Annotated in this window: 120 protein-coding genes, 2 tRNA genes and 2 pseudogenes; 58 read left to right on the top strand and 66 right to left on the bottom strand. The window is 62.6% G+C overall.

Going from position 1 to position 105,092, the window contains the following annotated elements; all coding sequences use genetic code 11:
- Positions 1–107: 107 nt before the first annotated feature.
- Both NKI79_RS24495 and NKI79_RS24490 read right to left on the bottom strand, forming a co-directional pair.
- Positions 108–1,241 carry a CobW family GTP-binding protein gene (locus NKI79_RS24495; protein ID WP_352805171.1) on the bottom strand — a complete coding sequence of 378 codons (1,134 nt, stop codon included), beginning with the start codon at positions 1,239–1,241 and terminating at the stop codon, positions 108–110.
- A 4-nt stretch (positions 1,242–1,245) separates the two neighbouring features.
- Positions 1,246–2,424, bottom strand: a complete 1,179-nt coding sequence (locus NKI79_RS24490; RefSeq protein ID WP_352805182.1) for a D-alanyl-D-alanine carboxypeptidase family protein — start codon at positions 2,422–2,424, stop codon at positions 1,246–1,248.
- 270 nt (positions 2,425–2,694) lie between these two features.
- Between NKI79_RS24490 and NKI79_RS24485 the strand changes: the two genes are divergently transcribed.
- Positions 2,695–3,858, top strand: a complete 1,164-nt coding sequence (locus tag NKI79_RS24485) for a M20 aminoacylase family protein (protein WP_352805168.1) — start codon at positions 2,695–2,697, stop codon at positions 3,856–3,858.
- A 15-nt stretch (positions 3,859–3,873) separates the two neighbouring features.
- Here the strand turns inward: NKI79_RS24485 and NKI79_RS24480 are convergent, their stop codons facing one another.
- The 3 genes from NKI79_RS24480 to NKI79_RS24470 all read right to left on the bottom strand — a co-directional run bounded on the left by NKI79_RS24480 (position 3,874) and on the right by NKI79_RS24470 (position 5,278).
- Positions 3,874–4,164 (bottom strand): hypothetical protein, encoded by a 291-nt coding sequence (locus tag NKI79_RS24480; protein WP_352649281.1) that lies wholly within the window; start codon positions 4,162–4,164, stop codon positions 3,874–3,876.
- 135 nt (positions 4,165–4,299) lie between these two features.
- Complete coding sequence (locus NKI79_RS24475; protein ID WP_502909857.1) at positions 4,300–4,824, bottom strand: hypothetical protein; 525 nt, start codon at positions 4,822–4,824, stop codon at positions 4,300–4,302.
- Between the two features lie 127 nt (positions 4,825–4,951).
- Entirely contained in the window at positions 4,952–5,278 is a 327-nt protein-coding gene (locus tag NKI79_RS24470; RefSeq protein WP_352801865.1) for a DUF1330 domain-containing protein, read from the bottom strand.
- A gap of 173 nt (positions 5,279–5,451) precedes the next feature.
- Here NKI79_RS24470 and NKI79_RS24465 point away from each other — a divergent pair, with 173 nt between their 5' ends.
- Both NKI79_RS24465 and NKI79_RS24460 read left to right on the top strand, forming a co-directional pair.
- The gene (locus NKI79_RS24465; RefSeq protein ID WP_254816613.1) at positions 5,452–6,144 is read left to right on the top strand and encodes a winged helix-turn-helix transcriptional regulator; all 693 of its coding nucleotides are present in this window, start codon (positions 5,452–5,454) and stop codon (positions 6,142–6,144) included.
- 47 nt (positions 6,145–6,191) lie between these two features.
- Positions 6,192–6,268 (top strand) — tRNA-Arg (locus NKI79_RS24460).
- A gap of 314 nt (positions 6,269–6,582) precedes the next feature.
- Here NKI79_RS24460 and NKI79_RS24455 read toward each other — a convergent pair.
- Together NKI79_RS24455 and NKI79_RS24450 are read right to left on the bottom strand one after the other, a co-directional pair.
- Complete coding sequence (locus tag NKI79_RS24455) at positions 6,583–7,005, bottom strand: RidA family protein (RefSeq protein ID WP_352805162.1); 423 nt, start codon at positions 7,003–7,005, stop codon at positions 6,583–6,585.
- Between the two features lie 109 nt (positions 7,006–7,114).
- Complete coding sequence (locus tag NKI79_RS24450; RefSeq protein WP_352805159.1) at positions 7,115–7,963, bottom strand: SDR family oxidoreductase; 849 nt, start codon at positions 7,961–7,963, stop codon at positions 7,115–7,117.
- A 97-nt stretch (positions 7,964–8,060) separates the two neighbouring features.
- On the opposite strand from NKI79_RS24450, the gene NKI79_RS24445 reads away from it, so the two are divergent.
- A complete protein-coding gene (locus NKI79_RS24445) occupies positions 8,061–8,963 on the top strand; it encodes a LysR family transcriptional regulator (protein WP_352805156.1) in 903 nt (300 codons plus the stop codon).
- Positions 8,964–9,155: 192 nt separating this feature from the next.
- Here the strand turns inward: NKI79_RS24445 and NKI79_RS24440 are convergent, their stop codons facing one another.
- Positions 9,156–9,539 (bottom strand): VOC family protein, encoded by a 384-nt coding sequence (locus NKI79_RS24440; RefSeq protein WP_352805179.1) that lies wholly within the window; start codon positions 9,537–9,539, stop codon positions 9,156–9,158.
- Positions 9,540–9,760: 221 nt separating this feature from the next.
- On the opposite strand from NKI79_RS24440, the gene NKI79_RS24435 reads away from it, so the two are divergent.
- From NKI79_RS24435 to NKI79_RS24425, 3 genes are all read left to right on the top strand, one after another.
- Positions 9,761–12,037: a hybrid sensor histidine kinase/response regulator gene (locus NKI79_RS24435; RefSeq protein ID WP_352805154.1), complete on the top strand. Its 2,277-nt coding sequence runs from the start codon at positions 9,761–9,763 to the stop codon at positions 12,035–12,037.
- A 406-nt stretch (positions 12,038–12,443) separates the two neighbouring features.
- Entirely contained in the window at positions 12,444–14,189 is a 1,746-nt protein-coding gene (locus tag NKI79_RS24430; protein WP_352805152.1) for an adenylate/guanylate cyclase domain-containing protein, read from the top strand.
- Positions 14,190–14,638: 449 nt separating this feature from the next.
- Positions 14,639–15,220 carry a dienelactone hydrolase family protein gene (locus tag NKI79_RS24425; RefSeq protein WP_352805149.1) on the top strand — a complete coding sequence of 194 codons (582 nt, stop codon included), beginning with the start codon at positions 14,639–14,641 and terminating at the stop codon, positions 15,218–15,220.
- A 168-nt stretch (positions 15,221–15,388) separates the two neighbouring features.
- On the opposite strand, the gene NKI79_RS24420 is transcribed toward NKI79_RS24425, so the two are convergent.
- Positions 15,389–16,345, bottom strand: a complete 957-nt coding sequence (locus NKI79_RS24420) for an alpha/beta fold hydrolase (protein ID WP_352805147.1) — start codon at positions 16,343–16,345, stop codon at positions 15,389–15,391.
- A gap of 205 nt (positions 16,346–16,550) precedes the next feature.
- Here NKI79_RS24420 and NKI79_RS24415 point away from each other — a divergent pair, with 205 nt between their 5' ends.
- Positions 16,551–17,543, top strand: a complete 993-nt coding sequence (locus NKI79_RS24415; RefSeq protein WP_352805144.1) for a hypothetical protein — start codon at positions 16,551–16,553, stop codon at positions 17,541–17,543.
- A 1-nt stretch (position 17,544) separates the two neighbouring features.
- Positions 17,545–19,020: an FAD-dependent oxidoreductase gene (locus tag NKI79_RS24410; RefSeq protein WP_352805141.1), complete on the top strand. Its 1,476-nt coding sequence runs from the start codon at positions 17,545–17,547 to the stop codon at positions 19,018–19,020.
- Between the two features lie 24 nt (positions 19,021–19,044).
- On the opposite strand, the gene NKI79_RS24405 is transcribed toward NKI79_RS24410, so the two are convergent.
- Both NKI79_RS24405 and NKI79_RS24400 read right to left on the bottom strand, forming a co-directional pair.
- Positions 19,045–19,515, bottom strand: coding sequence for a YbhB/YbcL family Raf kinase inhibitor-like protein (locus NKI79_RS24405; protein WP_352505044.1), 471 nt, complete (start codon positions 19,513–19,515; stop codon positions 19,045–19,047).
- Between the two features lie 49 nt (positions 19,516–19,564).
- The gene (locus tag NKI79_RS24400) at positions 19,565–20,002 is read right to left on the bottom strand and encodes a DUF2267 domain-containing protein (RefSeq protein ID WP_352805139.1); all 438 of its coding nucleotides are present in this window, start codon (positions 20,000–20,002) and stop codon (positions 19,565–19,567) included.
- A 72-nt stretch (positions 20,003–20,074) separates the two neighbouring features.
- Between NKI79_RS24400 and NKI79_RS24395 the strand changes: the two genes are divergently transcribed.
- Positions 20,075–20,689 (top strand): Hsp20/alpha crystallin family protein, encoded by a 615-nt coding sequence (locus NKI79_RS24395; RefSeq protein WP_352805136.1) that lies wholly within the window; start codon positions 20,075–20,077, stop codon positions 20,687–20,689.
- 76 nt (positions 20,690–20,765) lie between these two features.
- On the opposite strand, the gene NKI79_RS24390 is transcribed toward NKI79_RS24395, so the two are convergent.
- Positions 20,766–21,194, bottom strand: a complete 429-nt coding sequence (locus NKI79_RS24390; RefSeq protein WP_502895512.1) for a CBS domain-containing protein — start codon at positions 21,192–21,194, stop codon at positions 20,766–20,768.
- Positions 21,195–21,480: 286 nt separating this feature from the next.
- On the opposite strand from NKI79_RS24390, the gene NKI79_RS24385 reads away from it, so the two are divergent.
- From NKI79_RS24385 to NKI79_RS24375, 3 genes are all read left to right on the top strand, one after another.
- On the top strand, positions 21,481–22,215 hold the full coding sequence (locus NKI79_RS24385) for a phosphoribosyltransferase (protein ID WP_352805134.1): 735 nt from the start codon (positions 21,481–21,483) through the stop codon (positions 22,213–22,215).
- A gap of 11 nt (positions 22,216–22,226) precedes the next feature.
- Complete coding sequence (locus NKI79_RS24380; RefSeq protein WP_352476221.1) at positions 22,227–22,904, top strand: dienelactone hydrolase family protein; 678 nt, start codon at positions 22,227–22,229, stop codon at positions 22,902–22,904.
- Positions 22,905–23,026: 122 nt separating this feature from the next.
- Positions 23,027–23,527 (top strand): DUF6496 domain-containing protein, encoded by a 501-nt coding sequence (locus tag NKI79_RS24375; RefSeq protein ID WP_352476220.1) that lies wholly within the window; start codon positions 23,027–23,029, stop codon positions 23,525–23,527.
- Between the two features lie 73 nt (positions 23,528–23,600).
- On the opposite strand, the pseudogene NKI79_RS24370 reads toward NKI79_RS24375, so the two are convergent.
- The 3 genes and pseudogenes from NKI79_RS24370 to betI all read right to left on the bottom strand — a co-directional run.
- Positions 23,601–23,776 (bottom strand): annotated as a pseudogene (locus NKI79_RS24370) (aspartate aminotransferase family protein); the annotation flags it as partial.
- A 27-nt stretch (positions 23,777–23,803) separates the two neighbouring features.
- Complete coding sequence (locus NKI79_RS24365; RefSeq protein WP_352805129.1) at positions 23,804–25,105, bottom strand: flavin monoamine oxidase family protein; 1,302 nt, start codon at positions 25,103–25,105, stop codon at positions 23,804–23,806.
- A 76-nt stretch (positions 25,106–25,181) separates the two neighbouring features.
- The gene (gene betI / locus NKI79_RS24360; RefSeq protein ID WP_352805177.1) at positions 25,182–25,877 is read right to left on the bottom strand and encodes a transcriptional regulator BetI; all 696 of its coding nucleotides are present in this window, start codon (positions 25,875–25,877) and stop codon (positions 25,182–25,184) included.
- Positions 25,878–26,230: 353 nt separating this feature from the next.
- On the opposite strand from betI, the gene NKI79_RS24355 reads away from it, so the two are divergent.
- Positions 26,231–26,491 carry a hypothetical protein gene (locus NKI79_RS24355; RefSeq protein WP_352801843.1) on the top strand — a complete coding sequence of 87 codons (261 nt, stop codon included), beginning with the start codon at positions 26,231–26,233 and terminating at the stop codon, positions 26,489–26,491.
- A gap of 42 nt (positions 26,492–26,533) precedes the next feature.
- Here NKI79_RS24355 and NKI79_RS24350 read toward each other — a convergent pair whose 3' ends face one another.
- The 4 genes from NKI79_RS24350 to NKI79_RS24335 all read right to left on the bottom strand — a co-directional run bounded on the left by NKI79_RS24350 (position 26,534) and on the right by NKI79_RS24335 (position 29,647).
- Positions 26,534–27,592, bottom strand: a complete 1,059-nt coding sequence (locus NKI79_RS24350) for a dipeptidase (RefSeq protein WP_352805126.1) — start codon at positions 27,590–27,592, stop codon at positions 26,534–26,536.
- A gap of 184 nt (positions 27,593–27,776) precedes the next feature.
- Positions 27,777–28,076 carry a GNAT family N-acetyltransferase gene (locus NKI79_RS24345; protein ID WP_352687334.1) on the bottom strand — a complete coding sequence of 100 codons (300 nt, stop codon included), beginning with the start codon at positions 28,074–28,076 and terminating at the stop codon, positions 27,777–27,779.
- Positions 28,069–28,704 (bottom strand): alpha/beta hydrolase, encoded by a 636-nt coding sequence (locus tag NKI79_RS24340; RefSeq protein ID WP_352805123.1) that lies wholly within the window; start codon positions 28,702–28,704, stop codon positions 28,069–28,071. Before NKI79_RS24340 ends, NKI79_RS24345 begins: the two co-directional genes overlap by 8 nt.
- A gap of 10 nt (positions 28,705–28,714) precedes the next feature.
- Positions 28,715–29,647 (bottom strand): VOC family protein, encoded by a 933-nt coding sequence (locus tag NKI79_RS24335; protein ID WP_352476214.1) that lies wholly within the window; start codon positions 29,645–29,647, stop codon positions 28,715–28,717.
- Positions 29,648–29,856: 209 nt separating this feature from the next.
- Here NKI79_RS24335 and NKI79_RS24330 point away from each other — a divergent pair, with 209 nt between their 5' ends.
- Positions 29,857–31,449: an alkaline phosphatase family protein gene (locus tag NKI79_RS24330; protein ID WP_352649262.1), complete on the top strand. Its 1,593-nt coding sequence runs from the start codon at positions 29,857–29,859 to the stop codon at positions 31,447–31,449.
- Between the two features lie 51 nt (positions 31,450–31,500).
- Here NKI79_RS24330 and NKI79_RS24325 read toward each other — a convergent pair whose 3' ends face one another.
- The gene (locus NKI79_RS24325) at positions 31,501–32,859 is read right to left on the bottom strand and encodes a PRC-barrel domain-containing protein (RefSeq protein ID WP_352476211.1); all 1,359 of its coding nucleotides are present in this window, start codon (positions 32,857–32,859) and stop codon (positions 31,501–31,503) included.
- A 254-nt stretch (positions 32,860–33,113) separates the two neighbouring features.
- Between NKI79_RS24325 and NKI79_RS24320 the strand changes: the two genes are divergently transcribed.
- Positions 33,114–34,034: a diacylglycerol/lipid kinase family protein gene (locus tag NKI79_RS24320; protein ID WP_352805119.1), complete on the top strand. Its 921-nt coding sequence runs from the start codon at positions 33,114–33,116 to the stop codon at positions 34,032–34,034.
- 58 nt (positions 34,035–34,092) lie between these two features.
- On the opposite strand, the gene NKI79_RS24315 is transcribed toward NKI79_RS24320, so the two are convergent.
- Positions 34,093–34,266, bottom strand: a complete 174-nt coding sequence (locus NKI79_RS24315) for a hypothetical protein (RefSeq protein WP_352805116.1) — start codon at positions 34,264–34,266, stop codon at positions 34,093–34,095.
- Between the two features lie 143 nt (positions 34,267–34,409).
- Here NKI79_RS24315 and NKI79_RS24310 point away from each other — a divergent pair, with 143 nt between their 5' ends.
- Entirely contained in the window at positions 34,410–35,936 is a 1,527-nt protein-coding gene (locus NKI79_RS24310; protein WP_352805114.1) for a sensor histidine kinase, read from the top strand.
- 42 nt (positions 35,937–35,978) lie between these two features.
- Here the strand turns inward: NKI79_RS24310 and NKI79_RS24305 are convergent, their stop codons facing one another.
- Both NKI79_RS24305 and NKI79_RS24300 read right to left on the bottom strand, forming a co-directional pair.
- A complete protein-coding gene (locus NKI79_RS24305; protein WP_352805112.1) occupies positions 35,979–36,458 on the bottom strand; it encodes a hypothetical protein in 480 nt (159 codons plus the stop codon).
- Between the two features lie 10 nt (positions 36,459–36,468).
- On the bottom strand, positions 36,469–36,795 hold the full coding sequence (locus NKI79_RS24300) for an ElaB/YgaM/YqjD family protein (RefSeq protein ID WP_352805110.1): 327 nt from the start codon (positions 36,793–36,795) through the stop codon (positions 36,469–36,471).
- A gap of 283 nt (positions 36,796–37,078) precedes the next feature.
- Here NKI79_RS24300 and NKI79_RS24295 point away from each other — a divergent pair, with 283 nt between their 5' ends.
- Positions 37,079–37,399 carry a response regulator gene (locus NKI79_RS24295; RefSeq protein ID WP_502909856.1) on the top strand — a complete coding sequence of 107 codons (321 nt, stop codon included), beginning with the start codon at positions 37,079–37,081 and terminating at the stop codon, positions 37,397–37,399.
- 29 nt (positions 37,400–37,428) lie between these two features.
- Here the strand turns inward: NKI79_RS24295 and NKI79_RS24290 are convergent, their stop codons facing one another.
- Together NKI79_RS24290 and NKI79_RS24285 are read right to left on the bottom strand one after the other, a co-directional pair.
- Positions 37,429–37,980: a sigma-70 family RNA polymerase sigma factor gene (locus NKI79_RS24290; protein WP_023678544.1), complete on the bottom strand. Its 552-nt coding sequence runs from the start codon at positions 37,978–37,980 to the stop codon at positions 37,429–37,431.
- A gap of 3 nt (positions 37,981–37,983) precedes the next feature.
- Positions 37,984–38,187, bottom strand: a complete 204-nt coding sequence (locus tag NKI79_RS24285; protein WP_023678543.1) for a NepR family anti-sigma factor — start codon at positions 38,185–38,187, stop codon at positions 37,984–37,986.
- 215 nt (positions 38,188–38,402) lie between these two features.
- Here NKI79_RS24285 and NKI79_RS24280 point away from each other — a divergent pair, with 215 nt between their 5' ends.
- The 6 genes and pseudogenes from NKI79_RS24280 (at position 38,403) to NKI79_RS24255 (ending at position 41,720) form a co-directional block, all read left to right on the top strand.
- Positions 38,403–39,197, top strand: coding sequence for a response regulator (locus NKI79_RS24280; RefSeq protein ID WP_352476204.1), 795 nt, complete (start codon positions 38,403–38,405; stop codon positions 39,195–39,197).
- Between the two features lie 239 nt (positions 39,198–39,436).
- Entirely contained in the window at positions 39,437–39,601 is a 165-nt protein-coding gene (locus NKI79_RS24275; protein WP_023678541.1) for a DUF1328 domain-containing protein, read from the top strand.
- 192 nt (positions 39,602–39,793) lie between these two features.
- Positions 39,794–40,828 (top strand): sensor histidine kinase, encoded by a 1,035-nt coding sequence (locus tag NKI79_RS24270; protein WP_352476203.1) that lies wholly within the window; start codon positions 39,794–39,796, stop codon positions 40,826–40,828.
- Between the two features lie 130 nt (positions 40,829–40,958).
- Complete coding sequence (locus NKI79_RS24265) at positions 40,959–41,129, top strand: hypothetical protein (RefSeq protein WP_352476202.1); 171 nt, start codon at positions 40,959–40,961, stop codon at positions 41,127–41,129.
- 44 nt (positions 41,130–41,173) lie between these two features.
- Positions 41,174–41,392 (top strand): annotated as a pseudogene (locus NKI79_RS24260) (hypothetical protein); the annotation flags it as partial.
- 82 nt (positions 41,393–41,474) lie between these two features.
- Positions 41,475–41,720 (top strand): YMGG-like glycine zipper-containing protein, encoded by a 246-nt coding sequence (locus NKI79_RS24255; protein ID WP_006328050.1) that lies wholly within the window; start codon positions 41,475–41,477, stop codon positions 41,718–41,720.
- A gap of 97 nt (positions 41,721–41,817) precedes the next feature.
- Here NKI79_RS24255 and NKI79_RS24250 read toward each other — a convergent pair whose 3' ends face one another.
- The 4 genes from NKI79_RS24250 to xylF all read right to left on the bottom strand — a co-directional run bounded on the left by NKI79_RS24250 (position 41,818) and on the right by xylF (position 46,934).
- The gene (locus NKI79_RS24250; RefSeq protein ID WP_352476201.1) at positions 41,818–43,440 is read right to left on the bottom strand and encodes a CHASE domain-containing protein; all 1,623 of its coding nucleotides are present in this window, start codon (positions 43,438–43,440) and stop codon (positions 41,818–41,820) included.
- A gap of 130 nt (positions 43,441–43,570) precedes the next feature.
- Entirely contained in the window at positions 43,571–44,371 is an 801-nt protein-coding gene (locus NKI79_RS24245; RefSeq protein WP_352476200.1) for an ATP-binding cassette domain-containing protein, read from the bottom strand.
- A 15-nt stretch (positions 44,372–44,386) separates the two neighbouring features.
- Positions 44,387–45,751 carry a sugar ABC transporter permease gene (locus NKI79_RS24240; protein ID WP_352805104.1) on the bottom strand — a complete coding sequence of 455 codons (1,365 nt, stop codon included), beginning with the start codon at positions 45,749–45,751 and terminating at the stop codon, positions 44,387–44,389.
- A gap of 142 nt (positions 45,752–45,893) precedes the next feature.
- Positions 45,894–46,934, bottom strand: a complete 1,041-nt coding sequence (gene xylF / locus NKI79_RS24235; protein ID WP_352476197.1) for a D-xylose ABC transporter substrate-binding protein — start codon at positions 46,932–46,934, stop codon at positions 45,894–45,896.
- A 284-nt stretch (positions 46,935–47,218) separates the two neighbouring features.
- On the opposite strand from xylF, the gene NKI79_RS24230 reads away from it, so the two are divergent.
- Positions 47,219–48,463: an ROK family protein gene (locus NKI79_RS24230; RefSeq protein ID WP_352476196.1), complete on the top strand. Its 1,245-nt coding sequence runs from the start codon at positions 47,219–47,221 to the stop codon at positions 48,461–48,463.
- Between the two features lie 9 nt (positions 48,464–48,472).
- Here NKI79_RS24230 and phoB read toward each other — a convergent pair whose 3' ends face one another.
- From phoB to pstS, 6 genes are read right to left on the bottom strand one after another with little or no spacing between them, the layout of a single operon-like run.
- Positions 48,473–49,162, bottom strand: a complete 690-nt coding sequence (phoB, locus tag NKI79_RS24225) for a phosphate regulon transcriptional regulator PhoB (RefSeq protein ID WP_031212149.1) — start codon at positions 49,160–49,162, stop codon at positions 48,473–48,475.
- 16 nt (positions 49,163–49,178) lie between these two features.
- A complete protein-coding gene (phoU, locus tag NKI79_RS24220; RefSeq protein WP_352476194.1) occupies positions 49,179–49,886 on the bottom strand; it encodes a phosphate signaling complex protein PhoU in 708 nt (235 codons plus the stop codon).
- Positions 49,887–49,918: 32 nt separating this feature from the next.
- The gene (gene pstB, locus NKI79_RS24215; RefSeq protein WP_352805099.1) at positions 49,919–50,722 is read right to left on the bottom strand and encodes a phosphate ABC transporter ATP-binding protein PstB; all 804 of its coding nucleotides are present in this window, start codon (positions 50,720–50,722) and stop codon (positions 49,919–49,921) included.
- Entirely contained in the window at positions 50,719–51,570 is an 852-nt protein-coding gene (gene pstA / locus NKI79_RS24210; RefSeq protein WP_023720929.1) for a phosphate ABC transporter permease PstA, read from the bottom strand. The genes pstB and pstA overlap by 4 nt, the downstream gene beginning before the upstream one ends.
- Before the next feature lie 3 nt (positions 51,571–51,573).
- Complete coding sequence (pstC, locus tag NKI79_RS24205) at positions 51,574–52,563, bottom strand: phosphate ABC transporter permease subunit PstC (RefSeq protein WP_352805096.1); 990 nt, start codon at positions 52,561–52,563, stop codon at positions 51,574–51,576.
- A 59-nt stretch (positions 52,564–52,622) separates the two neighbouring features.
- Entirely contained in the window at positions 52,623–53,681 is a 1,059-nt protein-coding gene (gene pstS, locus NKI79_RS24200) for a phosphate ABC transporter substrate-binding protein PstS (protein WP_352505022.1), read from the bottom strand.
- A 653-nt stretch (positions 53,682–54,334) separates the two neighbouring features.
- Between pstS and NKI79_RS24195 the strand changes: the two genes are divergently transcribed.
- Positions 54,335–54,688, top strand: a complete 354-nt coding sequence (locus tag NKI79_RS24195; protein ID WP_254816568.1) for a hypothetical protein — start codon at positions 54,335–54,337, stop codon at positions 54,686–54,688.
- Between the two features lie 84 nt (positions 54,689–54,772).
- On the opposite strand, the gene NKI79_RS24190 is transcribed toward NKI79_RS24195, so the two are convergent.
- The gene (locus NKI79_RS24190) at positions 54,773–55,474 is read right to left on the bottom strand and encodes a DUF2865 domain-containing protein (protein WP_352805092.1); all 702 of its coding nucleotides are present in this window, start codon (positions 55,472–55,474) and stop codon (positions 54,773–54,775) included.
- 597 nt (positions 55,475–56,071) lie between these two features.
- Here NKI79_RS24190 and NKI79_RS24185 point away from each other — a divergent pair.
- Positions 56,072–56,287, top strand: coding sequence for a hypothetical protein (locus tag NKI79_RS24185; protein ID WP_352805090.1), 216 nt, complete (start codon positions 56,072–56,074; stop codon positions 56,285–56,287).
- A gap of 34 nt (positions 56,288–56,321) precedes the next feature.
- Here the strand turns inward: NKI79_RS24185 and tolA are convergent, their stop codons facing one another.
- From tolA to NKI79_RS24165, 4 genes are all read right to left on the bottom strand, one after another.
- Entirely contained in the window at positions 56,322–56,708 is a 387-nt protein-coding gene (gene tolA / locus NKI79_RS24180; RefSeq protein WP_502909855.1) for a cell envelope integrity protein TolA, read from the bottom strand.
- 377 nt (positions 56,709–57,085) lie between these two features.
- A complete protein-coding gene (locus tag NKI79_RS24175; protein ID WP_352805086.1) occupies positions 57,086–57,949 on the bottom strand; it encodes a glutathione S-transferase family protein in 864 nt (287 codons plus the stop codon).
- A 27-nt stretch (positions 57,950–57,976) separates the two neighbouring features.
- On the bottom strand, positions 57,977–58,558 hold the full coding sequence (locus tag NKI79_RS24170; protein WP_352805084.1) for a VOC family protein: 582 nt from the start codon (positions 58,556–58,558) through the stop codon (positions 57,977–57,979).
- Positions 58,559–58,965: 407 nt separating this feature from the next.
- Positions 58,966–59,406, bottom strand: a complete 441-nt coding sequence (locus NKI79_RS24165; RefSeq protein ID WP_352805082.1) for an SRPBCC family protein — start codon at positions 59,404–59,406, stop codon at positions 58,966–58,968.
- Positions 59,407–59,515: 109 nt separating this feature from the next.
- Between NKI79_RS24165 and NKI79_RS24160 the strand changes: the two genes are divergently transcribed.
- The gene (locus tag NKI79_RS24160) at positions 59,516–60,583 is read left to right on the top strand and encodes an adenylate/guanylate cyclase domain-containing protein (protein ID WP_352801824.1); all 1,068 of its coding nucleotides are present in this window, start codon (positions 59,516–59,518) and stop codon (positions 60,581–60,583) included.
- A 514-nt stretch (positions 60,584–61,097) separates the two neighbouring features.
- Here NKI79_RS24160 and NKI79_RS24155 read toward each other — a convergent pair.
- From NKI79_RS24155 to NKI79_RS24145, 3 genes are all read right to left on the bottom strand, one after another.
- Positions 61,098–61,172, bottom strand: a tRNA-Glu gene (locus tag NKI79_RS24155).
- A gap of 90 nt (positions 61,173–61,262) precedes the next feature.
- On the bottom strand, positions 61,263–61,670 hold the full coding sequence (locus NKI79_RS24150) for a VOC family protein (RefSeq protein WP_352801777.1): 408 nt from the start codon (positions 61,668–61,670) through the stop codon (positions 61,263–61,265).
- Positions 61,667–62,050: a fimbrial protein gene (locus NKI79_RS24145; RefSeq protein ID WP_254816559.1), complete on the bottom strand. Its 384-nt coding sequence runs from the start codon at positions 62,048–62,050 to the stop codon at positions 61,667–61,669. The genes NKI79_RS24150 and NKI79_RS24145 overlap by 4 nt, the downstream gene beginning before the upstream one ends.
- A 26-nt stretch (positions 62,051–62,076) precedes the next feature.
- Here NKI79_RS24145 and NKI79_RS24140 point away from each other — a divergent pair, with 26 nt between their 5' ends.
- The 3 genes from NKI79_RS24140 (at position 62,077) to NKI79_RS24130 (ending at position 65,131) form a co-directional block, all read left to right on the top strand.
- Positions 62,077–63,117 (top strand): RluA family pseudouridine synthase, encoded by a 1,041-nt coding sequence (locus NKI79_RS24140; RefSeq protein WP_352801775.1) that lies wholly within the window; start codon positions 62,077–62,079, stop codon positions 63,115–63,117.
- A 187-nt stretch (positions 63,118–63,304) separates the two neighbouring features.
- Complete coding sequence (gene rpoH, locus NKI79_RS24135) at positions 63,305–64,216, top strand: RNA polymerase sigma factor RpoH (RefSeq protein WP_023678514.1); 912 nt, start codon at positions 63,305–63,307, stop codon at positions 64,214–64,216.
- 399 nt (positions 64,217–64,615) lie between these two features.
- Positions 64,616–65,131 (top strand): hypothetical protein, encoded by a 516-nt coding sequence (locus tag NKI79_RS24130; RefSeq protein WP_352805078.1) that lies wholly within the window; start codon positions 64,616–64,618, stop codon positions 65,129–65,131.
- A 200-nt stretch (positions 65,132–65,331) separates the two neighbouring features.
- Here NKI79_RS24130 and NKI79_RS24125 read toward each other — a convergent pair whose 3' ends face one another.
- The 4 genes from NKI79_RS24125 to NKI79_RS24110 form a co-directional block, all read right to left on the bottom strand.
- Complete coding sequence (locus tag NKI79_RS24125; RefSeq protein WP_352805076.1) at positions 65,332–66,204, bottom strand: MBL fold metallo-hydrolase; 873 nt, start codon at positions 66,202–66,204, stop codon at positions 65,332–65,334.
- A gap of 152 nt (positions 66,205–66,356) precedes the next feature.
- Complete coding sequence (locus NKI79_RS24120; RefSeq protein WP_254816555.1) at positions 66,357–67,016, bottom strand: peroxiredoxin; 660 nt, start codon at positions 67,014–67,016, stop codon at positions 66,357–66,359.
- Positions 67,017–67,303: 287 nt separating this feature from the next.
- Positions 67,304–67,669, bottom strand: a complete 366-nt coding sequence (locus NKI79_RS24115; protein WP_254816554.1) for a cell division protein ZapA — start codon at positions 67,667–67,669, stop codon at positions 67,304–67,306.
- Positions 67,670–67,673: 4 nt separating this feature from the next.
- Positions 67,674–67,946, bottom strand: coding sequence for a DUF4164 domain-containing protein (locus NKI79_RS24110; protein ID WP_006200774.1), 273 nt, complete (start codon positions 67,944–67,946; stop codon positions 67,674–67,676).
- A gap of 260 nt (positions 67,947–68,206) precedes the next feature.
- Here NKI79_RS24110 and tkt point away from each other — a divergent pair, with 260 nt between their 5' ends.
- The 3 genes from tkt (at position 68,207) to NKI79_RS24095 (ending at position 73,469) form a co-directional block, all read left to right on the top strand.
- Positions 68,207–70,198: a transketolase gene (gene tkt / locus NKI79_RS24105; protein WP_352805072.1), complete on the top strand. Its 1,992-nt coding sequence runs from the start codon at positions 68,207–68,209 to the stop codon at positions 70,196–70,198.
- 158 nt (positions 70,199–70,356) lie between these two features.
- On the top strand, positions 70,357–71,367 hold the full coding sequence (gap, locus tag NKI79_RS24100) for a type I glyceraldehyde-3-phosphate dehydrogenase (protein ID WP_352805069.1): 1,011 nt from the start codon (positions 70,357–70,359) through the stop codon (positions 71,365–71,367).
- A 218-nt stretch (positions 71,368–71,585) separates the two neighbouring features.
- Complete coding sequence (locus NKI79_RS24095; RefSeq protein ID WP_352805066.1) at positions 71,586–73,469, top strand: potassium/proton antiporter; 1,884 nt, start codon at positions 71,586–71,588, stop codon at positions 73,467–73,469.
- Positions 73,470–73,641: 172 nt separating this feature from the next.
- Here NKI79_RS24095 and NKI79_RS24090 read toward each other — a convergent pair whose 3' ends face one another.
- The gene (locus tag NKI79_RS24090; RefSeq protein WP_352805064.1) at positions 73,642–74,559 is read right to left on the bottom strand and encodes a polyprenyl synthetase family protein; all 918 of its coding nucleotides are present in this window, start codon (positions 74,557–74,559) and stop codon (positions 73,642–73,644) included.
- A 79-nt stretch (positions 74,560–74,638) separates the two neighbouring features.
- Here NKI79_RS24090 and NKI79_RS24085 point away from each other — a divergent pair, with 79 nt between their 5' ends.
- The 3 genes from NKI79_RS24085 to NKI79_RS24075 all read left to right on the top strand — a co-directional run bounded on the left by NKI79_RS24085 (position 74,639) and on the right by NKI79_RS24075 (position 76,320).
- A complete protein-coding gene (locus tag NKI79_RS24085; protein ID WP_352650819.1) occupies positions 74,639–75,397 on the top strand; it encodes a biosynthetic peptidoglycan transglycosylase in 759 nt (252 codons plus the stop codon).
- A 139-nt stretch (positions 75,398–75,536) separates the two neighbouring features.
- Positions 75,537–75,719: a 50S ribosomal protein L32 gene (rpmF, locus tag NKI79_RS24080; RefSeq protein ID WP_006203806.1), complete on the top strand. Its 183-nt coding sequence runs from the start codon at positions 75,537–75,539 to the stop codon at positions 75,717–75,719.
- Between the two features lie 199 nt (positions 75,720–75,918).
- Positions 75,919–76,320, top strand: coding sequence for a hypothetical protein (locus NKI79_RS24075; protein WP_023720966.1), 402 nt, complete (start codon positions 75,919–75,921; stop codon positions 76,318–76,320).
- A gap of 10 nt (positions 76,321–76,330) precedes the next feature.
- Here the strand turns inward: NKI79_RS24075 and NKI79_RS24070 are convergent, their stop codons facing one another.
- The 3 genes from NKI79_RS24070 to NKI79_RS24060 all read right to left on the bottom strand — a co-directional run bounded on the left by NKI79_RS24070 (position 76,331) and on the right by NKI79_RS24060 (position 77,691).
- The gene (locus NKI79_RS24070) at positions 76,331–76,762 is read right to left on the bottom strand and encodes a GlcG/HbpS family heme-binding protein (RefSeq protein ID WP_352650780.1); all 432 of its coding nucleotides are present in this window, start codon (positions 76,760–76,762) and stop codon (positions 76,331–76,333) included.
- Between the two features lie 97 nt (positions 76,763–76,859).
- Positions 76,860–77,090, bottom strand: a complete 231-nt coding sequence (locus NKI79_RS24065) for a hypothetical protein (RefSeq protein ID WP_352650781.1) — start codon at positions 77,088–77,090, stop codon at positions 76,860–76,862.
- Positions 77,091–77,166: 76 nt separating this feature from the next.
- Positions 77,167–77,691, bottom strand: coding sequence for a winged helix-turn-helix transcriptional regulator (locus NKI79_RS24060; RefSeq protein ID WP_352650783.1), 525 nt, complete (start codon positions 77,689–77,691; stop codon positions 77,167–77,169).
- A 96-nt stretch (positions 77,692–77,787) separates the two neighbouring features.
- Here NKI79_RS24060 and NKI79_RS24055 point away from each other — a divergent pair, with 96 nt between their 5' ends.
- Complete coding sequence (locus tag NKI79_RS24055) at positions 77,788–78,639, top strand: alpha/beta fold hydrolase (protein WP_352805060.1); 852 nt, start codon at positions 77,788–77,790, stop codon at positions 78,637–78,639.
- Positions 78,640–78,688: 49 nt separating this feature from the next.
- Positions 78,689–79,345, top strand: coding sequence for a glutathione S-transferase family protein (locus NKI79_RS24050; protein ID WP_352650787.1), 657 nt, complete (start codon positions 78,689–78,691; stop codon positions 79,343–79,345).
- Positions 79,346–79,488: 143 nt separating this feature from the next.
- Here the strand turns inward: NKI79_RS24050 and NKI79_RS24045 are convergent, their stop codons facing one another.
- From NKI79_RS24045 to NKI79_RS24035, 3 genes are all read right to left on the bottom strand, one after another.
- Entirely contained in the window at positions 79,489–79,776 is a 288-nt protein-coding gene (locus NKI79_RS24045) for an ArsR/SmtB family transcription factor (RefSeq protein WP_254816544.1), read from the bottom strand.
- Between the two features lie 31 nt (positions 79,777–79,807).
- Entirely contained in the window at positions 79,808–81,055 is a 1,248-nt protein-coding gene (locus tag NKI79_RS24040; RefSeq protein ID WP_254816543.1) for an MFS transporter, read from the bottom strand.
- Between the two features lie 95 nt (positions 81,056–81,150).
- Positions 81,151–81,345 (bottom strand): DUF1192 domain-containing protein, encoded by a 195-nt coding sequence (locus tag NKI79_RS24035; RefSeq protein ID WP_352805056.1) that lies wholly within the window; start codon positions 81,343–81,345, stop codon positions 81,151–81,153.
- A gap of 124 nt (positions 81,346–81,469) precedes the next feature.
- On the opposite strand from NKI79_RS24035, the gene NKI79_RS24030 reads away from it, so the two are divergent.
- From NKI79_RS24030 to NKI79_RS24020, 3 genes are all read left to right on the top strand, one after another.
- Complete coding sequence (locus NKI79_RS24030) at positions 81,470–82,480, top strand: NAD(P)H-quinone oxidoreductase (protein ID WP_352805053.1); 1,011 nt, start codon at positions 81,470–81,472, stop codon at positions 82,478–82,480.
- Positions 82,481–82,612: 132 nt separating this feature from the next.
- Positions 82,613–82,753, top strand: coding sequence for a DUF1127 domain-containing protein (locus NKI79_RS24025; protein WP_023720976.1), 141 nt, complete (start codon positions 82,613–82,615; stop codon positions 82,751–82,753).
- Between the two features lie 342 nt (positions 82,754–83,095).
- Entirely contained in the window at positions 83,096–83,791 is a 696-nt protein-coding gene (locus NKI79_RS24020) for a DUF1013 domain-containing protein (protein ID WP_254816540.1), read from the top strand.
- A 107-nt stretch (positions 83,792–83,898) separates the two neighbouring features.
- Here the strand turns inward: NKI79_RS24020 and NKI79_RS24015 are convergent, their stop codons facing one another.
- The 3 genes from NKI79_RS24015 to NKI79_RS24005 form a co-directional block, all read right to left on the bottom strand.
- A complete protein-coding gene (locus NKI79_RS24015) occupies positions 83,899–84,618 on the bottom strand; it encodes a helix-turn-helix transcriptional regulator (RefSeq protein ID WP_254816539.1) in 720 nt (239 codons plus the stop codon).
- A gap of 18 nt (positions 84,619–84,636) precedes the next feature.
- Complete coding sequence (locus tag NKI79_RS24010) at positions 84,637–85,038, bottom strand: hypothetical protein (RefSeq protein WP_352805050.1); 402 nt, start codon at positions 85,036–85,038, stop codon at positions 84,637–84,639.
- 141 nt (positions 85,039–85,179) lie between these two features.
- Positions 85,180–85,347: a hypothetical protein gene (locus NKI79_RS24005; RefSeq protein ID WP_254816537.1), complete on the bottom strand. Its 168-nt coding sequence runs from the start codon at positions 85,345–85,347 to the stop codon at positions 85,180–85,182.
- Between the two features lie 203 nt (positions 85,348–85,550).
- On the opposite strand from NKI79_RS24005, the gene NKI79_RS24000 reads away from it, so the two are divergent.
- Positions 85,551–85,712, top strand: a complete 162-nt coding sequence (locus NKI79_RS24000; RefSeq protein ID WP_008873884.1) for a hypothetical protein — start codon at positions 85,551–85,553, stop codon at positions 85,710–85,712.
- Positions 85,713–85,826: 114 nt separating this feature from the next.
- Here the strand turns inward: NKI79_RS24000 and NKI79_RS23995 are convergent, their stop codons facing one another.
- The 7 genes from NKI79_RS23995 to NKI79_RS23965 form a co-directional block, all read right to left on the bottom strand.
- Entirely contained in the window at positions 85,827–86,558 is a 732-nt protein-coding gene (locus NKI79_RS23995) for an SGNH/GDSL hydrolase family protein (protein WP_352476166.1), read from the bottom strand.
- An 86-nt stretch (positions 86,559–86,644) separates the two neighbouring features.
- Entirely contained in the window at positions 86,645–87,382 is a 738-nt protein-coding gene (locus NKI79_RS23990; protein ID WP_254816535.1) for a DUF899 domain-containing protein, read from the bottom strand.
- A gap of 151 nt (positions 87,383–87,533) precedes the next feature.
- Positions 87,534–88,559, bottom strand: a complete 1,026-nt coding sequence (locus tag NKI79_RS23985) for a class I fructose-bisphosphate aldolase (RefSeq protein ID WP_352476164.1) — start codon at positions 88,557–88,559, stop codon at positions 87,534–87,536.
- A gap of 140 nt (positions 88,560–88,699) precedes the next feature.
- Positions 88,700–89,896 carry a phosphoglycerate kinase gene (locus tag NKI79_RS23980; protein ID WP_352476163.1) on the bottom strand — a complete coding sequence of 399 codons (1,197 nt, stop codon included), beginning with the start codon at positions 89,894–89,896 and terminating at the stop codon, positions 88,700–88,702.
- Between the two features lie 161 nt (positions 89,897–90,057).
- Positions 90,058–90,912: a lytic transglycosylase domain-containing protein gene (locus NKI79_RS23975; RefSeq protein WP_352805046.1), complete on the bottom strand. Its 855-nt coding sequence runs from the start codon at positions 90,910–90,912 to the stop codon at positions 90,058–90,060.
- A 4-nt stretch (positions 90,913–90,916) separates the two neighbouring features.
- Positions 90,917–92,170, bottom strand: a complete 1,254-nt coding sequence (ispG, locus tag NKI79_RS23970) for a flavodoxin-dependent (E)-4-hydroxy-3-methylbut-2-enyl-diphosphate synthase (protein WP_352801750.1) — start codon at positions 92,168–92,170, stop codon at positions 90,917–90,919.
- Between the two features lie 207 nt (positions 92,171–92,377).
- Positions 92,378–92,557 carry a YdcH family protein gene (locus NKI79_RS23965; protein WP_254816530.1) on the bottom strand — a complete coding sequence of 60 codons (180 nt, stop codon included), beginning with the start codon at positions 92,555–92,557 and terminating at the stop codon, positions 92,378–92,380.
- Positions 92,558–92,796: 239 nt separating this feature from the next.
- Here NKI79_RS23965 and NKI79_RS23960 point away from each other — a divergent pair, with 239 nt between their 5' ends.
- Positions 92,797–93,000, top strand: a complete 204-nt coding sequence (locus NKI79_RS23960; RefSeq protein ID WP_023678480.1) for a YdcH family protein — start codon at positions 92,797–92,799, stop codon at positions 92,998–93,000.
- Between the two features lie 32 nt (positions 93,001–93,032).
- Here the strand turns inward: NKI79_RS23960 and NKI79_RS23955 are convergent, their stop codons facing one another.
- Positions 93,033–93,836 carry an IclR family transcriptional regulator gene (locus NKI79_RS23955; RefSeq protein WP_352805043.1) on the bottom strand — a complete coding sequence of 268 codons (804 nt, stop codon included), beginning with the start codon at positions 93,834–93,836 and terminating at the stop codon, positions 93,033–93,035.
- A gap of 128 nt (positions 93,837–93,964) precedes the next feature.
- Between NKI79_RS23955 and NKI79_RS23950 the strand changes: the two genes are divergently transcribed.
- From NKI79_RS23950 to NKI79_RS23895, 12 genes are all read left to right on the top strand, one after another.
- On the top strand, positions 93,965–94,846 hold the full coding sequence (locus NKI79_RS23950; protein WP_254816528.1) for a transporter substrate-binding protein: 882 nt from the start codon (positions 93,965–93,967) through the stop codon (positions 94,844–94,846).
- A gap of 68 nt (positions 94,847–94,914) precedes the next feature.
- Positions 94,915–95,580, top strand: a complete 666-nt coding sequence (locus tag NKI79_RS23945; protein WP_352714346.1) for an amino acid ABC transporter permease — start codon at positions 94,915–94,917, stop codon at positions 95,578–95,580.
- A 1-nt stretch (position 95,581) separates the two neighbouring features.
- Entirely contained in the window at positions 95,582–96,232 is a 651-nt protein-coding gene (locus NKI79_RS23940) for an amino acid ABC transporter permease (protein WP_254816526.1), read from the top strand.
- Between the two features lie 4 nt (positions 96,233–96,236).
- Positions 96,237–97,031 carry an amino acid ABC transporter ATP-binding protein gene (locus tag NKI79_RS23935; RefSeq protein WP_254816525.1) on the top strand — a complete coding sequence of 265 codons (795 nt, stop codon included), beginning with the start codon at positions 96,237–96,239 and terminating at the stop codon, positions 97,029–97,031.
- 34 nt (positions 97,032–97,065) lie between these two features.
- On the top strand, positions 97,066–97,524 hold the full coding sequence (locus NKI79_RS23930) for a RidA family protein (RefSeq protein ID WP_352504994.1): 459 nt from the start codon (positions 97,066–97,068) through the stop codon (positions 97,522–97,524).
- 26 nt (positions 97,525–97,550) lie between these two features.
- Complete coding sequence (locus tag NKI79_RS23925) at positions 97,551–98,756, top strand: aminotransferase class V-fold PLP-dependent enzyme (protein WP_352801744.1); 1,206 nt, start codon at positions 97,551–97,553, stop codon at positions 98,754–98,756.
- Between the two features lie 166 nt (positions 98,757–98,922).
- On the top strand, positions 98,923–99,870 hold the full coding sequence (locus NKI79_RS23920) for a metallophosphoesterase family protein (RefSeq protein WP_352801742.1): 948 nt from the start codon (positions 98,923–98,925) through the stop codon (positions 99,868–99,870).
- Positions 99,871–99,881: 11 nt separating this feature from the next.
- On the top strand, positions 99,882–100,229 hold the full coding sequence (locus tag NKI79_RS23915; RefSeq protein WP_302893660.1) for a cupredoxin domain-containing protein: 348 nt from the start codon (positions 99,882–99,884) through the stop codon (positions 100,227–100,229).
- 25 nt (positions 100,230–100,254) lie between these two features.
- Positions 100,255–100,815 (top strand): sigma-70 family RNA polymerase sigma factor, encoded by a 561-nt coding sequence (locus NKI79_RS23910; RefSeq protein WP_352896487.1) that lies wholly within the window; start codon positions 100,255–100,257, stop codon positions 100,813–100,815.
- A complete protein-coding gene (locus NKI79_RS23905) occupies positions 100,812–101,639 on the top strand; it encodes an anti-sigma factor family protein (RefSeq protein WP_352805037.1) in 828 nt (275 codons plus the stop codon). Before NKI79_RS23910 ends, NKI79_RS23905 begins: the two co-directional genes overlap by 4 nt.
- Before the next feature lie 124 nt (positions 101,640–101,763).
- Positions 101,764–102,261, top strand: coding sequence for a 5-(carboxyamino)imidazole ribonucleotide mutase (purE, locus tag NKI79_RS23900; RefSeq protein ID WP_352504988.1), 498 nt, complete (start codon positions 101,764–101,766; stop codon positions 102,259–102,261).
- On the top strand, positions 102,258–103,334 hold the full coding sequence (locus NKI79_RS23895) for a 5-(carboxyamino)imidazole ribonucleotide synthase (protein WP_352805034.1): 1,077 nt from the start codon (positions 102,258–102,260) through the stop codon (positions 103,332–103,334). The genes purE and NKI79_RS23895 overlap by 4 nt, the downstream gene beginning before the upstream one ends.
- Before the next feature lie 90 nt (positions 103,335–103,424).
- Here NKI79_RS23895 and NKI79_RS23890 read toward each other — a convergent pair whose 3' ends face one another.
- Positions 103,425–103,847, bottom strand: coding sequence for a lysozyme inhibitor LprI family protein (locus tag NKI79_RS23890; RefSeq protein WP_254816518.1), 423 nt, complete (start codon positions 103,845–103,847; stop codon positions 103,425–103,427).
- 235 nt (positions 103,848–104,082) lie between these two features.
- On the opposite strand from NKI79_RS23890, the gene ykgO reads away from it, so the two are divergent.
- Positions 104,083–104,208 carry a type B 50S ribosomal protein L36 gene (gene ykgO, locus NKI79_RS23885; protein WP_006203764.1) on the top strand — a complete coding sequence of 42 codons (126 nt, stop codon included), beginning with the start codon at positions 104,083–104,085 and terminating at the stop codon, positions 104,206–104,208.
- A 94-nt stretch (positions 104,209–104,302) separates the two neighbouring features.
- A complete protein-coding gene (locus NKI79_RS23880) occupies positions 104,303–104,902 on the top strand; it encodes a tetratricopeptide repeat protein (RefSeq protein WP_352805031.1) in 600 nt (199 codons plus the stop codon).
- The last annotated feature ends 190 nt before the right edge of the window (positions 104,903–105,092 follow it).

Below are 105,092 nucleotides of genomic sequence, written 5' to 3'. Positions count from 1 at the left end.
TCGCTCCTTCGCTCAACTGCCTCTCCAAAGAATCCTTTCTCAGCCTAAACTCAACCCCAAAATCGCCATATGCGATTCCCCTGCCCGCAAGGGGGAGATTAGCCGCTTCACCGCCCGGCGATGGCCAGCGGATTGCTCTCCAGTGCCGCCCGGTCCGGCGTGTCGATCGACGGCTGGTTGGTGAAGGCGGCGAACAGCCGGCGGACATAGTCTTCCGGCATGTCGAGCGTGATCAGCACCAGCCTGGTGCCGCGCTGGCTGTCCGGCCAGGCCGGCAATTGCACCGGCGGATGCAGGATCTTCTGCACGCCATGGATAACCAGCGGCCGGGACGGGTCTTCTGCAAGCTCGATGACGCCCTTCATCCGCAACAGGCGCTCGCCATGCGCCGAGCGCAGCAGATCGAGGAACATCTCGATTGCCGAAAACGGCACCGGCCCGTCATGAACCAACGAATGCGAACGCACGCGGGAATCGTGCCTATGGCCATGCGCATGGTGATGGTGATCGCCACCGTCATGCCCGTCGTCATCATGCCCGCTGTGGTCATGCCGGCTATGGTCATGGTCGTGGCCGGCTTCTTCGCCCAGCCAACGCTGCACATCGACCGATTTGGTGGCCGGATTGTAGAGGCCGCAATCGAACAGGGTCGCCACGCTTGCCTGGCTCGCGTCGAGCACCACGGCGCCCGGGTTGAGCTGCCTCAGCCGCGCCCGCAACGCCTCGACATCGCCTGCATCCGTGGCCAGGTCGGCCTTGCTGAGCACGATACGGTCGGCGACCGCCACCTGCTTCACCGCCTCGACATGGGCATCGAGCGCCGTATTGCCGTTGACGGCATCGACCAGGGTGATGACGCCGTCGAGCCGGAAGGCCTGGACCAGGGCCGGGTGCGCCATGATCGACTGCAGCACGGGGGCTGGATCGGCGAGCCCGGTGGTCTCGACGACGACACGGGCAAGCCGGCCGATGCGGCCGGTCTGCAGCCGGTCGACGAGATCGGCCAGCGTATCGACCAGCTCGCCGCGCACCGTGCAGCAGAGGCAGCCGTCAGAGAGCTGGATGATGCCGTCGGAGGCCTGCTCGACCAGGAGATGGTCGATCGCCACCTCGCCGAACTCGTTGATGATGACGGCGGTGTCGGCGAGCGCGGGATCCCGCAGCAGCCGGTTGAGCAGCGTCGTCTTGCCCGCACCGAGAAAGCCGGTGAGCACCGAAACGGGGATCGGGAAGCCGGCCATCAGGCTAGTTCAACGCCTTGGCCGGCTGCTGGACCTGCGCGGCGGTGGCGGATCCGGCCACAACAGGCGCGCCGCCGGCCGGCGGCGCCCGGTCCGGCCGCCATGTCGGCAGCGGCACGTCGGCATATTCCTGCCCGGAGGCGTCGAGCATCGCCTTCGGCGTCGGTCCCGTGGCGCCGCCGAGGCCGACAGCGATCAGCGTCGGCACATGGTCGAGCTTTTCCTGATAGGGCGACTTCGGCACGTCCTTGCCCTTGTCGCCGACGGCGGGTGCTGCTTCCGACTGCTCCTCGGCCGGCTTCTTCTTGCAGATTTCCCCATTCATATCGTTGGCCGACATCGTGTCGCCATAGGCGGGCAGCGCCGCGACGGTCAGCCAGCTCGGCGCCGGCGTTGCAAAGCCCTGGTCGAGCAATTTTGCCGCCGTTTCGGCGCGGGTAATGGCTGACCGTTCGCCGAGCACCACGGCGACCAGGGTCCGGCCGTTGCGGGTCGCCGAGCCGATCATGTTGAAGCCGGAAGAGCAGACGAAACCCGTTTTCATGCCGTCGGCACCCGGATAGCGGCCGATCAGGAGGTTGTAGTTGGAGATTGCCTTCTTGCCGACGGCAAGGCCTTCGATCGAGAACCAGGGGGCATATTGCGGGAAGTCCTTGCGGATCGCCATCACCAGCAAAGCGAGATCGCGTGCTGTCGTATATTGGTCCGGCGAATAGAGCCCGTTCGGATTGACGAAGTGCGACCCGCTCATGCCGAGCCGTTGCGCTTCGGCGTTCATGCGTTCGGCAAAGGCGGCTTGCGAACCGCCGATATTCTCGCCGACCGCCATGGCGATATCGTTGGCCGATTTGACCAGCATCATCTTCAGCGCGCTGTCGAGCCGCATCACCGAGCCCGGCTTGAAGCCCATCTTGCTCGGCGGCTCGCCGGCCGAATGTTTCGTTACCTTGATCGGCGAATCGAGCTGGACCTCACCCGCGGCAATCGCCCGAAACGCCACATAGGCGGTCATCAGCTTGGTCAGCGATGCCGGGTACCAGCGCCTGAACGCCTCCTGGTGCTGCAGGATCTTGCCGCTGTTCAGGTCGAACAGGATGGTCGGATTGGCCAAGGCAGGCCCGGCCAGCGCCGGAAGCACCACCGCGCCCGCCACCAACAGTTTGAGGAAATGCCTGTAGCGCATCATGAAAACCGAAATAGCCTCTTGCCGCAGTCGCACCTGGCTCCGTAAGATTTCGTTACACGATCACCAGGATAATGGTCCGGCTCTCTGTTCCCGGACCACAGTCGCGGTGCTATTTACTCTATGTGACGTCAACATGGCAAAGTGCTGCCGATCACAATGTGGAAGCAGCAGCACAATGCAAAGCAGCGTGCATGGTTGCAAGGCAGCAGGCACAATTGCAAAGCAGCAGGCCAAGACCGCCTGCTCCAACAGCGAAATGGAACCATCATGCCGATTCTGAACCGAGCCGCCGAAATGCAGGACGAGGTGGCCGGCTGGCGCCGCCATTTGCACCAGACGCCGGAGCTGAATTTCGACGTCTTCAAGACCGCCGCTTTTGTCACCGAGAAGCTGAAGGCGTTCGGCTGCGACGACATCGTGACGGGTTTGGGCAAGACCGGCGTCGTCGGCATCATCCGCGGTCGCCACGGCGAAGGCTCGACCATCGGCCTGCGCGCCGACATGGATGCCCTGCCGCTCAACGAGATCACCGGCAAATCCTATGCCTCGACGGTCCCCGGCAAGATGCACGCCTGCGGCCATGACGGCCACACCGCGATGCTTTTGGGCGCCGCCAAATACCTCGCCGAAACGCGCAATTTCGCCGGCTCGGTCGCGGTCATCTTCCAGCCGGCCGAAGAGGGCGGCGGCGGCGGCAACGAGATGGTCAAGGACGGCATGATGGAGCGCTTCGGCATCTCCAAGGTGTTCGGCATGCACAACATGCCGGGCCTGCCGGTCGGCCAGTTCGCCATCAGGCCGGGCCCGATCATGGCGGCGACCGCCGAATTCACCATCACCGTCAAGGGCCGGGGCGGCCACGCGGCGATGCCGCACGGCACCATCGATCCGATCGTCATCGCCAGCCAGCTCGTCGGCGCATTGCAGACGATCGCCTCGCGCAGCACCGATCCGGTCGAGGCGGTGGTCGTCTCGGTGACGAAATTCCATGCCGGCGACGCCTACAACGTCATTCCCGAGAGCGCCGAGATCGCCGGCACGGTACGCACGCTGAAGAAGGAGGTTGCCAAGAAGGCCGAAGAACGCATCCGCGCGCTTTGCCAAGGCCTGGGCGCTGCCTTCGGCGCCACAATTGAGGTCGACTACAACGCCAACTACCCCGTCACCTTCAACCATCCCGAAGAGACGGTCTTTGCCAGCGACATCGCGGCCGACGTCGCCGGCGACAGCCATGTGCACCGCGCCATCCAGCCGGTGATGGGCGGCGAGGATTTCTCCTACATGCTGGAAGCGCGGCCGGGCGCGTTCATCTTCATCGGCAATGGCGACACCGCCGGTCTGCACAACCCGGCTTACGACTTCAACGACGAGGTCATCCCGCACGGCATGAGCTATTGGGTGAAGCTGGCGGAAACGGCGCTGGCGGCGTAGCCGTTCGGCATTGGCTTACGGCCCGCTCTTCGGATCCTCGACCTCCAGCGCTTCCATGACCGGCGCCAGCTCGTTGTCGTCGGCGGGTTGCGGTTCTTCGCCTGTCCTCGCCTTCTTCAGGGCTGCCTCAATCGCCTCCTGGATGTTGCCGAGTTCGTCTTCGCGAACCTCGTGGCCATAGCCGGCAGCGTCGGCATCCTGCTCGAATTGCTGCGCCAGGACGGCGACGCTCACTTCACTCTCGGTCGGCAAATTGCCGACATTCTCCTGCAGCCAGGTTTCAAAGAACTCTTTGGTGGCGCTCATGCGGTCTCTCCTTCGGGACACTAAAGCGCGCTGGCATCCCGAAAGTTCCGCTATCTGAGCCGTCTTTGCGCCCGTTGCTGGCTGTCCCGCAATTCAGAGCGGCCAGGCGGCGATGGCGCCGCCTGGCTCGGCTGCTTACTGGCTGGCAGCAGTCGTCGCTTCGCACGACACGTTCGGGTTCATATCGGCGAACGCGCCGGTCGGGTTGCCCTTCCAGGCCCAGACATGCAGCTCGTAGAAAGGCCCGAGGCCATAGCGGTTGGGCGCGCTGTTGAAATTGAACAGATGTCCATCGAGCGAGGCCGGGCCTTTCGAGGTGATGTATTCGACCGCGATCAGTTTTAGCGTGCCGTCGGCCATCGGCTCGTACATGACGGCTTCAGGCTTGGCGACATCGACCGCGTCGTCCTTGAGGTAGCCGGGATTGACGTAGTGGATGCCCATGGCGCCGCCGGTGATGCCGCTGGCGCAAGGAATGGGCGCATAGCCCTCGGCGGTCGCCGCCGCCACATTCTCGAAGCGGCTGTTGGCGGCGCGCACCTTGTCGGCCAGCGGATTGGGACCGGTCGTGGGCGCTGCCTGATGCGCCTGCGCCAGCGCAGTGCAGGCCGACAGCAGCGCCGCGGCAGCGAGGAACTTGTTGCGAAAGTTGATTGTCATAGTCATTCCATTCTTCTTGAAAAGCGCAGCCCGGCCGGCCGCCGGAAGTAAGGAGGTCCGGCAGGTGGGCGCTGTGGCTGTTGTTGCTGGGAGATCCCTGCCCCGATGCGACGAATGCAGGGGGAGATCATCCCTTCGGCAAATACGGGATGGTTCCGGCCAGATCGGAATTGTCGATCATCTGGAAACGGCTGTCGCTACCGCCCTGACGGGCCGAAACGAAGGGTGCGTAGGCAGGATCGTCGGTAAAGGCGCGCGCCGCGGCCTCGGTCGGGAACGCCATCAAGGCAATCAGGGTGGTGTCGAGCGGCTTGCCTTCGAGCGTCTTCACATTGCCGCTGCGCGACAGATATCTGCCGCCGTGCTTGTGGACGAGGTCGTGGACCGACGCGGCATAGGCCGGCATCCACTTTGGGTCCCTCACCTTGATGTCTGCGATAACGTAAGCGGTCATAGGTTATGTCTCCTGGTCGTGCACAGGGGTATCCCGTGCAGCGGCAGAGGGGTCGCATGTCAGGGCCGGCGCCAGCCAGTCCGCCATCTGTACTGGGCCGGTACAGTTTCTGTACTCGCGGCGTTGCCGGGAAAGGCCTATGGTTCCGCCAGAGTTTGAGGGAAGGCAACATCGTGACCCAGTCCGGATACAAACAGTTCTGCCCGTTATCGATGGCCGCGGAGGTGCTGTGCACTCGCTGGACCATGGTTCTGCTTCGCGAATTGGTGGCGGGCTCGACCCGTTTCAACGATCTGCGCCGCGGCGTCCCCAAAATGTCGCCGACCCTTCTGTCGCAACGCCTCAAGGAGCTCGAGCTGGCCGGGATCGTCGAGCGCAAGGAGGTGCGCGGCGAGAAAGGCATCTTCGAATACCGGATGACCGAGGCGGGCAGGGATCTGCGTTCCGTCGTCGAGGCGATGGGTTTTTGGGGGCAGAAATGGGTCGAGTCCCGGCTGTCGCTGAAGAACCTCGATCCGTCGCTGCTGATGTGGGACATGCGGCGCAATCTGAACGCGTCGCCGCTGCCCGACGGGCGCACGGTGATACAATTTCTGTATCAGGAGCTCCCCGCCTCCAAACGGTCGTGGTGGCTGATCGTCGAGAAGCACGGCGAGGTCGATCTCTGCTGGTATGACCCGGGCTTCGATGTCGATCTCTACGTCTCGACCGACCTGCACACCATGACCGAAATCTGGATGGGATTGATCACCGTCGAGAAGGCCGGGGCGAAAGTCGTTCTGACGGGCGACCAGGATATCGCGCGCAAAATGCAGACCTGGCTCGGCCTGAGTCCGTTCGCGGTGGAGCCGAAGCGAGCGGCCTAACTGCCTCTTGGCGAAACGATCCGAAGCGGTTATGTGTCGGGCCGCGTGGTCCCGTAGCTCAGTAGGATAGAGCGGCAGATTCCTAATCTGTAGGTCACAGGTTCGATTCCTGTCGGGATCACCAAAGTTTTCAATAACTTAGTGACTTGGTGCCGTACTTTTTTGCCAATTAGTACGGCACCTCGTCTATGGCACGAGCGGCGAGGGTTATTGGACCTCTGAGGAAGTTGATTGGATTGTCTACTGTTCGCACGAAGGGACGATCACGCTTGGCGGGTCAATAACAGCAATCGCCCCATCAAAACTCCCTTGCGGCTGATTGGAGTTAACGTCCGCTCCGGGTTGGGAGTTGAATGGCAGCTATCCTTGAACCAGCCCCTTTGACCGGACGGTCTGAAATCGGCCCAAATCGCCGATGCAGAAATGCAGTATGAACGATCATCGCTTGTCCGCTGGCTGACCGCTTGTCGTCAAAGGGATGCGGGCGATGACCTTGATCTCGAAATCGAAACCCGCGAGCCAGTTGACGCCCACTGCCGTCCAGTTCGGATAGGGAGGTGCGCCGATCTCTTCCGCGCGAACAGCCAGCACCGTTTCGATCTGTTCGTCCGGGTTGGTGTGGAAGGTGGTGACGTCGACAACGTCATCGAAGCTACACCCGGCGGCGGCCAAGACCTCACGCATATTGGCGAAGGCCCGCCGAACCTGATCCTCGAATACGGGCTCAGGCGAGCCGTCCTGACGGCTCCCGACCTGACCCGACACGAAGAGAAGATCGCCAGAGCGAATGGCCGCGGAATATCGATGAACATCGTATAACGCGTGGCGTTTGGCCGGGAAAATGGCGTCACGTGCAGGCATTTCGTGTTCCTTTCTGTCTTAATAACGGCGCCGGGCCGGAGCCTGGGGCATCAACGGGCGGAGCTGCATGCCGGTGGCCTGCGGCTCTGGATCGGCGGGACAGGTTGGGTCACAGCCGCGCCAGCTCCTCGTCGGTGAAATCCGCCGCAACCGCGATGTCCTTCTGCCGGTCGAGCTCCTCGATGCGCCCGCCAAGTGCCTTGCGGATGCCGGCATAGGCCTCGGCACCAAGCACGAGCCGTTTCGGGAGTGGACCATCCTGATCGGCAAGCCTGATCATTGCGTCCGTCATGCGGTCGGGGTCGCCCTTGATCACCCATGAGACACCCAGCGCCTCGCGGATCTGACCGGCGGGTATTTCCTCATAGGCCGCGAGCGGCTTGGTCCGCGCGAGATTGCCGCCGAACCCGGTCCGCGCCGGCCCAGGCTCCACAAGGCTGAATTCGATGCCGAAAGGAGCCGCCTCCTGCGCCACGGACTCGACGAATCCCTCGATACCCCACTTGGTTGCGTGATAGAGGCTGAAAGCCGGATAGGCGATCTGGCCTCCCTCGCTCGATACCTGTAAAATCCGGCCGCCACCCTGGCTGCGCAGATGCGGCACCGCCGCCCGGATGAGTGCGATCGAGCCGATGAGATTGGTGTCGATGATGTCCCGGACCTGCACATCGCCAGCCTCTTCAGCCGCGCCGAGGAGGCCATAGCCAGCATTGCTGACGACGAGGTCGATCCGAGCGGATGCCGCGAAGGCGCGGTCGACCGCGGCGCGGACCGAGCTCTGGTCCTTGAGGTCCATTGCGACGATGCGGAGCCGTTCGGGGTAACTTGCACGCAGGTCGGGAAGTGCGTCCTCGCTGCGGCTGGCACCGACGACGCGGTCTCCCCTGATCAGGGCCTTCTCCGCCAGCAGCCGGCCTAGACCGGAAGACACACCCGTGATGAGCCAGGTCTTTTCCATTTCTCATTTCTCCAATCGATCCAGGCGGGAGATAGGGCAACCGCATTGCGCGCATTAGCCGTTGAAATCGGCATGGGATAATGCAAAATCCCCATCAATGCCCCGCCCGTCGCTCAACGATCTCACCGCCTTCGTCGCCGTTGCCACACACCGCAGCTTCCGCCGCGCAGCGGACGAGATCGGCACGGCACCTTCCACATTGAGCCATGCGATGCGTGCGCTCGAGGAACGCATGGGCGTGCGACTTCTGAACCGCACCACACGCAGCGTCTCGCCGACAGAAGCCGGGTTCCGGTTGCTCGACCGTCTTCAGCCGGCGCTCGCCTCGCTGGACGAGGCGCTCGACAGCGTCGCGGGGTTCCGGGGCAATGTCGCGGGCACGGTCCGCATCAACGCACCGCGATTGGTGGCCGGGCTTCTCGTTCGCTGGGTCCTTCCGCAAGTGGCGGAGCGCCATCCGGACGTGACCGTGGACATCGTTGTCGAGGGGCGGCTCATCGATATCGTGTCCAGCGGGTTCGATGCCGGCGTACGCCTCATCACATCAATTCCCAAGGACATGATCGCCGTGCCGTTTGCACGCGCGTTGACGTTCATCTGTATCGCGTCGCCCGCCTATCTCGATCGCTTCGGGGAGCCGGGAACGCCCGAGGAATTGCAACGCCACCATTGCATCGGCCACCGTATGCCCAGCGGCAAGCTCTATCGATGGGAGTTCGAACGCGCAGGCCAGGAACTGGTGATCGGGGCAAACGGCCCCATCGTCCTTGATGACGAGGAACTGATGGTCGAAGCCGCAATAGAGGGTCTGGGCATCGCCTATGTGGCGGATTGGGCCGCCGTAGCGCCGTTGTCCGATGGCCGGCTACGCAAGGTCCTGACCGCGTGGACGCCAGCACCGGAAGAAGTTGCGGTCTACTACCCCGGACATCGAGCCGTACCGCCCGCACTGCGAGCTTTTCTCGACGTAGTCAAAGACCTGCGGAAGAAAGAACCTTAACTGGATCACGAAGCCGACGCCCTCGCGCGGAACAGCCGCTCTGCGGACAAAGCTATCCTCGCCACCGGTTCCTTGGCCATACCCGTCTGACGTTAGTCCGTGTGTCTGAGCTGGGCTGTGTGGGCGCCTACCCACTGCGTAAGACATGGCGCAGGACAAGGACGCCTTTGACGCTAACTCCTTGGCCGATAATCAGGCGGTGACTGGCTGCATCAGTTCGAAGATGTTGCCCCAAGGATCGGAGAAGAACGCGATGCGACTGCTGATCGCCGGAACATCGAATGGCTCATGCACGATTTTCACGCTACGGCGCTTCAACTCGGCAACGGCCTTGTCGACGTCCTCCAGGCGAAGACAAAGGTGATGCCACCCCGACAGGCCGAGGCTGGCGCCAAGATCCGCGTATACGGGGCGCTCGGCAGCGCCGGGGCCTGCCAGAAGTTCAAGGCGGAAGCCGTCATCCACTGCCGGCGAAAGAAAGACGAAGGTCATATCGTCGCCAGAAGGTACGGTATTCACGACTCTGAAATCCAGCTTTCCGGTGTACCACGAGATCGCGGCATCGCGGTCAGGCACTCGGAGCAAAGAAGGGTCGCATCAGGTCATAGCGCGAACGGCAGGTTTCGAAACGCGCCATGAGGGTCAGCAAATGGCGCTCCTTGTCCTGCTGGTGCAAGCGTTTCCCCACCCCGCACCGTACTGCGGTCGGATTCAGGCATCTTGCCGGAACTCACGATAATCGTCATCCTTGCCAGCCCGACGGCCAGCGTTCCGACCGGTCGTCACGGAGCCCGCCCTTGCAAGAAGACGACGACGGAAACGCATTCCAACAGGCGATCCTCGCTTCGGTGGTTCGCTCATCGCTCGACTGCGTGATCGTCACGGACGAAGCCGGATTGGTTGTGGAATTCAACGCGGCGGCCGAGGCGACCTTCGGCTATTCGCGCGCTGAAGCGGTCGGCAGACCGATCTCGGAGCTCATCGTCCCGCCGCATCTGCGCAAGGCGCACGCAAACGGGCTTGCCGCCTATCTTGCGGGTGGCGCCCCGCGGTTGCTCGGGCGTCGCACAGAGCAGACTGCCATGCGAGCGAACGGCACCGAGTTTCCGGTGGAACTCACGATCACCGAAGCCCGGAGCGGCAAACGCCGTTTCTTCACGGCGAGCTTGCGCGACCTGTCGCAGCGCCACGCTGCCGACGCAGCTCTGCGTGCCAGCGAAGCCCGCTTGGCGGCATTCATGAAGCATGCTCCCGTAGGGATGTACCTGAAGGATACCGACGGACGCTATCTGGTCGCCAATCCGGAAATGGGAAAGGTCTTCGGCCGGCCAGCCGAGAGCGCGATCGGACTAAGCGCGGCCGACATTTTCGGGCCGCAGGAGGCCGCGATGATCGCGGAAAACGATCGCCGCGTGCTGGAATCGGGACAGGCGATTGCAATCGAGGAATTTCTAAGCAACGCGGTCGACTATGCCTGGAGCCTTGTCGTTCGCTTTCCCGTGCTGTGGGCCGATCAGCAACAGGCGCGCATCGGCGGCTTCGATATCGACATCACCGAGCAGAAGCGCGCGGCCGAGCGCCTGCAGCAAAGCGAGCGGCGCTTCCGAGACCTCACTCACCATCATCCGGTTCCGGTCGTGTTCATAGACTCGCGAACGAGGCACCTGATTACCGCAAATCCGGCCTTCCGCGAGATCATGGGTATAGGCCCGCGTGACGAGGACCGCTTCCGCCAGCACCGCTGGTTCGCCACACGGGAAGATTATCGGCGCCTCAAGGCCCTGTCACGTCAGCAGCCGCGCGCCGACGGCGTGGAGGCTCAACTTCGGCGGCTGGACGGCTCCGTGTTTCCCGTGTCGCTGAGTTGGCGCCACATCGAAATGGACAACCGACCGGTGATCGTCGGCAGCATTCTTGATCTCACCGCAACCAAGGCGGCTGAAGCCGAACTGGCGCGGTCGCGCGAGGCATTGGCGCAGAGCGAGCGGCTCAACGCACTTGGTTCGCTGCTTGCCGGCGTTTCGCACGAACTCAACAACCCCTTGGCGGTCGTCGTCGCGCAGGCCCAGTTGCTGGAAGAATTTCTAGCCGGAACCGCCCACGCACAGCGGGCCGGCAAGATCAGACTCGCCGCCGAGCGCTGCGCGCGCATCGTGAAGACTTTCCTGGCAATGGCGCGACAACGCCAGCCGGAGCGCCGCAGTACCGACGTCAACGATCTGATCCGCGCAGTTCTTGACATCGCCGGCTACGGTTTGCGCACGGCAGGCATCGAGGTGCAATGCCGGCTCGCCGAGGGCCTGCCACCTTTGGAAGTCGACCCTGACCAGATGCATCAGGTGTTCTACAACCTGATCGTCAACGCGCAACACGCCCTGCAGGAGATACCGGCACCGCGGCGGATCGAGATCGAAACGTCGCTTGAAGGCAATGACCTCCAGATCGTGATCGCCGACAATGGCCCCGGTGTGCCCGCCGAGATCCGGAACCGCATTTTCGATCCGTTTTTTACCACCAAGGCTCAGGGTGCGGGCACCGGGATCGGGCTCGCTTTCTCGCTCGGCGTGGTGCAGTCGCACAATGGGCGGCTGACCCTGCTTGAACGTGCGGACGGCGCGCATTTCCGGTTGCTGTTGCCGGTGGAGGCCTGCACTTCGTCGAATTCAGTCGAAGGTGTTGCGGCTCACTCGGTCGCGGACATCGGTTGTACCGCCCTTGTGGTCGATGACGAGCGGGAGGTTGGAGAAACGGTGGCAGAACTACTAGAGGCTGAAGGTTTTGCCGTCAGGATCGTCGAGGACGGTGCCGGCGCCAAGGCAGCGCTGATGAGTGCTGTTTTCGATGTGATCTTTTGCGATCTGCGGATGCCGAACATCGACGGCCCCGCCTTGTTCGACTGGGCCTGTGAGGCAACCCCGGGCATGGCGGAGCGATTCGTTTTCGTTACCGGCGACACGCTCGGCGGCGCTGCGGCGCGCTTCCTTGAACGGGCCGGTCGACCAGTTGTCGAGAAGCCATTTTCGCGCGATTCTATCCGCCGGGCACTAAGCTCGTTGGCAGACGTTCCGCGCTAGCCAACGACCTCAGCACCTCTAAGCGCGAACGTCTGGTGATGCCCGATGCGCGTTCGTAGGCATCTCGCTGTTACATCGCGGTGACAAAAACACCGCCACGGTGGCGTCAACCGGTTACCAAGGGCAGTAAATATCTCCGGCCTTCTGGGAGGAGTGGCGTGTCAGCGTCCCCAGAGGCTGCGTGGGCGTATCGCCGGTTGGCTGTTAGCGCGGCGACTGGATCGCTCCACGCCTCGCAAGCGGGATAGCGAAATCTCGTGAAGGCAAAGTCGAGCTGCGTTTTCCGTTCTGTGTCGGCGACCGGCGGCGACGGGGAGAGACGGATACCATGCACATGGGGCGTCTGGAAGGTGCCAGGACATGGACGCGGGGCGGCCCGCGCGCAGGCGCTTGGTCGAGCGGTGCAATGACCACGCAGCGCCACCTCGCAGCGATCATGGTTTGCGACGTGGTCGGCTATTCGCGCCTGACGGAGCGCGACGAGCGCGGCACGCTCGAGCGGCTGAAGATCTACCGCAAGGACCTGCTCGAACCGCTTGTCTCTGAGCACCGGGGTCGGATCGTCAAGCTCACCGGCGACGGCATGCTGTGTGAGTTCGCGAGCGTCGTCAACGCGGTGGCCTCGGCGATGGCGATCCAGCAGGCCCTGGCAGAACACGAAGCGGAGATGCCCGAGGAAGAGCGGATTCGCTTCCGCATCGGCGTCAATCTCGGCGACGTAGTTTGCGAGGAGGACGGCGACCTCTACGGCGACGGGGTCAACATCGCAGCCCGCCTCGACGGCATCGCGGACCCCGGCACCGTGGTCGTCTCAGGCACCGCCTACGACCACCTTCAGGGCAAGCTCGACTGCGGCTTCACACCGCTCGGCAACCTGCGCCTCAAGAACATCGAGCGGCCGGTGCGCGCCTACCGCGTCGAGACCGACGCCGGCGCCTCGGTGGCTGCATCGCCTCCGCTGCCCGCGAAACCCTCGATCGCGGTTCTGCCTTTTACGAACATGAGCGGCGATCCCGACCAGGAATACTTCGCCGACGGGCTGGTGGAGGACATCATTACGGGATTGAGCCGGGTGAACTCCTTCTTCGTGATCGCCCGCAACTCGTCCTTCACCTACAAGGGCCGGGCGGTGGACCTGCGCCAGGTCGGGCGCGAGCTGGGCGTCCGCTACGTGCTCGAAGGCAGCATCCGCAGAGCAGGGTCGCGGGTGCGCATCAGTGGGCAGTTGGTGGACGCGATCAGCGGACACCATGTCTGGGCCGACCGCTTCGAGGGCGACGTGAGCGACATCTTCGACCTGCAGGACAAGGTGACCGAGAGCGTCGTCGGCGCTGTCGAACCGAGCATCCGGCTGCAGGAGATCAAGCAGGCGCGCATGAAGCCGACCGACTACATCGGTGCCTACGACCTCTACCTTCGTGCGCTGCCGCGCTTCTACAGCATGACGCGCGAAGGCTTCGCCGACGTGCGCCGGCTCACCAACGAGGCACTCAGCATCGACCCAGACTTCACCCTGGCGAAGGCACTCGGTGCCTATATCCGCAGCCTGTCGGTGAGTCAGTGCTGGCACGAGCCCGACGATATCCGCGTCGCCGTGCGCATGGCCCGCGAGGTGCTGGCAGACGCGCGAGACGACCCGACAAGCTTGCGTTTCGCCGCGCAGGTGATCGCCTACAGCGCCAAGGATTACGAGACGGCGCTGGACACGATCGAACGATCCCTGCTCCTAAATCCCAATTCGGCGCAGGGCCATACGGGCAGCGGCTGGGTGAACGCCCATTCCGGCCACCCCCTCGTCGCGATCGAGCACTTCCACAGGGCAATGCGGCTGAGCCCGGTCGACCCCGAGAAGGGCATCGCGCTCTCCGGCATCGGGATGAGCTACCTGATGCTCGAACGCTACGAGGAAGCGCTGGCTTGGGGAGAACGAGCGCTGCGCGAGATGCCGAATTACGGCTCCTCGCACCGGGTGGTGATCATGGCGCTGGTCAAACTCAACCGGCTGGACGAAGCGCAGGCGGCGGCGCGGCGGCTGATGGAGGCGTTCCCGACCTACACCCTCGGCCTGCAGAGGCAGATCAACCCGTGGCGGGACAAGGTGTTCGCCGAGCACTACGTCGAAGCGTTGGGTATTGCCGGCGTGCCGGAGTGATCGTCGCGGTTGCAAAGATGCCCTCTCCTGCGCGTCACGTCCGGCCAGGCGACGCGCCCCTTGATCCCGCATCGCTTCAGGAAGGATAGTTCTCTGGTCGGCTTGTCGAGGACCGAGCGCGTAGAGCAGCTGTGAACAGCCCGCGAGCTCTCGTGGCACTTTCGTAGGATGGCGTTTCGTGGTGACCCCAAAATTGACCTTGGCGGAAATTCGAACCGAGACACTACGTCGCGGTGCGTCCGTCTGGCGGACGCGGGTAACGCCGGAAGCACTTTCGTCGCCGCCTGTCTGTTGGTGTAGATCGGCCCTCGCGTCGTCACGCCGGGAAAAGACGATGCGCCGAGGCTTGTCATCATTTGGAAGTTCTTCGATGCACAGCGAAATCGCTTGCAGCTCTGCGAAGCGATTCGCAATTATCGCCGCAATCCACGTCCCACCTGGAGGCTCCCATGGCCGAGGTCCTGCTGTTCCACCACGCACAAGGGTTGACTCCCGGCGTGCGCGCGTTCGCTGACGACCTGCGGGCAGCCGGGCACACCGTGCATACGCCGGACCTGTTCGACGGACGCACATTCCAGAGTATTGACGAGGGTCTCGCCTACATCGGTGAGATCGGGTTCGACGACATGCGGGAGCGCGGCGTCCGCGTCGCCGGCGAACTGACGCCCGAGCTCGTTTACGCCGGATTCTCGTTCGGCGTACTGCCGGCGCAGAAGCTCACACAGACACGACCCGGTGCCTGCGGAGCCCTGCTCTTCCACTCCTGTCTGCCGATTAGCGGCGAGTGGGCCTTCGGACCCTGGCCGGACGGCGTCCCGGTCCAGATCCACGGTATGGATAACGACCCGATCTTCATCGGCGAGGGCGACATCGACGCCGCTCGCGAGATCGTGGAGAAGGTCGAGGACGCGGAGCTGTTCCTCTATCCCGGCGACCAGCACTACTTCGCCGACAGCTCGCTCCCGTCGTACGACGCGGCTGCCAGCGCACTGCTCACGCGGCGGGTGCTCGAGTTCCTGGACCGTGTCTGACCATGTCGGCGAGGGCCTTATTGAGGAGTATTGGCAGCTCTCGTCAAATCCCCATAGGGTCGAAATCGCGATCACCACCCGCGCGTTCGTTCCCTGGAGGGCTTCCGGACGCCGGCCCCGGCACCCAAATTCCTAATCTGTAGGTCACAGATTCAATCCCTGTCGGGATCACCACGTTTTCAACAGGTTACCAGACGGTTGCATCGGTGCTCGGCTGTGAACGCGTGCGAGGAAGTCGCGCACCAACGCAAGCGCCTCATCGAAATGGGTTTCCAGTAGCCAGTGGCCGGCGCCATCGAGGAGATGGAGTTCTGCTTGCGGCAAGTCGCGCTTGTAGGCGCGGGCGGATGCGGCCGGCATATAGCCATCCTCAGGACCCCAGACGATCAGTGTCGGTGGTTGCCGTTCGCGCAGATAACCCTGGTATTTCGGGAACCAGTTGAGGTTCGCCTCCAGCTTCTCCATCAGGCCGACCGCGAGCCGCCGACGGGGCGGCGTGTCCATCAGAGGCCAATGGAGTTTCCACAGATCCGGTGGCACGCGCTCGGCCACGGCCTCGCCAACCTCACCGATGAACTCGTGCCGGAAGCCCTCCTCGCTCACCGCTTCTTCCAGCGGGCGGTGCTTGTCGGGCGTCTTGTCGTTCCAATACGCCTTGATGGCTGCGTATTTCGGGCCGAGCACGTCTTCGTAGATGTCGCCGTTCTGGATGATAAGCGCGGCAACGCGCTCCGGATAGGCGATGGCGTGGCGCAATCCGATCTGCGAGCCGTAATCGTGCAGCCAGAGCGCATAGTGGGACAGGCCGAGCGCGTCCGCGAAAGCCGCCAAAAACCCGGCATAGTTCTCGAAATCGTAGCTGAATGCAGCCATGTCGGGCGTAGCGCTATAGCCGAAGCCAGGAAAGTCCGGGGCGAACGTGTGCCAGCGATCGGCCAGTCCGGGCATCAGCCTTCGAAACTGATAGGAGGAACAGGGATAGCCGTGCGGCAGCAGAAGCACGGGAGCATCGGCCGGGCCTTCCTCGCGAAAGAAGACAGTAATTCCGTCAACTCTGATTTGGCGGTGTCGCAACTTTGCCTCCTCGATTGAAAGGCTCCGAAAATGACTGGTAACCTCCCGCATCCCGTTGTGAGCGCCTGGACCCGAAACTCATGATCAGGTCGAGGGTTCCCGGTCACGGCGGTGGAAGCGACCAAGGAACCCCGCCGCCGATCAGATCGTTTGGCGATATCTGGCCAGATCAACCTGAGGCAGATATGCCGCATGCTCGCAATCGCATGGAGCCGACCATCGGCAAAGTCTGCCGTGGAATTCGGGGCTTGGCGCAATGCTGCGTGACGTCGATTATGTCCTGCAAAAACTCGACTGGATGCGCGCCGAAGGCATCTGGCCCAACGGCTTGCGATATCTGTGGACCGATGCATTCGGGGTCGTGCTCTACGTCTCGCTTTATGCGGAACTTGACGAAGAGCGCTGGCTGGACGAGGGCGAGCGGCTGGTGGTGGATGTCGAGCGTGTGCTCGGCCGGCGGCGCGGATTGAGGATCGGCGAAGCGCCGGATCGCGACGGCCAGTATTTCCACTATCTGGCGATGTGGCTGTTTGCCCTGGCGCGTCTCGGCGATCTGAAGCCGGAATACCGCGAGCGCGGCATTGCGCTGGCGCGGGACATTCACCCGGCGTTTGTGGTTCCCGGCCGCGGCGTGATCTGGAAGATGCAGGAGGATTTGAGCGGTCCTTACCCCGGCTACGGCCTCGGCAGCATGGATGCCTATGACGGCTACGTCTCTTATCGCATGCTCGACGAAGAGGAACTGGCGCCCGAGATCGCGCAGATGCGTGATCTGATGGAGCGCGATTGGCGCACGCTCGACGTCGACCAGGACCTCGGCCTCGGCATGATGCTGTGGCTCGCCCATTTCTTTCCCGACGAGCCGTGGGCCGAGGCCCAGACAAGGCATTCGCTGCGAACCCTGGAAACGATGTGGGTCGACCCGCCCGGTTATTTCAGCCGCGCGCCATGGCTGCGCGATACCAAGTTCGCCTTCACCAATTACGGCGTATCGCTCGGCCTGCAAGCCGCCGGCATCTGGCCGGGGCGTGTCGATAGGCTGAATGCCTTCTTCGAGGACTGGCGCTCCGGCGACGAATACGACCGCGAGGCGATCACCTGGGTGATGGCCTGCACCTCGCGCGTTCCCGGTGCTTTTCTGACCCGGGGTGGCGGGACAATGACTGAAAGAAGCAACCAAGCTCGGGAACGTTCCCCTGCTGGCGCGGTTGTCGATGGAAGTGCATCGAGACGCAAGGAGCGCGGTTGAAATGGCCATTCTCTTGGGAAAACCGGGAAGCTGTTGGGTAGCGGCAGCCAGATCCACGAACTACCCCCAGCTCGAAGGTTCGATCCGTGCGGACGCCGTTGTCGTGGGTGCTGGAATTGTCGGGCTGACGACGGCGCTTCGCCTTTGCGAGGCAGGCCGGTCGGTGGTCGTCGTTGAAGGCCTGCGCACGGGCGGCCAGGTGACCGGCCGCTCGACGGCCAAGATCACCACGCAGCATGCACTGATCTATCGTCATCTCATCGACACTGTCGGCCGGGAGTTGGCCCAAGTCTACGCCGATGCGAATTCCGCCGGCTCCCGACAGATCCGCGATTGGGTTCGCGAGTACGCCATCGCCTGCGATCTCGAGAGCAAGGACGCCTACACCTACACCTGCGATGAAAGCCGGCGCGCGGAGGTCGCGGCCGAGGCCGAGGCCGCGCGCCAGGTCGGGCTGGAGGCCGAGATCCTCGACCACGCGCCGCTGCCTTTCGAAACGGCCGCCGCGCTACGGTTTTCTGACCAGGCGCAGTTCAATCCGGCGATGTATCTGGTTGGCCTGGCGGAAGCGGTGACGGCCCATGGTGGTCGGATCTTCGAAAACAGCCGCGCCACCTCGATCGACGAGGCAAGCCGCTGGCGCATTGTCACCGATGGCGGCGCCGTTGATGCCGGGCATGTCGTCGTCGCCACCAACATGACGGTGAAGAGCCCCATCGGCATGGCGAACCGGACGCAACCGCGCTGCCACACCGCCATGGCCTTTCGGATCGACGATCCCTTTACTGTCGACGGCATGTTCATCGGCATCGACGATCCGACGCATTCCATCCGCACGGGCCACGATGCCGAAGGGCCGCTGCTGGTCACGCTCGGCCCCAAGTTCAACACCGGCTGGGACGGCGACGTGGCCAAGCGGTTTGTCGAACTGGAAAAATGGGCAAGAAAGAACCTTTCGGTCGGCGACGTCGCGTGGCGCTGGTGCAATGAGGATTATGATACGGCCGACAGGATTCCATATGCCGGCGAGCCGGATCCCGCCAAAGCAGCCGGCTTCCACATTGCCACTGGCTTCAACGCCTGGGGCATCACCAACGGGACGGCCGTGGGCGCGATGATCGCCGACCTGATCTGCGGCCGCCCGAGCCCATGGCAAAAACTCTACGATCCGGCCCGGCCCTATCCTGAGGACTTCCACAAGAACGGCCGCAGTCAATCGATTGTCTCGAGCACCCACGACATTGCGCCTGGTATGGGGGGCGTGATCGTCAGGGGAGACGAAAAGATTGCGGCGTGGAGAGACACCGAAGGTGCACTCCAGGCGGTTTCGGCGACTTGCACCCACAAGGGCTGCACCGTAACCTGGAACAATGCGGACCACACCTGGGATTGTCCCTGCCACGGCTCGATCTTCGCGGCCGATGGTTCGGTCATCCACGGCCCTGCCCGAAAACCGCTTGCCCAGATTACGCTGTGAAGGCGGCGACCGACGCCCTCCGCGTCACGCCGGCCGTTCGTAGGTTCCGACCAACTCCGTCTCCTCCAATGCGTGTTTCTGGGCTTGCTTCCAGACCTGATGCACGCCCGCCTGTCCCGGTACGCTGAGGCTCGGCACATCAAGCGCGGCCAGCCGGAAATGGTAATGATGGACGCCATGCCCTACGGGCGGCTGCGGGCCATCGTAATAGGCATTGCCGAAATCGTTGGTGCCTTGCCTGAGTGCCGACGGACCGGGCTTGCCGTCTGCTGCCTCGGCGAGTTCGCCGGCATCGGGCGGGATGTTGAATACCGCCCAATGCCCGAAAGTCCCGCTTGGCGCATCGGGATCCAACACGACAAGAACAAGGCTCTTGGCACCATCCGGAACACCGGACCACTTCAGTGGCGGCGAGACGTTCTGGCCGTCACGCGTATACCTTTCGGGAATTTTTCCGCCTGCCGGGAACGCCGGGCTGATAAGGGTGAGTGGCATTGCTGTTTCCCCAAGAAGATTGCGACCAAGAAACCCGCGCCGGCGCCGTTCACGCCGCTTGCTGAGCTTCGGCGACGCGACTGATCTCTCCTGGCAGGGATTCCCAGACCTTGTGCATCTGTCCTTCTCCGACATGATGGGCAAGCACCTTGGACACGGCCCTGAATGCATCCTTGGAATCGACCGGACGGGTGAATTCAAGCTCCGCCTTGATCTTGGCCAGAAATTCGTCGAGCGACCCCACCTTCTCGGGAGCCTTGGAAGGCTGATATTGGTCATAGAAGGCGCCCCGCACCAGAATCGGCAGCTGCGAGCCGAGGTGGGCTGCAAGATCCGGCTGCATACGGTCGCGCAGGGCGTGCAGCACCGCTCCGAGAACGTGCCAGGCGACCTGCCGATCCGGTCCGATCTCGTCCATGATCTCGTCGAGCCAGATGTTCGTGGTCTGTAGTGTCTTGTCGAATACGTCGAGTCCGGTGGCGTTCATCGAATCCTCCTTCCGCTCAAATCCGATTACGGCGGATGTGACCAAACAGTCCTACCTGCCGGTTGTTCCCCGATGCGCATTCCGCGGTTTTTCGGACCGCCTTTCCCGGCCGGCGTGCGGAACATCCTCATGGGCGGACGAGTTTTATTTGCTGTCGCCGATCACATGGCGGCGAGCGATGCAAATAGGAAAAACAGGAGAAGAACCATGGCAAACCGTGACTTGGCGTCCTGGCCGCCATCCCGAAGTCTTTATCCATCCGGACGAGATCCGCTTACGTCATTCCACCGGCAGATCGATCGCCTGTTCGACGACTTCTTTGCGCCAATGGCCGAAGCGACTACGGCCGGCGATCTTTGGCCGAGCGTCGACGTATATGAAACAGACCAAGCCTATAAGGTCACCGCCGAATTGCCGGGGCTCGAGCAGAAGGACGTTGAGCTCAAGCTGCGCGACAACACCCTCTCCATCACGGGCGAGAAGCGTTCGGAGCACAAGGAAGGCGTTGGCGGCCGCACCTATAGCGAACGCAGTTATGGCCGGTTTCAGCGGACCATCTCCCTGGATGCGGAGGTCGATGCCGACAAGGTGCAGGCCACTTTCAAGAACGGCGTTTTGGCTGTCGAGCTTCCGAAGAACCCCGCAGCAAAGGACAAGACACGCCGCATTGAAGTGAAAGCGCGATAGTTGCCAAGCTGAAGGCTGCCTGAGCAGGCGGTGCTCAGCTAAACGGCGAGCGCGGTACAACCTGCGGGCAAGCGCCCTAGCGCCGGGGATTGTCCGTCGCCTCGGAAACGCCTTCGAGAGCGATTTTGGCGGCTTCCTCATCGGTCCGCCCGAGGTCGGCCAGGGCGATGACGCCGACGAGGCGCTTGTCGTGGTTGATCACCGGAAGACGACGCACCTGATGCTTGGCCATGATCTTCGCCGCATCGGTGATATCGGCGTCGTCGAAGCACCAATAGACATGCTCGGACATGACCTCGCGGACGGTCGTGTTGCCGGCTGAGCGCTCCTCGGCGACGCCGCGCATCACGATGTCGCGGTCTGTCACCATGCCGACCAGCCTGTCATTCTCGCCGACCGGAAGGGCGCCGAGATTGTCGGCCCGCATTTTCCGGGCGGCATCCCTAATTGTCGTGTTCGGGCCGACCAGTTCGGTCCGACGGCTCATGATCTCCTGAACTTGCATGGGATATTCCTCTCTCTGACTGCTGAGGCAACAAGCCGCCAACCGCGCCTGCTGCTGCGCATCGCGAGATCGCCAGCTATCCTGACGAGGCATGTACGGATCACGATCTTCTCGATCCGCGCGCGAACGCGCCTCCCGGCACCTCGCGATCGAAACTATTCTTGGAACGTCCCGGCAGCGAGCGAGTTCCAAAATGATACCGGTGCCGCAGCCATCCCACGGGATGTGGCCGCAGGTTGGTGAAAGAACATCCACCGGGAAAACAGATGCACGCGGATTGAAGGTCATGGCTGTCCTCTTTTCAGATCGCCGCGAGGCCGGGCGGCGGCTCGCCGGGGAGCTCGTTCGCTTTGCCGGCCGCGACGACGTAATCGTATTGGCGCTGCCCCGAGGCGGCGTGCCGGTCGGCTACGAGGTCGCGCAGGCACTCAAGGCACCACTCGACGTCTTCGTCGTGCGCAAGCTCGGCGTCCCCGGCCACGAGGAACTGGCCATGGGGGCGATCGCGCCCTCCGGCGTACGTGTCCTGAACGACGAAATCGTCAGCGGTCTCGCGATCCCGCCATATGTCATCGACGCGGTCGCAGCAAAGGAGGAAAAAGAGCTTCTGCGCCGCGAGCACCTCTATAGGGCCGGGCGACCCCCACCGCAGTTGAATGGACGGACCATTATCCTCGTGGATGACGGGCTTGCGACCGGATCGACCATGCGGGCCGGAATCAAGGCGCTGCGAAAAAACCACGCCGCCCGTATTGTCGCGGCCGTTCCCGTCGGTAGCCCCGACACTTGCGACGCGATGCGGGCGGACGCCGACGAGGTCGTTTGCGCGACGACACCAGAGCCGTTGCTCGGTGTCGGGCGCTGGTACGTGGATTTCTCGCAGACGAGCGATGAAGAGGTCCGCGCGCTCCTCGCCAGGTCCGTGCCCAAGCCTGCAGCTTCCGACAAGACTGCCGCTTCCGAAGAGGAGTTGGCTGGGCACGCGGGCGCGGGTCCGGCGCGCGGCACCAGATCGCCATAGCGGAGGTGGATATGGACCGGCATAGCGAGCACGTCGTTCATGTTCCCGCGGGGCCTGTCACGCTTGAGGGCAATCTTTCGTTGCCCCCGGATGCTCGCGGCCTCGTGCTCTTCGCCCATGGCAGCGGAAGCAGCCGCCACAGCCCGCGCAACCGCTACGTGGCCGCAAGGCTGAACGAGGCGAACCTCGCCACCTTCCTCGTCGACCTGTTGACGGCCGAAGAGGAGCGGATCGACCAGGTCACGGCCGAGTTGCGCTTCAATATCGGACTGCTCGCCGATCGGCTGGTCGGCGTCACGGATTGGCTCGCCGCCTCCCCGGACACGTCGGGGTTGCGTCTTGGCTATTTCGGCGCGAGCACGGGCGCCGGTGCCGCCCTGGTGGCGGCGGCCGAGCGGCCCGACCAGGCCGCGGCGGTGGTTTCGCGTGGTGGCCGGCCCGATCTCGCAGCGCTCGCCCTGCCGCGCGTCCGGGCGCCGACCTTGCTCGTCGTCGGAGGCGCGGACACGCAAGTGATCGCACTCAACCGCTCGGCTTTGGTGGCGCTCCGCGGCGAGAAGGAGCTCGCCATCGTCCCTGGCGCGACACATCTGTTCGAGGAGCCCGGCGCCCTGGACGAAGTCGCGGATCTCGCTACCCAATGGTTCTTGCGCCATCTGGTTTCGGACAGATCGGCGTCGACCTCCTGACAGCCGGGGCTTGGATCACCAGTCCCGGGATCATTTGCGTCCTCAACGCGTTATGATCCTCATAAGACCGCGCGCAGCGGCAACCCGAAAGGCTGTCGCAACCCGTATGTGGGAGAAAGACAATGCCGGACAAGAAAACCATCGAGAAGGCCCGAAAGGACAAGCGCGAGGGCAAATCGCCGAGCACCCAGGCCGGCGAGTTCGTGCACGAGGAGATCGATAAAATCCGCCGCGGCGAGCACGGCGCGCGGTCGACCCAGCAGGCTATCGCCATCGGGCTTTCCGAGGCCAGGCGCGCAGGCGTAGACCTGCCCCCGCCCAAAAAGGGCAAGGTGAAGGAGAGCACGCGCAAGAGCGCCGAATACGCCTATGAGGCCGGCCAGGGCGAACGCACGCCGAAACGCCGCCCGCGGGTCTCGAAGGCCGTCTCCAAGGTGCTCGAGCACGAGCCGAAGAGCACGGCGTCGCACGAGGCGCTCTCGCAGCAGGCCAAGCGTGCGGCCTCGCGCCGGACGGCTGAGGAGCGCTCGGCCGCCGCGAAGAAGGCCGCCGAGACGAAAGGCGCCAGCGGAAGGAAGGCGGCGGCGCAGAAGGCCGCCAGAACGCGGGCACAGCACGCATAGTTCAGGACGGCAGTTCGCCTCCTGGAAACCCGATATGGCCCAAACGACCGGCGAGATCGCCAGTCATAAACGCTTATCCCCGCCACACCCCTTCCCGGCGCAGATCGTCCATCGTGCGCGAAATACCTTGGCGCAGGATCGACACCATGTCGTCGATCTGCTCGCGCGTGATGATCAGCGCCGGGACATGACGCACATATTGATCAGCGGCCTGACCAGCAGGCCGAGCTCGCGGCAATGCGTGTCGATCCCGCTCCGCAGCTTGATCTGCCTCGCTTATGGCCCCGAGGCTCTGCTGTCGATGGCCGACTGAATAATTTTTCGGGCAGCAATGCGGCCGGCGACGATGGCGCCCTCGACATAGCCCGGAAATGACGGCGACAGCTCCGACGAGGCAAAATGGACCAGCGGAGCGCCCGCACGGATAATGCGTTCGGCATCCGTTGCCGTCGCATCGACGATCAGATCGCTGTAACCGCCGCCGCTCCAGCGATCCCCGGTCCAGTCGCGATAACTGAGATCGATAATGCCGGCCGCCTCGATACCGAGCGCCTCTTCCAGCTTTGACGTCACCTTTGCGCGTAACGCCGCGTCGTCCATATCCCGCCAGCGCTGCGCCAGCGGCCCGCCGATGAAGACGACAAGTGCTGCATGATCCTCGTCCCTGCTGGCATCGCAGGCAAAAAGCCCGTGCGGGTCGCGCCACATCACCATGCCGCTCAAGCCCCTGTCGCGCCAGAAAGCCTTGGGGTAGCGCACCAGCATCTTGATCACCGCGCCGCTTTGCCAGACGCTGAGGGCCCTCTTCAGCACAGCCGGCAGCGGCGGCACGAAATCCACTCTCGAGGCCATCATCGGCGGTACGGCGACCAGTACCGCTCGTGCCTCGATCGCGCCGGCAGGCGAAACGACGCGAACCCCTCCCGGGCCGTGCTCAATGGCCTCGACAGCTGTACTCAGCCGCAGTCGATCGCCGAGATCCCGCGCAAGATCATCCGCCAGCGAATGCATGGTTTCGCCCACGAAATACTGCAGCTCCGACACCTCGTTGGTGATGCGGCGATCATTGTCGATCAAGTACCACAGCGGCAGCCTTTCCATTGCCAGGCACCACAGGCCCTCGATCATCGACCGAAAGGCGGCCTTCGCATCGTCGGGATCGGCCTGGCGATCGAGCCATGCCGCGACCGTCAAGCCGGCAATGGTCGGGTCGTTCGGTGCGATCGCGTTCATCCGCTCGCGCATTCGCATCGCGGTGCCGTAAGTGCGCCCGGCTTGCGCCTCGCCCATTCGCGGCTGCGTGACGAATTCGCCTGCGACATGGGTCTCGACCAATGTCTTGCCGCGCGCTCGTACCAGCGCCATTAATTCCGGCATGTCTTCGCACAAGAACTGGCCGCCGCCGTCGATCCGCTCGCCGAGCCCGTTCTGCACAGCTTCGACGCGGCCGCCGACACGGTCGCGGGCTTCGAGCAGCACGACATCGATGCCGGCGTGGTCCAATTCACGCGCGGCCGACAGGCCGGTGAAGCCGGCGCCGACGATCGCCACATCGGCTCGTTCGATCTTGAACTTCATTAGCCGGCCTTGATCTTCTCGAATGTCAGGGGCCGGATCATTGTCTTCATTGCTGGTCCACCCTCTTTTTGATGGTTCACGCCGGCCTGGCACCGCGGGCTGCGAAGTTCGGATAGTGCTTGGGGAATGCCGCAGACAGGAACTCATTCGCGGCCTGCAGCGCCGTCTCGCGTGTGGCGTCCTCGGTGCCCATCATCAAATGCAGCCACAGACCATCCAGCATGGCGCTGAGCGCCAGCGCCATGACTTGCGGCTCATAGGCATAGAAGCCGCTCTGCTTGAGCGCCGCGCAAAGATCGATGAAGATGTTCTGGTAGACGGCATCGCGTGCGCTGCTCAGCGCCTGATATTTCGGTCGCGATTTGGCCTCGCCCCAGAAGGCACACCAGGCAGCCAGCTTCCGCTTGTTGCAGATCGAGCGGTCGAAATCGGCCGCCACCAATGCCTGCAGCTGGCGGGCGGGATCATCGCCGGCCCTTTGCAAGGCGCTGCGCCAATGCGCCGAATACTCGTCATGCATGTACTGCAAAGTGGCGACGAGCAGCTTCTCCTTGCTCTCGAAATGGAAATTGACGATGCCGCGCGACAGGCCGGCGCCGTCGGCGACGTCGGCCATAGTCGTTTCCGAATAGCCGCGCTTGGCCAATGAATCGATAGTCGCTTCGATCAGTTGAACCTGCCTCGTGTCTTTCGACGCTTTGCGGCCGCGCTTATCGGAATCGCTTTTTCGCGCCGGTTCGAGGAGGGCTTCGCGCGCCTCTGTTGTCTTCATCGGGTAACGGTCTCCAGCATCGCCGGCTAGCCGACCGGCTTCGGCCGCGAAGATCAGTGGGACGGTGTTTGGCACTGTCAAGCACCTTCTGCATGGCTGCCCATATTCGAATGTTCTCGTCGAGATTGCATCCTTGGAGAAAACGACGTCGAAGGCGCCATCGGCGAAAGGCAACGATCCCGGCACGCGGACCAGATCAGCGCCGCCGAGTCCGCCTGCAGCGGACCTTGGGTCGAGATCTACGCCAGGCGCGAGCTGCAATATCAAAAGCTGCTGAAGCGTGCCAAACTGGTGCCGCGGCTGGTCATCAAGCTCGGCCGCCGCACTGCCAATCCGCCTGCGGATTTCTGAATATGGCCGACGACATCGACAGTCACGAAATCGACGCTGAAGCCGCCGAACAGTGGCAGCTGGTCAACACGCCGCTCGGCGAAAAATGGTCGGGCCGCACCCGCTATGCCGCGGCCATGTTCTTCTACAAGCGCGGCGAGATGAGCGCTGAAACGCTGGAGGTCTACCGCATTTGTGCGAGGCTGGATTCGACCGATCCGCTGCCGATCATCCGCGACCGCGGCGTCGGCCAGGACTGGCTTAAACGCATGGGTTTCGAATAGTCCGCCTCCAAACTGTGTTCCGGACAAGCCGGCATCACCCGCTTAGCCGATGGTCTTCTCCAAGATGCCGAGCCAGTTGCGATAGGCGATCTTCTCGATCAGCGCGCGCCCGAAGCCGCGCGCCGCGAAAGCGTCGAGCAATCTTGGCAGGCCGGCAACGTCGCCTATCACGGCCGGGATCATGGCGCCGTCGAAATCCGAGCCCAGGCCGACGCCGTCTTCGCCCAGCGCCTGCAGCAGTGAATCGACATGGCGCACCATGATGTCGAGGCTGGTGTCGGCGTTCATCCTGCCGTCCTCACGCAGGAACCCGGTGGCGAAGTTCAGCCCGACCATGCCGCCGGAGTCGCGGATCGCGCCGAGCTGCCATTCGGTGAGGTTGCGCGAATGGCCGCAGATCGCGTGCACGTTTGAATGGGTCGCGACCAGCGGTGCGTCACTGATCTCGACGACGTCGCGGAAACCTTTTTCGTTGAGATGCGAAAGATCGATCATGATCTTCAGCTGGTTGCAGGCTTTCACCAGCGCCTTGCCGGCATCGGTCAGCCCCGGCCCTGTATCGGGCGACGAGGGGAAGCGGAACGGCACGCCGTGGCCGAAGGCATTGGGACGGCTCCAGACGATGCCTAGCGAGCGCAGGCCGGCTGCGTGGAGAACGTCGAGCAGGGTGAGCTCAGGGTCGATCGCCTCGACCCCTTCGATATGAAACACCGCCGCAATCGAGCCTTGCGCCATCGCCTTTCTCACATCGCCGGCGCTGCGGCAGACGGTAAGCGCCGAAGCCCGCTCCAGCCTGAACAGGATCGAGGCCATCGCTACGGTGGAGTTGAGCGCATCGGCGCGCGGAACCTCGGGCGGCAAGGGCTCGCTGTCGCTCGGCGCCAGGGGCACCGTACCGCGTTTGGATTTCTCGGCAGGCGGCGGGAAGATCGCGAACATGCCGCCGGCAAATCCGCCTTTCTTCGCGCGCGGCAGGTCGATATGGCCACCCGGTGTCCCCTCGACGAACAGCTTTTCGACATCCGCATCCTTCGACTGGTAGAGCCTGAGCAGCGTGTCGTTGTGGCCGTCGAAGACGGGAACGAGATCGGATTCGGTCATGGGGGGCCATTCGGTTGAAGTGGTCGGGCGCAGAAGGCGAGCCGGTTGTTGCCAATACTTAGGCAAGACGGGCGCTCTGCGCAAATCCCGCATGTTTGCCTTGTGTTTGTAAGCCGCCAATGGTCGAAGGGGCACGCGGTAAAGCCGCGCACCCTTTCTCTGTCATTCATCGAGGGGCTGTCTCTTACCGCTTCAGCACGTCCGCCCATTCCGGATGGCGGCGGAACTGAGCATTGGCGAACGGGCAAAGCGGGATGATCGTCTTGCCCGCCGCACGCGCATCCTCGACGGCACGGGTGACCAGGCGAAGTCCCGCGCCCTGGCCGCGAAATGCATCCGGCACTTCTGTATGGTCGATGATGATCTGGTGCTCGCCGATCTTGGTGAAGGTCATCTCCGCCTCGGCGCCGTCCGGCCCACGCAGGAAGTAGCGGCCCTTCGAGCCGCGGTCCTCCAGTTCAATTTCCGGCAATAGGTCAGACATGGCTTGCGGTCCTTTCATCCGACGCCACGGCGAACAGCTGCCGCGCCGCCTCGATCTCGCCCGGCCGCACCTCATGGCCGCCGTCATGCCACTCGACTGTGACATCGGCGCCATCGGCGCGCAAATAGGCTTCGAGCCGCGCCGTCAAATTAGGCGGACAGATCGGGTCTCGCCTGCCGGCGGTGACCAGGATGCGGCTGCCGCCAAGGCTGCCCCTGACCTCCGGCTGGAACGGGATCAGCGGATGCATCAGCACCGTTGCGTCGAACAGCGACGGCTCGGCAAACAGCACCGAGGCCAGGATGTTGGCGCCGTTGGAATAACCGAGGCCTAGCACCGAAGATGGCTTTGCCGCCTCGACATGCGCCTTGACGAAGCCGGCCATCTTGTCCGTCGCTCGCGTGAGGTCGCCGATGTCGTAAACGCCCTCGCCGGTACGACGAAAAAAGCGTGCGGCGCCTTGTTCCGAGACATCGCCCCGCGGGGCAACGATCGTTGCTTGCGGCGCAAGATCGCGCCCAAGCGACAGAAGCTGATCCTCGTCGCCGCCAGTGCCATGGAAGACGAAGAGCAACGGTCCGCCCGGCGAACCGGGCAGCACCTTGTAAATATACGAATCCTTGCTCATAACCTTGCCCTCAGTCTTCCAGTTTCTGCAGATGCTGCTCGAGATAGGGCCGCAAATGCTGGTGTTGCGACGGCAGTTTCAGCGCCTCGCCGAGATGGGCGGTATCCTCGTCGCGGTCGAAGCCCGGCTCGTTGGTGGCGACTTCGAACAGCACGCCGCCCGGTGTGCGGAAGTAGATCGCCCAGAAATAATCGCGGTCGATCACTGGCGTCACCTGATAACCTGTATCGAGCAGCGCCTTGCGCACTTCGAGCTGCTTGGCGCGGTTCTCGACGGCGAAAGCGACATGGTGGACAGAGCCGGCGCCGAGATTGGCGAAGCCGGCCCCTGGCAGCGATTCGATATCGACCACATCGGCGCCGTTGCCGTTCTTCACCGCCAGCCGCCTGACGTTGCCGGATTTGTCGACCTCCTCATAACCCATGAATTTCAGCAGCTCTTCGGTGGCGCCGCCATCTTTCAGCCTGAGCGACACCGAGTGGAAGCCGCGGATCGCCTCGTCGGTGGGGATGCCACCCTTGGCCCATGGCGCACGGCTGTCCGCTCTGTCCTCGACCAGCGCAAACCCGTCGCCGTCGGGACCGGCGAACGCAAGGCGCTTCTCGCCGAACGTCTCCTCGCGGGACAGCCCGGTGACACCTTGCTCGGCAAACCGTTTCTCCCAATAGCCGAGCGTGCCCTCGGGCACCGAATAAGCGGTGGTGCCGACTTCGCCGACTCCATGGCGGCCTTTGCCGATGTTCGGGAACGGGAAGTAGGTCATCACCGAGCCGGGCGTGCCGACCTCGTCGCCGTAATAGAGGTGGTAGACGTCGGGTGCGTCGAAATTGACGGTTTTCTTGACCCGCCGCAGGCCGAGCGTCCCGGTGAAGAATTCATTATTCTGGCGCGCATCGCTGGCCATCGAGGTGACGTGATGCAGGCCCTTGACCTGGTCGAGCATGTCTGTTGCTCCTTTCCTTGTGTCGGTGCGGCCCTTGCCGCTGTCCACGCGAATATGAGCATCCGCCTCCTGGCCGCAAAGGCGGCAAACACAGAATGGACTGTGCTGTTAAAGTGAACGATGAAGCAGGTTCTGTTCACCATTCGGCAAACTGGACCGGCTTGCATACGCGCCGAAATTGCGCTCCATGAGCGACGCATGTAGCCAGCATGAGGATACAGCGGTTGAGTGGAAAACGCCCCAACATTCTCCTGATCACCTGCGACCAATGGCGCGGCGGCTGTCTGTCAGCTGCTGGGCACAAGGTGGTAAGGACGCCGAATGCCGACGCGCTGGCTGCCGAGGGCGTTTTGTTCCGGAAGCACTATGGCGGCGCCGCACCTTGCTCGCCGGCGCGCGCCTGCCTCTACACCGGCCTTTACCAGATGAACAATCGTGTCTGCCGCAACGGCACACCGCTCGACGCCCGCCACGGCAACATAGCGCTCTGGGCGCGCGCCCTCGGCTATGATCCGACGCTGTTCGGTTATACCGACACCGCGCGCGACCCGCGCACGCTGGCGCCTGGCGACCCGCAGCTGAAGAGTTATGAAGGCGTGCTGCCGGGCTTTACCGTGCGCCAGCTTCTGCCCGAGCACCAGAGGCCCTGGCTGTCATGGCTCAAGGCGCGCGGCGTCGATGCCGGCGCCGGCTCCCCCGACATCCACCGCCCGGCGGGCGAAATCCTGGAAAACGACGGCGAGATCAGCAACGCCCCGCCAGCCTATTCGAAGGATGAGACGCCGTCGGCCTTCCTGGCTGGCGAATTCATCCGCTGGGTCGGCGAGCAGGAGCACGATGCGCCGTGGTTCGCGCACCTTTCCTTCATCAGCCCCCATCCGCCCTTCATCGTGCCGGCGCCTTACAACACCATGTACGATCCGGCCGTGGGCCCAGCTTTTGACCGCGCCGAAAGCTGGCAGGCCGAAGCAGCAAGCCACCCCTATCTCGCCTATGAATTAGACCGGCAGGAACGGTCGAAATTCCGCCCCGGCTCGGAGGGTAAGGTGCGCGACTGGAGCGACGATAGTTTTCGCCGCATCCGGGCGCTCTATTACGGCATGATCTCGGAGGTCGACGCGCAGCTTGGCCGTGTCTGGCAAGCGGTCAAGGCGGCCGATGCATGGGACGACACCGTCATCGTGCTGACCTCAGACCACGCCGAGATGATGGGCGATCATTTCATGCTGGGCAAGGGCGGCTTCTTCGACGGCAGCTTCCATATTCCGCTGATCATTCGCGATCCGCGCCGCCGCAAGGCTGCCGGCAGCAGTGTCGACCGCTTCACCGAGGCAGTCGATTTGGCACCGACCTTGCTCGAGCTCACTGGGCTCGAGCTCACCGGCGGCGAAGTGCTGCCGCATCTCGACGGCCGCTCGCTGGCGCCTTTCCTGGACGCAACGGAGCCGGACGATTGGCGCGATGCGGCGCATTGGGAGTTCGATTTCCGCTCGATCGCCGATGGTGATGCAGAACGCTATTTCAGTATCGGTCCGCGTCAGTGCAATCTCGCCGTCATCCGCACCCAAAAGTTCAAATATGTGAATTTCGGGGGCGGCCTGCCGCCCTTGCTCTTCGACCTGGAAAAAGATGCCGGCGAGCTGACCAACGTCGCTGACGACCCAGCCTATCTGCCGGTGCGGTTGGAACTTGCCGAAAGGCTGCTTGCCTGGCGGGCCGAGCATCTCGACCAATCTCTGGCGCTCGCCGAATTGACGGACAATGGCGTTGCCGGCCATGTCGCCGGCTTTCCCTCGACATAAACAAACCCCGCGCCGTTGCCGGCGCGGGCTTCTCTGTCGACCTGTGTGCTGCTAGCGCATGATCATGCGCTGTTTGTCGCGGTTTTGCGCATAGCTGGCCTTGTCATAGGGGGCCTGCGCTTCGAGCTGCTCCTTGGTGAAGTTCGTGTAGAGATAGCGCTTGCCGTTCTTGTCGGTCATGAATTTCAGGTTGTCCATGCCGACCGCCACCTCCTTCTCGCCGACACCGAGGAACCCGCCGACATCGATAATGACTGCATCGACCTTTTTATCGGCGCCCAGCACGATATCGCCGATCTCGCCGACGTTGACATCGTTGGCGCCGTAAACGGTCGTTCCAACCAGATCCTCGGCCCGGATCTGGCCGATCGGCATTTCAGTCAACGTCGACTTGTCGATCGACCCGGTCTTGGTCTGGTCGGCCGTTGCGGGCGCTGGGGCGTTTTGAGCCGTCTTGCCGGCCTGGTCGGCGTTATTGGTCGTCGCAGTGTTGTTGGTCGACGCGGTGTTGCTGGCCATCACGGTAGGCGTGACGGTGGCAGGCGCATTGGCATCGTTCGAAGCAGTGGATGCCGGCGCCGGATCATAGGCCTTGCGGTTGAAGTCCGGCTGCGCCTGCAGCTCTTCCTTGGTGGTTTGCGCGACCAGCCAGCGATCGCCGTTCCTCTCGGCCCACTGCGCCTTGTCGAAATCATAGGCGACGTTCTTTTCGCCGATGCCGAGGAAGCCGCCGACGCCGATGATCAGCGATTGCGCTTTGGCTTCCTTGTTGATGACGATGTCGTTTACGTCGCCGATATTTTGGGCGTCGTCGCCGGTGCCGTTATAGACGGTCTCGCCGATGATATTGGTGGCGAGATTGCCTTCGGCGCGCTTCACTGGCTCAGCCGGCGCGGCAGGCGCTGGCGTTGTATTTTGCGCGCTGGTGGAAGCCGAAGGGGCGGCGGGTGCCGCATTATCGGCCGAAGCTGGCGGCGGAGGCGGATCGTAAGGCTTCCGGTCGAAATCCGGCTGAGCCGTCAACTCATCCTTCGTCGTCTGAGCTATCAGCCAGCGGTCGCCGTTTTTTTCTGCCCATTGCATCTTGCCGTAGTCGAAGGCGACATTCTTGGTTCCGATGCCCAGGAATCCGCCGACGCCGATGACGACGGATTTTACCTCGCCGCGCTCGTCGAAGACGATGTCGCTGACGTTGCCGATATTCTGGGCATCGGCCCCGGTGCCGTTATAGACGGATTCGCCGATGATGTTGGTAGCAAGGCTGCCCTCGGCCCGTTGCACCGGAGCGGCTGGGGCGGGGTTCTCTACTGCGGGTGGTTGCGCCGGCGCCGGGGTCGTCGCCGACTGCGCAAAGGCACCCGTCGCAATCAATGTTGCGACTGCTGTCGTGGTTAAAAGGGTGCGGATCATCTTAGTGTCTCCTCGTCGGTGATTTCGTGCACGCCCTGCCCGCCTGGCGTCACTGCGGGCGCAGCGTCTTCTGCATGTTCACAACGTTGTGACCACACTGTTGTTCCGAAAAAAGCCGTGGTGCACCCGGTACGATGTCAATGGTTCTCGGATTCACCGCGCTGGTCGAAAGGAACATTTTCTCGGCCGCGCCGTTCCACTCCCGGCTGGGACCCCGTCCCGGCCGGATAGGTGCTGGAAAAAATGGAACGGCCATGCGGTTTGCAGCGGTGCTGAACAAGGACGGCGGCACCCTGCGCACCATCGATCTTGAGGCCTTCGCCAGTCGGATGCGCAGCACGCTTGAGACTGCCGGCCACTCGATCGATATTGAAATCGTTGCCGGCAAGGATATCGTCGCCACACTGGACGGCGTAGCTTCCAGGCGCGGCATCGACGTCGTGCTGGCCGGCGGCGGCGACGGCACCATTTCGGCCGCGGCAGCCCGTTTGATGAATGGGGAGAAGGCACTGGCAATTCTGCCGGCTGGCACAATGAACCTTTTTGCGCGCGGCCTCGGTATTCCGCAGACCCTCGATGCGGCGCTGAAATCGTTTGCCGACGGCGAGGTGATGGCGATTGACATTGCAACAGCCAACGGCCGGCCTTTCGTGCATCAATTCTCGATCGGCATGCATGCCAGGATGGTGCAACTGCGCCAGAAGATGGAATTCGGCTCGCGGCTGGGGAAGATGCGTGCCTCGGTGCGAGCCGCTTGGGCAACGATCAACAACCCGCCGGCGATGAACGTAACGCTGACGATCGGCGAGGCCGAGATCAAAACCCGGATCACCGGTATCGGCATCACCAACAATCTGTTTGGCGAGGGACACCTGCCCTATGCCGATGATCCGGCAGGCGGCGTGCTGGGCATCTATGTCACCGTAGCACGGCGGCGCGGCGAATTGATCAGGTTCCTCTTTGACGTCGCCCGTGGGAAATGGCGCGGCAACGAACATGTCGAAATCCATCAGGCAAACCGCGCCGTTTTGAAAATCCATTCGACGAACAGGAAAGTTCAGGCCGTCATGGACGGTGAACTGGTAAAGCTCGATCGCGAGACGACCGTCGAAATCCATCCGCGCGCGTTGAATGTTCTCGTCCCGGCGCGCGCCGCCGAGGCAAAGGTTGCCTGACGTGGGATGCCTGATGTGGGGTTGCGTGATGCGAGCTGGCACGAGCGATGGGGAGAACCTAGCCGCTGGGCGTGTTGCCCTGTTCGGTCTTCGGCGTCTCGATCATCCAGCCGTAGATTTCGGCGACGCCCCAGGCGATAAAAGCCAGCAACAGCGCGGCGATCAGGATACGAAGGACATGCCGACCCTGCCGTCCTTGACGGGCTTTGTTTTCAGGAATGGTTTTTGGCATTGTCTGGCTCCATATTTGGCGCCGGCAGGCGTAACTGGCGGGGCGTTGGCTGGTAACGGTCCCCCGCAGCGAAAGTTCCGGCTCTGCAAGGCGGCAAACGGGCCGGTTGGCCTGATCAATCAGAGCCGGCCACTGGGGGCATAGTGGACGACAATAGCCAGAACACGCCGGGCCTGCCGGCCGATATTCGCCGTGTGGTGGGCGCCGCGGACCGTCTTGCCGTGCTGCACGGCCTCGACGCGCTGGACAGGGCTGCCGACCCTGATTTCGATCGTATCGGTGGTCTTGCCGCTTCGGCGATGCAAACGCCTGTCGCACTGATCACGCTGCTCGACGCCGAGCGGCAGTGGTTCAAGTCCTGTATCGGCCTCGACCAGACCGAAACCGCAACCGAGACATCGTTCTGTGCCTATGCCATCGCAGCCGGCAACGTGCCGATGGTGGTGGCCGACGCGGCGGCCGATCCGCGGTTCAAAGCCAATCCGCTGGTCACCGGCGAGCATCATATCCGCTTTTATGCAGGCGTGCCGATCATGATCGACGGCGCGCTGATCGGCACGCTGTGCGTGCTCGACCGGAAGCCGCACGCACATCCCTCCTCTGTCCAGCTCGACCAGTTGTCGGCGCTGGCTGGGCTCGCCGCCAGCCTGTTCACGCTGAAGGATGCAACCCGCAGCGCGGCGATCGCCAAGGCCGCATTGGTTCGAGAGGAAAAGCGGCGCGCTATCGCGCTCGATGCGGCTTCGCTTGCCAGCTGGGCATGGGATATCCGCAGCGAAATGATCGACTGCGACGTCCTGCTGCCCGAATTGTTCAACCTGCCGAAGTCGAACAGGCTGAGGGCGCGCGACATCCTGACCGCCATCGACCCGCGCGACGTTCACCAGACCGAAACACGCTTTCGCGACGCGCTGACCGGCAGCGATGACTATTTTGGCGAATACCGTGTCAGAGGCCTCGATCCGCCACGATGGATCGCAACGCGCGGCCGCGTCATAGAGCGCGACGGCGAGGGCAAGCCGACGCTGATCTTCGGCGTCAATTACGACATCACTGAACGCAAGCTAGGCGACGAACGCCAACGGCTGTTGCTGCGCGAGCTCAATCATCGCGTCAAGAACACGTTGGCAACTGTACAGGCGCTGGCCACGCAGACCGTTCGCCATGCCCGCCAGCCAAGCGAATTCCTCGGCGCCTTCAGTGCCAGGCTGCAGGCACTGGGCGTTGCGCACAGCCTGCTGTCGGACCGCGAGTGGCGCGGCATCGGCATCCGCGAGCTGGTACAGATCGAGGTAAAGCCGTTCCAAGCCGCCGGACAATCGCGGATGGCGATCTCCGGCGCCGATGTCTTGCTCTCACCCGACCAGGCAGTCGGGCTCGGGCTGATCCTGCATGAACTGGCAAGCAACGCACTGCAATACGGGTCGCTCTCGGTTTCTTCCGGAAAGGTCGATCTCGATTGGAAGGTACAAGGCAGGAAGGGTGCACGGCGTCTGTTGCTGGCCTGGCGCGAAAGCGGCGGCCCGCGGGTTGCGCCGCCCGAACGCCATGGCTTCGGCTCGATCCTGATCCGCCGCAGCCTGGCCAAGGTCATTTCCAGCGAGGTGACCCATGAATTCCGGCCGGATGGCGTGGTCGCGGAAATATCGATTCCGCTCGAAGATTTGTAACGCCGGCATTTTGCGACCGGCGCCAGAATCGTTTGTCCCGAACTATTCGCGTTTGCCGGTATCCGGATCATCCGAGCCGCGCTTCACGTTCTCGCGGTAGATGGCGTAGGCAGCGAGTGCTATCGCCGGGCCGAGAATGGCGCCCAACCCGCCCTTCGCCAGGCCACCTTTGCCCTTGAGCAGCGCCGGCAGCACGGCGAGTGCCGCAGTGATGCCGATAGCCTTCATGTCGGCGTTGCGTCGCTTCGCCCGGCGCCTGGCGCGCGAGCCGGCCGACATCCGGTAGACGAGCAGGATGAGACCGGCGATTGCCAGAAAGCCGATCCCGAAGCTCAGGCAAGCTGCCATCGGCCCATAGCGGGCGGCCGCCCAGATACAGGCCGCCCCGACGAGGAAGCCGAGGCCGCACAGCGCCGCGAGCGCTGCGACCGAATAGACAATCGCAGCGACGCGCACGCGTTGCACCGCCGCAATGGTTTCGCCCGAGGCAAGGCCCGAGATCAGCGATGCAAGCATTCCCATGCGTGCAGAACTAGCGGCGCGCGAGAAGCGCGAAGAGGAATCCGACGCCTGCGGCGATCGCCAGCGAAGTCACCGGTTTTTCGCGCATATGCGCTATCATCTGCGCCTCGATGTCCCTGGCGTTGGTGCGCAAGCTATCGAAGGCTGCCTCGCCCTGGGTTCGCAACTGCTCGACGCTTTCGGCGGCGACTCGCCGCGCTGCCCCGTAGCCATGTTCGCCAGTTTTGGCCAACAGCTTGGTAAGTTGATCGATGTCGGCCTTCAATTGTGCGATGTCGGCCTCAATATCGGAATTCGTGCGGGTTTCGTTCCCGGCCTTACCTGCGGCAGTCGCCATTGCTTCACTCTCCATGATTTTGCTCGGTCGAAACGCCCGACAGACCCCAAGGTTCCGGCGCGAACCTCTTCTAACCCTATCTCCGGCAGCGCGCGTTGCAAATGCCTTGCATGGGCCGAGGCCGACGCATCCGCGCCGGCACGTCTTTTTTAAATGACAGCATGCCAAATAACGATCATGACTTCCCTCGTTTCACGATACGCATTTAAGGAGATATTGCTGCGTGCGCGCATCACTTGACGGTTTGCGGATTCTTATCCTGGAAGATGAGTTCCTGATTGCCATGGATATCGAGCAGCTTTGCCGCGACTACGGCGCGCTCAATGTGGTCATCGCCCGTGATCTGACCGAGATCGAACAGCAAGACGTTGCCGTCCAGTTCGATGTGGCCATCGTCGACCTCATGCTGAGCGGCGTTTCGACGCTCCAATTTGCTTCGCGGCTGCGTGAAGCGGGCATCCCGTTCGTCTTCGCCTCCGGCTATTCGGATACGAACGAGATCAAGAAATCCTTTCCCGGCGTCAGACTGGTCACCAAGCCCTATTCGGGAGACGATCTCGTCGAGGCAGTGGCGGCGGCCTGCAGGCGAACGCCTCTCCGCTGAGGCGCGGAGGGGTTCGAACACGCCGCGCCTCACGCAGCCGTCGACCCGGTTACCTGAGCCGAAATTGCGTCCGGGCCATACTCGTCTTCACCGGAGATCTTCAGGATTTCCTGCAGCCGTGTGCGGGCGCGGCTGACGCGGCTCTTGATCGTTCCGACGGCGCAGCCGCAGATCTCGGCCGCTTCCTCGTAGGAGAAGCCCGACGCGCCGATGAGGATAATGGCTTCGCGCTGGTCTTCTGGCAGCAATTCGAGCGCGCCGCGAAAGTCTTCGAGGTCAAGCTGGCCGTGCTGGGCCGGGTGAACGGCAAGCCTGGCCGTCATGACACCATCGCTATCCTGCACCTCGCGGCCGCGCTTGCGCATCTGCGAATAGAATTCGTTGCGCAAGATCGTGAACAGCCATGCCTTCAGATTGGTGCCGGGCTGGAAGCTTTCATGCTTGTCCCAGGCCTTGACCAATGTTTCCTGCACCAAGTCGTCGGCCTTGTCGGCGTTTTGCGTCAGCGACACGGCAAAAGCCCGCAGGCTCGGGATCGAGCCGAGCAAGTCGGTCTTGAAGCCCTGGGAGACGGCCGCCATGCCTCAGTCCTTCTTTTGTACAGGTTCGGCCTTTTCCAACTGGCTGAGCAGTTGGGCGAAGCGATCCGGCACATTGTCGGAGACCAGCTCGTCGTAGTATTGTTTGAGTTTGCGCCCGATTTCCGAGTTCGGCCCAAGCGGGTCGCGGGAAGCAGCCCGGCGCCCGTTGCCAACGCCACCCATGGTAGCTTTCGTCATGTTCTTCATTCGCCCTTTTGTCCCAGCCTTAAGCCGCCCTTCAACACATAACGCAAGGCAAGCGGCAGCCTCGTCTGGTTGCCCAACCCGCCCTTAAACGCCAGCCCATATACTTAGTTCCGCATGATCGGAACTTTTTCGCAGAACCTGCGTTTTCAACCTTGGGCCCTGCGAACCGTTTTTAGCTGTAACATGCATCACGTCATATGAGGGAGACGTCCAATATGAGCCTATCAGCAACCATCGCTCCGCACCTGCCGTTCCTGCGTCGCTTCTCGCGCGCTGTATCCGGTTCGCAGGAGAGCGGCGACGCGCTGGTCGCCGCAATGCTCGAGGCCATCATTGCCGATGTCGACATCTTTCCGAACGCATCGAACGACCGCATCGCGCTCTACAAGGTCTTTGCCAAGCTCTTCACCTCAGTGGCCATTCGCGTTCCGCAGGAGCATGCCCAGTCGGCATGGGAACAGCGTGCCGCGGCCAATCTGAATGCAATTGCGCCTCGTCCCCGCCAAGCCTTTCTGCTGGTCGCGGTTGAAGGCTTCAGCGAAGACGAGGCGGCGGAGATTCTCGACGTCGACGAACAGGAATTCTCCGAACTTCTCGCGCAGGCGAGCAACGAGATCTCCCGCCAGGTGGCAACCGATGTGCTGATCATCGAGGATGAGCCGCTGATCGCCATGGATATCGAGGAAATGGTCGAAAGCCTCGGCCACCGCGTCGTCGGAACGGCGCGCACCCACGCCGAGGCGGTGGCGATGTTCGGCAAGACGCGGCCAAAGATGGTGCTTGCCGATATTCAGCTTGCCGACGGCAGTTCGGGTATCGCGGCCGTCAATGAGATCCTGTCGTCCACCTCGGTGCCGGTGATCTTCATCACCGCCTTTCCCGAGCGCCTGCTCACCGGCGAGCGGCCGGAACCGGCTTTCCTCGTTACCAAGCCGTTCAACCCGGATATGGTCAAGGCTCTTATCAGCCAGGCCCTGTTCTTTGACCGGCACGCGAAAGCCGCGGCATAAACAGCGAGCGGCCGAATTGCCGCCGCCAGGGTGTGGGATAGCCACTCCTCTTGAACCAGATGGGGCGTGACGCCGGCTTAACACACGACAGCCGACTGCTGCCGAACCTGACGAGGACCTTTTCGCACACATCGCAGCAATTCGGGCCGCAACGATTTTCAGCATCGTCTTTTTCGGGAAATGGTGGAACAAACGGAGGCGAATCACGTTTTCACCGCAGCATTGGAAGGAGATGGATCATGCTTTACTGGGCGCTCGTATTTCTAGTCGTGGCGATTATCGCCGGTGCGCTTGGTTTCGGCGGCATCGCTGGCACTTCGGCCGGCATAGCGCAGATATTGTTCTTCATCTTTCTCGCCTTCCTGATCATATCGCTAATTGCCGGCCTGATCAGACGGGCGTGAATGCCAAGCGGCCATTCAAGCGAACACTGGAAGCCGCACCCCTCAAACGGTTTCCAGCCACCGCCGGGCAGTGTCCTCTAACGGGATGCCGCTCGGCGGACCGCTTTTTAGGGCTTGATCCGCAGCTCCTCCTTTTGGAACCCATTTTACCCTGAGCCGTTCAGCCCGACGTGGGTTGAGCAAAATTGACCGATGCGTTCCAGAGTCGGAAAAATGAAAGACCGCGGCCAGAGTGATGAGATCATCGCTCCGCATCCCGCCGAAAGCGGAATGCAGCTTGGCCGAGCCCTTCTTCACGCTTTGCACAATGCCGGGGTTTCCGTTCTATACCAAGATCGCGAGATGAAAACCGTGTGGGCGCGCAACATGCGCGCACCATGGACTTCCGATGCCTCCGACAACAACGGCATCTTGCCGCCGGCGCAGGCAGAGCGTATCGGCGCTGCCAAGCACGACGTCATCGTCTCCGGCAATCCTCAACATCTCGAACTCAGCGTGCCGGCCGATGATGGCGCCCGCTGGTTTCAGGTGTGGATCGACGCCGACCGCAGCGACACCGGCGCGGTGCAGGGCATCGTGACCACGATGGTCGAAACAACCGAGCAGAAACGCCGGGAGCAGACGCTGAAGGCGCTGCTGCGTGAAGTCAGTCATCGCTCCAAGAACCTTTTGGCCATCATCCAGAGCATCGCCACCCAGACGGGCCGTTACTCCGGCAGCATTGACGATTTCCTGACGCGTTTCCGGGGCCGATTGCAGTCGCTGGCCTCCTCGCAGGACCTGGTCACGTCATCCAACTGGCGGGGCGCAGCGCTGCGCGAGCTGGTTTCCGGTCAGGTCGGCAGGTACGGCGCGGACCCCTTACACAGCCTGCGTTTCCGCGGCGCAAATCCATATCTCAACCCCAATGCCGCCTTGCACATCGGCTTGGCCATGCATGAGCTCGCCCTCAATTCGGTCAGCTATGGCGCGCTGTCGCGCAGCGACGGTTTCGTCGAGGTGACGGCCGATCTGACGGCAGCTTCCGCTGGCGAGCCTGCGCTGTCGCTGACATGGGCCGAAGTGATCGGAGCCAATGACAATCAGCGTAGCGAGAAGCGTTTTGGCAGCGTCGCGCTTGAACGCGTCGTACCCACATCGTTGAATGGAACGGCGACACTTGAGATCACCGGGAACCGCCTCGAATACCGCCTTCTTGTTCCTCACGGCAATTTCGAGACGGATTGAACGAACGGCGGCCGCCGCGAGAAGGCTTCTGCGCATCGCCAACTTTAACCGACTGTTCACCATAAAGTCCGATCCTGTCCGACGTGTCAATCCATCGATTGAGTTTGGCACAAAATGAAAGGAATGGGCCTTGACGGCTGCCGACTTGAACAGACTGGAACAGGCCGCTCGTGTCTCGATGGGCGGTTTTCAGGATCCCGAAGCGTCCGCAGCGCCCGCGCCTCGTGCTTCGCCCCTCCGCTTCGCCGCCGTCGCGCTTATGGCCGCGATCGTCCTGACCGCAGCGTCCCAGTTGATCTGATCGAGTTCGCCTCTGCTTGATCGCTTTGAAACCACTGCCCGAGTACTCGGCCGCGCCCGTTCGCGGTCACCGACCTGCAAGGCCAGGCCCAGCATCTCGTCGCCAGATGCCTTGCCGTCGATCCGGCGCTCGAGGACGACTGTGACAGGATCGTCTGGAACGTGCGTCCCGACGGCACGCTCGATGCGTCCTTGGAGATTTCCGGGTTCGTGGTAGCATCGAACGGCGCACGCCCCGAAAAAGACTATCTTAATCAACAATGAAATCGTGCGGGCAAAGGCCGAACTTTCATGCTAAATGGCGGCTGGAGCTTATTAAAGTGAGGACAAAAGTGAGGATGACTTCATGCGGAAGATGATTATTGCCATGGTTGCCGTGGTTGCGGTCAGCGGCTGCACCACCACGGAAGAGAACGTGGGTATCGGCACTGTGGGCGGCGCGCTCATTGGTGGCGCTGTCGGCGGCGGCAAGGGCGCTTTGATCGGCGCTGGCGCTGGTGCGATTGGCGGTCTGCTGGTTCGCCGTCTGCAAAATGGCTACTGCCAATACAGAGATCGTCACGGCCGGATTTACACAGCTCGCTGCAACTAGTTTCGAGCTCCAGGCGAATAGCAAACGCGGAGGCAGGCCACCTGTCTTCGCGTTTGCCCTTTGAAGCGCTGTTGCGACGCGGCCCGCGAGAGGCGTTTCAGGCCGGCAGCGGAACCCTGATTTCCACGTTCAAGCCATCTTCGCGAAAATCGCGCCTGATTGTGCCACGCAATTCGCGTGTGATGTTGAGATCGATCAGTCTGGTGCCAAAACCGCTCTTTGCCGGTGTCGCGAGCTTCTTCTGACCGGCCTCGCGCCAGTTGAGGGCCAGTGTCCGGGCGCCGCTACCTCCTTCGAGCGACCAGTCGACCTTCAGCGCACCGACTGAATTGCCGGCTTCGCCATGCTTCAGCGCGTTAGTCGCCAGTTCGTGAAAGACGAGGCCGAGTGCCTGCGTCGTCTTTTCATCGAGAAGAACCTGCGGTCCCGACAGCAGCCCTTCAGGAAGCTCACTGCCGAACACCTGGCCTAGCTCGATGCGCAGCAGGTCGCCGAGATCGGCTTTCTGCCAGCGTGAGCGCGTCAGCATGTCCTGGGAAGCCGCCATCGCCTGCAGCCGGGCCGAGAAAGAAGCCGAGAATTCCTGGACGTCGGTAGTGTGCGATGCTGTCTGGCGCGCGATTGCCAGCACCCGCGTGATCGAGTTCTTGATGCGATGCTTCATCTCCTGCAGCATCAGGTCTTTTTCCAGCAGGCTCTTTTCGGTCGTTTCGTGAAGCAGCGAGATCGCCTCATAGGCCCGCTCCTGATAGCGGGCCACCAGCGCGATGGCGCCCGCAAGCAGCAGTCCGAACAATCCGAGCATCACCGGGATGGCGCGCGAGGAAGGTTGCGAGAAAGCACTTGTCGGCCTGAACAGGACGACCCACGGCCGGCCGGCGACGGTGATCTTGCGGGTGACCAGCAGCCTGTCGCCGAGGCTCGAAACAGGCGGCGTTTCCGATTGGAACAGCAGGTTGTCGCTGTCAACTGTGCCGTCATAGATCTCGGTGTTGACCGGCAGCAATGGTGCCCGACTGAGCGCAGCCTGGAACAGGTCACGGGCGCGGAAGGCCGCATAAAGGAAGCCGGCAGTCGAGGATCTCGTCGCGTTCACGGCGTCCGGCGCGGTTTCGACATTGAGCCGGACGAAGACGAGGAACCCGGTAAAGGTCTGCGCGGCACCCGTATCCTTGCCGAGCTGCACGAGCCCGCTGGCGTGCTGCTGATCGTCGGCCATCGCCTTTTCGATCGCCTCGCGCCGCGCCGGCCCGGTGAACATGTCGTAGCCGATGCTGGATTGGTTGGACGGATCCAGCGGTTCGAACAGCACGATGGGCGTACGCCACGGTAAGTTCGTGTCGGGGTAGATCGGATGGCTTGCGCCGTGATCGTGCAGGATGTCGCGCTCGACCGCCGCCTCGTTGCCAGTTTTCGCCAGGCGGAGGAAACCGATGCCGCGCAGGCCGGCGAAATTATTGTCGATGTCGAGCGCGTTGAAGAAAGCCTTGAACTCGCCTTGCGAGATACCGCCATTGCGAGCGTCGAACAGCGCTCGCGTTGAGCGCAGCAGCGACAGGTCCAGGTCGATGCGGCTTTCGATCCGGTTAAGCGCGTCGTCCGCCGTCGCCTCGAATTTTATGCGGGCCGCCTCCTGGGTGGCAAAATAGGCAAAGCCCGCCATCGTCAGGCTGATCAGCGCGACGGCGATAAAAGCGACGGTCGGAAACAGCTTCTTCAATTGCTGATACGTCCCGTGGACGGTTCGGCATCTTTTATGGGCAAGTCCCGACGCCAACACAATGCCCAGGCCAAAGCATGGTGACGGCTGGCATATTTTGGCGGCTTGTGATTAGCCGGCTAATTCTCGTTCATGCGGCGATCTTCAGCGCGCCCGGCCCCGGAATGGCGCCGGGTGGGCACTTGCCGAGGATGATCATGCCGAGCACTTCGTCCTGGGTGACGTCGGTTGTGCGCGCCGTGCCGACAACCCGACCGTTCTTCATGACGCAGACACGGTCGGCAAGCTCGAACACGTCGTGAATATCATGGCTGATCAGGAAGATGCCGATGCCGTCGGCCTTGAGCTGCTTGACCAGTTCGCCGACCTGCGCCGTCTCTTGCGGCCCGAGTGCCGCCGTCGGCTCGTCCATGATCAGAATGCGAGCATTGAACAGGATGGCGCGGGCGATCGCCACCGACTGCCGCTGCCCGCCCGAAAGCTTTACCACCGGCTCCTTGAAGCGTTGGAAACGCGGATTGAGCCTGCCCATCACCTTGCGCGCCTCGGCCTCCATGGCGACGTCGTCGAGCGTACCCCAGCCGGTCATCAGCTCGCGGCCGAGAAAAAGGTTGGCGGCCGCATCGACATTGTCGGCCAGCGCCAGCGTCTGATAGATCGTCTCGATGCCGTACTTCTTGGCGTCGCGAGGGTTGGAGATCGAAGCCTCCTCGCCGTTGACGAAAATCTGGCCCGCATCGCGCCTGTAGGCGCCGGACAGGATTTTTATCAACGTCGATTTGCCGGCACCGTTGTGGCCGAGCAAAGCCATCACCTCGCCCGGGAAAAGATCGACCGAGGCATCGTCGACAGCGCGAATGCCGCCGAAGGCGATCGAGATGTTGCGCATGTCGATCAGCGGCGTGCCCGTGGGAGCGGTCTTGTCGGCCATGATCGTTCCTCCTCCCTAAACGCGTTTGCGATAGAAGGTATCGAGCCAGACCGCGAGCACCAGCACGGCACCGACGACGATGCTCTGCAGCGGTGAATCGATGCCGAGCAGCACCATGCCGGATTGCAGCGACTGCATCAAAAGGGCGCCGAGCATGGCGCCGAGCACCGTGCCGGAGCCGCCTGCAAGTGACGTGCCGCCGATGACCGCGGCGGCGATGACCAGCAGTTCGTCTAGCGTGCCCAGCGCATTGGTCGACGAGTTCTGCCTGGCTGACGAGATCGCCGCGGCGATCGTCGCCAGCACGCCCATGATCATGAACACCTTCATGGTCACCCACCGCGTGTTGATACCGGCAAGGTTGGCGGCTTCCGGATTGCCGCCGATAGCGAAGACATAGCGGCCAAAACGGGTACGCTTGGTGATGAAGGTCATGATCAGCCCGACCGCCACAGCCATCAGCACGGGTATGGCGATGCCATGGGCGATGAACAGCCCGCCTTCGGGAACGTTTATATTGTTGGCCGCCGCGTATCTGTTCACGATGCCGACCGGCCAAGGATAGGAATTGGCGAGCCATATGGCCCCCATGATCACAGCGCAGGTGAGGACACCGAGGAACGTCTCGGCCCAGATCGGGCGCAACGGAAAGCGGAACCGCTTGCGCTGCACCCGCCCGTTGAGCAGCATGAACACAACCGCCAGGCACGCGATAATTCCGACGATCCAGCTCCATCGCGCGCCGATCGAACCCGCCGGCCCACCGCCCATCAGCTGGAACGTGGCATCAAGCGGCGCAATCGTCTGACCGCTGGCGACCCACCATGCGGCACCCCGCCAGACCAGAAGGCCGCCCAGCGTCACGATGAAGGCCGGCACCTCGAGATAAGCGATGATGTATCCCTGGAACGCTCCGATAAGAAGGCCGAGCGCCAGGCCAATGGCCAGCGCCAGGATCCAGATCCAGGGGTTGCCGAGTTGCAGACCGATCATTCGCACCAGGAAATGCACCTGCGCAAAGCCCATGACTACGCCAATCAGGCCTTCGGCGGAACCGACCGACAGGTCGATATTGCGCATGACGATAACCAGCACCATTCCGGCGGCCATTATGGCCACGGCGGAAGTCTGCACCGAGAGGTTCCAGAGATTGCGTGGCGTCAGGAAGGTCCGGCTGTCGAAGTCGAACGGATTGACGCCGAGCCGTACGCTGGAAACGACATGCAGGCCGATCCAGATGACCAACAGCGCGCCGACCATGCCGAGCATGCGGGTGTCGATCTCGGTTGCCTTGAGAAACCGGGCAACGATGCCGAGCTCGGATTCCCGCGCCCGGTCTGCCGTGCTGTCGACCGGCGTGTTGGAAGTCGTGTCGGTCATCATGTTTCTCCCGCCGGGTTGCCGTCTGCCGCGGATGCCGGAAGCAGCCTAGAAGTTATCCGCCGGAAGCGGAAAAACAATTCTTTTTGAAAAAACGCCGCGGCGAGCGGCCGCGGCGTTCGGACTTCTCGGAAACGTCGGCTCAGTTGCAGACCGCAACAGTGCCAGCCGCCACGCCGGCGCAGACCTCTTCTTTCTTGATCCAACCGGCGTCGATGACGACGTTGAGGTTATCCTTGGTGATGGCCACCGGAGTCAGGAACAGCGACTTGACCGTGTTGCCGCCGGGCGTGGTGAAATCCTTCACGCCGGCAATGTCGGTCATCTGCTTGCCGTCGGCAAGCTGCGAGGCGATCTCGGCGGCGTTCTTACCGAGCTCGCGCGCGTCCTTCCACACCGACACGGTCTGTGTGCCAAGCGCGATGCGGTTCAGTGCGGCGTGGTCGCCGTCCTGGCCCGAGACCGGAACCGATCCGGCCAGCCCTTGCGCCGTCAGCGCGGCGACGACGCCACCGGCGGTGCCGTCATTGGCCGCGACCACGGCATCGACCTTGTTGTCGTTGGCGGTCAGGAACTGTTCCATGTTCTTCTGAGCGTTGGCCGGCAGCCAGCCGTCCGTATAGGCCTCGCCGACATTCTTGATCTTGCCGCTGTCGATGGCCTCCTTCAGCACCTCCATCGAACCGGCAAACAGGAAATCGGCATTCGGATCGGAACCCGAACCCTTGATGAAGACGTAATTGCCTTCCGGCTTCACCTTGAAGACTTCGCGGGCCTGCATGCGGCCGACTTCCTTGTTGTCGAAGGTCAGATAGAACACGTCCTTGTTCTCGATCAGCCGGTCATAGCCGACGACCGGGATGCCTTCGTCCAGTGCCTTCTGCACGGCCGGCCCGATGGCCGAGGCATCCTGTGCGAGGATGATCAGCGCATTGGCACCCTGCGAGATCAGGCTCTCGACGTCGGTGAGCTGCTTGCCGGGGTTGGACTGTGCGTCGGCGGAAATATACTTGTCGCCGGCGGCCTCGATGGCCGCCTTCATTGCGGCCTCGTCGGTCTTCCAGCGCTCTTCCTGGAAGTTCGACCAGGAAACGCCGATGACCTTGTCTTTCGCCTGCGCCACCGACGCCAGCGCCAGCGTCATGGCGACACCCGCCAGAATGGCGGTCGTGAATCTCTTCATCATATCCTCCCTGCGCCGCGTACGGCGTGACCAATTGCTCAACGACCAGCTTGGAAGCTCTAATTTTTTCGAGCCTCGAAAAAATACTGGCCCGATCTCCGGCTGCTGTCAACATCGATTGTGATGGATTTTGATGACTCTGCGAGTTTTTTCGAGCGTCGGAATAAACGATGACAGCGCCACCTGCATCTGACACTATTTGCCGCATCTGACACTATTTGTCGGACATTACCGACGGCTTCCGGTTCATGAGCGGCCGCGGCAACCGGGAGGAAAGCAAAACGATGTCGGTCGGAATCCGCCACGACGATTTGCGCCGGCGCAACCGGGCGATGGTGATCTCGGCGGTGCGCCGGGCCGGCCAGCCATCGCGTACGGAGATCGCAGCCACCACCGGCCTCAGTCATTCAACCATATCGGCGATCTCCTCCGACCTGATACGGGAAGGCATCCTCGCCGAGAGCAAGGCAAGTGAGCCCGTTTCGTTGAAACGCGGTCGTCCGCAGGTCGGCCTCGCCCTCAACCCGGAAGCGGCGGCGGTGCTGACCGTGGTGTTGTCGCTGAATTTCCTGTCGGCCGCCATTATCGACTATGCGGGACAGGTGGTCGCCGAGGAACAGCGCCGGCTGGACACGCTGACCATGCCGCGCGACGAACTGATCCGCGAATGCAGGGCCATCGTCCGGCGCCGGCTTGAGGACCCAGACCTTGACGTCCGCAGTGTCGCCCGCATCGCCCTGGCGATTCAGGGCATTACCGACTCCCCTGCACGCGCCATGCTGTGGTCGCCGATCACGCCGCAGACCGACATCGCCTTTGCCGACATGCTGGAGGACGAATTCGGTATCCCGGCCACGGTGGAGAACGACTGCAATATGATGGCGGTGGCTTTGCGCTGGCGCGATCCGGATCGCTATCGCGACGACTTCATCGCCATCCTGCTTTCGCATGGCATCGGTATGGGGCTTGTGCTGAAGGGCGAACTGTTCACCGGGACGCATTCCTCGGGCGGCGAATTTGGCCACATGATCCATCGTCCGGGCGGAGCGCTCTGCCGTTGCGGGCGGCGCGGCTGCGTCGAAGCCTATGCCGGCAACTATGCCATCTGGCGCAACGCCAGGCAGATGAGCGAAGACAGCGAACCTATCGCCGACGTCAGCGACGCCGACATGCGCGCTCTGGCGGCCCGCGCGCGCGAGAAGGATGGGCCGGAACGCGAGGCCTACCGCAAGGCCGGCGAAGCGCTGGGTTTCGGTCTCGGCTCGCTGTTCGCGCTGATCGATCCAGCACCGGTCGCGATGGTCGGCGCCAGTGCCGCTGCCTTCGATCTGATCGAGCCGGCCTTGCGCAAGGCCATCGCCCAGACCGCCGGTGGCCAGCATTCGGGCTCGATCTCCTTCGACACCGAGCCAAACGAATTGCCGCTGATCCGCGAAGGCTGCGCGATGCGGGCGTTAAGCTTCGTCGACCAGGAGATTTTCGCGCCGGGCGCGCAAATGAGGCCCGGCGTCAGAAGGAACGTCGCCTGACCAGGCGGGTCAATCTTCCCTGATCGCATAGCCGGCGCCGCGGATGGTGCGGATGACATCCGGCATGCGGCCGTTATTGACGGCTTTGCGCAGCCGCCCGACATGCACGTCGACGGTGCGTTCGTCGATATAGATCGTCTCGCCCCAGACATTATCGAGCAACTGGCTACGCGAGAAGACGCGGCCCGGATGCCGCATCATGAACTCGAGCAGCCGGAATTCGGTCGGCCCGAGCCGGATCTCGCTCTTCTTGCGATAAACCCGGTGCGATTCGCGATCGAGCACGATGTCGCCGACCTTCAGCACGCTGGACAGCACTTCCGGCTTGGCGCGCCGCAGCAGCGCCTTGACCCTGGCCATGAATTCCGGTGTCGAAAACGGTTTGACCAGATAGTCGTCGGCGCCGGTCGAAAGACCGCGCACCCGGTCGCTCTCCTCGCCGCGCGCGGTCAGCATGATGATCGGCAGCCGCTCGGTTTCGGGGCGCACGCGCAACCTGCGGCAGAGCTCGATGCCGGAAACCGCCGGTATCATCCAGTCGAGCACCAGAAGGTCGGGCACATTTTCCTGCAAACGGATCTCGGCTTCGTCGCCGCGTGTCACCACCTCGACCTGGTAGCCTTCGGATTCGAGATTGTAGCGGAGCAGCACGCCCAACGGCTCCTCGTCCTCCACCACCATTATGCGTGGTGCGATCATCGGCTGGGCACCCCCATCATGTCACCGGTGCAGGCATTGTCGTTTCGTCCTGCTTCGGACGATTGACCGGCAATTGCTCGCCGGTCAGCACATAGTACGCATTTTCGGCGATGTTGGTGACATGGTCGCCGATCCGCTCGAGATTCTTGGCGCAGAACAGCAGATGCGTGCAAGCGGTGATGTTGCGCGGATCTTCCATCATGTAGGTCAACAGCTCGCGGAACACCGACGTGTATTTGACGTCGATGCGCTCGTCGGCGGCGCGCAGCTTGGCCAACGCGGCCGCATCGCCTGCAGCATATTCCTCGATGACGCCCTGCACCTGGATGAGCACTAGCTGCGCCATCGCATCGATGGAATGCGATAGGTCGCGCGGCGTGACGCTGAGGCCGACCGCGCTCACACGCTTGGCGATGTTCTTGGCAAGGTCGCCGATGCGTTCGAGGTCGCCGGCCATGCGGATCGCTCCGACGACATGGCGCAGATCGTGAGCCATTGGCTGGCGCTTGGCGATCAGGGTGATGGCGCGATCGTCCAGTTCGCGTTGACGCGCATCCATGATGGCGTCGTCGGAGACGACGCGTTGCGCCAGCACGTTGTCGGAATTCAACAGGGCCTTGGTCGCCCCGCCGACCATCGAACCGGCGAGGTCGGCCATGTCGCGGATCAGCTTGCTGATCTGCTCGAGATCCTCGTCGAAAGAAGCGACTGTGTGTTCGCCCATGGTCCTGTCCTCATATGCATGATCGGAACGGCTCAGCCGAAGCGGCCGGTGATGTAGTCCTGCGTGCGCTTCTCGCGGGGCGACGTGAATATCTTCTCGGTCCGGTCGAACTCGACCAGTTCACCCAGATACATGAAGGCGGTCTGGCGCGACACGCGCGCCGCTTGCTGCATGTTGTGGGTGACGATGACGATCGTGTAGTCGGCTTGCAGCTCGTCGATCAGTTCCTCGATCTTGGCCGTCGACAGCGGGTCGAGGGCCGAAGCCGGTTCGTCGAGCAGAATGACTTCCGGCTTCACTGCCACGGTGCGCGCGATGCAGAGCCGCTGCTGCTGGCCACCGGACAGGCTCAACCCGCTGGCGTTTAGCTTGTCCTTGACCTCGCTCCACAGCGCGGCCCGCTTCAACGCTTGCTCGACGCGGCCGTCCATCTCGGACTTGCCGAGATTCTCGTAGAGCCTGACGCCGAATGCTATGTTCTCGTAGATCGACATCGGGAACGGCGTCGGCTTCTGGAACACCATGCCGATCTTTGTCCTGAGGAGGTTGAGATCCTGCGACCGGTCGAGAATGTTCTTGCCGTCGAGCAGCACCTGGCCCTCGGCGGTCTGTTTCGGGTAGAGCTCGTAGATGCGGTTGAAGACGCGCAGCAGCGTCGATTTCCCGCAACCCGAAGGGCCGATGAAGGCTGTGACGCTGCGCTCGGGCAGCGACAGGCTGATGTCCTTCAGCGCCTTGCTCTGGCCGTAGTAGAAGTTGAGGTTCTTGACCTCGATCTTCGTCTTCTCGGTGGCCGTTTCGGTCATCGTCATGTCCGGGGACAACATCTGTGTCATCTGTCCTCTCTGCGTCCGGTAAGGCTGCGGGCGAGGATGCTCAAGCCCAGAACCGTCAGGGTGATTATGAGTGCGCCGGTCCACGCCAATTGCTGCCATTCCTCGTAAGGGCTGAGAGCGAACTGGAAGATGGTCACCGGCAGGCTGGCCATCGGCGCGTTGATATTGCTGCTCCAGAACTGGTTGTTGAGCGCGGTGAAGAGCAGCGGCGCCGTCTCGCCGGAAATGCGTGCTATCGCCAGCAATATGCCGGTGACGATGCCGGACAATGCGGCGCGGTAGGCGACCGAACGGATCACCACCCAGCGTGGCGCGCCGATCGCGGCACCGGCTTCACGCAACGCGTTCGGCACCAGGTTGAGCATGTCTTCAGTGGTGCGCACGACCACCGGAATGACCAGGATGGCAAGCGCCACGGCGCCGGCAATGGCCGAGAAATGTCCCATTGGCCGCACCATCAATTCGTAGACGAACAAGCCGATGATGATCGACGGCGCCGACAACAGGATGTCGTTGATGAAGCGGACGACGGTGGTGATGCGCGAAAAACGTCCATACTCGGCCATGTAGGTTCCCGCCAGCACGCCGATCGGCGTGCCGACGACAACGGCGATGATCGTCATCAGCAGGCTGCCCGCGATGGCATTGAGCAGGCCGCCGGCCTCGCCTGGCGGCGGCGTCATCTCGGTGAAGACCGCGAACGAAAGCCCGGCTGTGCCCTTATAGACCAACGCACCGAGGATGAGCGCCAGCCAGGCAAGCCCGATGCCGGCGGCGACGACGCAAAGCGCCATCATCACCGAATTCCTGGCTTTGCGGCGGCTGTGGAGCGATGAGGATGTCGACATCGGTCAGGCTCCCGTACGGGCGTCGATCCGCATCAGCATATAGCGGGCGGCGGCAAGGATCAGGAAGGTGATGACGAACAGGATCAGGCCGAGCGCGACCAGCGAGGAGGTGTAGAGGTCGCCGTCGGCCTCGGTAAATTCATTGGCGATGGTCGCCGAGATCGTCGTGCCCGGTGCGAACAGGGAGGCACTGATGCGATGCGCGTTGCCGATGACGAAAGTCACCGCCATGGTTTCGCCGAGTGCCCGGCCGAGGCCAAGCATAACGCCGCCCATGATGCCGATGCGGGTATAGGGAATGACCACGCGCCGGGTCACCTCCCAGGTGGTGCAACCGATGCCGTAGGCCGATTCCTTCAGCACCGCCGGCACCGTATCGAAAACGTCCTTGGTGATCGAGGTGATGAAGGGCAACACCATGATGGCGAGGATCAGCGCCGAGGTCAGAAGGCCGATGCCGTAAGGAGGGCCGGCGAAAAGGCTGGATAGTCCCGGCACGCCGTGGAAGATGCTGATGATGAAGGGTTGTATCGTCGTCTGCAGGAACGGCGCGAACACGAACAGGCCCCAGATACCATAGATGATCGAGGGAATGCCGGCCAACAGCTCGACCGCTATGCCGATCGGGCGCCTGAGCGGGCGCGGGCAGAGCTCGGTGAGAAAGATTGCAATGCCGATGCCGATCGGAACCGCGATCAGGATGGCGATCGCCGCCGTTACCAGGGTGCCGTAGATCGGCGCCAGTGCGCCAAATTTTTCCGTGACCGGATTCCAGCTCTCAGTCGTCAGGAAAGAAAAACCGAAGGACGACAGCGCCTGCCATGAGCCGGCAAACAGCGAGATCGCGACACCGCCGAGGATGACCAGCACAAGGATTGCGGAAGCGCGGGTGAGTCCGCGAAATATGGCATCTGTGAGCGCGAAGCGCCGCACCGTAGCGTCCCTGGCCCGGGCTGCTGCAGATGATGGCATGGCATCGGAAGCGATGGTCATTGGGTCCTCGCAATTAAAGGCAACAGGGAGGGCGCCGTCGACGCCCTCCCTGGAGGAGATTACATAGCCGAGTAGAGCGGCTTGCCATCGTCGCCGACGACTTCCTTGGCCCACATGGCCTTGACGCTCTCAACCACCTTGTCGGGCATCGGAACGTAGTCCAGCTCGCCGGCCATCTCGTCGCCCTTGTCATACGCCCAGGCGAAGAATTTGAGCGCTTCGCCGGTGGTCGCGGCGTCGTCCGGCTTCTTATACAGGAGGATCCACGTCGCCGCCGTCATCGGCCAGGACTCGGCGCCCGGCTCATTGGCGAGGATCACCCCATAGCCCGGCTGCGAGCTCCAGTCGGCATTGGCCGCTGCCGCCGAGAACGCGGCTGCGGTGGGCTCGACCTTCTTGCCGTCCTTGTTGATCATGTCGGTGTGGGTGAGCTTGTTCTGCTTGGCATAGGCGTATTCGACATAACCGATCGCGCCGCCCGTCTGGGAGACGTTGTTGGCAACGCCCTCATTGCCCTTGGCGCCGATGCCGACCGGCCATTCCACGGCCTTGTCGACGCCGACCTTTTCTTTCCAGTCCGCGCTGACGTCGCCGAGGTAATAGGTGAAGTTGAACGTCGTGCCCGAACCATCGGAACGGTGAACGACCGCGATCGCTTGCGAAGGCAGCTTGACGTCGGGATTGAGCTTCTTGATCGCCTCGTCATCCCAGCTCGTGATCTTGCCGAGGAAGATGTCGGCCAGCGTCGGGCCGTCGAGAACCAACTCGCCCGGCTTGATGCCTTCGAGGTTGACGACCGGAACGATGCCGCCCATCACCATCGGGAACTGAGCCAGTCCGGACGCTTCAAGCTCGTCGCCCTTGAGCGGCGCATCCGAAGCGCCGAAGGTCACGGTCTTGGCCTTGATCTGCTTGATGCCGCCGCCGGAACCGATCGACTGGTAGTTGAGGCCAACGCCGGTGTCTTTCTTGTAGGTGTCGGCCCACTTCGCATAGATCGGGTAGGGGAAGGTGGCGCCGGCGCCGGAGATGTCCGCGGCGAGCGCGGCGGACAGGGTGAGGGTGGTCGTCGCCGCCATTGCAATCGCAACGGCCGCCGAGCGGATGAAATGTCTCATGTGGCCTGCTCCTGTTCGGAATATGGTCTCTCGGCGCCATTCCTCCGGCGCCCGCTGAGGCCAATAGCCCCCGACTATTACAGTCGCATGACAGTTTCATGTCGCTCCGGTAACGTCGTCCAGCCGGGTTAAGAAGGGGCGGCCGCGGTCTTTGTCGGCATGGGCCGCGGTTTGCCGCTGGAATCAGCAGCTTGCGTGATTTCCGGCCGGCATCGTCTGCTCGGCGATCGCAGCCACCGGCTTTAAAAGAAAAAAGCCGGACGGGAGCGCGTTGCATGCAGCCAGAACGTGTCATGGCCGCGCCATCGCCGAAACAGGTCCGTTGGGGTAAATCTGACCCTGTTTCTTGCCGGCGGTCGCTGCTCCCGCCCGTAACTGGAGGAGCGGAACTTCGAACATCCCATTGTCGCCACTCAGCGCGGCTTTGGTATGGTGCGATCGCACCATGGCCTTACGCTGGAAGCGTTGACGAATCGCAAGTTTCTAACTCGCGCTGGACCCCCATTCGCGCCCGACTCGGCGCTCGATCTTCGAGCAAGGCCTTCGACGGGAAGCGCGACGACTTCTACTTCACGGTATCTACTCCCTTCGCCCTATTCCGCCGGTTGTCGGTTAGGCCGAAGCGGCGTTATAAGCTTGCAGGGGTATTGCTGATGTCTCGACGGATTCTGCCTGTCTTCCTGTGCCTGGCGCTGCCTCTGGGAAGCGGCTGCGCGCGCAGCTATGACGGCACCGTGATCATTCCCAAGCCGCTCGATGTTCGCCGGTTCTGGGACCGGCCTTCGCCGCAGGCGCAAGCCGAACAGTCGCAACTGGAGACCGACGTCTTTCCAGTGGCGCCGCAAACGACGAAAAGGCCGGCGATGCGCAGGAATGCAGCTTCCGTTGCAGCGCCACGGAGGAGGGCCACCAACAACCCACCCGTGCTGTCGCCGGAGCCGACGAAGGCGCTAACTTGCAGGAACGTCAGCGAGCCCGGCAAACGGGCCCGCATGGTCTGCGAATAACCAGCCGACGTCGGTCGACGGCCCTACGCCTCGAAGCGGCTATCCGGTCAAAAGTTCGCCGTCTCGGAACATCGCCCGCCTGGGTCAGTTCGCCGGAAAAAAGGCTGGCCCGACCACTCTCACCGGCCGCGCGCCGATCGCCCTTTCGATCGACTGATGCTGGGCGGCGCCTTGCACCTCGGCAACCGGCGTCTTTGCCTCTGCAGGAACGGCACCGGCGGTTTCGATCCCGGATTCAGGAATTTCCGCGACGATGCCAAAATCCGGCTTTGCCGTCGGCAAAGGAATGATGGCGTTGGTCATGTTGGCCGGTGTCACGGTTCGTGCCCGGAGTTCGGCGACGCGCCGATAATAGCGCTTGACGTCGCAGGCCTTGAAGTTCGCGTCGTCGCGGTACCGGAACGCGGCAGGTAGCTCCACATAGGGTTTTCCCGACTGGAGCGCGACCATCTCTTCAGTCTCGCGAGTGGCGTCGCTCAGCGTGTAGAGGTCGACGCCGGCATCGTCGCAGATATAGCGGCACTGATCGACCGTTTCCTTCAGATCGTCGCTCTTGGCGAACTGCGATTTTGGCGCGGGGAAGAAATATCCGTCCGACAAGCGAACGCAAAACAGCATCCGATTGCCGCCCATTGTTGCGCCTGCGAACTGGGGTTTGGGTGCTGTGCGCTGCTGCGCCGGCTGTTTCTTGGCAGCGGGGGCGGCGCAGCCCAGCGCGACAAACCTGGCCTTCAATCCGGATGTGTCCCTGCCCGAATTCGACAGTCTGGCGATCTGGCGTTGCACCTCCGCCTTGCTGGCGACCAGGTCGGCGCAGGGGTTGAAGAAGAAGCCGGCCGTTTTCGCCGTGCATCGGCGTTGTCTCTCCAGCTTTTGAACCGCGGGAGTTGCCGGCGCAGTCGGGCAAGCTCGGGGCTGGTCCCGCCGCTGCGCCCCGCCGAAAGCAATTGGCTCCTGATAGCACCGCAGCTATCCGCGTAGGAGAAGGATGTGCCGAGCGCAATGGCTATTGCCGACACCAGCATCAGAATCGTGAGGAGCCAGAAGCGTGTCATTGGAACGACCATTGTCCTTGTTGCACCGAGAACAGGATTTCTTTGTCGACTATGGATAAGTGCTGGCTAAATCAGTTATACCTAATTGAAGTAGACCACAACACCATCGGAGACTTCAGTTCTAGTGTAGTAAATCCACTCGCGTGAATTCAATATTACATTTTTATTTCAAGATTGAGACGAACCGGCAGCAACGACGCCCGCCACGGCGAAATTTGAAGCGCGCGGCTGGTTCCGCACCGCGATCAATCCGGCGTTGCCGGCCGGCCGTTGCTGAAACCTTAGCCCCAGGTTCGGCGTTGAGCGTCCAAAGGAGGAGACCGCACAAATGTCGATCCACTTCACTGTCGCGGGGCTGACCAGGAATCTGTTCCATTCACTTGGGCTGGACCATGAACGCGCACCGAGTCCACTCGACCACGAGCAGAGGCTTTTGCTGGAGTGCTATCTCGCCGGCCAGATTCCGGAATCGGCCTGGAGCGACTATGTCTTCGAGATGCCGGAACTGGCGCGACATGTCGAGGCCAGACGAAGCCGCCACTAGATCCCGAAAAGTGGAATCCGGTTGTTGGAAAAGATCAAGGCGAAGCCTTCACTCGCGGTGCAGCCTGTTCTTGTTTGGGCGAGTTGAATTGCAGAGTTAACACCTTGCCCGGGATGCCTTGAGCCAGCGCGGGTGAAAAGCTCAACGGCAGGCAATGGTCCACGGCCGCGACCGCCGCGTCGACAAAAGCTTGGCGCGCCTTCTCCTCGCCGGCGACGCGGATGGCGGTCGGCTTGGGCCGGCCGATCAGCGTGCCATCGCGCCTGAAGCTGAAGCTCAGGGTGACGGTGGAATTCCCGGCATTCGCCGGAGGGGTCCAGCACGCCTGGATGGCAGCCCCGACCTCGGGCATGGTGTTGAGCGTCGCTGCATTCGATTGACCGGTTGCGCCCACCAGCATAGCGCCTGCGATCACGATCATTTCAGCAACGCTTTTCATGGCAGGGCCTCTATCCTTGAACCGCCCTCGAGGACGGGACGAACTTCGATGGTAGGGCCGACAGCGGCGATGACAAGATGGCGGCGACGCGTTTCATCAGCCATGCAGGCGTCGTGAAACGCCGTCTGGCGCAACTTCGGCAGGGGCTGAAATAAGCAAAAGGCCGGCGCGCAGCCGACCTTTGCTTCCCATCCGCGCCAGTACATCCGTGGTCGCGGGCTGGAGGTGGATCCAGTAGAAAGGGTTTAGGTTAACGAAACCTTAAGCTCCCCACATCGTTCAAACAGGGGAGATTAAAAAAATCCCCAGTTCATTACCGGCTCCTGCAGACGTGCGGACGACCGCTATTGACATGTGCCTCAGGCGTTGGCCTGCGACCTCACATAGGCGATATAGCCGCGCACGTCGCCGGCCGGCTCGGCATAGGCCTTGCCGAGCTTCTTCTCGATCGCCGCCATATAGTCTTTTGCCCATTGGGGCAACGCGTAGTCGATGACGGCGAGGAACTCGAGCGTCGCCGCCAGACGGATGTCGGCGATCGACGGGTCCTTGCCGCCGATGAACGGCTTGCCGTTCCTGAAGAAGGAGTGAAACACCTCCAGCGGCTCGGCTATCGCTTCTATAGCGGCCTTCTGGGCTTCCGACTTCTTGTCGGGATGAGCGTCGCTGTGGCCGACCTCGCCGGCATATTGCGGGAAATTCAGTGCAGGATAGGTGGCGCGCGCCACATAGGGGTAGAGCGTGCCGATCAGGTAGAACATGGCGCTGTCGATCATTGCCCGCTTGGCCGGCGCCTTGGGATATAATTTCTCCAGCCCGTGCTTGTTGGCGAGATACTGCATGATGGCGCAGCTTTCCCACAAGACACCTCTCGGCAGGCCCTTGTCCTCGATCATCGGCGTAAGATGGGCCGGGTTTCGCGCCATGTATTCGGGCGAACGCGTGAGGCCCCAAACGTCGGTTTCGGAATGGTCGAGCCCCGCGGCGCGTGCAAACACCCGAACGCTCATATTGTTGACGCTGGGCTTCAGCATGCTGAGCGTGAGCGCCGGCTTTTTCGCCGGTTTCGCCTTGGTCTTCGCGGCCTTTTTGGCGGAGACCTTCGTCGCCGGCTTTGCCACTTTCGCCGCTGACTTGGCGGCGGCTTCGGCCGCCGGCTTCGCTCCTGGCCTGGCTGCCTTGGCCGCGGGCTTCTTTGCACTCTTGGTTGCTGTCTTTGCCATTATATCCTCCCTTTGTTCGGCGTGCCGTCAGTACGGATTTTTCGGTGCGCGATCCTCCGACAAGGTCGCGCGCGAACGCTCGACAAGCGCCTGGATCGCATCGGCAAGGTGCACCTCGGCGATGTTGTAGTCGCCACGCGCGACACGCAGCTTGTGCGCCTGCATCAGCACGTCGGCATGGCTGAAGCCGGCCGGCGGCTCGAAGCGGTAGGAGGCGAGTTCGATCAGCAGGCCGAGCGGATCCTCGAAATAGATCGAGTCCATGAAGCCGCGATCCTTGACGCCGCTGTGCTTGATGCCGCGCTCGTCGAGCCGGGCGACCGCCTGCAGGAAGGTGACGCGCGACACCGCAAACGCGATGTGATGGACGCAGCCCGTATCGGTCGGCGTGCGGCGTTTCTCCGGCGTGCGGCTCTCGTCGGTGAAGACGGTGATCAGCCGGCCATCGCCCGGATCGAAATAGAGATGGCTTTCGGTGGCTTTGTCGAGGTTGGGCTGCTCGAAGATGAAGGGCATGCCGAGCACGCCCTCCCAGAAATCGATCGAGGTCTGACGCCCGGCGCCGACCAGCGTGACGTGATGAACGCCTTGTGACTGCAGCTTCTGCATCTGACTCCTCCCGGCCACGCCGTCTTGCCGCCGAACGGAAGTTCGGATGCCCAGTCGCGCTTGGATCAGCGCCCGGCATGTGACCGCGCCCGGCCTCGCTCGCCTGCGCTCCGCATTCCGCATCCTGCGGGAGTGCGGCCGGAGCTTTGATGAACGGATGCTAGTTCAATCCGAGGCGTTGCGCCAGAAGCGCTGAGTTTCAAGAACTCCACGCAGGCGCCAAGAGCGCGGACGCCTTCGCCGAGCTCGCCGAAACGATCCCTCGCCGGCAGCTGTAATGGTGCGGCAGCCCGCAGGTCGCTGGGTTTCCCGAGCGGCCGGTTTGGCGACGGCAGGTCAAAGGGGCCTCGTTGACGCATGCCGCGCCTGGTTCGGATTACGGGCATCCGTGGCCCCTTAGATGAAAATCACATATTCTTCATCGGCACATCGGGATCGACATGTCCCCCATCGGCAGTGATCTTCAGCCTTGAGAGGTAGTGCTCCCATCCCTTTCGGTGGCTGTCACGCTCCTTTGCGTTCGGCAGTCCGCTATGCGTGAAGCGGATCAGTGTCCCCGCATCCCTCGCGATCAGGTCGATCTCGACATGGCTGGAGCCGGGCGGCACGGTCTCGTTGTCTTCCCAGCCAAAACTGTAGGCGAGACGGTGGACCGGGATCACCTCGGTGAACTCACCGCGCGCCATATGGCGACCACCGACATTGACGAGGAACAGACCGCCCGGCGATGCATCCAAATTCGCTTCGGTCCCGATCCATCGCACGATCTGGTCCGGATCCGTCAAAAGCGCGAACACGGTCGCTTGTGGCGCCGCGACCTCAATCTCTGTGTAAACCGATTCCGCCATCGCTCACTCCAGGTCACATCCGCATCGAATGCCGTGCAAGCGAATATGGGGAGTTGCAAGAAGATGTTCGAGGCGTAAGCATAAGCCGGTGCCGAGTGATCTTCTACCGATGCTTCTCGCAAACTCGCTTTCATTCCTTCTGGACGACGCCGCGCATATTGGCGACGGTGGCCGACTTCTATTGCAGCTCTCAACGCATTTGATGGAAGACGGCTTGCCGATCATCGCCGGCGCACTGGCGCAGGATGCTCCCGACCCGATTATCTCACGCCGCATCTGGCTCTGGCGAGCGCCTGGGGGTGAAGTGGTCGAGGCTTTGGGGATAGGCGCCGACCGCCAGAATGCCGATCCCCGGCTCGTGCTGCGGGAGTGGCTTGGCACGACGCGGGCGATCGTGTTCGACGAGCGAGCGGGCGGTGTCGCACCGACTTTGGTGTGGGCGTTCGACCATACTCCGGATGATGCGCAGTCAGAGCTGCTGCGGCAAATCTCCCGGTTTGCTGCGGCTCCGATGACCGCACTCGCAGAACGGTCCGCGAAACGCGCATTGCTCGAAGCATATTTGGGAAAGCGCAGTGCAGCACATGTGCTCAACGGTCATTCTCGTCGAGTAAGGGGAGAGACGATACGGGCTGCGCTTCTGTGCGCGGACCTTCGAGGTTTCACTGATCTATCCGAGGTTTATGATGCAGACGAGATCGTATTGGTACTTGATGCCTGGTTCGATTGCGTCGCCGGCGCGGTGCACGCATTTGGTGGTGAGGTTCTCAAGTTTATAGGTGATGGCGTCCTCGCGATTTTCCCGATTGGCGAGCGCGATGCAAATGCCGCATGTGACGCTGCGGTCCGAGCCGTGAAGGCTACGCGCGCCGGGATAGATCATCTCAACCAAACTCGGCGCCGCAATGGCGGCCCCGAGCTCGGATATGGCATTGGCCTGCATGTCGGCGAGATACTCTGGGGGAATATCGGCACTGCCGGCAGGTTGGACTTCACCGCGATCGGCAAGGCTGTAAATCTTGTCAGCCGCATCGAAGGGCTGTGCAAGCCGTTGGGACGGACGGTGCTCGCGTCGACAGTGTTCGAGGCAGAAACTACCGAGCCGATGATCGCCATGGGCAGTCATCCGCTCGGAGGAATAGCAGGCGCGCAAACGCTTTTCGGCTTGCCGGAATAGATCGAATGGTTGAGCGCGCCGTGGATGTGCCGTTCGCAGCATATCTTAGTATCGTGCGAAGCCATGACTGAGAGAAATTCGAACGGCAAAGAAGCTACGATACTGCAACTGGAGTATGGCGGGTTTAGAGCCCAGCCATGCGCGTCGCGCGCAGCTTCGCTGGCCGGTGCTAAGGGCCGAGTATTCCCGGCATCCACCCTTCAAGGGAGAGGCGCCTTCGCCGAGCTCGCCAAAACGATCCGCCGCCGGCAGCTGTAGCTCAGGTCGGCTCCAGGCAGTGCCGACCAGCGTGATGGACGCCTTGCGATTGTAGTTTCTGTATCTGGGTCCCCCCGCGTGGCATCGACTGCCCTGGTCAGCGCGACGTTCTGCGCGCCGCTAAGCGGTGCCTCAAGACCCATGATGCAATGCTAATGCAATCAGCTCCGCTGCGCCAGAAGCGGCAATGAGCCAAACCCGCCGCGACCTAAGGCGATGGATCGGATTGATGGTTTGCCGAGAGCTTGGAGAGACTTGGTACGCCCAAGGGGAATCGAACCCCTGTTCCCGCCGTGAGAGGGCGGTGTCCTGACCGCTAGACGATGGGCGCGTTCAAGAACCGGCGATATAGGCTGACGGCTGGGAAAAAGCAACTAGGCTCAGGGCCACTGCTCGCACAGACGAAAAATCCGCTGCAAGCCTATCGTTTTGGCTCGATCAGGTCCCAGAGATTTCCATAAAGGTCGGCGAAGACCGCGACCGTGCCATAAGCCTCATGGCGTGGCGCTTCGCGGAACTTGACGCCTTTTTCGAGCATCAGCGCATGGTCGCGTGCAAAATCGTCGGTTTCGAGGAACAAAAAGACCCGCCCGCCGGTCTGGTTGCCGACGGCGTGCCTTTGCGCATCGCCGGATGCTTCGGCGAGAAGCAGCCGCGCGCCCTGCCCTTTGCCCGGCGTGATCGTGACCCAGCGTTTGCCGCCGCCGAGATCGATATCTTCGGTGAGCACAAAACCCAGCCGGTCGACATACCAGGAAATCGCCTCGTCATAATTTGCGACGACAAGCGCGACCGTGGCAATGCTGCGGTGTTCGGCAAAACCGGTCATTTGTTCCTGATCGCAAAACGGCCGACGATGCGGCGCTCGGTAATGTCATAGACGAAGATGGCGCGGCTGCCGTCGGGCAGCTCGGCGTCGATCGAAAGGTGATTGCCGGAGAGCGATTGGCTAATCACCCTGGCGCCGACCGGCAGCACGATGTCGCCGTTGACCGGTTCGCCGATCGGCACCTGGAAGTCACTGGTCAACGGCGGGGCGGCAGGCGGCGCGTTGCGCGCTTTGTAGACAAGTGCTGCTATCACCACCATAAGGGCGAGGAACAGCAGGCCGAGATTGATGGCGACGAAGCGGACGAGCTTCCTCCGCACCTTTTCGACCTCGGGGTCGAGTGGCTTTTCCTCGTCTTCGTCGGCAAGCGGCCGGGCCATGGCAGCAGATTCCGGAACTGTTTTCGATGAGCGCTCATAACGAAGAGGTCAGACAATTAATAGGGGCCGGATCGATCGTGCTGGAGGCGGGCGCCGATGCCGCCGGCCAGCGGCTCGACCAATGGTTGGCGGCCAGGCTCGGCCCCGACATGTCGCGCAGCCGGGTGCAGATGCTGATAAAGCAAGGCGCGGTCAGGATCGGCGGCAGGCAGGTCGAAGAGACGAAGCGCAAGATGGCACAAGGTGACAGCGTGTCGGTCGACATGCCGGAGCCTGAACCGGCGGCGCCGCAAGGCGAAGATATTGCGCTGGACGTCCTCTACGAGGACAACGCGCTGATCGTCATCAACAAGCCGGCCGGGCTGGTCGTACATCCCGGCGCCGGCAACTGGACCGGTACGCTGGTCAACGCGCTGATCCATCATTGCGGCGACAGCCTGTCCGGCATCGGCGGCGTGAGACGGCCGGGCATCGTCCACCGCCTCGACAAGGAGACCAGCGGCGTCATGGTCGTCGCCAAGACCGACCGCGCCCACAAGGCGTTGTCGGAGGCCTTTGCCGACCACGGCCTGACCGGCGATCTCGAGCGGGCCTATCTGGCGTTGGTCTGGGGCATACCGGCAAGGCCGACCGGGACGGTCGACGCGCCGCTCGGCCGCGCCGCCGACCGGGTACGCCGTGCCGTGGTGCCGCAAGGCCGCGACGATGCGCGCCATGCCATAACGCATTTCACCGTCGTCGAGCGCTTTGGCGAGCAGCAGCAGGAATTCGCCACGGCGAGCCTGGTCGAATGCCGGCTGGAAACCGGTCGCACCCACCAGATACGCGTCCACATGGCCCATATCGGCCATCCAGTGATCGGCGATCCCGAATACGGCCAGGCTTTCCGAACCAAGGCCAACCGGTTGCCCGAGCCGCTAAGGAGCAAGGTAAAGGCGTTTCCGCGACAAGCTTTGCACGCCCGCCTCCTTGCATTTCGCCATCCCGATACCCATCTAACGATGAGGTTCGAAGCAGCGATACCGTGGGACATGGAGGAACTCGTCGACGGCTTCCGCAAGCTCTGAACCAACCACCTGAAAACCTGACCGGCGTTGTTCACTTCAGCGTGACACACTGTTTCGTGCTGAACAAATGCCTGTCTTTCTGGTTTTGTTCCTATATATGTCGGTTGGCGCGAATGTGCCTTTGGCATTCGCGCCACATGCCCGCCGCGTTTCGGGGGCATCACTCCAATAGAGAGGGGGCGCTATCATGGCCCAGTCATTACCCAGTATCGTTTCCGGCGAAGGCGGTCTCAGCCGCTACCTGGAAGAAATCCGCCGCTTTCCGATGCTTCAGCCGCAGGAAGAGTACATGCTCGCCAAGCGCTACGCCGAGCATGAGGACACCACGGCTGCGCACAAGCTCGTCACCAGCCACCTTCGGCTCGTCGCCAAGATCGCCATGGGCTATCGCGGCTACGGCCTGCCGATCGGCGAGGTGATCTCGGAAGGCAATGTCGGTCTGATGCAGGCCGTCAAGAAATTCGAACCGGAGCGCGGCTTCCGTCTCGCCACCTACGCGATGTGGTGGATCAAGGCCTCGATCCAGGAATACATCCTGCGCTCGTGGAGCCTGGTCAAGATGGGCACCACCGCCAACCAGAAGCGCCTGTTCTTCAACCTGCGCAAGGTGAAGGGCAAGATCCAGGCGCTCGATGAAGGCGATTTGAAGCCCGACCAGATCACCGAGATTGCCACCCGGCTGAACGTCTCGGAAGCGGAAGTCGTGTCGATGAACCGCCGTCTGTCGGGCGACGCCTCGCTCAATGCGCCCATCCGGGCCAGTGAAGGCGAGTCCGGCGAATGGCAGGACTGGCTGGTCGACGACCACGAAAGCCAGGAAGAGATGCTGATCGAGCAGGACGAGCTGGAAAACCGGCGCGGCATGCTGTCCGGCGCTCTTGCCGTGCTCAACGACCGTGAACGTCGCATCTTCGAGGCGCGCCGCCTCGCCGATGAGCCGTTGACGCTGGAAGAGCTGTCGGCCGAGTTCGATATCAGCCGCGAGCGGGTGCGGCAGATCGAGGTGCGCGCCTTCGAGAAGGTGCAGGACGCGGTCAAGGCCGCGGCCAAGCGCCAGACGCAGGCGTTGCGCACGATTGAGGCGCAGCCGGCTGCGTAGGCCTCCAAGAGAACCAAAAAACGGCGGCGTCAGGTAACTGGCGCCGCCGTTTTTCTAAAGCGCGTCGCGTTCGACCGGCCTTGTGCGATGCGCTTAGATCCTTGTTTATGAATGTCGTTATCGCAACACCGCTGCACGCGGATGTCCGATCCGCCGCCGTAACTGCCGTAGCCTCGCTATGGCGTCCGCAGACGATCGCATTGATAACGGCATTACAGCAATTTTCCCCAAGCCCTGAAGACCGTAACGCTGCAAGCTGTGGCGTCGATATTCCGGCGCCGACCGGCGCATTCCACAACCCGGCGCTCGCTGCAAGTGGCGCGATAACGGGCCGCCGATAACGGGCCGCTGGGGCTGCCTCAGGCAGTTGGAGCTCGTCTGTTGGAAACGAAAGGCAGTATGACGATGACGATTTCCCCGTTTCTGACCGCTCTTGGATCCGAAGGTCCCCCAGCCGATCGGGCGAAAGACATGGCCCTCTATGGATGGCTAATTGGAAGCTGGGAAATGGACTCGGTCCGCTATCTCGACGACGGCACAATCCAGAAATGGGATGGCGAATGCCATTTTGGCTGGGTGCTCGAAGGCCGCGCGATTCAGGACGTTTGGATCAGGCCCAAGCGCCCTGCGCCGTCCACGATGTACGGCACGACCCTGCGCATCTTCGACCCTGGGATCGATGGCTGGCACATCATATGGAACGACCCGCTCAACCGGGATCACTCGCGCCAGATCGGCCGAGCCGAGGGTAAGGACATTGTCCAGCTCGGCGATGACTCGCGCGGTCTGAAAACTCGTTGGCGTTTCACAGAGATCACTGCCAACAACTTCCATTGGATCGGCGAGGAAAGATCTTCCGAGGGCGACCCTTGGCAAATCACGTATGAACATTTAGCCTGCCGAACAAAACCCTGACGCTGAGTAAACACCTAGCTGGCGTTCTGCGCCGCTCCTCATCCGGCTGCCGCCACCGCCTTCCCGCATGGACCTATCGGATTCAAACATCGCAAAAATCGAATCAGGATCAATAACGATCAATAACTTGGATGACCGTCGCAGAACGATGAGGGCGGCGCCAAGTTTGGATGGCACTGTAGTGCCAGCGACCCATCTCCTCACAGGCAATCGAGCGGAAACTTCAGATAGCGCCGCCCGTTGGATTCCGGTTCCGGCAGGCGTCCGCCGTTCATGTTCACCTGCAGCGCGTGCAGGATAAGCCGCGGCATCGGCAACGTCCTGTCGCGGGCTTGGCGGAGCGCGACGAAGTCGGCTTCCGTCTTGCCGCCGGCAACATGGATGTTGCCGGCTTTCTGCTCCGCGACCGTGCTTTCCCACCGCGCTTCGCGACCGCCCGGCTGGTAGTCGTGACCGACGAACAGACGTGTCTCGTCCGGCAGCGCCAGGATGTCCTCGATCGAACGCCAGAGCCGCTCGGCACTGCCGCCCGGAAAGTCTGTCCTGGCGGTGCCGCTATCCGGCATGAACAACGTGTCGTGGATGAAGGCGGCGTCGCCAATGACGTAAGTGATCGAGGCCAGTGTGTGGCCCGGCGAGAACAGCACTCTCGCCGGAAGGCCGCCGACCGAAAAAGTTGCGCCGTCGGCGAATAGCCTATCCCATTGCGAACCGTCGGCGGAGAATTCCGGCCAGTTGTAGATCACCTTCCACAATTTCTGGACGTCGATGACCTTTTCGCCGATTGCCGTCGGCGCTCCGGTTCTCCCCCTCAAATAATGGGCGGCGGAGAAATGATCGGCATGCGGATGCGTGTCGAGGATCCACTCGAGCTCCAGCCCGCTTTCCCTGACGAAGTCGAGCAGGGCGTCGGCGTTCTTCGTTGCCGTTGCACCGGACCTTTCGTCGAAGTCGAGCACCGGATCGATGATGGCGCATTTGCGGGTCGCCATGTCGGCGACCACATATTGGACGGACCCGCTCGGCTCGTCATAGAAGCCGGTGACCTGCGACCTGGCCGATAATGCGTCCAATCCCAGCCTCCTTCGCCCCTCACCACGGCAGGAAGGATTTTCTCTGCCACGGCAAATGAAAGGCATGGTTGTCCGTCAACCAGGCGCCGTCAAGCACCCCATGCTCATAGGATCAGGAAAACCGAAAATTTCTCCGTGCCGCCCCTGCCTGCTCAGGCGGAAGGCTGCTTGGTCTTCCTGAGATATGGCAGGATCGTCTCGTAGGCACCGAAGCGCTTGATGGCATCCTCATTGGAGACGGCAGCGGTGATGATGACGTCCTCGCCCTGCTTCCAGTTCGCCGGCGTTGCCACCTGGTGCTTGGCGGTCAGCTGCATGGAATCGATGGCGCGCAGGATTTCGTCGAAGTTGCGGCCCGTCGTCATCGGATAGGTGAGAACCAGCTTGATCTTCTTGTCGGGCCCGATGACGTAGACCGAACGCACCGTGGCATTGTCCGCCGGCGTGCGGCCTTCCGAGCTCTCGCCGGCACCCGCCGGCAGCATCTCGTAAAGCTTGGCGACCTTGAGATCCTTGTCGCCGATCAGCGGGTAGTTCAGCGAATGGCCGGTCGCGATCTTGATATCGTTCTGCCACTTTTCGTGGCTTTCGACGGGATCGACCGAGATGCCGATGATCTTGACGTTGCGCTTCCTGAACTCGCCTTCGAGCCCGGCCATCGTGCCGAGTTCGGTCGTGCAAACCGGCGTAAAGTTCTTCGGATGGCTGAACAATACCGCCCAGCCGTCGCCGATCCATTCATGGAAGCTGATCGGTCCTTGCGTGGTCTCCGCGGTGAAGTCCGGTGCGATGTCGTTGATGCGAAGGCTCATGGCGTGTCCCTACCTGTTTGGCTTGCCGCTGGCATTGAACGCCCCACCGGCGTTGCTTGCATTTCTAACACTGCGGCGTCATCCTTCAAGTGGCTGTTGACGCTAGGATAGTGGCCGGCCTCAAAAAAATTTTTGTCACTTAGGCGGGAAATACAGCAGTGATTTCCGCGCTGGCGAAAAAGCACCGGAGGTTGGTTAAACGTGCAGGCATTTCCGCCGATTGTTCGGCTCATATGTTGCCCATTCCGCCGTTAAGTGGCGTCGGGTCGATGAGGCGACGCGACGCGCTACGCCTTGTTCACTGCCAGCGTCGTCGCCAGGTCTTCCATGCGCTGGGCCAGCGCGCCGAGCGCTCCGGTCAGCACGGAATCGTTCTTATCGGCCTTGGTCAGTGCATCGTCGCGCGTCTTGCGCAGCGTCAGCACTTCGCTTTCCATGCCCTTGACGCGCTTTTGCAGTTCCGAAAGCTCGTCCATGACCATGATGCCGGCCATCACGGTCAGCCGCTGGTCGCCGATCTCGCCAAAAGAATCCTTCAGATGCGAGACATAGCGGTCGAAGCGCTCGGCAAGATCGATCAGATGCTCTTCCTGGCCCTCGTCGCAGGCCATCCGATATTGCTTGCCGTCGATGGAAACCGTGACTTGTGCCATTAGCCTACCTGTCCAGTACCGCGCGGATGGTCTCCATGGCTGTCACCAGCCTTCGCGACACTTCTTTGTTGGCATCTTCCAGCCGTTCGGCGCGAGCTTCGGAATTGTCGAGCTCCTGCGCCAGCCGCGAGCGGTCGGCGTTCATCCGCTGCACTTCGGCCTCGGCTTCCGAATAGTCCCGCTCGTGCTCGAGCTTGGCCGCGACGGCGTTTTCCAGCCCTTCGATGGCCTTACCCAGCCTGGCAATGACTTCCTTGAGGGTCGTTTCCCCGGTCATGGCTTTCGTCCTGCGCCCTGCCCATCACCGAATCATCCACGTTCAGAACGCGTTATCCCTGAAACATTACCCGTCGTGTGAACCGCACGTCAATAAAGCTGTCGCGACTGTCCCCTGCTAACGCTAATGTAAGTCGCGCATGGCCATCACAAGACCGGCAAAAGCACACCGATTTGTTGACTAAAAGGCCGCGCCTGCTATGTGTCGCGCACCCTTTTCAAGGGCTTTCCCAAGGCCCAAACCCCCATTTTGGAGGAAGTATGACCTCGCGCGAACAACATGACCGGATGGCCAATGCGATCCGTTTTCTCGCCATGGACGCCGTCGAGAAGGCAAATTCCGGCCACCCCGGACTGCCCATGGGCTGCGCCGACATCGCCACGGTGCTGTTCACCCGCTTTCTCAAATACGATCCGAAAAACCCGCATTGGCCGGACCGCGACCGCTTTATCCTGTCGGCCGGCCACGGCTCGATGCTGCTTTACTCGCTGCTCTATCTGACCGGCTACGAAGACATCACCATCGACCAGATCAAGCAGTTCCGCCAATTGGGGTCGAGGACGGCGGGCCACCCGGAATACGGCCATGCCGCCGGCATCGAGACGACGACCGGCCCACTCGGCCAGGGCCTTGCCAATTCGGTCGGCTTCGCGCTCGGCGAGCGCATCATGAATGCCGCTTTCGGCAAAGATCTCGTCGACCACTACACCTATGTGCTGGCCGGCGACGGCTGCCTGATGGAAGGCGTATCCCAGGAAGCCATCGCGCTTGCCGGGCATCTGAAGCTGAACAAGCTGATCGTCTTCTGGGACAACAACAACATCTCGATCGATGGCCCGGTGTCGCTCGCCGATAACACCGATCAGGTCGCCCGCTTCCAGGCGTCCGGCTGGAATGCCAGCCATATCGACGGCCAGGACCCGGAAGCGATCGCCTATGCCATCGAAGCGGCCCGCCACTCCGACAAGCCGACGATGATCGCCTGCAAGACGACGATCGGCTTCGGCGCGCCGACCAAGGCCGGCACCAACAAGGCGCATGGCTCGCCGCTCGGCGCCGAGGAAATCGCCGGCGCCAGAAAATTCTTCGGCTGGGATTATCCGCCCTTCGAGGTTCCGGCCGATATCCTCGACGCATGGCGTACCGCCGGGCGGACCGGCGTCAAGGCGCGCACCGACTGGGAAAGCCGGCTTGCCAAGGCCGACGCCAAATTGCGCGCAGAGTTCGAACGCCGCATCAGTGGCACGCTGCCGGCCAACTTCGACGCCGTCATTGGCGATTACAAGAAGAAGCTCGCCGCCGACAAGCCGAAGGTCGCCACCCGTAAGTCATCGGAAATGGCGCTGGAGGTCATCAACGGCGCCGTGCCCGAAACCATCGGCGGCTCGGCTGATTTGACCGGCTCCAACAACACCAAGACCAGCCAGACCAAGAACATCACCGCCGACGATTATGGCCAGCGCTATGTCCACTACGGCATTCGTGAGCACGGCATGGCGGCAGCGCTCAACGGGCTGACGCTGCATGGCGGCATTATCGCCTATGGCGGCACTTTCATGTGCTTTTCCGATTATGCCCGTCCGGCGATGCGGCTTGCTTCGCTGATGGGCATCCGCTCGATCTTCGTCATGACCCATGATTCGATCGGCCTTGGCGAAGACGGCCCGACCCATCAGCCGGTCGAGCATCTGGCAGCACTTCGCGCCATCCCGAACCACAATGTCTTCCGCCCGGCCGACCCGGTCGAAACCGCGGAATGCTGGCAGTTGGCCATTGAGTCGGAAAAGACGCCTTCGACATTGGCGCTGACCCGGCAAAACCTGCCGACGGTACGCAACGACTTCGTTGCGGAAAACCTCAGCAGCCGCGGCGCCTATGAACTTGCCGCCGCCAGCGGTGAAGCCGCGGTGACGATCTTCGCTTCGGGCTCCGAGGTCGAGATCGCGCTGGCCGCCCGCGAGGCGTTGGAAAAGCACGGCCACGCGACCCGCGTCGTCTCGGTGCCGTGCTTCGAATTGTTCGATAAGCAGAGCGCCGACTATCGCAGCAGAACGATCGGCAATGCGCCGCTCAAGATTGCCATCGAAGCCGGCATCCGCCAGGGCTGGGATCACTTCATCGGCACCGACGGCATCTTCATCGGCATGACCGGCTTCGGCGCCTCCGGCACTATCGAACAGCTCTACCCGCATTTCGGCATCACCGCCGAAGCAACGGTGAAGGCGGCGGAAGCCCGTCTGCACGGCAAATGAAGGTGAGCCCCGACCGGCAAAGGCTGGCATAGCGGTTTTGCCGGGCGGTGGAGCATTAATCGATTTAAATCCAAGCCTCGGCGGCTGGATTCTTTGCCCGTCCGCCGTTATGAAGCTGCGGACTTGATCTTCGGCCTCCAACTCCCAGGGAGAGAACAATGACCGTCAGAGTTGCCATCAACGGATTCGGCCGCATCGGCCGAAACATTCTGCGCGCCATCCATGAATCCGGCCGCAAGGATATCGATGTCGTCGCGGTCAACGATCTCGGCCCGGTCGAGACCAACGCGCATCTGCTGCGCTTCGACAGCGTGCATGGCCGCTTTCCGCATGAGGTGACGGTTGACGGCGACCAGATCATCGTCGGCAAGGAAAAATTCAAGGTCACCGCGATCAAGGATCCGACGCAACTGCCCTGGAAGGAGCTCGGCATCGACATCGCGCTCGAATGCACCGGCATCTTCACCGCCCGCGACAAGGCCGTCGCCCATCTGACCGCCGGTGCCAAGCGCGTTCTCGTCTCCGCTCCGGCAGAGGGCGCCGACCTCACCGTCGTCTATGGCATCAACCACGACAAGCTGACCAAGGATCACATCGTCATCTCGAACGCCTCCTGCACCACCAACTGCCTGGCGCCGCTGGCGGCCGTGCTGAATGAGGCGGTCGGCATCGAAAAGGGCATGATGACGACGATCCATTCCTACACCGGCGATCAGCCGACGCTGGACACCATGCACAAGGACCTCTACCGCGCCCGTGCTGCCGCGCTGTCGCAGATTCCGACATCGACCGGTGCCGCCAAGGCCATCGGCTTGGTACTGCCCGAGCTCAAGGGCAAGCTCGACGGCATCTCCATCCGCGTGCCGACGCCGAACGTTTCGCTCGTCGATTTCAAGTTTATCGCCAAGCGGCCGACCACCGTCCAGGAGATCAATGACGTGGTGATCGCCGCTTCAAACGGCAAGCTGAAGGGCATCCTCGCCGTTACCCGTCACCCCAATGTTTCGATCGACTTCAACCACGATCCGCATTCTTCGATCGTGGCGCTCGACCAGACCAAGGTCATGGACGGCAACTTCGTTTCGGTGCTGTCGTGGTACGACAATGAGTGGGGCTTCTCGAACCGCATGGGCGATACCGCCGTCGCCTTCGGCAAGACCATCGCCTGATCGCAGAACCATCTTCTCGACCTGGAAGACGCCCGGCTCAGTCCGGGCGTTTTTCGTTGCAGCACGAACCGCCAACGCACGCTCTGCTGCTCGGGGATGCCAAAACTTTCGACGATCGGCAGCGTGGGGCAAAAAGCCACGCTGCTGCCTTGCAGCGGCCATGTCTTCGCCCCACTCTCCCGTGATGCCGGAGCATATCGACTAGGGGCGACCAACGAATGGAGCATGGTATCTATCTGGTGACGCTTGTTGGAGCAGCACTTGTCGTTGCCGCCGCGTTTTCGAGCTTGATCGCCTTCCGTTTCGGCGCCCCTCTCCTGCTGCTGTTTCTCTGCATCGGCCTCGCTACCGGAACCGACGGTCTCGGCATCCACTTCGACAACGCCCGAGTTGCTTATTTTGCCGGCTCGTTGGCGCTGGCGGTCATCCTTTTCGATTCCGGCTTCGGTACGCCGCTCAACGCCTTGCGGCAGGCGGCCGGGCCGGCGCTGTCGCTGGCGACATTCGGCGTCCTTTTGACCACCGGACTGTTCGGCGCCGCCGCCTATTATCTGCTCGACCTGACCTGGTTGGAATCCTTCCTGCTCGGTGCCGCCGTCGCCTCGACCGACGCCGCGGCGGTGTTCTTCCTGCTGCGCGCCGGCGAGATCAATTTGCGCGAGCGCGTGCGGTCCACGCTCGAGGTGGAATCCGGCACCAATGACCCGATCGCCATCTTCCTCACCATCACGCTGGTCGAGGTCATCGCCGCCAACGCCCACCCCGAGGCAAAGGTGCTGGTTACCGATCTTGCCGTCGGTTTCCTGGTCAACATGGGCCTCGGTGCGGTCATCGGCATTCTCGGCGGCATGGCCATTGTGCGTCTTGTCGATCGCCTCAATCTCGATCACGGCCTGTTGCCGATCTTCGTGCTGACGCTGTCGCTGATGGTGTTTGCTGCCGCCGGCGCCGTCGGCGGCTCCGGCTTCCTGGCGGTCTATCTCGCAGGCCTGATTGCCGGCAATTCCGATATCCGGGCCGTCACCATCCTCAAGCGCTTCCAGGACGGCATGTCGTGGCTGGCGCAGATCATCATGTTCCTGATCCTCGGCCTGTTCGCGACGCCTTCGCAGTTTCCGGCGATCTTGGTGCCGGCAGTGCTGCTCGGCCTGTTCCTGATATTTGTGGCACGGCCAATCGCGGTCTGGCTGTGCCTGGTGCCGTTCCGCCTGCCACGCCCGGAAGTCGCCTTTGTCTCATGGGTTGGCCTGCGTGGCGCCGTGTCGATACTGCTTGCCATCACGCCGCTGCTCGGCGGCCTGGAGAACGGCCGCCTCATCTTCAACACCGCCTTCATCATCGTGCTGGTCTCGCTGATCATCCAGGGATGGACCGTCGGGCCGCTGGCGCGCCGCCTCGGCCTTATCGTGCCGGCCCGCCTGGGACCGCTCGACAAGGTCGAATTGGAACTGCCGGGCTCCGCCCATCATGAGCTTCTCGCCTACCGCGTGGCACCCGGCAGCCCGGTGGCGCGCGGCGAACGCATTCCGCGCTGGGCGCGGCCATCGCTTGTGTTGCGCGACGGACGCTCAATGCGCTTCCAGGATATGGGCCGGCTGGCGGCCGGCGACCACGTCTACATCTTTGTGCCGGACCGCTATCCGCGCCTGCTCGACAAGCTGTTCGCCAGCCGTGCCGTGGTCGATCCCGAGGATGCCGACTTCTTCGGCGCCTTCGCTGTCGATCCGTCACGCTCCGCCGAGGAACTGGAGACCGCCTATGCACCGGGCCTGACCGAAGCGGAACGCAAGCTCAGCATCGGCGACCTGGTCACTACGCGGCTCGGCGGCCACGCCGAATACGCCGACCGCGTGCTGCTCGGTCCGATCGAGTTGATCGTGCGCGACGTCGACGACAAGGGCAGGATCACCGGCCTTGGCCTGTCCTTCGAGCCGACCGCGCCGGTGGCGCGCGTTCCGGTGTTCCTCAGCGCCGGCGAAATCCGCGACCGCCTCGCCGCCTTCATCCGCAACCGGCGCAAGCCGGCCGAAGCGCAGCCGGCGGCAGCCGAGCTGGAACCGGTTCCGCAGCCCGTGGCGGAAAAGGCAACTGGCGAAGGCTGACCGCTGTCGACGCTAGCCGCGGAACCCTGCCGCCGAGGGCTGAAGAATGGCCCGGCAACTGGCGTGGCGAGCCATATGGTCCGACATCGCCGGAGTCGCGATCGACTGCTCCAAGGCATCTGGCCGAACAGTCGGCAATTCTCCGTGACTGTACGGCGCCATGGGGGCGCTTTTAATTGTTGCGGGCCGCTACGAACTGCGCCGCTTGTTTCAGAAGCGCGGCTTGTGCGCCAAAAGGCTCGAGCAGCGCATGAGCCTGGTCGACGAGGCCCTGGAGCTGGTCCCGCGCCCAGCCCGGTCCGTGCAGCGCGACCAGCGTCGCCTTGCCGGCCGCGGCATCCTTGCCCGTGGCCTTGCCCATCTGATGCGCGTCGGCGGTCAGGTCGAGCAGATCGTCGGCAAGTTGAAAGGCAAGCCCGATCGCCGAACCAAATTCGGCCAGCCTTTCGCGGTCGCCCGACGGCGCGCCGGCAAGGATGGCTCCCGCTTCGCAGGCAAAGCGGATCAGCGCACCGGTTTTCATCGCCTGAAGCCGGATGATGCCGGCCTCGTCCGGCCGGCTTTGTTCGGCCTCGAGATCGAGCATCTGGCCGCCGACCATGCTTCCCGCCCCGGCGGCACGGGCCAGTGCCAGCACCAGCGCTGCCCTGCGCTCGGCCGGCAGCATTGTCGCCTCGTCGGCAAGGATGTCGAAGGCAAGCGTCAGCAGGGCGTCGCCCGCAAGAATGGCGGTCGCCTCATCGAAAGCCCTGTGCACGGTCGGCTGCCCGCGGCGCAAATCGTCGTCGTCCATGGCCGGCAGATCGTCATGGATGAGCGAATAGCAGTGCACGCATTCGAGCGCCGCCGCCACGCGCAGCGCCGCCTCGCCATCGGCTGAAAACAGTGCAGCACTTTCCATAACCAGGAAGGGACGCAGTCGTTTGCCGCCGTTCAGCACGCCATGTCGCATTGCCGCCATCAGGCGTTCGGGCCGCGCGACCTCGCCCAAAAGCGTGCGTCCATCGAGCAACCGTCTCAGCAGCGCCTCAAGTGGAACTGCCCGGGCAATAAGTGCGGCTTCGAACGCCATTTGGTCGTCTTTCGTCATGGTCGGGAGCGGTAGCCGACACTCAGACGTTGCGCAAGAAGCCAAGCGCCATTATGCCGGGGGCAGGGAGTAGCGCGGACTGGATGGCTTGGCGGAACCGATCGTCGATCACGAAACCGAAGGGTTGGACATGGCAAGACCGAGACGCGGCAGCCGCATCGGTCTTCAACGCTGGGTCCGGCGCGGCATCGCCGTCGCCGTCGTGCTGGCGCTGGTGCCGGTGGTGCTGACCTTCCTGTACCTGCCGTCATTCGTGCATCCGGTGTCGACATTGATGCTGAAGGACCTGGCGACGTTTTCCGGCTACGATCGGCGCTGGGTTTCCATCGACGAGGTCGCGCCGGTGCTGGCATATTCGGTCATCATGTCGGAGGACGGGCAGTTCTGTTTCCATCGCGGCGTCGATCTGGGCGAGCTGCGCGGCGTCGTCGACGATGCGCTCGCAGGCGAGATGACACGTGGCGCCTCGACCATCACCATGCAGACGGTAAAGAACCTTTATCTATGGTCGCGGCCGTTGGGCTCGGTCCGTAAGGTCGTCGAACTGCCGCTGGCCGTCTATTTCGATGCGGTGCTGTCGAAACGGCGGATCATGGAGATCTACCTCAACATCGCCGAATGGGGACCGGGCGTCTACGGCATCGAGGCCGCCGCCCAGCATCATTTCGGCGTCTCGGCAAAACAGCTGTCGCGCCGGCAGGCAGCGCTGCTTGCCGTCACCTTGCCGAACCCGATCGTGCGCAATCCAGCGAAGCCCGGGCCAGGACTGAGGCGGCTTGCCGCGTTGATCGAGCGGCGCGCGGGCCGCGCCGGCGCCTATGTCGGTTGCCTGCGATAGTGTCAAAAAAAAACACGGCGACGCTGGCCAAAACGCCATCGGGCGTGTATAGGCAGCCGACTTTCTCAGATTCCGGCCCCTGATGTGGCCCTTTCACGAGGGCCTCCGGGGCGTTTTGACCATGTAGTGGAGCATATCCATGGCCGTTCCGAAACGAAAAACCTCTCCGTCGAAGCGCGGCATGCGCCGTTCCGCCGACGCACTGAAGGCCCCGACCTATGTCGAGGACAAGAACTCCGGCGAGATGCGCCGTCCGCACCATATCGACCTGAAGACCGGCATGTATCGCGGTCGCCAGGTTCTGGAGCCGAAGGAAAGCTGAGAGAGCTTTCGACGGTTTATGGGTTGCGAAACGACCGGCCATTGGCCGGTCTTTTTGCGTTTGCGACAACTGATCGTATCAGCCGGGCCTGACATTGTTGTTTCACGCCGTCTTTGTCCGTGTTTATCGGTCGCACGAAAATTCTTGACGGCGAACGCCGGGCGCACTCTACAAAGATCAGTCCAACCGGAGCCGCCACATGTTCGGTGCCATCCCGCTGCTGATCGTGCCTTTCATCCTCTACAATCTCGGGCTTCTAGGAATATTCGGCAGCGGCGACGATCCGTGGGCGACCGAAATGTTTTCGGTCCGGATGATGTCGGGTGGCGTGTTCTCGATGACCCTCGGCGATCTCATCGTGCTGATCGCACTGATCTTCTTGTTCGTCGAAGTGGTGAAGTCGACGCGTACGACAAATGCCTCGATCATGGACCACCTTTTGTCGACCTTCGTCTTTGTGGCCTATCTAGTCGAGTTCCTGCTGGTGAAGGGCGCCGCCCATTCTGTTTTCTTCACACTGATGGTCATAGCGCTGATCGACGTGCTGGCCGGCTTTTCGGTGTCGATGCGGTCGGCCAGCCGCGACATCAATATGAATTAAGGATCCCGGCTCAGCCCGGGTCGGCGCTAAAGCCAGCCGCCTCGATGCCGGCGATGGCTGCCGTTTCGTCATTGTCGGACGTGTCGCCGGAAATGCCGACGGCGCCGATGATCGTGCCGGCCTCGTCGCGGATCAGCACGCCGCCGACGACCGGCAGGACGCGCCCGCCCGACACGTCGGAGACGCCGGCGATCAGATGCGGGCGCTCCTTGGCGAAGGCTTCCACCCGGCGCGAGCCCATGCCGATAGCGAGCGCGCCATAGGCCTTGCCGGCCGACATTTGCGGACGCAGGAACGACGCGCCGTCCTGACGCTGGAACGCGACCAGATGGGCGCCGGCGTCGAGCACCGAGACGCCAAGCGGCCTGAGCTTGAGCTCGGCACCCTTGGCAAAGGCGGCGGCGATGATTTCAAGGGCTTTGTCGAGCGTCAGTGCGGTCATGGCCGTCTCCTAAACGCCAGTTATCAACCGGCAGAACAGATCGCGGTGAAACTGTTTCGCGTACGAAAGGAAGCAGTGGGATCCAGGGAGCGCCGGCTTATTTCTTCTTGGCGCGAGGCTTCTTCACCGGCACCGGAGGCGCATTGGCCAGGTCTTCCGCTTCCTTGGCGAGGCGCAGCGCCCGCAGCTTGTTGGTTTTGGCTTGGCGCGCGTCGCTCTCGGCGACATATTCCGCCATCGCCTTCTGGCGCACCGTGGCTGCCTCTTCCTGTTTCTTGAAACGCAAATCGGCCCGCGCACGGGCAGTGTCCTTAGAGTTCTCGACCAAGAGCGTTATCCCATCCCGTAAATTATCTTCAGTCCTTTGATAGCAGAGCCAGCCCGCAATTGGGAAAATAAGTTGGTCATGGCGCTGGATCGCAGCCGACTCGCTCCGCCTTGCGGGCGATCACCGCATCGTATCCGGCCTGCAAGATCGCGCGGACAGTGGGTCCAGTTGGCGCGGGAGATGTGCCCAGATGCTCGTAGCGCAACTCGTTCATGAACTGCTCCCACATCGGCGGGCCGCCTTTTTCCAGAAGCTCGGCACGGATCGAGAGCTCGTCGCTGACCGGCAGCCAGACGCGGCCCCAGGCGCCGAGATGGGCCAAGATCGGCACCAGCGTAATCGCCATTTCGGTCAGGCTGTAGATCGCCTTTTGCTTGTGGGAGGGATCGCCCGTCTTGGTCAGCATGCCGAGCTCCATCAGCCGCTTCAGCCGGTCGGCGAGGATGTTGGAAGCGATGCCCTCCATCGAGCCGTTGAGCAGTTCGCGAAAGTGGCGTCTGCCGCCGAAGATGATGTCGCGAAGGATGATCAGGCTCCACCGGTCGCCGAACACTTCGAGCGACAGGTTGATGGGGCATCCGGACCGGCGATCGATGTTCATGCGAATCTCCAAAACCGGTTGCATTATTGTATCGGTTTTAATATCGTGCAACTGATTGTAAATTGCAACCAGATTGGAAGCCCACGGAGGAGAGCCATGAAAAGCGCCGGACACCCCGAAATCGTATCCCAGACCTTCGGCGACCCGGCCCATCCGGCGGTGTTGTTGATCACGGGCGCGATGGCTTCCATGCTTTGGTGGCCCGAAGCGTTTTGCCGGAAGCTGGCCGGCGAGGGTCGCTTCGTGATCCGCTACGACAATCGCGATACCGGCCGTTCGACCAAATACGCGCCGGGCGAGCCGCCTTATACATTCGACGACATGGCGGAGGATGCTATCCGCGTCCTTGACGACCATGGAATGCGAAAGGCGCATATGGTCGGCATGTCGATGGGCGGCATGATCGCGCAGCTCGTGGCGTTGAAATACCCGTCGTGTGTCACTTCGCTGACGGTGATCAGCAGCTCGCCCTTGGGCATCGATACGTCGCATCTGCCCGGAACCACCGAGGCCTATAGGAGACATTCGGCCGAAGGCGCGAAGGTCGACTGGGCGAACCGGGGCCAAGTGGTCGATTTCATCGTTAAGGACGCGCATGCGCTCACCGGTGCGGCGCACTCTTTCGACGAGCAGCGAACACGGGCTTTCGTCGAAGAAGATTATGACCGGTCCGGCGGTTTTCTAAGTGCGACCAATCATTTCATGCTCAAGAGTGGCGAAGATGGGAGCGGCGAGGACTGGACCGGTCGGCTGCGCGACATGAAAATCCCGCTCCTTGTTATCCACGGCACCGACGATCCCATCTTTCCAGTCGAGCATGGCGCCGCTCTTGCCGACGCGGTCGCCGGTGCAAGGCTGCTCCGGATCGAGGGCGGCGGCCACGAGCTGCATCCCGACGACTGGGCCGCGATCATCGATGCCATCGTCGCCCACAGCCAGGCCAGATAGTTATCCGACCCCGACGCCGCGAGACAAACAACCCAAGGAACGACAAACAATGTCCCTGATTATGCACCTTCATCCACTGGCCTCCTTCTGCTGGAAACCGCTGATCGCGCTCTATGAGAACGGCACGCCATTCACATCCGTCGTTGTCGATCTCGGCAATGAACAGTCGCGCGCGGCGTTTCTGAAATTGTGGCCGCTCGGCAAGATGCCGGTGCTGCGCGATGAAGCGCTGGACCGGACCGTACCGGAATCGACGATCGTCATCGAATATCTCAACGCGTATTATCCTGGGCCAGTCGAACTGATCCCCGCCGATTTCGATCTCGCTCGCCAGACCCGGCTCGCCGACCGCTTCTATGACTTCTACGTCCAGGAACCGATGCAGAAGATCGTTGGCGACCGGCTGCGGCCGGAGGGCAAGACCGATCCGTTCGGCGTCGAGCAGGCCCGCGCCCAGCTGCGCAGCTCCTACGCCATCATTGAACAGGACATGCAGTCGAGGACATGGGCGGTGGGCGCGAGCTTCACCATGGCCGACTGCGCTGCCGCCCCCGCGCTGTTCTACGCCAACAAGGTCGAGCCGTTCGGAGACGAATATCCTGCGGTCAGGCGCTATCACGACCGGTTGCTGCAACGCCCCTCGGTTGCCCGTGTGATCGAGGAAGCGCAGCCTTATTTCAAGCTCTTCCCCTACAACAATGGCTAGAGTGGTTCATCGTTTCACGGAAACGCCGGACCGCTCTATCTCTTTTGTTTTTGCGCAACTCCGGACGGAAAACCGTTTCACACTTTTTCCTGGATTGCTTTAGGCCTGAAGCTGCATAGTTGCCGACGTGCTGACGACGCCCTTCAGCTTCCGGATGAACCGAGCTGCTCCGCATCCCAGAACTGGTCGAGCCAGATGTTGAGCTTCAGGAAGCCGGCGTTGCTGACCGTATAGACGCGTCTGGTGCCTTCCGGCTTGGCGTTGACCAGTCCGGCATCAAGCAGCACCTTCAGGTGCTGCGAAACGGCCGGGCGGGACACCGGCAAGCCGGATGCCAATTCGTTGACGGTCTTCGGTCCGCGCCGGAGCTCTTCCAAGAGATGGCGCCGGTTGGGATCGGCAATCGCCATGAAGGCGTCGGAAAGCATCATGCCTTATTTGTGGGGCAAAGCGCCTCGAATCTCAACCGTCGGTTTCAGCTTTTCTGCGCGGGTCGAGCCGCAACGCTTCCGGCGTTACCGAGCGATCGGCCGGCTGGGTCTTGAAGGCATCGCGGCCTTCGATCGGCACCGGCGCGCGACGGCTGATGCGCAGCAGCGTGTAGCCGGCCAGGCAGAGATGCGCGAGCGCAGTGGCCAGGAACAGCCCCTCGGGGCGCATCCAGCCCATCAGGCCGGCGGCCAGCAGCGGACCGATCATCGTGCCGAAGCCATAAAGCAGCAGCAGGCCGCCCGACACTTTGACGAAGTCCTCCGATCGCGCATGGTCATTGGCATGCGCCACCGCGATCGAATAGAGCGTGTAGGCGAAGGCGCCGTAGGCGGCGGTGCAGACGATGACGAAGACGCCTGAGCGCGGTTCGAACAGGAAGATGGCGATGGCGAACAGCGCAGCGCCGAAAGCCGCGCCCGCCAGCACGAAACGACGGTCCGTCGTGTCGGAGAGCCGCCCGGCCGGAAGCTGCATGGCGGCGCCGGCGATGACCACCAGGCTCATCATCAGCGCGATCTCGGCCGTCGAGATGCCGATGCGCGCTCCATAAACGGCACCAAGCGTGCCCCAGGCGCCGTTGGCAATGCCGATCAGCACGCAGGCGATCGCCGATACCGGCGAATTGACATAGAGCCCTTTGACGTCAAGCGACACGTCCTGCAGCGGCTTGGGGTGCGACGCCGTCGAGACCGCCGTCGGGATCAGCGACAGGCAAAACAGAATGCCGGTGATCATGAACAGCGACGCCGATTTCACATCGCCGCCGGCCACGATCATTTGACCGCCCATGATCGAGGCATAGGTGACCATCATGTAGAGGCCGAAGACGGTGCCGCGGTTTTCGTTGGTGGCCTTCTCGTTCAGCCAGCTCTCGATCACCATGAAGGCGCCGGCCATGGTGAAGCCGGTGAAGGCGCGCAGCAGGATCCAGGTATATTCGTCGATGATCAGGCCGGTGAGGAGTGCGACGATCGCCCCAGATGCGGCAAAGGCGCCGAAAGCCCTGACATGACCGGCGCGGCGCACGATGCGTGGCGCAAAGAAGCAGCCGGTGACGAAGCCGCCGGCCCAAGCCGTGCCCATCAGGCCGAGCGATGCTGTCGAGAAGCCCTCCACCTGGCCGCGCAGCGGCAACAGCAGCCCGTGCAGCCCGGATGCCGCCAGCAGGAACGCGGTGCCGCGCAGCAGCGAGAGAATCGGTCTGTAGCTTGCGAACATTTTTCAATCCGGCTGGGGTTTAAGGCACAAGTCTGGAGACAGCGGCATTCGGGCTTTTCGGCGGCGTGCCCGAGCTTTTGGAATTACCCGCCGCACTATCCGCGGCGAAACAGCGCCTCTGCCGCCGACTTGGTGGAGTCCTTGGTCTTGAGCTCGGCTTCCAGCCGGGCGATCTCGTCGCGCAGGATGCCGATCCGCTCGGACAATTCATCGACGGAAAGCAGCGACAGATCCTGCCCGATCTCGTGCGGGCGCGCTTTCTTCTTGGGTTCGTCGTCGAAGATCGCCATCGTCGCTCCTCCGTGATTGCCCATTTGCCTGATTTGCCAATGAGCATACATAGGGCAGGGGTATGGATGCAAATGGCCGGCAACAGCTGGCACGAGAAACCGGCGAAGCACGACGGGAAAATTCATGGCGAACGCACAGAAAATTCCGGCGAAGATGATGGCGATCGCCATATCGGAACCGGGCGGGCCGCGGGTGCTGAAACCGGAAACCCGCGACGTACCGGTTGCCGGTTCCGGTGAGATCCTGATCCGGGTGCGGGCCGCCGGCGTCAACCGGCCGGACGTGCAGCAGCGCAAGGGCGCCTATCCGCCACCGCCGGGAGCGTCAGATCTGCCGGGCCTGGAAGCAGCAGGCGAAGTCGCTGCCCTTGGTGACGAGATATCGCGCTGGCGCGTCGGCGACCGGGTGTGTGCGCTGACGGCGGGCGGCGGCTATGCCGAATATGTCAGAGTGCACGCCGGCAGCGTGCTGCCGCTGCCCGCCGGCTTTACCTACACCGAAGCGGCGGCGCTGCCGGAAAACTACTTCACCGTTTGGCACAATGTCTTCGAGCGCGGCAGCCTGAAGAGCGGCGAGACGCTGCTCGTGCATGGAGGCTCGTCGGGTATCGGCACGACGGCGATCCAGCTTGCTGCCGCTTTCGGCGCCTATGTCATCACCACCGCCGGGAGCAAGGAGAAATGCGACGCCTGCCTCAAGCTCGGCGCCGACCGGGCGATCAACTACCGCGAGGAGGACTTCGTCGCCGCAGTCAAGGAGGCAACCGGCGGCAAGGGCGCCAATGTCATCCTCGACATGGTCGGCGGCGACTATGTGGCGCGGAACTATGAGGCTGCAGCCATAGAAGGCCGCATCGTCCAGATCGCGACGCAGGGCGGAGCGGTGGCGAGCGCCGATTTCTTCAAGATCATGGCAAAGCGGCTCGTGCACACGGGATCGCTGCTCAGGCCACGCACCGTGGAGTTCAAGGGGGCAGTCGCGGCGGCACTGGAGGCGCAGGTTTGGCCGCTGCTCGGCACGCGCAAGGTTGCGCCGGTGATGGACACGATCTTCCCGCTCAAGGAAGCCTGGCGGGCGCATGAGCGGATGGAGGAGGGTGAGCACATCGGCAAGATTGTGCTCGATGTCGCCTGACGACCGGCAAACAGGCTGAACGAAAGCTTAATGGTGCAATGCAACAAACGCATTGCGGCCATGCAAAAGCGTCTGTTCAATTTTTCATCGCCGATGCCTACTTACGCGGCATCGAAACGATGGAGGACTACCATGAACCCGATCCGCGCTTTCCGTAACTGGCGCATGTACAACGAAACCGTGCGCGAACTGAACCGGCTGAACGCTCGTCAGCTCAACGACCTCGGCATCAACCGCGGCGACATCGAGAGAATCGCCCGCCAAGGGCTTTGATCTCGAGCACGATCCCGCCCGAAGACCGGGCGTTGCTTTTCCGTAACGCCGACCCGCGGTTCGGGATCAAGCCTTAGAAGCCAGAGCCGCAGCAGACGGATTTCCGTCGCCGGTTCCGAGCCCGCCCGACCTTGGTCTGGCGGGCTTTGTCTTTTTGAAGCTTTCGACTGCATGGCGTCATCTGCCGATCCCGTCGCGGTCTGCCGGCCGTCCTTGACACGCGCCTCCCAAAAACATTGCGAAACGGCGAGCGAGCGGTTATATAGACCGCGATTTTCCCATTTTGGTGGCTCTAAACCACCGCCCGCGCGGGAACGCGGGCGAACGAGAAGGATTTTTGTGATGGCCAATACGCTGCTGATGCCAAAGGCGACCGCCGTCTGGCTGGTTGACAACACAGCGCTCTCCTTCGAGCAGATCGCGCAGTTCTGCGGACTGCATCCGCTTGAGGTCAAGGCGATCGCCGACGGCGAGTCGGCGCAAGGCATCAAGGGCATGGACCCGATCATGACCGGCCAGCTAACTCGCGACGAGATTGCGCGCGCCGAGAAGGACCCGAACCACCGACTGAAGCTCTCCGATCCCAAGGTGCGTGTGCCGGAATCCAAGCGCAAGGGTCCGCGCTACACGCCGCTGTCGAAGCGCCAGGACCGGCCCAACGCCATCCTCTGGCTGGTGCGCAACCATCCCGAGCTCAAGGATGCGCAGATTGCCCGCCTTGTCGGCACGACGAAGTCGACGATCGACCAGATCCGCGACAGAAAGCACTGGAACTCCGCCAATCTCCAGCCGATGGATCCAGTGACGCTCGGCCTGACGTCGCAGATCGACCTCGATATGGAAATCAACCGCGCCTCGCGCGGCCGTGAGCAGGCGCAGCCGGTCGGCGATACGCTGCTGCCGGCCGCCTTGACCGAACGACTGGTGCCGGCGCCGGAAAAGCCGAAAGACGAGGACCAGGAACTCGACGCCAACGCCGTCTTCGCCAAGCTTTCGGCGCTAAAGTCGAAGGACAAGGATGCCGACGAAGAGGAGTAGGCATCTCGCATCCAAAACAAAACGCCCGCTTTCAAGCCGGCCGAATCGGCGGGGTTTGTCAGCGGTCTGAGACCGCTTTCAAGCGGGCTTTTTTGTGATCTTCCGTGTCAGCTCCGCGCCGCCCGGTCCGGCGCCATGCCGTAATCCTCGCTGCGCTCCACCGCGCGATAGAAATCGGCGAGCTGCTTGCCGCGCTCCGGCTTGAAGGTGCGGCCGGCGATGACCACCGAGGCGATGCGGTCAATGCGGAAAGCGCGGAAATCGCTGCGCATCTCGCACCAGGCGACCAAGGTCCACACCTTGCCCCAGAACCACAGGCCGAGCGGGCGGATGTCGCGCGCGGTGCTGCGGCCGGCCTCATCCGAATAGTCGATGGTCAGCACCTGACGTTTCTCGATGGACCGCTCGATCAGGTCGATGGCTTCGCGGGCGGCATCGCTTACCACCCACATCGGCGTGTGGATCTCGGTACGGGCGATGCGGTCCTTTTCGGCGTCGGGCAACACGGCGCCTATCTTGACCAGCGCCTCGTCGGCGGCTCGTGCCATGGCCGCGCCGCCAAAAGCGCGCACCATGCGGGCGCCGGCGACCAGCGCGACGATCTCGTCACGCGTGAACATCAGCGGCGGAAGGTCGAAACCCTCCCTCATCATGTAGCCGACACCGGCCTCGCCGTCGATCGGCACGCCGGTCGACTGCAGGTCGGCGATGTCGCGATAGATCGTCCGCTCGGAAACCTCGAGCCACGTGCCCAGCTTCTGGGCAGTGACCAGACGGCCACCACGCAGATGCTGCACGATCTGGAAGAGCCTGTCGGCGCGGCGCATCGTATGGACCCTCGGCGTCTATCGTTCCAGCCCTTCGCGCTTGCGCTGCGCGGCGACGAAGGCCGCGCCGAAGGACAGTTTCCTCGTTGTCGGCAAGCTTGCGTCGAGCACCCGCCAGAACGGCGCAATGTCGCTCAGCGCCATGCCACGCTCAAGATCCTCGTTGGCGGCCTCGGCGACAGTGCGCAGATGATAGCCGATGGTGACCGGACATGTCACCTCGGCACCGTGCTCGATGGCGAGAACGGTGCGCAAAGCGCGGATATCCATGCCTCCGGGGATGGAGCGGATGAATGCATCGACCTGGCGAGCTGTAGGAACCAGCATCGGCTGCCCTTCGACGACGTCGCCGATGGTGCGTGGCGACGGTTTTATGCCGTTGATGCCAGGCATGTTCAGCCTGTCGCTCCAGCTTTTCATCGATCGTCCTCTCAGCCATCCGTCTCCGGCGGCCATCGCACTATGGCACGAGCCTCCTGACACCATACTGTCAGGAGGCTTCAGCATGCTCATTTCAGCTCGTCGCCAGGTTGCATCCAAACGCCACCCAGAAAGCTTGCCTTAATTGCCGCCATTGCGGCGGTCGCCATACATGTCCGGCCAACCAATATCCTTGCGGATGTCCGCCGGCAGGGTATTCATGAACCGCTGGGTGCGGATCTCATTGCGCATCGTCCGGATCTTGCCGACATAGTGCTGCACGCTACGCAGAATGGTAAAACCGTTCATGGCTGGTCTCCTCTCTTTCGATGCAGGCACTATCGCACACCCCTGCTGACAGCAGTCTGTCAGGAGGGTGCGTCTCTCCTGACCGGCGTTTTGATTTGTCGACCGAAGTGATCAGGCAGTGCTGAAAAGAGGCCTGCCACACTGGAAAGACGGCGATCGCGGAGCCGCTTTGACAGCCAGCCGCGATGCTGATCAAAGGCGGCATGTCGAAACTTCTCGCGCTCGTCATCATCGCCATGATGGTCATCCAGCTCATCAAGCCGCTCGGCTGGCCCGGGCTGAAGCGGCGCAGCGATTTCTGGAAGCTGGCGCTGCTGGCGATGGCGGCGATTTCGATTACGGCGGTGCTCGGGCACTGGACGTGATGCATGTCGCGCAAAGTGTGCAGCGGTTTTGCGACAACGACATGCATAGAAACAGGACCTGAAGCACGTCGGATGAGGCCAGTCGAACGCGACGCGCTTTGGTGCCGGCGGCCGCTACGCGACGCCCGGTTCGTTGCCGAGCACCAGGCTGACCAGATGTTCCGCCCAGGCTCGATAGCCGGCTTCCGAAGCATGAAAGCCATCCGATGCGAAGCCGGCATCAGCATCGGTGATCGGCAGGCGGGGCGCCGGTATGGCGCCACGCTCGAGGCAAAGGCGCGCGCCCATCCGGTTCATTTCGACGGCACGGATTTCGAGAATCTTGCCGAGCAGCGGCGGCATTGCCGGCGCCCGGGTGAACTCAAGCACCGGCGACCACACGACGCGCGCCTCCGGCCATTTGGCGCGCAGCGCGTAAAGCAGGCCGCCAAACTCGCGCTTGAACCGCGGTACCGAATGAAAATTCTTGGTGTCGTTGGTGCCGATCGCCAGCACGATATGCGTCCACGGATCGGCCGATAGGTTGGGCAGCACATGATCGCGGATCTGGCCGGAGGTTGCCGAGTTGAAGCCGGCTGCCCGCCAGCGCACGATGCGGCCGGTGCGTTGCGCAATCAGAACGGCCAGTTGCGCGGCCAATCCGTTTTCGGAATTGCCGATGCCTACCGAGGCGGCGGAGGAATCGCCAAGCACCAGAACCGAGATTGCTGGCGTCAGGCCAGATATCTCGTGCATGACCGGACCTTGTGCCGGCAGCATGCGGGTGGTGCGGCGACGCACGCCAAGTCCTTGCCAGACATAGACCGGAAAGGCGAACCAGGTGAGAAGGGTCGGAAAGCGCCGCATGGCAAGTCCCTTTTAGGGCATAGCGAACAGCACTTAGCGCATGTTGCATTGGAGGTGAACGACCTTACAGTGACACCCTTGTCGCCTCAATGGCAGCAGTCATGTGTCCCGGATTGATCTTCGTACTCGTCATGCAGCCGCACCCAGTCGACGAGGCTATGATGCGGGCCGGTTTCGTTGCGACCCTTCGGCGTCAGGTCGAGATAATGATAGGCGCCGATCAGCGGATCGCCGCCTCGGGAGCGCAAGACGAAGGTCAGGAAGATGTCGCCCTTCTCGTCGCGATAGAACACGCTGGCGCCGGGAAGGTCTTTCGAGTTTCGCGCACGCCGCTCGAAATTGTAGGTCGTATCGCCGGCCGCGATCTGCTTGTCCGTGAATGACACCTGCATATCGAAGTTGAAGTCCGAGGCGTAGGACGACACCCAGTCGAATTTCCAGCCCATACGCTGCTTGTAGGGCAGCAATTCGGCCAATGGCGCCCGCGCTACCACGACAAGTGAGACATCGTGGTGCCTGAGATGCTGGTTGGCGCCGTCGATATGATCGGCAAGGAATGAGCAGCCTTCGCAGCGATAATCGGCGCCCGGCCCGAACATGAAATGGTAGACGATCAGCTGGCTGTTGCCGCCAAACAGGTCGGGCAGTTTCTTTGGCCCTTGCTCGGTCTCGAAGACGTAGTCCTTGCGGATCTTCAGCCACGGCAATTCGCGGCGTTCGGCGGCGACACGATCGCGAAAGCGCGTCAATTCCTTTTCGCGCGCCAGATGCGCCTTGTGCGCCTGAAACCAGTCTTCCTGCGAAACGATCTTGTTGTTTGGCATAGGTCTGCTCCTCTTTTCACGGAGGACGTTCGGCAGCGAGCAATACCGACACCCGGCTGCATTTCAGTTGCAAGAAATTGCAGCCCTTGCTGCTTTCAAACAAAAACCCGGGCACGTGGCCCGGGTCGGGAGAAACGCAAGATGTCTTCGGTCAGGCGGCTTGCTCAAGCTTCGGCTGCCATTGTCCAAGCGCCGCCAGATGGTTCATGTGGGCGCGATGGGCGAAGGCGGCCTGCGCGGCGGCGACGTTCGCTGCCTTGCCGCCCCAGGCCTTCTGCGGAGCGGCCTGCAAGGCGCGGCCATAGGAGAAGGTCAGCTTCCACGGATGCGGGCCGACGGCGTTGATGGCATTGAGGTTGGCGGTCGCCTCCTCGTCCGATTGTCCGCCCGAAAGGAAGGCGATGCCTCCAATCGCCGCCGGCACCGTCTCGCGGAACAGTTTTATGGTCCTTTCGGCAACTTCCTCGGGGCTGCTGACCTTGCCCGATTTCTTGCCGGCAAGGACCATGTTCGGTTTCAGGATGGTGCCTTCGAGCGCGACGCGGGCCGCATAGAGCTCGGTGTACAACTTTGTCAGTGTCGCCTTGCTGATCTCGTAGCACGTGTCGATGTCGTGGGCGCCGTCCATCAGCACCTCCGGCTCGACGATTGGCACGATGCCGGCTTCCTGGCAAAGCGCGGCGTAACGGGCGAGCGCATGGGCGTTCGAGCCGATCGAGGTGGCGGAAGGCACGCCCTTGGAGACATCGATGTCGATCACCGCGCGCCATTTGGCAAAGCGGGCGCCGAGCTTGTAATAGTCGGCGAGGCGTTCGCGCAGGCCGTCCAGGCCTTCGGTGATGGTATCGCCGGGAAAGCCGGCCAGGGGCTTGGCACCGGCGTCGACCTTGATGCCGGGGATGGCGCCTGATGCCTTGATGATGTCGACCAGCGGCGTGCCGTCGGCCGCCTTCTGGTGGATGGTCTCGTCATAGAGGATGACGCCGGAAATGTATTTGGTCATTGCCTCGCTGGCGCGGAACATCATCTCGCGATAGTCGCGCCGGCTGTCGGCGGTCGACTCGACGCCGATGACGTCGAAGCGTTTCTTGATGGTGCCGGAGCTTTCGTCGGCCGCCAGCAAGCCTTTGCCATCGGCCACCATCGCGGCGGCAATGTCCTCGAGACGTTCGCTCATCGTGCTTCTCCTGAAAGAATTGATCCGTGCCCAGCAGACCACCAGAGCAACGCAGGTTCAAGTCGAACCATTTCGTCAAACGAGCGCGAATCGATTGAAAGTCGCGGGCGCACTCTTTCGCGCTGCTCTTGCGGTCGCGCTCAGCGCTTCAAGACGTCGACGCCGGGCAACGGCTTGCCTTCCATCCATTCGAGGAAAGCGCCGCCGGCCGTCGATACATAAGTAAAATCATCGCTGACGCCGGCATGGTTGAGCGCCGCCACCGTGTCGCCGCCGCCAGCGACCGAGACCAGTCTGCCGGCCTTGGTGCGCGCTGCCGCGTGCTTGGCCGTCGCCACCGTTGCGTGGTCGAATGGCTCGATTTCGAAAGCGCCGAGCGGCCCGTTCCAGACCAGCGTCGCGGCGCGGTCGATCCATTCGGCAATGGTCTTCACGGTTTTCGCGCCGACATCGAGGATCATGCCGTCGGCCGGCACGTCTGCTATGGCGACGGTCTCGTTGGCGGCGCCGGCCCTGAACTCCCTGGCGACGACGCCGTCGGCGGGCAGGATGATGGCGCAGCCGGCCTCGGCCGCCTCGATCATGATCTGCTTGGCGGTGGTCGCGAGATCATGCTCGCACAAGGATTTCCCGACGTCGGTGCCGCGCGCCGCTAGAAACGTATTGGCCATGCCGCCGCCGATGACCAGCGCGTCGACCTTCTTCACCAGGTTCATCAACAGGTCGATCTTGGTCGAGACTTTGGCGCCGCCGACGATGGCGACAACCGGACGGACTGGATTGCCAAGCCCCTTTTCCAGCGCATCGAGTTCGGCCTGCATGGTGCGCCCAGCGAAGGCCGGCAGCACATGCGCCAACCCTTCTGTCGACGAATGGGCACGGTGCGCAGCAGAGAAGGCGTCGTTCACGAAGATGTCGCCGTTAGCGGCGAGCTTTTCGGTGAAGGCCGGGTCGTTCTTCTCCTCGCCCTTGTGGAAGCGGGTGTTCTCGAGCAGCAGCACGTCGCCGCCGTTCATGGCAGCAACGGCATTTGCGGCCTTGTCGCCGATGCAGTCGGCGGCAAAGCCGACGGGGCGGCTGAGCACGTCCGCCGTCGCCCTGGCAATCGGCTCGAGCGAGAATTCGGGCACCGGTCCATCCTTGGGCCGGCCGAAATGGGCAAGCAGGATGACCTTGGCGCCCTTGCCGGAAAGCTCGGCGATGGTCGGTGCAATGCGCTCGATACGGGTGGTGTCGGTGACCTTGCCCTGGGTGACGGGGACGTTGAGGTCGACACGCACCAGCACACGCTTGCCGCTGATATTGCCGATGTCGTCCAGTGTCTTGAAGCCGGCCATGCTGATCCCTTTCGCGAAAAATCGCGGGGACCTTACCCCGCATCGACGACGATGCAAGACCTGGTTAACGGTTCACCAAAAATATGATTCACGTGTCGAGGACGAAGTGCCCACGGGGAGCAAGATGGCAGCAATGGCGCGAAAACGCACCGACATATGGCTTACCGATTGCGCACCACGATGCATGCGCCGCCCACGCTGTGCAGTTTCTGGCAAATATCGTCGGCCTTGGCTTTGGTGTCGGCGCCGATCCGCACCGCATAGATGCCGCGCCTGCCGATCGGTGTGCGCACCCGGCTGACCACCGGATCGCGACCGCTGAGCAAGGCTGGAAACCTGCGCTTGACGTTGCTCCACTGATTGAGCGCCGCGGCGCGACGGAAATTGCCGGCCACCTGCACGCCCCACGGCTCGATGTTGATCGACGACATCGGCACGGTTCTGGACATGATCACCGGCAGCTCGCGGCAAGCGGCAGCGAAAGTCGCCTTCTTGTCGAGCGGCCGGATGACGCCGGCGTAGGCGGCATCGGTGAACCTGTCGGCCGGCTCGCCCATGACGTCCAGGACGTAGCTTTCGGTCTCCATCGGGAGGAATCCGCCGGAATTCAGCCAGCGCGTCACCCGGCTCTCGCCGGCATTGTATGCAGCTGCGGCGAGGCCCAGATTGCCAAAGCCGGTCTTCATTTCGGCGAGATATTTTGCCGAGGCCGGGATAGCCTGCTCGATATCGAACGAATTGGCGAGCCCGCGCATCTTGGCGGTACCCGGCATGAATTGGGCGATACCCTCCGCGCCGACGGGGCTGACCGCGTTGGGATCGAAACGACTCTCCTTCCAGATCAGCCGGGCAAAGAAATCCCGGGGCAGGCCGTTCTGGTCGGCATGCGTCTCGATAAGATCGCAAACTCGATCGATCAGCTTCTGCTTGGCGGGCCGCGGCGGATCGGCCTGGACGGCCGCCGCCCAGCCCAGCCCGGAAATGACAACCAGCGTCGCCCCAAGCAAACGCCGCATCGAACTACTCCGCCGCGGCTTTGCCGTGTTGCCCAAACCGCCGTTCGATGTAGTCGGAAACCATTTTCTCGAAATCCGCGGCGATCGACGGGCCGCGCAGGGTCGCCGCCTTCTTGCCGTCGACGAACACCGGGGCGGTCGGCGTCTCACCGGTGCCGGGCAGCGAAATGCCGATATCGGCGTGTTTGGATTCGCCCGGACCGTTGACGATGCAACCCATCACCGCGACCTTGAGGTTCTCGACGCCGGGATATTGTTCGCGCCACACCGGCATGTTCTTGCGCAGGTCGGCCTGGATGTTCTGGGCAAGCTCCTGGAACACGGTCGAGGTTGTGCGCCCGCAGCCCGGGCAGGCGGCAACGATCGGCACGAACTGCCGGAAGCCCATGGTCTGCAACAGCTCCTGCGACACCTGCACCTCGCGCGTGCGGTCGCCGTTTGGCTCCGGCGTCAGCGAGATGCGGATGGTGTCGCCAATGCCCTGCTGAAGCAGGATGCCCATGGCCGCGGACGAGGCGACGATGCCTTTCGAGCCCATGCCCGCCTCCGTCAGGCCGAGGTGCAGCGCATGGTCGGAACGGGTGGCAAGCTCGGTGTAGACGGCGATCAGATCCTGCACGCCGCTGACCTTGGCCGACAGGATGATTTTCTCGCGGGCAAGGCCGATCTCTTCAGCCATTTCGGCCGACAGGATTGCCGACCGCACGATTGCCTCGCGCGTCACTTCCTGGGCGGTCAGCGGAAAGCCCTGGGCCTGGTTGTCGTCCATCAGCCGGGTCAGCAGCTCCTGGTCGAGCGAACCCCAATTGACGCCGATGCGTACCGGTTTGTCGTATCGGATCGCCATCTCGACGATCGCGGCGAACTGCCGGTCTTTCTTGTCCTTGAAGCCGACATTGCCGGGATTGATGCGGTATTTGGCCAGTGCCTCGGCGCAGGCCGGGTGGTCGGCCAGGAGCTTGTGGCCGATATAGTGGAAATCGCCGACCAGCGGCACGTCGATGCCGAGTCGTTCCAGCCGCTCGCGGATGGCCGGCACGGCGGCAGCGCTTTCGTCGCGATCGACGGTTATGCGCACGATCTCGGAGCCGGCGCGATGCAGCGCCGCCACCTGTGCGACCGTCTGATCGACATCGGCCGTGTCGGTGTTGGTCATTGACTGGACGACGACCGGCGCGCCGCCGCCGACAATCACGCCGCCGACATCGACACCGATCGACCTGCGGCGTGGGAAGGGTGAGGAAAAATACCCGGTCATGCCGGCTGCCTTTAATCTTGAAGGTCCGGGCATGAGGTGGAGGAGCAAAGATGGCTTGTCAATGGCGACTGGCGCGCAGGCCTAGCAAATCGGAAATGACAAGACGGCAGCTTGCCGCAAATCCACATGCATTTCCGGCAGCATAGCGATATGCCACCGGAAAGAGACGCGCGCCGGGCGGCGCGCGCTTCTAGTCCTGGAAGGGCTTCAGTGCGTCGTCGGTTTCGCCTTCAGTTTTTCAATCTCGTCCTTGAGCGCCAGCTTGCGCCGCTTGAGATTCACGATTTCGAGGTCGTCTACCGATGGATGCGCCATCGCATCGTCGATTTCCCGTTCGATGTCGCCGTGTTTCCGCTGCAGCTCATCAAGATGGGATGCAAGAGACATGATTGGTTCTCCCTTTCATGGTTTCCTCGATTGCAGCCGCCAAGGCACGTCCACCGCAGGCTCGCTTCTGTGACGGCATAATGACAGTGTGCCACCATCGAGCACCGATGTCGAATGCTGCGTGGTAGCATTCCACGACAATGTGAAATGTGGTATGGGCTGCGCGCCGGTGCAAGAAGGCCCCGGTCCCGCCCAATCAGGCCCAGTGTTTGGGCGCCGCAGACGTGCAGACGGTAAAAATGTCCGATCAGGAACAGGCGGATATCCGCCTCGAATATTCCCGGCTGAAGCAGGAACACGCCGATTTCGACGCGGCCATCAATGCGATGATCGCCATGAATTGCGACCCGCTGCAGATCCAGCGCATGAAGAAAAAGAAGCTTTTCCTGAAGGACAGGCTGATGGCGCTGGAAGACAAGATCATTCCAGACATTATTGCTTGAACGAACGCCGGCGCCGGCCTGCTGGAAAAGCGCTATGCCGCGATCGAAAGCCGTGCGGCGCGCTCGCGCAACAGCGCTATCAGGTCATCGGTCTTTTCGGTCGAGGTATCGATGGGAACCACCAGGCACATCGTCGCCTCGACCCTGCCCGGCGCGGAAAAGACCGGCGCGGCCAGGCATTTCGTGTAGGCATCGACAAGGCCGGAGGTGACGCAGTAGCCGGCCGACTTGGCGACGGCGATGTCGGCTATGAAATCGTCGAGCCGCAACCTGCGGCCGTCCGGCAGCACGAGATCGTCTTCCGAGACCATATCCTCGATCGCCGCCCTGTCGAACCCGGCGAGGAGCAGCCGCCCGGAAGCTGTCCAGGGAAGCGGTATTTGCAGACCCGTCGCCGAACTGATCCTGAATGGCCTCGTTCCCGGACTTGAATGGACGATGGTGTAGCGGCCGCTTTGCAGCATGCACAGCTCCGAGGTCTCGCCGGTCTCGCGCGACAGATGGTCGACTTCCTGGCGCCCTCGCCTGAGCAGGTCGTTGCCCCGCACATAGTCCATTCCGTAGAGATAAAGCTTCTTTCCGAAATAGACCCGATTGCCGTCTCCAGCCATCTCAAGCAGGCCTGCGTCGACCAGCGAGCGCACCAGCGTATAAGTCGTCGAACGCGGCGCGTTCACTCCTTTGGCAAGATCGCCAACGCCGATCGCGCGCTGGTTAGTGTGGAGAAACTCCAAAATCTGGAGAACCCGGTTGAGACCCTTCTCCCGAGAGCCTGAGGTCTTGTCTTCGTCCAGTCCGACGTCCGGTCGAGCGGCCAATGCATTGCCATCTTGCATTATCGATCCCTGATGTTAATCTGTCTTGTACAGAGTACAGGCGTCTCTTGTAAGAGACAATTACATCAGTTGCAACCGATGCCTGTATCGCTGGTCCAAAGGGGAACACAACACGAAAGGAGGTCGCCGTGAACGACACATCCAAAAGGCGTGAATTTCTGAAACTGGGAATGGCCGGGCTTGCAACGGCCGGAGTTATGAGCGCCGCTACCGCGGTCGACGTTCAGAAAGCGGCGGCCCAGGCAGCGCCGGACAGCCTGCTGCGCACCGTCCTCGAGCGCGGCAAGGTGATCGTCGGCACCGGCAGTACCAATGCGCCCTGGCATTTCGAGAACGACGCCGGCGAACTGGTGGGCATGGACATCACCATGGGTCGCATTCTCGCCAAGGGGCTTTTCGACGACCCGACCAAAGTCGAATTCGTCATGCAGGATCCGGCTCAGCGCATTCCGAACGTGACCACCAACAAGGTCGACATCACCATCCAGTTCATGACCATGACCGCCCAGCGCTCGCAGCTGATCCACTTCTCCAGACCCTACTACGTCGAAGGCATCGCCTTGCTGACCCTTCCGAACGCCGAAAACAAGACCTTCGACAAGCTGCTTGCCGCCGGTTCGGCGACCCGGATTTCCATCCTGCAAAACGTCGATGCCGAGGCAAATGTGCATATCGTCCTGCCGGAGTCGCAGGTGATGCAGATAGACACGCAGGCCAACGTGCTGCAGGCCCTGGAATCGAAGCGCGTCGACGCTGCCGCGGTCGATCTGTCAACGGTCCGCTGGCTCGCCTCGCGCAATCCGGACAAATACTTCGATGCCGGCAAGAGCTGGTTCTCGATGCTTTATGGCGCCGCACTGCGGCAGGGCGACCTCGACTGGCTGACCTTCGTCAACCAGACCTTCACCATCGCCATGTTCGGCCATGAAACGGCACTCTACGACGCTGCGTTCAAGGATTATTTCGGACAGGAGCCGCCGGCCCGCCATCCCGGTTTCCCGGTCATCTGATGCAAGCAGGCGGAAGGACAAACGTGCTTCCGCCCCCCTCTCATCACAGCCCTCTATGACGGGGATGCATGGGTTATACCCTCAACTTCAACCTGATCTGGCGGCATTTCGACAAGCTCTGGGGCGGACTGCTGTTAAGCCTCGAACTGGCCGTCATCTCGATCGCGATCGGCATCGTCATCGGGCTCGTTCTGGCGGTCTGGTACGTATCGGCCGGACGTGCGGTGCGGACCATCATCGCGGGCTATGTCGAGTTCATCCGCAACGTGCCGCTGATCCTGCTCGTCTATCTGGTCTTCTACGGCCTGCCGACGGTGGTCGACATTGCCTACAGTGCGCAAACCTCATTTATTGCCACGCTATCGCTCTACAGCGGCGCCTACCTGGTCGAGGTGTTTCGCTCGGGGCTCGAGGCGGTGCCGCGCGGACAGCTCGACGCCGGCAAGGCAATCGGCCTGACGCCATGGCAAAGGCTGCTCCACGTGCGCCTGCCGACGATGCTGCGCATAACCCTGCCGGCGCTTTCCAACACATTCATATCGCTCTTCAAGGACACGTCCGTGGCATCGGTCATCTCGGTACCCGAGCTCACCTACGGCGCCCAGTGGATCAACTTCAACACGTTCCGCATTGTCGAGGTCTATCTGGTGGTGACGGCGATGTACCTGTTGACCGGCTATGCACTGCTTTTCGCGTTGCGGCTGGTCGAGCGCCGGTTCAAGGCGGCGCGCTGAGATGCTGAGCCAGATCATTTACGCCTTGCCGTTCCTCGCCGAAGGCTTTGCCGTGACCTTGTGGGTGTCGCTGCTGGTCGTGGTGCTATCGCTCATCGCCGGCGTGCTGATGGGCGTCGGCCTTGTCTACGGTCCGGCTCCGCTGCGCTGGGCAGTGCGCATCTTCAGCGACACCATACGCGGCATTCCGATCCTGGTGCTGATCTTCTTCGTCTATTACGGCCTGCCCGCGGTGGGGCTGCATCTGGAATCCTTTTGGGCGGCCGTACTCGCCCTCACCCTGTTCAAGACCGCACAGGTGGTCGAATATCTGAGGGGCGCCGTCGGCTCGATTCCCAAGGGTCAGTCCGAGGCGGCGATGGCGATCGGACTGACCTTTCGCCAGCGGCTGGCCTACGTCATTTTTCCGCAGGCGTTCAGACGCTTCCTGCCACCCTGGATAAATGGCGTGACCGACGCGGTGAAGGGCAGCGCGCTGGTCTCGCTGCTCGGCATCACCGACCTGATGCAGGCAATCAACCAGGTCATCGGCCGCACCTATGAGGCGATGCCGCTCTACATTCTCGGTGCGCTCGTCTACTTCGCCGTCAACTACGCCCTCTCCTTGGCCAGCCGGCGGCTGGAGCAGCGTTTCTCATTCATCCGGGAATAGCAAGATGTCCAATGCCCCGCACCAGAATCCGGCACTTCTCGATGTCTCCGAGGTTTCCAAAGCCTTTGGATCCGTCGAGGTCCTGCGCTCCGTCAGTCTCAAGGTGACACGCGGCGAGGTGGTGACTGTCATCGGCCCTTCCGGCAGCGGCAAGACCACGCTGCTGCGCTGCGTCAACTTCCTAGAGAGCTACGACAGCGGCTCGATCCGTATCGATGGCAAGGAGGTCGGCTATCGCGAGACGGGAACACGCCAGCGACGCAGCGAGCGCGACCTGGCGGCGATGCGAGCCGAGACCGGAATGGTGTTCCAGAGCTTCAATCTGTTTCCGCATTTGACTGCCGCCGGCAACATCATGCTTGGCCTGCGCAAGGTGCGCGGCAAGAGCAATGCCGAGGCCCGCACCATTGCCGAGCACTGGCTCGGCCGGGTCGGCCTCGCCCACAAGGCCGATAGCCTGCCGGCCGAGTTGTCCGGCGGCCAGCAGCAGCGCGTCGGCATCGCCCGCGCCGTGGCGATGGAGCCGAAGATACTGCTTCTCGACGAGATAACTTCGGCGCTCGACCCCGAACTGGTTGGCGAGGTGCTCGAGGTCGTTCGCAGCCTTGCCGAAGACGGCATGACGATGCTGATGGTCACGCATGAAATGGCTTTTGCACGCGATGCATCGAGCCGCATCGTTTTCATGGCGGACGGCGGCGTCAGCGCCGTCGGACCACCCGCCGAGATTCTGGCGGCGGGGTTCGACAATGAACGCCTTCGCAGCTTCCTGGCGCGATTTCGCGCCTCGCATTTTTGACATCGGACGGCGAAAGCTGTCGCAAGGAGCTTTTATGACGCCTTACATCCGGCTCGCGGAATTGGGCCTGACACTGCCCGAGCCGCCGAAGCCCATCGCCAACTTCGTCACCTATGCCGAGAGCGGACGGCTGATCTTCCTCTCCGGCCAGGGGCCGTTGCGCGCCGACGGCGCGCTCTGCACCGGCAAGGTCGGCGACGACGTCAGCGTTGAAGAGGCCTATGGGCATGCGCGTCTGACCGGCCTGAACCTGCTCGCGGTCATGCATGCGGCGGCCGGCGACCTCGGCCGCATCGTGCGCGTCGTCAAGCTGCTTGGCTTTGTCAATGCGACGCCGACATTCAGCGAGCACCCCAAGGTGGTGAATGGCTGTTCCGATCTTTTCGCCGCCGTCTTTGATAAGATCGGCGGACATGCCCGCTCGGCAATCGGTGTCGGCTCGCTGCCGGGCAACATCACAGTTGAAATCGAGGCGGTCGTCGAGATCGCCTGAAATCGTTCGAAACAGGATCTGCAGAGATGACGACCTATGCCGCTGACCGTTCCAACACGACAATCCGCGAACGGCTTGGCCTTCGCCCGATCATCAACGTTTCCGGTACGATGACGGCGCTCGGCGCTTCGATTATCGTGCCAGAAGCGATTGCCGCAATGTCGGAAATCGCCTCGCAATGGGTCGAGATGGACGATCTGCAGCGCGCCGCAAGTACTGTGATTGCACGCCTGACCGGCGGCGAGGCCGGCTTCATCACCGCGTGCTGCGCCAGCGGCATAACCATGGCGATTGCCGGCGCGATGACCGGAACCAGCCTTCTTGCGATCGAGCGGCTGCCGGACGACATTGAGGGCGTCAAGTCGGAGGTCATCGTCCAGCTCGGTCACATCGTCAATTACGGCGCGCCGATCGACCAGTCGATCCGGTTGGCCGGGGCGAAGACAATACCCGCCGGCACGGTCAGCGTGACGCAGGATTATCATGTGCGCGACGCGATCCGCGACCGCACCGCGGCCGGCCTCTACGTGGTTGCGCATCACACGGTGCAATACGGCATGCTTTCGCTCGAGGAGTTCTGCGAGATCTGCCACGCCAAGGGCGTGCCGGTGATCGTCGACGCCGCCTCCGAATACGACCTGCGCGGCTTTCTCGCACGCGGCGCCGACATCGTCGTCTATAGCGGGCACAAGTTCCTCAGCGGACCGACAAGCGGCATCGTGACGGGGCGCAAGGATCTGGTGCGGGCCGCCTATCTCCAGAATCGTGGCGTTGCGCGGGCGATGAAGGTCGGCAAGGAAAGCATTGCCGGCACCATGGCGGCCCTGGAAGCCTGGGAGCGGCGCGACCATGCCGGCATTCGCAAGCGGGAGGAAGCGGCTTTGCGTCTGTGGAAAGACGCATTGGATGGACTGCCCGGTATCGCCTCGCATATCATTCCCGATCCGACTGCCAATCCGCTCGACCGCCTGCAGGTGTTTGTTACGCCTGAAAGCAGGTTCACCGCCGCCGGCCTTGCCTCGGCGCTGGCCGCGGGCTCGCCCCCTATCATCGTGCGCAACCACGAGGTCGAGCGCGGTCACTTCTTCCTCGACCCATGCAATCTTCATCCCGGCGAGGCGGAGATCGTCGCCGAAAGCCTGCGGGCGGTGCTGAGTGCTGCCGATCGGCCCGCGGATGCGATGAAACCCGCTCGCAAGCAGTCCGCCGGGGCCTTGCGCTGGCCGGACTAGACATCGCCAGAACGTGGTCGAGCCAGTGCCTTCCAGCGCCGGCTTGGCATCGGGCCATTACGCCATCACGGCACTGTGAATGACTTTTTGGTCGTCGGGCGGAATAAACCACCCCGCCCATTGGTCTCCCAAGCAGACGCCATTTCCGGCGTTGCAGGAGACCGGTATGACCCACCACCACGACAATGAAGCTGACGGCATCAGCCGCCGTCATGCACTGGAATGCATGATCTGGGCCGGCACGGGAGTGCTGTGGACGATTTCGGCCGGCGTGCCGGTTTCGCTCAGCCTGCTCGGCGCGGCGCAAGCCGCAGAAGCCTTGGCCACCGGCTTCACTTTCCTCCAGATCTCCGACAGCCACATCGGCTTCGACAAGGCTGCCAACCCGCACGCCATCGACACGCTGAAGGAGGCCATCGGCAAGATCCAGGCGTTGCCGCAAAAGCCCGCTTTCATGATCCACACCGGCGACATCACCCATTTGTCGAAAGTCGCGCAGTTCGACAACGCTGCCCAGATCATCGGCGGCGCAGGCTTCGACGTACATTATGTGCCCGGTGAGCACGACCTGATCGATGACGGCAATGGCCAGGCCTATCTCGACCGCTACGGCAAAGGCACCAAGGGCGCCGGCTGGTATTCGTTCGACCAGAACGGCGTCCATTTCATCGGGCTGGTCAACGTCGTCAACCTGAAGGCTGGAGGGCTGGGCAATCTCGGCGCCGACCAGTTGGCATGGTTGGCCGATGATCTGAAGGCGGTCACCGCCTCGACGCCAATCGTCGTCTTTGCCCACATCCCGCTATGGGCTGTTTATCCCGAATGGGGCTGGGGCACCGACGACGCGGCGCAGGCCTTGGCCCTGCTCAAGCGCTTCGGCTCTGTCACCGTACTCAACGGCCATATCCACCAGATCATGCAGAAGGTCGAAGGCAACGTTACCTTCCATACCGCGCGCTCGACCGCTTTCCCGCAACCGGCGCCGGGCACCGCAGCCTCACCCGGGCCTATGACGGTACCTGCCGGCCAGTTGCGCAGCCTGCTCGGCACGAGCAGCGTGACGCTCAAGCAAGGCGGGCAGGACCTCGCCATCATCGACAGCACGCTGGCTTGAGGAGAAATGCGATGATCCGCTTCCCATCCCGCGTCTTGGTCGTATCCCCTGTCCCGTTCGGTTTGGCGGCGATCCTGATAATGGTTGCCATGCCACTGAACGCAGCAGACCAGCCAATGGTCAAGATCGAGAACTTTGCCTTCACACCGGCGGTGCTGACGATAAAGCAGGGCACTACCGTGACCTTCGAGAATGACGACGACATCCCGCATCTGGTGGTCGCCAACGATGCCTCGTTTCGCTCCAAGGCGCTTGACACCGGTGACACATATGCCTTCACCTTCACCAAAGTGGGCGACTATGCCTATTTCTGCGGGCTTCACCCGCACATGCAGGGCAGGATCACCGTCGCTCCGTGAGGATTTTCGGAAGGTTCTGCCCGGGATGCCGGGCGATGCGACGGTGTTGAACCAAGAGGCCGCGACCGAGCGCTTTCGCGAGGTGGTTCTGCCCCATCTCGCGGATGCGCTTGCGCTTGCCCGCTGGCTGACGGGCAACGCAGCCGATGCGGAGGATGTGGTGCAGGAGGCCTGTTTGAAGGCGCATGCGGGCATCGCCGGCTATGCCGGCGGCAATGCGCGCGCCTGGCTGCTGGCGATCGTGCGCAACGCCTCTTACTCCTGGCTGGCGCGCAACCGGCCGCGCAGTATCGTCGCCGTCGGCGACCTGAGCGACCTCGATGACATGACGGCTGCATATGGCGCCGGCCTGCCGGATACGGATAATCCTGAGGCAAGCCTGATCGCCAAGGCCGACACGGCCGCGCTCGAGGCGGCGATCGCCGCGCTGCCGCACCAATTTCGCGAGACTGTGGTGCTGCGCGACGTCAACGGCCTCAGCTATCGCGAGATCGCGACGCTGCTTGGCGTGCCGCTAGGCACGGTGATGTCGCGGCTGGCGAGGGCGCGCGGTCTGCTGATATCCCAACTTGGGAGGGCGCTATGAGCGCGCACAACGATGGACTGCCCGATGACCCGGCGGGCGTGGCGCTGATGATCCATGCCTTGGTCGATGGCGAGCTCGACGCAGCAGCAGCATTGGCTGTCGAGCGACGCATCGCGGCCGACCCGGCGCTCGCCGCCGAGCATGCCCGCATCGTTGCGCTGCAGACGGTCGTCAGCGGGCTGCCGAGGCTCGATGTCCGTGAGGATTTCAAGGCTCGCATCGCTGCAATCGGGACAGCCGGTACGGAGAAGGCGCTGCCGGCGCCCGCCGCTCGAGTGCCGCCGGCACACAGAGCCGTGCACCGATTTGGCGCGTTCGACTGGCGCGCGCTGGCGGCGTCGATCGTCGTTACCGCCGTGCTGGCCAGCGGCGCGACGCAATGGATGATGCTGAGCAGGGCGCCCGACAGCTTTGGCGCCGCGGTCGCCAACGGCCACCGCCGCAGCCTGCTGGCAGCCAGCCCGGTGGACGTCGTCTCGTCGGACCGGCACACGGTCAAACCCTGGCTGGATGGCAGGGTCGGCCTGTCACCACCGGCACCTGATCTTGCCAGTGACGGCTTCGCGTTGCTCGGCGGCCGCGTCGAGGTGATCGCCGACCAGCCAGTGCCGGCACTGGTCTACAGGCACCGCGAGCACCTGATCACTCTCGTCGCCGCGCCCGAGGAAACCGGCTCGACAGCCGGACCGGTCGATCTTTCTGCTGGTGGCTTCTCGCTGGTCCACTGGAGCGACAGCGCCTTTTCCTACTGGGCGATTTCCGATACCGAACGGCCTGAACTTGACGACTTCGTCAACCGCTTCCGAGCAGCGGCCGCCCGATGACAGACCGCCCAAGTCCATGTGCGTAGCCACCCAGACGGCACAAGCGGCTTTGCCGTTTCCGGCCATCCTTGCGGCTCCCGTCGATTTCCGCTAATGCGCGCCTTTGCCGCCGGGGAGCAGAAGCTTGGACGATCACCGCGCCGACGTCGCCATCATCATGGGCAGCCAGTCCGACTGGGCGACGATGCGCCACGCCGCCGAAACGCTTGAGGCGCTTGGCATTTCGCACAAGCGGCTGATTGTCTCGGCCCACCGCACGCCCGACCGGCTCTATGAGTTCGCCAAGGGCGCCAAGGCGGCCGGCTACAAGGTGATCATCGCCGGTGCCGGGGGTGCGGCGCATCTGCCCGGCATGACGGCGGCGATGACGCCGCTGCCGGTGCTCGGCGTGCCGGTGGAATCAAAGACGCTGTCGGGCCAGGATTCGCTGCTATCAATCGTGCAGATGCCGGCCGGCATTCCGGTCGGCACTTTGGCCATCGGCAAGGCCGGCGCTGCCAACGCTGCCCTTCTCGCCGCCGCGGTGCTGGCGCTAAGCGACGAAAAGCTCGCCGCCCGGCTGGATAGCTGGCGCGCCGCGCAGACCGCCAAGGTGGCCGCCGAGCCCACGGACGCGCCGTGAGCCTGCCGGCGGGATCGAGCATCGGCATCATCGGCGGCGGCCAGCTCGGCCGCATGCTGGCGATGGCGGCGGCCCGCCTCGGCTATCGCATCGTCGTGCTGGAGCCGCAGCCGGATTGCCCGGCGGCACAGGTCGCCAACCGGCAGATCGTCGCCGCCTACGACGACGCGGCCGCGCTTGGTGAACTGGCTGCGGCCAGTGCCGTCGTTACTTATGAATTCGAGAACGTTCCGGTCGCGGCTGCCGCGGCACTTGCCTCTACGGTGCCGGTCTATCCGCCGGCACGCGCACTGGAAGTGGCGCAGGACCGGCTGGCGGAAAAGAAATTCCTCAACGGTATCGGCATACCGACCGCGGATTTCAGTCCCGTCGACAATGACGAGGAACTGACGGCTGCGCTGAAACAGTTCAACGGCAGCGGCATCTTGAAGACGCGCCGCATGGGCTATGACGGCAAGGGCCAGCGTGTCTTCCGCAACATGGAAACAGGCGGCTTTGCCGGCACTTGCGAGGCGATGGGCAACGTGCCGTTGATCCTGGAATCCTTCGTCACTTTCGAGCGCGAGATTTCGGTGATTGCCGCGCGCGGCAGCGACGGCTCGCTCGCCGCCTACGATCCAGCGTGGAATGTCCATCGCAACGGTATTCTGCACAGCTCGACGCTGCCGGCCGGAGTAAAATCCGAGACGGCTGCTGCGGCTCAAACGGCGGCGGCGGAGATCCTTGCAGCGCTCGACTATGTCGGCGTCATCGGCGTCGAATTCTTTGTCCTTGCCGACGGTTCGCTGTTGGTCAACGAGATAGCGCCGCGCGTCCACAATTCCGGTCACTGGACGGAGGCCGCCTGCACCATCTCGCAATTCGAGCAGCACATCCGCGCCGTCGCCGGCCTGCCGCTGGGAAGTCCCGCCCGGCAGTTCGACTGCGTCATGGAAAACCTGATCGGCGACGACATCCGGCGCGTTGCTGAGCTGCTCGCCGAGCCCGATCTGATGCTGCACCTCTATGGCAAGGCCGAGGCGCGGCCCGGCCGCAAGATGGGCCATTTTACGCGCGTGAGCCGCCGCAGCTAGAGCATGATCCCGAACCGAAGGTCCGCGCTAGCGAAAAGTGGAATCCGGTTCGGAAAAGATCGTGCTCAAACACAAAGTTAGAACCTACGCTTACTGGATGTCGCCGCTCTCGTCCTCGTCGGGGCTGGCGCAGCTCACATCGCCTTCTGCGCAGGTCGAATCGGCGGTGAGCTGCTTGGTGCGATCGTCGGTCAGCCGCGTCAGGCATTCCGATATCAGCATCGGATAGATCGAGCCGCCTTCGCTGTCCGCGGCGGAATAGAGGCATTCCGCGTCGCGAAAAGCGATCCAGGCGCGCTGCGCCGTCTGCAACAGCTTGCTGGCTTTTGCGTCACTTCCGCCGATGAGATCCTGGTAGGCCTTGTTGAGCTTGGCGTCGGCGGATTTGTAGTCCGCGTCGGCGCAGATGTTCATCATCTGCTGGCTGTCGTCATTGCGGTCGCATTCCTGCGCATGGGCAACAGAGCCTGCCGCGAGGACGACAAGACAGGCGGACACAAGAATTCGGCGCATGACGATCTCCAATTCGCAACCGCATCATTCCAGCCGTCGCAAGCCTGCGCAATGCCGCAAGGCGCCAGTGGCGGATATTTGATGATACGAAACGGTCCGTATCGTTTAGGCAACGCGCTTGCGGTTGACACGGGCAACGCTCCTCGTCTATGAGCCACGCACAGTTCAAAGGCGCGTCTGTGGGCGCGCCTTAATAGTTCGGCCCGTGACCGGGCCCAGACCGATGGGCAAGACCATGAAAATCAAGAATTCCCTCAAGGCGTTGAAGGCGCGTCACCGCGACAACCAGCTGGTTCGTCGCAAGGGCCGCATCTACATCATCAACAAGACCGCGCCGCGCTACAAGGCGCGCCAGGGTTGAGTTTTCGACGGAGGCTGCGCGCCTCCGTTCGCATGATACGACTCTCACGCTAAATTCAGTTTGACGATCCGGCGTCGGGGGCTAGATTCCCGCGATGCGGATTCTTTTTGCATTTTTCACGGCTTACCTCGTTTCCGGCGCTGTCTCGCTGCCGGCGTGGGCTGAAGATCCGACCACAACTCCGCCGACAGCACCTCCGGTCGTCAAGACGAAACAGGCGCGGCTCGATCAGCTGTTTGCCGATCTCAAGCGCGAACGCAATGAAAAGGCGGCCGAGCGCATCGCCGGACGCATCGGCAGCGAGTGGTCCCAGTCGGGCAGCGCCTCTATCGACCTGATGATGCAATGGTCGCAGAAGGCAATCGAAAACCAGAAATTCGATGTTGCACTCGATTTCCTTGATCAGGTGGTGACTTTGCAGCCGACCTATGCGGAAGGCTGGAACCGGCGCGCCACTGTTCATTTCATGATGAAGAACTACGGAAAATCGATGGCGGACATCGACCGCACCCTGCAGCTCGAACCACGCCATTTCGGCGCGCTTTCGGGCCTGGCTCAGATCATGGCCGAAACCGGCCACAAGCAGTCGGCACTTGAAGCCTGGCAGCGCGTTCTCGGCATCTACCCGATGATGCGCAGCGCCCAGGACCAGGTCGCCGCACTTTCCGAGGAGCTTGCCGGCGAAGGCATTTGATAGCGGTAAGGGAGTAGGGGAATAGGGGAGTAAGGCAGTATGTGAGTGGTGTAGATTGCACTGTGGAACGCACTCTGGAACACATGCCCCCTACTCCCCTACTCCCCTACTCCCCTACTCCCCTACTCCCCTACTCCCCTACTCCCCTACTCCCCTACTCCCCTACTCCCCTACTCCCCTACTCCCCTAC

It is taken from the genome of Mesorhizobium sp. M0340 (assembly GCF_040321535.1).
Taxonomy (GTDB): Bacteria; Pseudomonadota; Alphaproteobacteria; order Rhizobiales; family Rhizobiaceae; genus Mesorhizobium.
This window is presented reverse-complemented; position numbering and strand designations above follow the sequence as displayed.

Excerpts from the sequence above, each read along its gene's own strand:
- NKI79_RS23990 (WP_254816535.1), bottom strand. The coding sequence starts at position 87,382 with ATGCCAAACAACAAGATCGTTTCGCAGGAAGACTGGTTTCAGGCGCAC.
- NKI79_RS23935 (WP_254816525.1), top strand. The coding sequence starts at position 96,237 with ATGTCCAATGCCCCGCACCAGAATCCGGCACTTCTCGATGTCTCCGAG.
- ispG (WP_352801750.1), bottom strand. The coding sequence starts at position 92,170 with ATGACCGGGTATTTTTCCTCACCCTTCCCACGCCGCAGGTCGATCGGT.
- NKI79_RS24245 (WP_352476200.1), bottom strand. The coding sequence starts at position 44,371 with ATGGCCGACAAGACCGCTCCCACGGGCACGCCGCTGATCGACATGCGC.
- NKI79_RS23975 (WP_352805046.1), bottom strand. The coding sequence starts at position 90,912 with ATGCGGCGTTTGCTTGGGGCGACGCTGGTTGTCATTTCCGGGCTGGGC.
- NKI79_RS24045 (WP_254816544.1), bottom strand. The coding sequence starts at position 79,776 with ATGATGCTTTCCGACGCCTTCATGGCGATTGCCGATCCCAACCGGCGC.
- NKI79_RS24040 (WP_254816543.1), bottom strand. The coding sequence starts at position 81,055 with ATGTTCGCAAGCTACAGACCGATTCTCTCGCTGCTGCGCGGCACCGCG.
- NKI79_RS24255 (WP_006328050.1), top strand. The coding sequence starts at position 41,475 with ATGCGGAAGATGATTATTGCCATGGTTGCCGTGGTTGCGGTCAGCGGC.
- NKI79_RS24320 (WP_352805119.1), top strand. The coding sequence starts at position 33,114 with ATGCGGTTTGCAGCGGTGCTGAACAAGGACGGCGGCACCCTGCGCACC.
- NKI79_RS23945 (WP_352714346.1), top strand. The coding sequence starts at position 94,915 with ATGGGTTATACCCTCAACTTCAACCTGATCTGGCGGCATTTCGACAAG.
- NKI79_RS24240 (WP_352805104.1), bottom strand. The coding sequence starts at position 45,751 with ATGACCGACACGACTTCCAACACGCCGGTCGACAGCACGGCAGACCGG.
- NKI79_RS24150 (WP_352801777.1), bottom strand. The coding sequence starts at position 61,670 with ATGACCGGTTTTGCCGAACACCGCAGCATTGCCACGGTCGCGCTTGTC.
- NKI79_RS24175 (WP_352805086.1), bottom strand. The coding sequence starts at position 57,949 with ATGGCAAAGACAGCAACCAAGAGTGCAAAGAAGCCCGCGGCCAAGGCA.
- NKI79_RS24195 (WP_254816568.1), top strand. The coding sequence starts at position 54,335 with ATGTCTCGACGGATTCTGCCTGTCTTCCTGTGCCTGGCGCTGCCTCTG.
- NKI79_RS23965 (WP_254816530.1), bottom strand. The coding sequence starts at position 92,557 with ATGTCTCTTGCATCCCATCTTGATGAGCTGCAGCGGAAACACGGCGAC.
- NKI79_RS23880 (WP_352805031.1), top strand. The coding sequence starts at position 104,303 with ATGCGGATTCTTTTTGCATTTTTCACGGCTTACCTCGTTTCCGGCGCT.
- NKI79_RS23890 (WP_254816518.1), bottom strand. The coding sequence starts at position 103,847 with ATGCGCCGAATTCTTGTGTCCGCCTGTCTTGTCGTCCTCGCGGCAGGC.
- NKI79_RS24400 (WP_352805139.1), bottom strand. The coding sequence starts at position 20,002 with ATGAACGCCACCGGACTCGACGTATTCGACAAGACACTACAGACCACG.
- NKI79_RS24315 (WP_352805116.1), bottom strand. The coding sequence starts at position 34,266 with ATGCCAAAAACCATTCCTGAAAACAAAGCCCGTCAAGGACGGCAGGGT.
- phoB (WP_031212149.1), bottom strand. The coding sequence starts at position 49,162 with ATGATCGCACCACGCATAATGGTGGTGGAGGACGAGGAGCCGTTGGGC.
- NKI79_RS24015 (WP_254816539.1), bottom strand. The coding sequence starts at position 84,618 with ATGCGCCGCGCCGACAGGCTCTTCCAGATCGTGCAGCATCTGCGTGGT.
- NKI79_RS24420 (WP_352805147.1), bottom strand. The coding sequence starts at position 16,345 with ATGCGGGAGGTTACCAGTCATTTTCGGAGCCTTTCAATCGAGGAGGCA.
- NKI79_RS24115 (WP_254816554.1), bottom strand. The coding sequence starts at position 67,669 with ATGGCACAAGTCACGGTTTCCATCGACGGCAAGCAATATCGGATGGCC.
- pstA (WP_023720929.1), bottom strand. The coding sequence starts at position 51,570 with ATGTCGACATCCTCATCGCTCCACAGCCGCCGCAAAGCCAGGAATTCG.
- NKI79_RS24130 (WP_352805078.1), top strand. The coding sequence starts at position 64,616 with ATGACGATGACGATTTCCCCGTTTCTGACCGCTCTTGGATCCGAAGGT.
- NKI79_RS24140 (WP_352801775.1), top strand. The coding sequence starts at position 62,077 with ATGAGCGCTCATAACGAAGAGGTCAGACAATTAATAGGGGCCGGATCG.
- NKI79_RS23910 (WP_352896487.1), top strand. The coding sequence starts at position 100,255 with ATGCCGGGCGATGCGACGGTGTTGAACCAAGAGGCCGCGACCGAGCGC.
- NKI79_RS24030 (WP_352805053.1), top strand. The coding sequence starts at position 81,470 with ATGGCGAACGCACAGAAAATTCCGGCGAAGATGATGGCGATCGCCATA.
- NKI79_RS23920 (WP_352801742.1), top strand. The coding sequence starts at position 98,923 with ATGACCCACCACCACGACAATGAAGCTGACGGCATCAGCCGCCGTCAT.
- pstC (WP_352805096.1), bottom strand. The coding sequence starts at position 52,563 with ATGACCATCGCTTCCGATGCCATGCCATCATCTGCAGCAGCCCGGGCC.
- NKI79_RS24230 (WP_352476196.1), top strand. The coding sequence starts at position 47,219 with ATGTCGGTCGGAATCCGCCACGACGATTTGCGCCGGCGCAACCGGGCG.
- ykgO (WP_006203764.1), top strand. The coding sequence starts at position 104,083 with ATGAAAATCAAGAATTCCCTCAAGGCGTTGAAGGCGCGTCACCGCGAC.
- NKI79_RS24070 (WP_352650780.1), bottom strand. The coding sequence starts at position 76,762 with ATGACCGCACTGACGCTCGACAAAGCCCTTGAAATCATCGCCGCCGCC.
- tkt (WP_352805072.1), top strand. The coding sequence starts at position 68,207 with ATGACCTCGCGCGAACAACATGACCGGATGGCCAATGCGATCCGTTTT.
- NKI79_RS24415 (WP_352805144.1), top strand. The coding sequence starts at position 16,551 with ATGCTGCGTGACGTCGATTATGTCCTGCAAAAACTCGACTGGATGCGC.
- NKI79_RS24495 (WP_352805171.1), bottom strand. The coding sequence starts at position 1,241 with ATGGCCGGCTTCCCGATCCCCGTTTCGGTGCTCACCGGCTTTCTCGGT.
- NKI79_RS24475 (WP_502909857.1), bottom strand. The coding sequence starts at position 4,824 with ATGACAATCAACTTTCGCAACAAGTTCCTCGCTGCCGCGGCGCTGCTG.
- NKI79_RS24055 (WP_352805060.1), top strand. The coding sequence starts at position 77,788 with ATGAAAAGCGCCGGACACCCCGAAATCGTATCCCAGACCTTCGGCGAC.
- xylF (WP_352476197.1), bottom strand. The coding sequence starts at position 46,934 with ATGAAGAGATTCACGACCGCCATTCTGGCGGGTGTCGCCATGACGCTG.
- NKI79_RS24445 (WP_352805156.1), top strand. The coding sequence starts at position 8,061 with ATGCCCCGCCCGTCGCTCAACGATCTCACCGCCTTCGTCGCCGTTGCC.
- phoU (WP_352476194.1), bottom strand. The coding sequence starts at position 49,886 with ATGGGCGAACACACAGTCGCTTCTTTCGACGAGGATCTCGAGCAGATC.
- NKI79_RS24275 (WP_023678541.1), top strand. The coding sequence starts at position 39,437 with ATGCTTTACTGGGCGCTCGTATTTCTAGTCGTGGCGATTATCGCCGGT.
- NKI79_RS24365 (WP_352805129.1), bottom strand. The coding sequence starts at position 25,105 with ATGAAGTTCAAGATCGAACGAGCCGATGTGGCGATCGTCGGCGCCGGC.
- NKI79_RS24095 (WP_352805066.1), top strand. The coding sequence starts at position 71,586 with ATGGAGCATGGTATCTATCTGGTGACGCTTGTTGGAGCAGCACTTGTC.
- NKI79_RS24330 (WP_352649262.1), top strand. The coding sequence starts at position 29,857 with ATGAGGATACAGCGGTTGAGTGGAAAACGCCCCAACATTCTCCTGATC.
- NKI79_RS24430 (WP_352805152.1), top strand. The coding sequence starts at position 12,444 with ATGACCACGCAGCGCCACCTCGCAGCGATCATGGTTTGCGACGTGGTC.
- NKI79_RS24185 (WP_352805090.1), top strand. The coding sequence starts at position 56,072 with ATGTCGATCCACTTCACTGTCGCGGGGCTGACCAGGAATCTGTTCCAT.
- NKI79_RS24485 (WP_352805168.1), top strand. The coding sequence starts at position 2,695 with ATGCCGATTCTGAACCGAGCCGCCGAAATGCAGGACGAGGTGGCCGGC.
- NKI79_RS24390 (WP_502895512.1), bottom strand. The coding sequence starts at position 21,194 with ATGCAAGTTCAGGAGATCATGAGCCGTCGGACCGAACTGGTCGGCCCG.
- NKI79_RS24385 (WP_352805134.1), top strand. The coding sequence starts at position 21,481 with ATGGCTGTCCTCTTTTCAGATCGCCGCGAGGCCGGGCGGCGGCTCGCC.
- NKI79_RS23985 (WP_352476164.1), bottom strand. The coding sequence starts at position 88,559 with ATGAGCGAACGTCTCGAGGACATTGCCGCCGCGATGGTGGCCGATGGC.
- tolA (WP_502909855.1), bottom strand. The coding sequence starts at position 56,708 with ATGATCGTGATCGCAGGCGCTATGCTGGTGGGCGCAACCGGTCAATCG.
- NKI79_RS24075 (WP_023720966.1), top strand. The coding sequence starts at position 75,919 with ATGTTCGGTGCCATCCCGCTGCTGATCGTGCCTTTCATCCTCTACAAT.
- NKI79_RS24425 (WP_352805149.1), top strand. The coding sequence starts at position 14,639 with ATGGCCGAGGTCCTGCTGTTCCACCACGCACAAGGGTTGACTCCCGGC.
- NKI79_RS24285 (WP_023678543.1), bottom strand. The coding sequence starts at position 38,187 with ATGAAGAACATGACGAAAGCTACCATGGGTGGCGTTGGCAACGGGCGC.
- NKI79_RS24410 (WP_352805141.1), top strand. The coding sequence starts at position 17,545 with ATGGCCATTCTCTTGGGAAAACCGGGAAGCTGTTGGGTAGCGGCAGCC.
- NKI79_RS24060 (WP_352650783.1), bottom strand. The coding sequence starts at position 77,691 with ATGAACATCGATCGCCGGTCCGGATGCCCCATCAACCTGTCGCTCGAA.
- NKI79_RS24305 (WP_352805112.1), bottom strand. The coding sequence starts at position 36,458 with ATGGGAATGCTTGCATCGCTGATCTCGGGCCTTGCCTCGGGCGAAACC.
- NKI79_RS24035 (WP_352805056.1), bottom strand. The coding sequence starts at position 81,345 with ATGGCGATCTTCGACGACGAACCCAAGAAGAAAGCGCGCCCGCACGAG.
- NKI79_RS24405 (WP_352505044.1), bottom strand. The coding sequence starts at position 19,515 with ATGCCACTCACCCTTATCAGCCCGGCGTTCCCGGCAGGCGGAAAAATT.
- NKI79_RS24455 (WP_352805162.1), bottom strand. The coding sequence starts at position 7,005 with ATGCCTGCACGTGACGCCATTTTCCCGGCCAAACGCCACGCGTTATAC.
- NKI79_RS24380 (WP_352476221.1), top strand. The coding sequence starts at position 22,227 with ATGGACCGGCATAGCGAGCACGTCGTTCATGTTCCCGCGGGGCCTGTC.
- NKI79_RS24025 (WP_023720976.1), top strand. The coding sequence starts at position 82,613 with ATGAACCCGATCCGCGCTTTCCGTAACTGGCGCATGTACAACGAAACC.
- NKI79_RS24395 (WP_352805136.1), top strand. The coding sequence starts at position 20,075 with ATGCGCATTCCGCGGTTTTTCGGACCGCCTTTCCCGGCCGGCGTGCGG.
- NKI79_RS24480 (WP_352649281.1), bottom strand. The coding sequence starts at position 4,164 with ATGAGCGCCACCAAAGAGTTCTTTGAAACCTGGCTGCAGGAGAATGTC.
- NKI79_RS24340 (WP_352805123.1), bottom strand. The coding sequence starts at position 28,704 with ATGAGCAAGGATTCGTATATTTACAAGGTGCTGCCCGGTTCGCCGGGC.
- rpmF (WP_006203806.1), top strand. The coding sequence starts at position 75,537 with ATGGCCGTTCCGAAACGAAAAACCTCTCCGTCGAAGCGCGGCATGCGC.
- rpoH (WP_023678514.1), top strand. The coding sequence starts at position 63,305 with ATGGCCCAGTCATTACCCAGTATCGTTTCCGGCGAAGGCGGTCTCAGC.
- NKI79_RS23925 (WP_352801744.1), top strand. The coding sequence starts at position 97,551 with ATGACGACCTATGCCGCTGACCGTTCCAACACGACAATCCGCGAACGG.
- NKI79_RS24300 (WP_352805110.1), bottom strand. The coding sequence starts at position 36,795 with ATGGCGACTGCCGCAGGTAAGGCCGGGAACGAAACCCGCACGAATTCC.
- NKI79_RS24375 (WP_352476220.1), top strand. The coding sequence starts at position 23,027 with ATGCCGGACAAGAAAACCATCGAGAAGGCCCGAAAGGACAAGCGCGAG.
- NKI79_RS24050 (WP_352650787.1), top strand. The coding sequence starts at position 78,689 with ATGTCCCTGATTATGCACCTTCATCCACTGGCCTCCTTCTGCTGGAAA.
- NKI79_RS24170 (WP_352805084.1), bottom strand. The coding sequence starts at position 58,558 with ATGCAGAAGCTGCAGTCACAAGGCGTTCATCACGTCACGCTGGTCGGC.
- NKI79_RS23940 (WP_254816526.1), top strand. The coding sequence starts at position 95,582 with ATGCTGAGCCAGATCATTTACGCCTTGCCGTTCCTCGCCGAAGGCTTT.
- NKI79_RS24005 (WP_254816537.1), bottom strand. The coding sequence starts at position 85,347 with ATGAACGGTTTTACCATTCTGCGTAGCGTGCAGCACTATGTCGGCAAG.
- NKI79_RS23995 (WP_352476166.1), bottom strand. The coding sequence starts at position 86,558 with ATGCGGCGCTTTCCGACCCTTCTCACCTGGTTCGCCTTTCCGGTCTAT.
- NKI79_RS24290 (WP_023678544.1), bottom strand. The coding sequence starts at position 37,980 with ATGGCGGCCGTCTCCCAGGGCTTCAAGACCGACTTGCTCGGCTCGATC.
- NKI79_RS24110 (WP_006200774.1), bottom strand. The coding sequence starts at position 67,946 with ATGACCGGGGAAACGACCCTCAAGGAAGTCATTGCCAGGCTGGGTAAG.
- pstB (WP_352805099.1), bottom strand. The coding sequence starts at position 50,722 with ATGACACAGATGTTGTCCCCGGACATGACGATGACCGAAACGGCCACC.
- NKI79_RS24090 (WP_352805064.1), bottom strand. The coding sequence starts at position 74,559 with ATGACGAAAGACGACCAAATGGCGTTCGAAGCCGCACTTATTGCCCGG.
- NKI79_RS24335 (WP_352476214.1), bottom strand. The coding sequence starts at position 29,647 with ATGCTCGACCAGGTCAAGGGCCTGCATCACGTCACCTCGATGGCCAGC.
- NKI79_RS24160 (WP_352801824.1), top strand. The coding sequence starts at position 59,516 with ATGCTTCTCGCAAACTCGCTTTCATTCCTTCTGGACGACGCCGCGCAT.
- NKI79_RS24145 (WP_254816559.1), bottom strand. The coding sequence starts at position 62,050 with ATGGCCCGGCCGCTTGCCGACGAAGACGAGGAAAAGCCACTCGACCCC.
- pstS (WP_352505022.1), bottom strand. The coding sequence starts at position 53,681 with ATGAGACATTTCATCCGCTCGGCGGCCGTTGCGATTGCAATGGCGGCG.
- NKI79_RS24280 (WP_352476204.1), top strand. The coding sequence starts at position 38,403 with ATGAGCCTATCAGCAACCATCGCTCCGCACCTGCCGTTCCTGCGTCGC.
- betI (WP_352805177.1), bottom strand. The coding sequence starts at position 25,877 with ATGAAGACAACAGAGGCGCGCGAAGCCCTCCTCGAACCGGCGCGAAAA.
- NKI79_RS23980 (WP_352476163.1), bottom strand. The coding sequence starts at position 89,896 with ATGGCCGGCTTCAAGACACTGGACGACATCGGCAATATCAGCGGCAAG.
- NKI79_RS24355 (WP_352801843.1), top strand. The coding sequence starts at position 26,231 with ATGGCCGACGACATCGACAGTCACGAAATCGACGCTGAAGCCGCCGAA.
- NKI79_RS23930 (WP_352504994.1), top strand. The coding sequence starts at position 97,066 with ATGACGCCTTACATCCGGCTCGCGGAATTGGGCCTGACACTGCCCGAG.
- NKI79_RS23905 (WP_352805037.1), top strand. The coding sequence starts at position 100,812 with ATGAGCGCGCACAACGATGGACTGCCCGATGACCCGGCGGGCGTGGCG.
- NKI79_RS24000 (WP_008873884.1), top strand. The coding sequence starts at position 85,551 with ATGTCGAAACTTCTCGCGCTCGTCATCATCGCCATGATGGTCATCCAG.
- NKI79_RS24295 (WP_502909856.1), top strand. The coding sequence starts at position 37,079 with ATGGATATCGAGCAGCTTTGCCGCGACTACGGCGCGCTCAATGTGGTC.
- NKI79_RS24450 (WP_352805159.1), bottom strand. The coding sequence starts at position 7,963 with ATGGAAAAGACCTGGCTCATCACGGGTGTGTCTTCCGGTCTAGGCCGG.
- NKI79_RS24350 (WP_352805126.1), bottom strand. The coding sequence starts at position 27,592 with ATGACCGAATCCGATCTCGTTCCCGTCTTCGACGGCCACAACGACACG.
- NKI79_RS24010 (WP_352805050.1), bottom strand. The coding sequence starts at position 85,038 with ATGAAAAGCTGGAGCGACAGGCTGAACATGCCTGGCATCAACGGCATA.
- NKI79_RS23955 (WP_352805043.1), bottom strand. The coding sequence starts at position 93,836 with ATGCAAGATGGCAATGCATTGGCCGCTCGACCGGACGTCGGACTGGAC.
- NKI79_RS24490 (WP_352805182.1), bottom strand. The coding sequence starts at position 2,424 with ATGCGCTACAGGCATTTCCTCAAACTGTTGGTGGCGGGCGCGGTGGTG.
- NKI79_RS24470 (WP_352801865.1), bottom strand. The coding sequence starts at position 5,278 with ATGACCGCTTACGTTATCGCAGACATCAAGGTGAGGGACCCAAAGTGG.
- NKI79_RS23960 (WP_023678480.1), top strand. The coding sequence starts at position 92,797 with ATGTCCGATCAGGAACAGGCGGATATCCGCCTCGAATATTCCCGGCTG.
- NKI79_RS24120 (WP_254816555.1), bottom strand. The coding sequence starts at position 67,016 with ATGAGCCTTCGCATCAACGACATCGCACCGGACTTCACCGCGGAGACC.
- NKI79_RS23915 (WP_302893660.1), top strand. The coding sequence starts at position 99,882 with ATGATCCGCTTCCCATCCCGCGTCTTGGTCGTATCCCCTGTCCCGTTC.
- NKI79_RS24270 (WP_352476203.1), top strand. The coding sequence starts at position 39,794 with ATGCGTTCCAGAGTCGGAAAAATGAAAGACCGCGGCCAGAGTGATGAG.
- NKI79_RS24020 (WP_254816540.1), top strand. The coding sequence starts at position 83,096 with ATGGCCAATACGCTGCTGATGCCAAAGGCGACCGCCGTCTGGCTGGTT.
- gap (WP_352805069.1), top strand. The coding sequence starts at position 70,357 with ATGACCGTCAGAGTTGCCATCAACGGATTCGGCCGCATCGGCCGAAAC.
- NKI79_RS24165 (WP_352805082.1), bottom strand. The coding sequence starts at position 59,406 with ATGGCGGAATCGGTTTACACAGAGATTGAGGTCGCGGCGCCACAAGCG.
- NKI79_RS24345 (WP_352687334.1), bottom strand. The coding sequence starts at position 28,076 with ATGTCTGACCTATTGCCGGAAATTGAACTGGAGGACCGCGGCTCGAAG.
- NKI79_RS24325 (WP_352476211.1), bottom strand. The coding sequence starts at position 32,859 with ATGATCCGCACCCTTTTAACCACGACAGCAGTCGCAACATTGATTGCG.